Below are 115,343 nucleotides of genomic sequence, written 5' to 3'. Positions count from 1 at the left end.
GGCGTGGTTCCACCCCGTATTCGGCCAGTGCCCGCGCGCACTGCAGGATCACCACGGCATGTTCGTCGAAGAATCCACCCGGTCCGGTGGTGATGACCCCGGCCTTGAGCAGGGCGGTCAGCAGGTCTTCGTCGACGCCCGCTCGCTGCAGCAGGTCTTCGCGGCTGAGCCGGATGTTGGTGGGCGACACCGTCGCCGCGTCCGACGCCACCTCGGGCGCCGCGCCGTCATTCGACACCGACACCAATCGCGGTACCCCGTAAGGGGTTCCGACGGGCGGTAGCTCCCCGTCGGGCTGGGCGTCCAGTTGTGCCCGGATCACCTTCAGCGGCAGGTAGTGGTCGCGCTGGGCGGTGAGGATGAAACGCAGTCGTGCGCAGTCGTATGCGGTGAAGCGCCGGTAACCCGATGCCGCGCGCTGCGGCGTGACCAGCCCCTCGGCCTCCAAGAAACGAATCTTGGAGATCGTGACGTCGGGAAAATCGCGTCGCAGCAGGTCCAGGACCGCCCCGATCGACATCCCGGTCAGTCCGGGGCTATCGGGTGCGCTCACTAGCCTGCGGATCCCCCGTCATCGTCACCCTGCTTGGGGCCAGTCAGGAACACCAGGCGGAACTTGCCGATCTGGACCTCGTCACCGTTGGCCAGCACGGCCGAGTCCACCGGCTCGCGGTTGACGTAGGTGCCGTTGAGGCTGCCGACGTCGACCACGTTGAACTCGTTGCCTTCCAACCGGAATTCGGCGTGCCGCCGGCTCACGGTGACGTCGTCGAGGAAGATGTCGCTGTCGGGATGGCGGCCGGCCGAGGTGATGGCTTGATCGAGCAGGAACCGAGACCCCGCATTGGGTCCGCGTTTGACGACCAGCAACGCCGAGCCCGCCGGAAGCCCTTCGACTCCCGATACCGAGCTCTCGGTGCCCGCTTGCGCGGGTGCGTCCAGCTCATTGAGGAAGTCGGCGCGGAAGACCGAGGTCGTTTCCACGGTGACTTCGTCAGAAGTCTGGTCGTTATCCATGTCCGTCACCCGCTGCTCCTCACTGGCCGCTGTGGCGTTGTCTAACCGGCCGCTCGGCCGGCTTGTCACTCGGATTTACCGCCTGTACTGCCTTTACTGCTTCTTACTACTTCGGAACAGTTAAGTCCGACCGTACCTCGCACGGGTCGAGAATGCGCCTACCACTGCAGGATCGTAAGCCCGATACCCCGGCTTTTCTAAGTCCCTGTGCGGCCCCCTGAGGACCTGTGCGCGGTCCGCATCGTCGACTCGCGACGCATTCGGCGACCTTAGCAACCGTCACTCAGCCAGGGTCTCGCGGTACGACTCGGCGTCCAGCAGCTCGTCGATCGCCGCGTCCAGGGCGGCGACATCGTCGCTTTCGACCTGAATCTCCACCAGCCAGCCCGCCCCGTAGGGATCGGAGTTCAGCAGGTCCGGGCTGCCGTCCAGGTCGCCGTTGACCGCTGACACCGTGCCCGACACCGGCGCGTAGAGATCCGACACCGACTTCGTCGACTCGACCTCGCCGAAGGATTCGCCCGAAGTGACCGCGGCCCCCACGTCGGGCAACTGCACGAACACGACGTCACCCAGGGCCGACTGCGCGAAGTCGGTGATGCCCACCCGGACGGTGTCGTCCCCGCTGCGACGAACCCACTCGTGTTCGGCGGTGTAGTGCAGATCGGGCGGGATATCGCTCACGGTGGTCCTGTTCTGGTCTGGTCGCGCCGGCGGTTGGTTCACTTGACGGGCTGAGCGTATTGGTGCGGTTTTGGTTGCCGCAAGGTGGTGACGTCCACTCGGTCGGCCTGCTGCACGGTTATCCGGCCGCCGACGCGTTTGACACTGTCCTCGGCGCCACCGGGGATGTTCATCGCCGCCGCAAGCGTGGGCGGATCGCCAATCGCCACAACGGTATACGGCGGCGACAAAGTCTTGGAGTCGACGCTCAGCGAGCCCGGGGCGCCGACGATCCAGGTGTCCACGCCGACGCGCACGGATTGCCGCCCGTCGGTGATCTCGATGGCTTCGGCGCCGGCGGCCCGCAGTTCGTTGAGCACGTCGAGCATGGTTTCCGGCGCCACCCCCGGTCCGGGGTCGTCGATCTTGACCGTGACGCCGGGGCCGGTGGCGCCAACGGTGCCGACCAGGATGGACAGCGCGGCCAATCGGGCTTGCGCGCTCTCGATGGCCGCCTGGTCGTTGTTGCCCGATGCCTGCAACGCGTTGAGTGTGTTCTGCAGGTCGGCCACCTCGGTGTTCAGTGCGGCTTCGCGTTGTCGCAGCGAGTCCAGCAGCACCAACAGGTCTGCGGGACGGGCGGTTTCCAGCGAATCGCCGGACTCGGTTTGACGGGCCTGGGTGACGATCGCGACGCCGAGCAGCAGGCAGAGCACGACGGCCAGCGCGCCGAAGACCCAGCGGGACCGGCCGCCCCTGCGCAGCGCAGACAAGCCGGTGCGCCGCAGCGGCCCGATCTCCGGGCGCGGACGATCTGCCGGCAACTCATGACGGCCCCGCTGAGCGGCTTGGCGCCCACTGGTTACCGGCTCGGCGTGCTGCGTTGGCGCGGCTTGGGTTTCGTCGCCGACGGCTTCTGGATCGTCTTCGCTCACCGTGGCCTCACTCCGGTCACGCTCCGAACAACCGGCGGCGCAGTGCGGCGGCGTTGCCGAAGATCCGGATGCCCAGGACGACGATGATGGCTGTGGAGAGCTGGGTGCCCACGCCCAGTTGGTCGCCGAGATACACGATCAGAGCGGCCACGAAGACGTTGAACACGAACGACACCACGAAAACCTTGGGGTCGAAGATCCGCTCCAGGTAGGCGCGCAACCCGCCGAATACGGCATCGAGGGCGGCGACCACGGCGATGGGCAAGTACGGCTGGACGACCTCGGGCACATTGGGGTGAAACAGCAATCCCAACACGATTCCGACGGCAAGCGCAGCGATACCGATCATGCACTAGGGCCCAATCTGTTTGGCGAATCGGACATCTCGCGTCGTGCCGGCGGGCAGGGTCAGGCCGTCACCGGCGTTCACGCTCAGCACCACGCCGTAGGACATTTCCAGCAGCTTGAGACGGCGCATTCCGGGGCTCTGGTCGAAGACCTCCTGCATTGCGTGAGGTGGTCCGATCGCCAGGATGGTGTAGGGACTGCTGGTCGGATTGTTGTCGACCAGGATCGCTCCCCCGGCCTGCCGGATGGTCACGTTGGGTCCCACCCGGGTGCCGTCCACCGAAATCGCTTCGGCCCCACTGGCCCACAAAGAATTGACGACGAGTTGCAGGTCGCGGTCCAGGATGATCTGCTGACTGCCGCTGACCCGCTGCTTGGACGCATCGGACAGGTTCGGGCTGGCTCCCGGATCGGTCACCGTGAGCGTCAGGCCCGGGCCGATGACCCGGGTGCTGGCCGCCGGCAAGCTCAGCGCGTCCAGGCGGCTGAGCAGCCGCTGGCCCTGGGCGTCGTCGGCCAGGGCGGCGCGCTGCACCTCGTCGACCTTGACCGACAGGGCGTTGCGCCGTTGGGCCAAGCGGGTGGCGGTGCCCTGGGTCGAGCGCACGTTGCTGGCGAGCAACTGCTGGGCGGTCCGGACGCCGGGTGCCACCGAGCGGGCCTGAGCCACCGCTGCGGCGAAGACCGTCGCCACCAGGGTCGCCGCCACCGCCTGCCACATCCAGTTGAACGCGCGCTCGCGCCCGCGCCGCGGGGTCTCGGCGCCCTCTCGTGCGGCGGCCGCCGCGGCGTATCCGGGGTCCAGGTGCTCCGACAGCAGCGCACGCAGCAGCGAGGGCACCGGAATCGTTTGCGGGCGCGCGGCGGCGTGGGCGTGGTAGCCGGCGTTGGGGTCGTACCCGCCCAGCGCGCGGTCGGTATCAGCCACCCTTACCCGCTTTTCGCGTCACCCTGGGCATGCGCCGCATGACCAGCACCATCTGGACGATATAGAGCACGAAGGCCCACAGGTACATGTACAAGCCCCAGACCAGAAACGCCCATCCGCAGGCGCCGACGGCGCGGCTCCACGTCGTGTGCCACTGGCCCAGCAGCACCAGGGGGAAACCCGACATGAGGGCGAACGTCGCCCCCTTGCCGATGTAGGTCACCGGAAGTGCGGTCAGCCCGCGGCTGCGCAGCAGTGGCAGCGTGGCAGCCAGGGCGCCGTCGCGCGCCAGCAGCGTGATGACGAACCACCAGGGCGCGATCCCGCTCAGCCCGAAGACCAGCGGGACGGTGATCATGTACAGCCGGTCGACCGCGGGGTCCAGCAGGACACCCAGTCGTGAGGACTGGTTGAGCAGCCGGGCGATCTTGCCGTCCGCCCAGTCCGAGGCGCCGCTGAACATCAGGATGGCGACCGCCCAGCCGTTGGCGTGGGTGACCAGCATGAGGTAGACGAACACCGGGATCAGCGCCAGGCGAATGACGCTGAGCACATTGGGCACCGTGAGCACCCGGTTCTGTGTGAGCGCCTGCTCCATGAGCCGAGACCTTAGCGGCAGCCCTTGTCGCGGATGTAACGCTATGGCGATTTTCCGCCCGTCGGGGTCAGCGGAAGACGCCGGGCAGACTCAACGTGGAGAGCGTGTCGTCGGACAGCGGGTTGTCGTTGACCATGTACGTCCACGTCGATGTCGGCCGGGCCAGCTTGGACAGATCAAGTCCCGGCTCGTCCTCGAGCACGTTGGCGGTCTCGAAGGTCTGTTGCGCCGCCTCGATCGCGTCGGCGGCCAGCGAGGCGAACGCATCCACCGCCATCCGGTGGAACTCGTCGAGCGGGTTCTGCCGGCCCAGCGCGCGCAGGTGGATGCTCTCGCGGATGTCGGCCAGGTAGGCCAGGTGATCGGCCCAGCCCCGGTCGAGGTGGTAGAGCATGATCAGTCGGCAGATCTTTTCCAGCCGTTCCTCGGAAATCTCCTTGGCCAGCTCCTGGTATCGCTTGGGCGCCAGGTCTTCGAGTTCTTCGCGCGCGGTCGCGGTGCGCAGCAACGTGTTTCGCCGGTCGACGATGATGGCGCGCTGCTGGGCGATCAACTGGTTGTAGCGCCAGGTGTTGGCGTGCACGTCCAGCAACCGGCCCTCGGCCACCCGCTGGGCGTGGTCGAGCAGGCCCGCGCTCTTGGGGCTGATGATCCGCCCGTCCTCGTCGGTCTCCATCGGCAGCTTGTTGTGGTCGAGGTTGGCCGCTACCACGTCGTCTTCCCAGCTGGAGAAGAACACCGACGAACCGGGGTCGCCTTGGCGGCCGGCGCGGCCACGCAATTGGTTGTCCAGCCGCTCGGTGTGGTGGCGGCCGGTGCCGACGACATGAAGGCCGCCGAGTTCGGCGACCCGGTCATGGTCGGCCTCGTCGGAGCCGCCCAGCCGGATGTCGGTGCCGCGCCCGGCCATCTGGGTGGACACGGTGACCCGGCCGTATTCCCCGGCCTCGGCGATGACTTGGGCTTCTTCGGCGTCGTTCTTGGCGTTGAGCACCACCGCCGGGACGCCGCGGCGCAGCAGCCGCTCGTGCAGCTCCTCGGATTCGGCGACGTCGTGGGTGCCGACCAGCACCGGTTGCCCGGTCTCGTGCACCTCGGCGATGTGGTCGACGATCGCGTCGTTCTTGGCCGCCGCGGTGATGTACACCCGATCGGCCTCGTCCTCGCGGATGTTGGGGGTGTTCGGCGGGATGGGTGACACGCCGAGCTTGTAGAACTGGCGCAGCTGTTCGCCGGCGGCCAGCGCGGTGCCGGTCATTCCGCACACGGTGGTGTACCGGTTGATCAGCGCCTGCACGGTGATGGTGTCGAGCACCTCACCGGTCTCGGTGGTTTCGATGCCTTCCTTGGCTTCCACGGCGGCCTGCAAACCGTCGGGCCAGCGCTGCAATTGAGCGATACGGCCGCGTGAGGAGTTGATCAGGTGCACCGCATCGTCGCGCACGATGTAGTGCACGTCGCGGTGCAGCAGCACGTGCGCGTGCAAGGCCACGTTGACCTCGGTCAGCGTGGTGCCGACGTGCTCTTCGGAATAGAGGTCGATGCCGCCGAGGGCCTTCTCCACCTTGCGGGCGCCGGCCTCGGTGAGATGGACGTTGCGGTTGTCCGAGTCGGTGTCGAAGTCCTTCTCCGGCACCAGCTCACCGACCAGCTTGATGATCTCCACCCGCGGGGTTTCCCGGTGGCTGGTGCCGGCCAGCACCAGCGGCACCAGCGCCTCGTCCACCAGTACGGAGTCGGCTTCGTCGATCAGGGCCACGTCGGGGTTGGGCGAGACCAGGTCCTCGACGTCGGTCACCAGCTGATCGCGCAGCACGTCGAACCCGATCTCGTTGACCGAGGCGTAGGTGACGTCGCAGTCGTAGGCGGCCCTGCGGTCGTCGCTGCTCGATTCGGCGGTGATCCAGCCGACGGTCAGGCCCATCGCTTCCAGCAGCGGACCCATCCATTCGGCGTCCCGGCGGGCCAGGTAGTCGTTGATGGTGACGACGTGCACGTGCCGGCCGCCGAGTGCGTAACCGGCCGCGGCGATGGCGCCTGCGAGGGTCTTGCCTTCCCCGGTGGCCATCTCGATGACGTCGCCGGCAAGCATCCGCAGCGCGCCGAGCAACTGGACGTCGAACGGCCGCAGCCCGGTGGCCCGCTCGGCCGCTTCACGGGCGATCGCCAGGAACTGGGGTATGTCCGAGGACTCGGCGAGGTCGTCGAGGTTCAGCAGGCCGGTCGCCTTGCGCAGCTTCTCGTCGCTGAGGTCCGCGGCTTTCTTGTCGAATTCCTCCGACGCGGTGACCGCCGACATGGATCGGTTGCGGTTCTTGTCCGTACTGGCGCCCAGCAGCTTCCAGAATCGGCTGCTCAGGCGGCCGGGCTGAGCGCGGGTGGTCTTAGGCACGCCCCAACGGTACGCGACCCTCCCACCGGCGCGAGCGTGCGTGTTTGTGCGCGACACGCCGGGCGCAGCCGTACCACTGCGCACGCTCGCGGATGGTCAAGCGAGGTTCGATCGGCGGGGATAGGCGATGCTCGGGTCGGTGAGCACGTTGACGACGGCGGGCGCACCGCTGGCGAAAGCGCGTTCCAGCGCCGGTCGCAATTCGGCGGGCGTCGACACCAGTTCGCCGTGCCCGCCCAGCGTGCGGACCACCTCGTCGTAACGGGTTCCGGGGCGTAACTCGGCGACCACGGAGTAGCCGTAGAGCGCCTCCATCGGATGCTTCTCCAGTCCCCAGATGCCGTTGTTTCCGACCACCGAGACGACGGGCACGTTGTGCCGTGCCAGCGTGTCCCATTCCATGCCGCTGAACCCGAACGCGCCGTCGCCTTGCAGCAGCACGACCTGTCGCTCCGGGCGCGCCAGTTTGGCCGCCAGCGCGTAGCCCGGCCCTGAGCCGAGGCACCCGAAGGGGCCGCTGTCCAACCAGCACCCGGGCTGGTAACTGTCGATCACCCGACCGGCATACGACCCGAAATCCCCGGCGTCGATGACCACGACGGCATCGCGATCGAGCAGCGGCGCGAGTTCGGCGTACACCCGCATCGGGTGCAGCGGGCTGCGGTCGTCGGCGAGTTCGGCCTTCTCTTTGTCGCGCGCTGCCGTCTCGGCGGCCCGCAGCTCGCCGATCCAGTCCTGGTGATCGTTGCCGCTCGCGGTGGCAAGCGTGGCGAGCGTCTCGCCGAGATCGCCGTAGAGGCCGGCGACGACCGGCCGCGGCGGTTCGCGATCGGGTTCGGCGCGGTCGGCCACCACCAGCTGGGTCTGCGGCCCGAACACGCCGCCGAAGCCGAGCCGAAAATCCATCGGGACGCCGACGATGAGCGCAACATCGGCTTCGCTCAACGCTTTCGACCGGGCACGCGAGAATGCCAGCGGATGGTCGGCGGGCACCACACCCCGGGCCATGCCGTTCATCAGCACCGGAATCTGCAAGGTTTCGGCGAGCCGAAGCAGGGCTGCCTCCGCATGACCCCACCAGACGTTGGTGCCGGCCATGATCACCGGTCGCTGCGCGCCAGCGAGCAGACCGGCAACGCGGTCCAGGGCGGCGCCGTCGGCGCGGACCACCGCAGGGACTTCGCGCAGCGCGCCGGGCCTGCCGTCGTCGTCGGACATGGAGAACACGTGATCCATCGGGAAGTCGACGAACGCCACGCCCGACGGGGCGCCGATCGCCGCGCGCAGCGCGTCATCGATGAGCCGGCCGGCGTCTTCGGCTGACTGTGCGGTGGCGGCGAATCGGGTCAGCGGCGCCACGAACGGCACGTGGTCGATCTCCTGCAAAGAGCCCATCCCCCAGCGCAGCGCGGGAGCCCGACCGCCCAGCACCACCAACGGCGACTGGTTCTGCTGCGCGGCGCCCATCGCGCTCATGCCGTTGGTAACGCCCGGCCCGGCGGTCAGCGCCGCCACACCCGGCACCCGGGTGACTTTGGACCAGCCCTCGGCGGCGAAGGCCGCGGTCTGCTCGTGGCGGGTGTCGACCAGCCGGATGCCTTCCTCGCGGCACCCGTCATAAATGGAGAACAGGTGTCCACCCGACAGGGTGAAGACCGTGTCGATGCCACTGGCTTTGAGCCGCCGCGCGATCAGCCGGCCGGCATGGATGGTTCGGGTGGGAGCGGCGTCGGTGGTCATAGTCGGAGCCTAACCAGCTGCGTCAGGTACGTTCGCCGGAGGATTTTGTTGAGGAGCCGCCTGAACACCTCGACTGCTAAGGAGACGTTGCCTTGGGCCCGAAGCCGTTTAAGCCGTCGATCGACTGGTCTAGGGCGTTGCTGGACTCCTTGTTCTGGACCGGCAAAGCCTGGGTGATCAGCGCCGTCTGTGTGCTGGTGGTCCTGCTTCTGATCAGGTACCTGACCACCTGGGGCCGGCAGTACTGGCGGGTCACCGGCGACTACTTCGTCGGTCGCAACAGTGTCCGGGTGTGGCTGATGCTCGGCGTGCTGTTGCTGTCGGTGGTGCTGAGCGTGCGGCTGAACGTGCTGTTCAGCTACCAGGGCAACGACATGTACACCGCACTGCAGAAAGCGTTCCAGGGCACCGCATCAGGGGACAACGCCGTCCGGGACTCCGGAGTGCACGGCTTCTGGGTGTCCATCGGGATCTTCTGCATCATGGCCGTGATCCACGTCGCCCGGGTCATGGCGGACATCTACCTGACGCAGCGGTTCATCGTCGCCTGGCGGACCTGGCTCACCGGCCATGTCACCGCCGACTGGCTCGACGGGCGGGCCTACTACCGCGACCTGTTCATCGACGACACCATCGACAACCCCGACCAGCGCATCCAGCAAGACGTGGACATCTTCACCGCCGGGACCGGCAGCTCGCCCAACCAGCCGGCCAACGGGACCACCAACACGCTGCTCTTCGGGGCGGTGCAAGCGGTCATCTCGGTGATCTCCTTCGCCGCGATTCTGTGGAACCTGTCCGGCACGCTCACCGTGTTCGGTGTGTCGTTTCCCCGCGCCATGTTCTGGACGGTCATCGTCTACGTCTTGGTGGCCACCATCATCGCGTTCGTCATCGGCCGTCCGCTGATCTGGCTGAGCTTCCGCAACGAAAAGCTCAACGCCGCTTTCCGTTACGCGCTGGTGCGGTTGCGTGACGCCGCCGAGGCCGTCGGTTTCTACCGTGGCGAGCGGGTGGAACGCGGCCAACTGTCGCAACGGTTCGCCCCGATCATCAGCAACTATCTGCGGTTCGTGAATCGGAGCATCGCCTTCAACGGGTGGAACCTGGTGGTGAGCCAGGCGATCGTCCCATTGCCGTGGGTGATCCAGGCGCCTCGTCTGTTCGCCGGGCAGATCGATTTCGGCGACGTCAGCCAGACCGCGACGTCCTTTGGCAATATCCACGATTCGCTGTCCTTCTTCCGCAACAGCTACGACGCGTTCGCGTCGTTTCGGGCGGCCATCATCCGGTTGCACGGATTGGTCGACGCCAACGAGCGAGGCCGCGCGTTGCCCTCGGTATTCGTCAAGCCCAGCACCGACGGCTCGGTGGAACTGCACAACGTCGAGGTCCGCACCCCGGACGGAGACCGGCTCATCGACCCGCTCGATGTGGAACTGAATGCCGGTGACTCCCTTGTCATCACGGGTCGTTCGGGTGCGGGCAAGACGACGCTGCTGCGCAGCCTCGCCGAGTTGTGGCCGTACGCGTCCGGGGCCTTGTCCTGCCCCGACGGTGACCACGGGACGATGTTCTTGTCGCAGTTGCCGTACGTGCCGTTGGGCACGCTGCGCAGCGTCATCTGCTATCCGAATTCACCGGAGACGATCTCCGATGCTCAAGTGCAGGATGTGCTCACGAAGGTGGCTCTCGCCCCGCTTTACGGCCGCCTCGACGAGGAGGAGGACTGGGCCAAGGTGCTCTCCCCGGGCGAGCAGCAGCGCATCGCGTTCGCCCGCATCCTGTTGACCAAGCCGCGCGCGGTGTTCCTCGACGAGTCCACGTCGGCACTCGACGAGGGCTTGGAGTTCGCGCTGTATCAGCTGGTGCGTACCGAGCTGCCGGAGTGCGTAGTGGTCAGCGTGAGCCACCGCAACACCGTCGAACAGCACCACGAGCAGGAACTCAAACTGCTGGGCGGCGGCGAATGGCGGCTGGGCCGGGTGGAGAAGCAGCCCGCGCAGGTCTAGCCGCGTCAGGTCTCGTCGACGTTGCGGTGAGGGTCGTGATTCACCCGCGGTGCACGACCATGGCGGCAATCTGGGCGACTACCGCGCAGCCGCGTGCGCTCCGGCGCGGCGCCCGAAGAACGACCCCTCGCCCAGCTGAGTACCGCTGGCGTAGCCCTTGCCGTCCTGGGCGATGTTGACGGCGCAGGCTCCGGCAGCGTACAGCCCCTCGACCACCGACCCGTCTTCGCGCAGCACTTGCCCGTCGACCGACGTGGCCAACCCGCCGATGGTGAAGCCGGCGTACATCGCTTTGCCCAGCGACATGTCGAACGCACCCCACGGTCCCTTGTCCTGCGCGGCAAGGAATTCCGGCTGCTTGTGGAAGTCGGGATCTTCGCCGCGCGCGGCGTAGGTGTTGTAGCGGTCCAACGTCTTGGCTAAGTTGCCCTGCGGAATGCCAAGGGCGGCTTCCATTTCCGCGACCGTCTCCCAGCCGTCGATCAACGGGACGAGCGGCATCTTGGGGTGCTCCAAGTGCGCCTCGTCGACGATCAGATAGGCCGCGCTGTCGGGCTGATCCATGATGAACCCCGACGTCCGGGAGTGGTAGGAATCTTCGGCCACGAACCGCTGCCCGAGCTTGTTGACGATGATGCCGGTCAACAGGATCGACGGGGGGTATGGCGGCGCGGTGATGAAGATCTGATCCATGTGCTGGGTGGCGCCGCCGACGGACACCCCCATCCGGATGCCCAGGCCGTCGTCGTAGGTGTTGCCGAGGACGAACGGTTTCTCGGCCAGTTTCGGGGTGTACTTGGCGACCATGTCCGGGTTCATCACAAACCCTCCGGCGGCGACGATCACTGACTTCGCCTTGATCGCACCGGTTTCGGCGAAGTGTTTCCACATGACTCCGGTCACCGCACCCGCACCGTCCACGATGAGCTCGGTGGCACCTGTCTCATATCGGATCTGCACCCCGAGATTGGTGGCCCGCTTGAGGAGCAGGTCGATCACCATGCTCGCGCCACCGGTGTCGCCGGGGACGGGTACTTTGTGACCGCGGGGCGCCGGCACGGCCATTTCCAGGAACGGCCAGACCTTTTCGTTGCCGGTGTACATCAGGCCCTCGGTGTTGGGCTGGATGACCGCCTTGCCCGGGAAGTAGCTGCGCTCGAACTGAAAACCCAAATCTTCCAACCAGTTGAAGTGCTCGACGCTTCCGTCGCAGTAAGCCTTGATCTTGGCGTGGTCGGGTTGGCGGGACACCGCCACCAGGTATTTGTACATCTGCTCGGGTGAATCGATGTGACCCGTCGCCTGTTGCACCGCGGTGCCACCGCCGAGGTAAAAGTGCCCGCCGGCAAGCGAAGTCGTGCCACCCGCCACGGCCGCGCGCTCGAGTACCAGCACTCGTGCACCGGCCGCGGCAGCACTCACCGCCGCGCAACCACCGGCGATCCCGAAACCGATCACCAGAACGTCCACCTCGTCCGAGAATGACGTCACCGAGTCCGCAGGGACCGTGGCTGGAATGTCGGTGCTCACCGCTGCTCCTGTTTGATGTAGTCGTAGAACGCCTTGATCTCCGGGGAGAGGTAGGCGAATTCCAGATACGGCACCCCCGCTTGCGGCGCCGAGACGTAGGCGAAGTGGATGCCGCCGGGCATCACGCCTCGCTGGACCACTTCGGCGCCCCGCTCGGCGGCCTCGGCCAGCGCAGCTTCGAGTTGCTCGATGCTTTCGGCTTCGGTACAGATGTGATGCAAGCCTGAGCCGTGGTCGCGCAGAAAGTCGCTGTAGATGTTCTCCCCGCGAACCGGGGAGATCAACTCCAGCTGCATATCGGCGAGGTAGCTCAGCGAGATGCTCGCGACGAAGTCGGCGGGCCGGCCGTGATAGGTGCAGGAGTCCGGAGCGAAGTGCACGTCGGGTATGCGCACCCATTTGCGGACGCCCAACAGGCCGGTAAGGGCGTTTTCGGTGGCGTCCAGATCGGAGGTGACCCATGCAATCTGCGTCGGCGAGTGAACGGGAAGGTTCATCGTCACGCAGGATAACCCACCCCACTGGGGGCGATAAAGGGCATGAACGGCATTGCCATGGTCGCGGGATTACCGCAGGTGCGGGCCGGGTGAACAGGTTCTAATTCGCCCCGGCCCGGGTGGTCAGCGTCGGGTCAGGACCTCGATCAGCATCCGCATTTGCATGTCGAAAACCGCCTCCGGATTGGTCAACGTGTTGGGTCCGTACTGACCGAAGACCTCCAGGCTGATCGCGCCCACCACGCCTGCCCACAGCAAGAAGCACTTGGCCAACAGGCGGTCGTCGCCGGGAAACGCGAACTCGTGCCGGATCCGTTCGAAGTCAGACGACATGGGTTGCGGCGCAACATGATTGGTCAGCAGGATGTCGCCCATGGTGATCCCGGCCCCGATCGCGTCGAAGAACGCCCGCACCACCCGGGTTCCGACCCCGGTGGTGCGCTCGGGCGGTGCGTGGTAGCCGGGTACCGGGCTGCCGTACAACAAGGCCCACCGTGACGGATGCGTCACCGCCCAACAGCGAACCGCGTGCGCGATGGCGAACACCTCGTCGCGCCACATGTCGGCGCCAGTCTCAGTGCGGGCCTGGTCCACGGTGTCGGCCAGCTCGGTGTAGGCGTCGACGAGCAACAGGGTCAACAGCTCGTCGCGGCTGGCGACATGGCGGTAGAGATCTTCAGGCGCAACGCCTAGTTCTTCGACGACATCGCCCAGCGATAACCCGGCCGCCCCGTTGCGCGCCAGCTGACGGCGACCGAGCTCGATGACCTTTTGCTCGATGGACTCCCGCGAGTCCTGGCCTGCGCCCACGCCGCAAAGTCTGACACGGCGAAGATCATCACTTTGCCTATTCGGTCGCGACGGTGGTGTGTTGCTGGTCGCACTGACCGCCGATGCTCAGCGGGTGACGCCTCGGCCGAGGACGCCTACGCCACGCCCATGTCTTCGCGAACCTGCTCGGAGGCGTTCTGCCAGGACACCGCCGCGGGAAAGTCGCCCCACATGCTGTTGAAGATGCCGACGAGTTGTCCGGCCTTCCCGTTGCCGGCCAGATACACCGGCCCGCCCGAGTCACCTTGTTGGCTTTGTACTCCGTGGGACATGGTGAACCACCCGTTGTTGACGCTCTCCACGGTCCCGCAGGTCTCGCCGGTGGTGATACCGAAATGGCAGATCGGCTGACCCGCTTGCGCCACGACTCCGGGGCTGGATTGCAGCGGGCGTCCACCCGGCAGCACGTTGCTGATCCGGACGTTGTCGGCCAACGCGATCGCTTCATAGTCGGCGATCAGCTGGTCGGTAGCGACGGTCGTCCCGGTGGGGGTGTTGTCCCGAGAGGTCGTCACCCGACCGATGGCGGTGTTGTCTCGATCGGTCACGAGGTCTCCGCCACCCCGGCAATGCCCGGCCGAGAAAGCCACTCTGCGCGTCTGGTCGACGTATCCCAGGGTGCACACGTGGTTGCCCTGATGGATTTCCATGCCCGGAAATACCAGCGGGAGGTCGGCATTGGCGGTCACCGGCGCTAGGCCGGCCGTCAGCGCCGCAACGGTCACGGATGCGGCGAATCCTCGGATAGCCAGGCGGCGCACGATCAACTCCGATCCATTAGAGCCGGCCGCGTGCACCGGCAGGCTGGGTGGTGGCGGGTGCCTCACACCCGACGATAGGTGTTTCGCACCATTCACCGCGTGTGTTACTGAGAAGTGACCACCGCGACCGGGCCCGTTGTCGCGACTTGGCCGCGCGGCGCCCAGCCTGGCGGCCCAAAGACGTATCCCAGCCGGTCGCGCAGCCGCGTCGCCGACCGCCAGTCCCGCGCAATCGCCAGATACTCGTGGGTCTGCAATTTCCAGATGTTGAACGTATCCACCTGCTTGGTCAGACCGTAATGCGGCCGGAAAAGCTCGGCCTGGAACGTGCCGAACAGCCGGTCCCAGAGGATGAAGATGCCGCCGTAATTCTTGTCGAGATACACCTGGTCCATCCCGTGGTGGACCCGGTGATGCGACGGCGTGTTGAAGACGAACTCGAAGAAGCGAGGCAGCTTGTCGATCCGCTCGGTGTGCACCCAGAACTGATAGATGAGGTTGACCGAGAAGGCGAAGAACACCAGCCACGGTGGAACCCCCAAGAGCGGCAACGGGATCCACATCAAAATCTCACCGCTGTTATTCCACTTCTGGCGCAGCGCTGTCGCGAAGTTGAAATATTGGCTGGAGTGGTGCGCCTGGTGCGTGGCCCAGATCAACCGCACCCGGTGGGCGGTGCGGTGATAGGCGTAGTAGAGCAGGTCCACCCCCACGATCGCGATCACCCAGGTGTACCAACCGGAAACCGGCAGGTGCCACGGCGCCAGATAGGCATAGATCGCGGCGTAACCAAGCAACGCCAGGGTCTTCCAGGCCGCCGTGGTGGCGATCGACACCAGACCCATCGAGATGCTCGCCACCGAGTCGCGCGTGAAGTACGCCCCAGAACTTGGCCGCGCCTCGTCGGTCACGATGCTTTCCAGCTTGCGCGCCGCCGTCCATTCGAGGATGAGCAGCAACAGGAAGAACGGGATGGCAAACAGCACCGGGTCCCGCATCTGCGGGGGAAGTACCGACAAGAAATTTGCGAGGCCGTGCACAACGAACAGAATACGGCTCCGAGCGCGCGCCCGGTGACCACCTAGTACACACTGATGGCAGCGATGGACAGCAAAACGCTCAAACCGAATTTCAGCCAGCGGCTGCTGCGGTCCACGGGCGTGCGCAACCGGTTGTTCCCGCCGGCAAAACTCGAGCGCTGGGCCGCCCACCCCCGTCCTCCCTACACCGGACAACCGTCCAGACGTGTTCTGCGGAAGGTCGACGTGCGTCGAGCTGACCTCGAGGGGCGCCCGGTCTACGAGGTCACTCCGCTGCTCGACGGGGGCGAGAAGCCGAGCGGCCACCTGCTCTATCTCCACGGCGGAGCCTACGTATTGGACCTGCTCCCCCACTTTCACTGGCCGGCTATCGCCAGGATCGCCCACACTGTGCGCCGGACCATGACTGTGCCGATTTATCCGATCGCCCCCGAACACAGCTACCGCGAGGTGTTTCCGTTCCTGTTGAGGGTTTATCGACGGATGCTGCAGTCTCAGGACCCGAATGCTATTGCCTTCATGGGTGATTCGGCGGGCGGTGGGATGGCGTTTGCGTTGTGTCATGCCGTGCGAGACGCCGGGCTGCCCCAGCCGACGGATGCCTTACTCCTGTCGCCGTGGATGCACTTAGCCCTACCGGACCCGGATGTGCCGGCGGTGGCCAAGATCGACCCGTTCCTCAACGTCGAGGATCTGCGGGCGGCCGGTATTCGCTATGCCGGCGGGGATCCGCTCGACAACCCGCTGGTCAGCCCCAGCGTGGGGCCCCTTGCCGGGCTGCCGCGCCTGACGATTTTCACCGGCACACATGATGTGCTGAACCCCGACGCTCGGGCCTTCCACAAGCGTGCGACGGCTGAGGGACTCGAGGTGGGATGGCACGAACTCGACGGTGGTCTGCACACGTGGATGCTGCTGCCCGGAAAGAAAGCGGCAGCCACCCTCAAGCAGCTGCGAGAGGTGCTGAGCGCTTGAGTTCAGTGGTGGTGATCGGCTCCGGCTTCGCGGGGCTGTGGGCTGCGCTCGGTGCCGCACGGCGACTCGACGAATTGGGGGTTGCGCCGCAGACGGTCGACATCGCGGTGATCAGTCCAAAGCCGTTCCACGACATACGCGTTCGCAATTACGAGTCCGACCTGAGTGGCTGTCGCATCCCCGTTTCCGACGTGCTGGAACCGGCGGGCATCGCGCACATCACCGCCGAGGTGACCGCGATCGACCCGCAAGCACGTACCGTGTCGACCTCATCGGGTGCAGTCATCGGCTACGAACGGCTGGTGCTTGCCTCAGGCAGCCGCGTATTAAAACCCGACATACCGGGACTGCGCGAATTCGGTTTCGATGTCGACACCTATGACAACGCGATGAGATTGCAACAGCACCTAACCCGACTGCCCGATGGCGCGCCGACGGCAGCGGCCCGGACCGCAGTGGTGGTCGGTGCGGGTTTGACCGGCATCGAAGCGGCATGCGAACTGCCCACCAGGTTGCGAACCATTTACGGCGGTGCCACGCCGCGTGTGGTGCTGGTCGATCGCAACGTCTTCGTCGGCTCCGACATGGGTTCATCGGCCCGGCCGGTGATCGAGAATGCATTGGCGGACAATGGGATCGAGGTCAGATCCGGGGTCGGCGTCAGCGCTGTGACCCCGGACTCTGTGTTGTTGTCGTCGGGTGAAGAGATAGCCACCAGGACTGTGGTGTGGTGCGCCGGCATGCGCGCCAGCTCGCTGACCGAGCAGCTACCGGTGAAGCGCGACCGGTGGGGTCGGGTAGCGGTCGATGACTATCTGCGCGTAGTGGGCGTGCCAAGGATGTTCGCGGCCGGTGATGTGGCCGCGGCCCGGATGGATGACCAACATGTTTCGGTCATGTCATGTCAGCATGGACGCCCCATGGGCCGCTATGCGGGCTACAACGTGATCAGTGATCTGCTCGGTGAGCCCATGCTTGCCCTGAGAATCCCGTGGTATGTAACGGTTCTCGATCTGGGTCCCGCGGGCGCGGTGTATACCGAGGGCTGGGAGCGGACAGTGGTCAAGTCTGGCGCCGAGGCCAAGGCCACCAAGCAGACCATCAACTCCCAGCGGATTTATCCGCCGTTGACAGGGAGTCGCAGCGACTTGTTGGCTGCGGCGGCACCCGATCTGCAGGCCCGGCCCTAATCCGATTGCGGCGCAGGCAACATCGGGTTGGTCTGGTCGCCGGCGTACCAGTGCACCGCGGAAATGCCGGGCTGCAAAGACAATTCGGCGACCAGCCGCTCCAACCGGGCCGGCACGTTGCCTCCCATCAACAAATGTGCGGTCAGTGCGGTGGTGCCCTCACCGGCGGGTGCGGTGTGGATGCCCCGCAACGTGATGTCGTTACTGCTGGTGTGTTGCACGATCTGCGCGCGCGCATATTTCTCGGCTTTGGGCCGACAGACGATCTGCACGTGGTAGGGCTCTAGGCCTTCGTCGTCTTCAGCCGCGTTGTCGTGGTCGATCAGCCGGCCCAGTGGCCGACCGAGTAGGTGAATGACGACGATGGCGCCGGTGCCGATCAAGGCGAATACCAGATGCCCGGATGCCGACAACACACCCACCGCGGCCGAGCACCACAGGGTGGCGGCGGTGTTGAGCCCGCGCACGTTGAAGCCGTCACGCAGAATCACCCCTCCGCCCAGGAACCCGATCCCCGACACCACGTAGGACGCGACGCGGGTGGGGCTGCTGTCCTCGGTGGCGGTCGCATAGAGCACGAAGAGCGTTGCGCCGGTGGCGACCAGCGCGTTGGTGCGCAACCCGGCCATCCGCGCTCGCCACTGCCGCTCGAACCCGATGAGTGCACCGCATCCCACTCCTACGGCGAGACGCAACGCGAAATCAGCGACGGTCAGCGTGTGCATGACGGTCCCTCCTTCGCAATCTCCTGACGGCGACCGCAGCTAACCACAGGCGGGTTAACGTCAGGTAGAGCCGCGGGAAACCGGCTGCTAGCTGCCCTTGGGCGTCAGATGTTCGGGGCAGTAGGTGTTGGAGGCGACGGCAGCGAATTTGGCCGCGGCGTCCAGGGTCATCCCGGGATTCTGGTCCTTGATGTCGTTGACCACCTGTAAGCCTGTTTCGCCCTTGCTCATCAATCCGCACACCGCTTTGGCCGACGCAATGGCTTGACCGGGGCTGTTGTAGACGATGCCGGCGTTGTCCAGGGCAGCCAAGAACGCCGCGTCATCGCCTTGGGGCTCACCGTTCGCGGGCACCGCCAGACCGATGACGGCCAGAACGCCGACCGGCGCCAGCAGCAGTCGAAGCATTGATGCGGAACTCTATCTCGAGGGCACGTCAGGCAAGGTGACCTTGGGCTTGTCACCATTGGTGACGTGTACCGCATGGATTCCGGGCTCTTTGGACAGTTTCTCCAGCAGATTGTCCAGTCCCGCCTTGTCAACATTCCAGTGCTGCACCGACTCGGGCTCCTTTTGCAGCTTGGCGATGACGCTGTCGAGCTTGACCGGTTCGGCGCTGCCTTTCCCGCCGTTGGCGCGCGCCCGAGCGCCGCTGCCGCTGAGCACCTGGGGCCCCACCGCGCCCAGCGCTCCACCGGTGAGGCTGCCCAGAGCCATCTGGCTGAGTAGATTGCCCGGAATACCCGCCGCGGGTGCGGCCGCCAGGCTGGTGGCGGGCAGCCCGGCCGAGGCCAACCGGATAGCGGGAGTGGCCGAGGCCCAGCTCGGTGGCACCGATAGTCGGCCCACCAGATTGGCGTCGCCCACGCCCGCCGACACCGCGGTGGAACTGGTCAAGCCGGCCGGCCGCAGCCCCAACCCGGCCCCGAGTGCCGACTTCGGGATATCCAGGGCTTCGACCGGGGGCTTGTAGAACATCTTGAACTCGGTCATGCCGAGGTTGATCGGGCTCATGCTGTCGTTGGCAACGGTGCTGAACCGTCCGATGTCGGCGAAAATGCCGAACGTGTTCTCCCAGGTGATGCCGGCCAACGGGGTCCCGGTCACGGTGTTGAGGAACTGGTTCCAGAACTGCATGTAAGCCGTGGAGCCGCTGCCGAGAGCTTGCAGAAGCTGCGTGACGATGTCGAAGGGGAAGGGCAGCGCCGCGGCGCTGGGCACCGCGTTGGCTACCGCGCTGGTCGCGCCAGCCAGGCCGGCAGACTGCCCGGACGCCGCCGCCTGGTTGGCCAATCCGGAGGCATTGGTGGTTTGCGGCGGCTCGGTGAACGGCGTGAGCCGGGAAGCCGTCGCCGACGAACCGGCATAACTGAGCATCGCGGCGGTGTCCTGCGCCCACATCTCGGCGTACTGCGCCTCGGTAGCAGCGATGGCTCCGGTGTTCTGCCCGAAGATGTTGGTCGCCACCAGCATCGCCAGCAGGGCACGGTTCGCCGCGATTTCTGGCGGCGGCACGACGGCAGCGAATGCGGTCTCATAGGCGCCGGCGGCCGCCTTTGCCTGGTCGGCCGCCGCTTTGGCTTGGGCGGAGGTCGCCGACATCCAAGCCACATAGGGCGCGGCGGCAGTTGCCATGGCGACCGACGAGGGCCCGGTCCACGACTCGTTGGCCAGGCCTTCGACTATCGACCCGTAGGAGGCCGCGGTGTCCTGCAGTTCCGCGGCCAGTGCATCCCAGGCGGTGGCGGCCGCCAGCATCGGTCCCGAGCCGGGACCGGTATACATCTCACCGGAGATGATCTCCGGTGGACGGAACGCGAAGCTCATTGCCGCACCTTTCCCGCGCTGAGCACTAACCGGTTGCTGCCGCGTTGGCGGCCTCGGTGGCGGCATACGAACCCGCGCTGGTCGCCAGAGTCCGGACGAACATCTGGTGAATCGCCGCGGCCTGCGCGCTGACCGCCTGGTACATCTGCGCGTGCGCGGTGAACTGTGCCGCCGTCAGCGCCGAGACCTCGTCCGCGGCAGCGGGAATCACCCCGGTCGTCGGGCCGGCGGCAGCAGCGCTCTCGGCGTTCATCGAGGCGCCGATACTTTCCAAGTTGCCGGCCGCGGCCGCCAACTCGTCGGGTTGTGCAGTCACGAAAGACATGCGTTCTCCTCCAACTTCGAAGTCGTGTCAGTCCGCCGGGATGACGATGATGGTGGCCGTACTGGCGACGTCATCGGCGACCGCGCCGGCGGTGGTGCCGGTCCCGGTGCTGCTCACAGTGCGCACACTGGCGCCCGCCAATGCACGTCCGGCCAGACTGGCCATCGCCATCTCGCCGAACAGCGTGCCCGGCGGCCCGACCGGGATAGACGGGGCGGCTGCCGCGCTAGTGCCCGGCAGCACCGACGCGAGCGTCCTCATCACCGGTGCCTCGGTGACCCAACCTTGTGGCACCGAGAGGGAACCGACCAGGGTCGAGCCGCCCATGGACCCCGTCACGCCCCCTGGGGTGGGCGCCACCGAGGAGACGTAACCACCGCGTAGCGGCGCCAGCCCGCCCGCAATGGCCTTGCCGCCACCGAGCAGTTCGGCGACACCTGGCCCGTTCTGCGCCAAGCCCAGCAGCTGCAGGGACAGCAGCCACCAGCCGCCAGGCAGAATGATCGCCCCGATGGGGCTGTAGGCGCCGGTTACGGCGGCAAAGAACGGCCGCAAGGCTGCCGTGATGGGATAGACGGCCTCGATGATCGAGCCCGCCGGTGTCGCCGCGGCCGTCGGTACGGCGGCAGCGGGACCCACGCTTTGCAGCGCGTTCGGGATGACGCTGAGCAGCTGCGCAAGTTGTGACTGGGTCTCTGCGGCGCTGACCGCCTCGGCCACCGCCGCCGACTGCCGCGCCACCCCGGACGGATCGGTGGTCTGCGGTGGTTCGGTGAACGGTGTCACCTCCGTCGCAGCCGCCGAGGAGCCGGCATAGGCGTACATCGCCGCGGCGTCTTGTGCCCACATCTCCAGGTACTGCGCTTCGGTGGCTGCGATCGCCGGCGTGTTCTGGCCGAAGATGTTGGTGGCGATGAGCGTCATCAGCAGGGCGCGGTTTGCTTCGATCACCGGCGGTGGCACCGTCGCGGCGAAGGCGGTCTCGTACGCGACGGCGGCGGCCTTCGCCTGAGCGGCGGCCTGCTCGGCTTGGGTTGCGGTGGTACTCATCCATGCCAGGAACGGTGCGGCCGCAGTCGTCATCGATGCCGCCGCCGGACCCTGCCAAGACCCGACGGTCACCCCCTGGATCGTGGACTCATAGGACGCCGCATTCGAATGCAATTCGGCGGCCAGCGCGTCCCAGGCCGCCGCAGCGGCCAACATCGGCCCGGAGCCCGCCCCCATATACATTCGTCCAGAGTTGATCTCTGGCGGTAACGCCCCGAAGTCCATCAGTTACCTCCGGTCCCCTTTGTGGCCGCCATCGTAATCTCGGGTTAACACTTCTGGCCGCAAGCCTGGCCGAGCTCATACAAAACTCAACAGATATCCCAATGGCGTTCCGCATAACTGCACGCGTGTGTACAAACGCAGCTTGTGTCGGCGTCGACCAAAGAAGCACAGCCAGGCACTTCTCGTTATTGCCGGGCGCGGCCGTGCCGCTAACACATCAGTGTTTCGACCCAGTTTCCGGTGTTACGCCGTTAGGACGGGCGGCGACGGGTGAGAAAGAATCGTGCAATCAAAGTCGCGGAAGCCGAAAGTTCTGACCGGTTAAGGCGGAATCCAGCAAAGTGTGAACACTTATCCATCCGCTTTTTGCGGACATTGGACCCCATCATTTATGCCAACCGAAACCGGCCCACTTGAGGCGCCGGCCACAAAGACTGGCGCCGGTAGCTGTCAGCTCTTGGAAAGTTGGTGCGGGCAGTAGTACTTCGCTGAAATAACGGCGAACTCGGCCGCGGCGTCCATATTGAAGGCCGGGTTGCGTGTCTTCACGTCGTGCACCAATTCCAGGCCGGACTCGCCGTTGTTCAAGCAGGTGCAGACCGCTCTGGCCGAACCGATGGCTTGTGCCGGGTTGGTGTACCCGATGTCGGCGGACCGCAGCGCGGCCAGAAAGCCCGCATCATCACCCCCTGGGCCGTCGTCGGGCTCGCCAAATGCGGGGGCGGCCAAACCAATCGCAGTGCAGATGCCGATCACGGCCACCAGCAGTTTCATGACACCCTTCCTGGCTCAGCTCGAACGTCGGACCGGTCGCTAACCCAACTGCGCATCCGAGGGCACGACTTTCGGTTTGTCGCCCTTTGACAGGTGCACGGCGTGGATGCCGGGTTTCTTCGCCAACTGTTCGAGCAGGCTGTCCAGTCCCTCTTGGTCGACGGTGTGGTGCTGGACGCTTTCGGGTTTCTCCGATATCTGGGCGACCAGCCGCTTGAGTTGCTCCGGCGACTTGAGGTCCTTCATGTCTTTGACCGGAGTCAGCCGGTCGCGGGCGCCGGTGCGCCCCAGCACGCTGGGACCCCCGGCGCCCAACGCGCTGCCGACCATGCCCGCCAGTGACATCGAGCTGAGCAGGCTGCCCTGCCCGAGTTCGGCGGCCGGCACCGCTTCCGGGCCGGCGGCCGACAACGCCGCGGCCACCGTCTGGATGGCCGGGGTGTTCGCGGCCCAGCTCGGTGGCGTCGTCAACGCGCCGACCAACATGCCGCGCCCGAAACTGGCTGAGGGATTTGCCGCGGTCGCGCTGGTCAGCCAGCCGCGGCCCCAGTGCGGGGCGCCCAAGCCGGCGCCCAGCGCGTCCTTGGGCAGTTCACCGAGCGCGGCGGCCGACTTGGGGGCGAACTTGAGGAACTGTGATGCCGGAAAGTTGATCAAGAGCCCGATGTCGTTGAACTGCGTCGAGAAGCCGAGCGGCACCTTCACCGCGTTGTACAGGGTTGTATAGGTCGACGCCCCGGCCGGCCCGAACAGGCTGTTGAGCAGTCCGTTGATGGTCGCGGTGTAGTCGGTGCTCAGGTTCGCCAGCGTCTGCGACAACCCCGTTATCGGGTCCCCGGCCGCCACCAGCGACTGTGCGACGGTGCCGGCGGCGGTGGTTGCCGACTGACCGGTAGCCACCGCTTGGTTGGCCAGTCCGCCGGGATTGACGATCGGCGGGGGCTCGGTGAACGGGGTCACCTCGCTTGCCGCCGCCGATGATCCGGCATAGCTGTCCATTGCCACGGCGTCCTGCGCCCACATCTCGCCGTATTGGGCCTCCGTGGCGGCAATCGCCCCGGTGTTCTGCCCGAACAGGTTCGTGGCTACCAGGGACGCCAACTGGGTGCGGTTGGCCGCGATCTCCTCCGGCGGCACGTGCGCGGCGAACGCCGTTTCATATGCGGCCGCCGCGGCGGTTGCTTGGCTGGCCGCTTGGGCGGCCTGTGCGGCGGTACCACTCAGCCAGGACACGTACGGTGTGGCGGCTGCGGCCATCGCGAGGGCCGACGGGCCGACCCACGGTCCGCTGGTCAAGGTCGCGATGACCGACGAGTAGGAGGCGGCTGTGGATTGCAATTCCGCGGCCAGCCCGTTCCACGCGGCCGCCGCGGCCAGCATCGGCCCCGACCCGGGACCGCTGTACATCCGGCCGGAATTGATTTCCGGTGGAAACGCTGCATAGAACATCTCTGCCTACCCCCTACCTGGGCCGCACATCGGAATCCCCTGTGCCGGAAGATGGTTCGTCGGGGTGAAGTACATAGCGGTCAGTCCTCCAGCGCCGGCAGCACGAAGATCATGGCGGCGGCCGGGTCGGCCTCCGCGACGACGCCGCCCAGTGCGCCGGCCGCGGCGCCCCCGCCGCTTCCGGAGCCGACGGTGGCAGCGCCGAGGGCCCGACCTGCCAGGCTCGACAGCGCCATCTGCCCGAAGACGCCGGACTCGCCGGCCAGTGCTGCCGTCGGCGCAGCGGCGAGGTTGGCCGACAGCGTCGCGGCGACCGTTCTGATGGCCGGAGCGGCTGTGGTCCAGCCCTGTGGCACCGACAAACTGCCCACCAGCGCCGCGCGGCCCATCGCCCCCGAGGCCGCCCCGCCCACCGAGCCCGCGGACGTGAGATGCGGGGTAACCGACGAAGCGATGGGCGCCAGCGCACCGGTGATCGGTTGTGCGGGAGTGAAGAACGCTTGCAGGCCTTGCCCATTCTGGGCGTAGGAGTACACCTGGCCGAACGACAGGAAGGGGCCGCCGGGGATCGACGTCAAACCCTGCGCCGAGAACGGCCCGGTGAGGACGGAGAAAATCGAGTTCCAGTTGGCCAAGTTGGTGGACAGCCAGGGCGGCAACGACACTTGGGCGATCTGCGGCAAGGCCAGTCCCGGCAGCAACGACGTCGACCCTGTTGTCGGTGACGCAGCAAGGGTGGATGCCAAGCCTTGCAGTGCCGTTGGCAGCGACGTGATGAACTGGGACAGCTGCGTGGTGATGTCCGAGGCAGCCGGAGCGGCGGTGGCCTGCGATACCGCCGCGGCCTGCATGGCGGTGCCCGACGTGCTGGTTGTCTGCGGCGGCTCGGTAAACGGGGTCAATTCGCTCGCGGTTGCCGACGAGCCGGCATAGGCGTACATCGCGGCGGCATCTTGCGCCCACATTTCCAGGTATTGGGCTTCAGTGGCCGCAATTGCCGGGGTGTTCTGGCCGAGGAAATTGGTGGCGATCAGTGCGAGCAATTGCGCGCGATTGGCCGCTATCACCGGCGGAGGTACCGTCGCCGCGAACGCAGTCTCGTACGCGCTCGCCGCAAGTTTCGCCTGCGCGGCCACCTGGTCGGCCTGCCCGGCGGTGGCGGAGATCCACGACACATACGGCCCGGCCGCCGCGGCCATTGCCATTGCCGTCGGCCCTTGCCACGATCCAACGGTCAGGCTTTCAATCGTGGACGCGTAAGATGCTGCGGTCGAATGCAATTCGCCCGCCAGCGCGTCCCACGCTGCCGCGGCGGTCAGCAGCGGCCCAGCACCTGGACCGGTGTACATGCGCCCGGAGTTGATCTCAGGTGGCAGTGCCCCGTAGTCCATACGCGATACCCCTTATCCCCTCGAGAACCGGCCCGTCGATCGCTGGCCGGCACCACCGCATGTTCAATCGGAAATTGCGAATCCCGCCATCCGCTACATTGCGTGCTCACCCACCCGATTTGACCGTATTTTTGTCAGGTTCACGCGGTGTGATCGCAACGTAAACGATGCGTATCGATGCCATCACTGCGCTACCTCATGCACTGAGATATCGGGCTGTGAGCAAACTCGAGTAGGGCCTCGACAGCAGCGGGTCTTTGCATTTTTCGGCACATATCGACAAACCTAAAAACAACACTTTCGCAAGAACTGGCTTTGATGCACGCGCATATCGCACGAATGGCTCGCCAGGTAATGTGTCAGGTTCGCGAAATCGTGATCCGGCGCACAGTCTGCGAACGCGGCAAGCTAAGCCTCGTTCGCCACCGTGCTATGTCGAGCAGTCAAGCGTCGCCGCCTGCGGCCGGGGTGGACTGGCGCGGCAGCAGCGACTTCGCCAATTTCCGAGCCGCCGATTTGCCGAAAGGTCGCAAACCCGGTTCGCAGCAAGGCTGCGGTCTCGCGTGCGGGTGGGTACCGACGTGTTGCTGCCCATTCGTCACTGCCATAGCGATCTCCCGAAACGACGGCTGGCGGCAAGAGCGACAGCGCCGCGTGGCCATTCCACCGTCATGCCTCGTTCTTCTGACGTTAGGAACAACGTACGCAAAAAACAGGAGGAAGGTATGCGCGAGCCGCTGTAATGTGCCTGCTCACTGGCTGGACGTTTTCTGCACAGCCCGCCAGGCCGTTAACCGGCCGCAGGCGGCCTGGCGACGAAGGTCGGGCGAGCACCGTATTGCGGGACCGCGCGACCGTAGGGTTGGCTCGCCACGGTGCCCAGCGGCACGCCCGGCATGCCGGCCGCGACGGCGGGTGGCGGCGCGACCATGGGTGTTCCTCCCAACGGGGCGCCGAGCGGGCCCACCGGTGCGCTTGCCGTCCAGGACGGCGGAACCGCCAGCTTGCCGATGATGGAGGCGTTGCCCGCGCCGGCGGACACCAGGCCGCTCGCCGCCCCCGTCGAGGCAACGGGGGTAGCCACCGCGCTTTGCACACCGGCTGCGGCCCCTTGCGCGACGTCGCCGGCCACGCCGGATGCCGCCGTCGCACCGAACAGGCTGGACAGGGTGCCGACCGTGGCACCAGGGGTGAAGATACCGGTCGACGTTATGGTGTTCCAGATGTTCGCGTTGGGCCCCCACTGAGCCCAGAAATCCGCCAGCCCTGCTGGTCCCGAGCCGGTCAGCAGCAGATTTGTGACGTCGGTCAGGCCCGCCGCGCCGTTGGTGCCAGCAAGTCCCTGCAATGCGCTGGGCACCGCCGACATCAACTCCGACAGCGTGTTCTGCGGTCCCCCTGCGGCCGCTTGACTCACCGCGGCGGCCTGGGCCGTCAGTCCGCTCGGGTTTGTCGTTTGCGCTGGCTCGACGAATGGGATCAGCTGGGTGGCGGCTGCCGAGGAACCGGCATAGCCGTACATGGCGGCGGCGTCCTGCGCCCACATCTCGGCGTACTGCGCTTCGGTCGCCGCGATGGCGGGGGTGTTCTGACCCAGGAAGTTGGTGGCGATCAACGTCATCAGCTGAGCCCGGTTGGCCGCGATCACCGGCGGTGGGACCGTCGCGGCGAACGCGGCGTCGTACGCACCGACCGCGGCCTCGGCTTGGATGGCCGTTTGCTCCGCTTGCACGGCGGTTGAGCTCATCCACGTGACGTAGGGGGCTGCCGCGGCGGCCATCGACGCCGACGCGGGGCCGTACCACTCCTCACTCGTCAGCGCGGCCAGCACCGATGCGTACGACAACGCGGTGGCACGCAACTCGGCTGCCAGGCCCTTCCAGGCGGATGCGGCAGCCAGCATGGGAGCTGCGCCGGCTCCGGTGTACATGCGTGCGGAGTTGATCTCGGGCGGCAATGCGGCAAAGTCCACTGCGAAGCTCATCGGTGCCCCTCTTTCAAGCTAGCGGTAATACGTTGCGGGAGGGACCCAAACCCGTTGCCTGGGAACAGCTTTCACGCACCTTCTCACACACGTCGGCGCAGCGACGTGTGCAGATCAGTAACGAAGGTGCCGTCAGAAGGCGCGGAAGGCGCCGGGATCGGATCGAAACGAAATGGTCGATCTGGGATACGGACTATCTCCGGGACTCACTTCGCTCTCACCTCCTCGGGGCCAGGGCATACGGGGATGCCGACAAGGCGCACACAGGGATGAGTGCCCGGCAGGACAACACCGGACGCCGCACCCCTCTCGTCAGAGCTTTGGCACCGGACGGCGTATCCGGCTTGGAAAGCCGGAAGCCACTTGGGCTCAACCCTTAAGCCGGGAAGAGCTGTCCTGACCCTGGGCGTCTTTCGACGTTCGAGGTCAGTGGCCTGTATCCGAGCGGACGCCTCACCTAGCGAGGTGCATGCAGACGCCATCGTGGCACCGGAAGTGATGGGAGTCAACCCAACGCTGCAGCCCATGGCAATAGCAACCGGGTAAACAGGCGGTAACCATCGGCCGCCGCAACCCGTTGAGTGTCAGCCGGCAGCGGGGGGACGCGACATGATCGTCGGCTGGAACCCGTATCGCGGACCACTGCCGAAGCTGCGCGAATAAGGCGTTGGGGTGGGCATGCCGGGAATGCCGGGCATGGCGGCGCCCGCTTGCGGGGCGGCGGTGCCGCTCAGGATGGATTCGGGGCGCGCGACGCCGGCCTGATCGGCGACCTCGACGGTCACCGTCCAACTCTGCGGAACAGATAATCGCCCGATCAAGCTCGCCTGGTTGGCGCCGGCGCTCACTCCCCCGAGACCCGAGCGCGCGGCGGTCGCTCCGTTCCACGCGGCATCGGCGGCATCGGCGCTGGCGATCGGTGCCGAAGCCGCATCGGCTCCGCCGTTCGCCACCGCGCTGATGTCGGCCACCGCTCCGGTGACGGCCGGCAATATCTGCGCCGGAGCCGTATACCCCGCTGACACAACCCCGTTCACCAAATTGGAGTTGAGGAAAATTCCGAAGGCGTTGCCGTCGTTCCCGTCGAGGAAATTCAACAGGTCGGCCAGCACGCCCGTCTCGGGAATCGCGTCAAGTGGCGATGCCGCCGCCGGTAACGAGAGCCCTTGCAGGGTTGCCGGCACCGAGGACATGAGTTGCGGGAGTTCGGTTTTGGTCAAACTGCCCGCTGTGGTTCCAGTGATTTGGGTAACCGCTGCGGCCTGATTGGCCTGTCCCGACGGGTTGGTCGTCTGAACGGGTTCACTGAACGGTTGTAGCACCGCGGCTTCCGCCGAACTTGCGGCATAGCCGTACATCGCCGTCGCATCCTGTGCCCACATCTCGGCATATTCAGCCTCGGTCGCCGCGATCGCCGGTGTGTTGATGCCCAAGAAGTTGGTGGCCACCAACACCAGCAAGCGCGCTCGGTTGGCCGCCACCACGGCAGGGGGCACGGTCAGGGCGAACGCGGCTTCGAACGCCGCCGCCGCTGCGGCGGCCTGACCGGCAGTTTGCTCTGCCTGCAGGCCCGAGACGCTCAGCCAAGTCACATACGGTGCCACCGCAGCCGCCATCGTCGCCGACGCCGGCCCCAACCAGCCTTCACTGACCAGTGCCGAGATCACCGACTCGTATGCCGTTGCGGTGTAATGCATTTCGGCGGCGAGCTCATCCCAGGCCGTCACGGCAGCCAGCAGCGGCGCCGAGCCGGGCCCGGAATACATGCGCAGGGAGTTAATTTCGGGCGGCAGTGCACCGAAATCCATTGTCCTGCACCTCCTTCAACCAGCCGTGATGGTGGAGTCGGCTTGGGTGCCGCCTACCGGCGACACCGATTTCGCAGTACCTGCGCGAGGTCAGCCGGCGGCTGGCGGACGGCCCATGACCGTCGGTCGGAATCCGTAGCGCGGCCCATTGCCGAAGCTGTGGCCGAACATCCCCGGAGCCGGCATGCCGGGCACACCCGGGATGCCTGCCGCGGCTTGGGGCACCATCGCCGAACTCGTCCAACCGCCGCCGGGCGCCGCGGCGCCCGCGTGGTTCGCGACCGCGGTCGCCTGCGTCCACGTCTGCGGAACGGACAATCGCCCCACCACCGCCGACTGATTCGTACCGGCCGTCACTCCGCTTGCACCTAGTGAGGCGGCAGTCGTCTCGCCGAGCGGAGGCACGCCGGTGGGGCTCGCCGGTGACGCGGCCGGTATCCACGAAGGATTCCCTTCACCGGAACCCATCGGTGGCACCGCGGCACCCTCTTGGGCGCCGAGTGCGACCGCGTTGGTGTCGGCGATGGCGGCCCACACCCCTGGGGCGATCACGGCGGGGCTCACGTACCCGGCCGAGACGAACCCGTTGGTCAGCGATGAGTTCAGGAAGATGCCGTAGGGATTGCCGTCATTCCCGTCAAGGAAGTTCAAGATGTCGGCGAGCAGGCCCGATCCTGGGATGGCATCCAAGGGCGAGGCCGCTGCCGGCGACGCGAGTCCTTGCAGGCTGCCCGGTACCGCAGACATGAGTTGCGGCAGTTCGCTCTGGGTGAGGCTGCCACCGGCGCTGCCGGCGGCCTGGGTGACCGCGGTCGCTTGGTTGGCCTGCCCGCTCGGATTTGTCGTCTGCGCCGGCTCAGCGAAAGGTGTCAGTGTCGAGGCGGCGGCCGAACCGGTGGCGTAGCCATACATCGCCGCGGCGTCCTGCGCCCACATTTCACCGTATGCGGCCTCGGTGGCCGCGATCGCGGGCGTGTTCTGACCGAGCAGGTTGGTCGCGACCAGGGCCGTCAACCGGGTGCGGTTTTCGGCCACCACAGGTGGTGGCACCGTCATGGCGTACGCCGACTCGTAGGCGCCCGCCGCGGCGGCCGCCTGGCGGGCGGTCTGTTCGGCCTGCATCCCGGTCAGGGTCATCCAGGTCAGGTAAGGGGCTAGGGCGGCCACCATCGATTCCGACGCCGGCCCCAACCACTCGTCTCCGGTCAGCGCCGAGATCACCGTGTCGTAGGCGGCGGCTGTGGAACGTAGCTCCGCAGCCAGGGCGTCCCAGGCGGTCACCGCCGCCAACAGCGGTGCCGAACCCGGTCCGGAGTACATGCGTAGGGAGTTGATTTCGGGAGGAAGCGCTCCGTAGTCCATCGCCGGCACCCCCTAACCGGCCGTGTTCACCGGGGCGGCGTCTGCGGGCGCAGGCGGCAGCGAATTGCACTGTGTAGCAAGGGAAAACATCGGACATCTCCTTATCGGATAGTCCGACCCGGCTCGGGCTCGGCCGCTGCGGTGGTGTCAAGGGGTTGCCGATCGAACGAGCGCAATGCGCGGCGTGTTTCGGGTACTCGGCGCCAGTCGATTTCAGACGGCAGAAGAAGCGCCGTGACCGGATCGGAAAGAAACGGTCAACACTTTCGGATGATCACTGTCGGTTGATTCAGTACCGCCCCACCTCCCGTCGTGAATCCCCTCAGCTGGGAGTGCTGCGGTGTTCCACAGAATGGGATGCGGTCGTGTGGCTGACTTTGCCAGACTTCCGATCCCACCCATCCGAGCTTCGAATCCACACAGCGTATCCGGCGGTGGCGCGGCAGGAAGCTTGTTGAAGCAAACCAAAGAACCGACAACTCGTCGCGCCTTTTGGTGTTGCTGTGCGTTCGACGTCGATCCTTCGCTCGGAGCCCGTGTGCTGCACAAATCGAACCGTGCGCAGCCTGTTGAGCGCCATCGTGGCATTGCGTTCGGGGCACGTCAATCCGACGCGCGGCTGTCACGAAGACTTAATAAAGGACCGATCTGCGCGGCGGGAAACCAGCTGAACGGCCGGCGAGCCAAGTCGGCGGTGGGTTAGCTGGACTTCTTCTCTGCCACTGCCGCGCTGAGCCCTTCGGCGAGATCGTCAGCCGTCAATTCCTTGAACCGCAGTAGCTGTCGTTCGCTGAATTCGGTGAGGTCGCTGTTCAATACCGCGTCGAGGTCTTCGTCGTCGAGGCGAAAGCTTCGGTGGTCGCGCGCTTTTTCCACCACGTTGCGCACAAATCCGGCGTTGCCCAGCGTATCGATACCGCGAATCAAATCGCCGTCTTCGGAATAACTTTCGTCGTTGTAGAACTTGGTGTACGACGGCAACAACACCTGAACGGCTTCTTCGGTGATGACGTCCTCGTTCTCTTTGCCCATCAAACGGGTCAGCGCCAGCAGTTCTGGCGGGGTATAGCTGAAGAATTCGATGACCGTCGAAAATCGCCGCCGCAGACCTTGGTTGACCTCGAGCATCTTTTCCATCGCCTTGGCATAGCCCGCACCGAAGACCACCAGTTCGTCGCGGTGATTCTCCATGTAGAGCAGCAGCGTGTTGATGATGGCATTGCCGTAGGGGTCGCCCTGCTGATAGCCCTTCTCATGCAGGGTGTGCATCTCGTCGAAGAAGACCGCTCCGCCCAACGCGCCTTCGAGCATTTCCTCGGTGTTCTTCTCCGCGTCGGCCATGTAGCGGCCGAGCAGCTTGGTGCGACTGGTCTCCACGACGACCGGCTTGCGCAGCACTGTCAGCCCGCACAGTTGCTTGCTGAAAGCGCGGGCGACCGATGTCTTACCGGTTCCCGGTGGACCGAGCAGCAAGGTGTGGCGCGAGGTCACCGGCACCGGCAGGCCCATCTTGGCGCGCGCCAGGTTCACCTTCGTCGTCGACTTGATGAGTTTGATTTCCCGCTTGGCCCGCTCCATGCCCAGCATGGCGTTGAGCTCGGCATCGCCTTCGGCCAAGTACTTCGCCGCGGCCTCGGCATGGCGAGCGGCCTCGGTCTGGGCGCGGCTGGGCGCGCTCTCCGGATCCCACGGATCGGTGCGCGCCTCGATGGTTTCCGGATCGGTGACGACCAGCCGGAAGTTCGGGTTGTCCAGCGCTTCGCGAGCCGGAGTGAATTTGGGGTCGCGGGAGTAGACACGGCGCAACAGCTCGATGGCTTCTTCCTCGCGCCCGACGTGGCGCAGGCACATGCCCTGGGTGTACAGGGCGATGTTCGCCGCACCGGGCACCCGGTCGCCCTCGATGGCGTCCTGCCCGCGTCGGAATGCCTCTTCGAACACTCCCAGCGAAGCCAGCGCTGTGGTCGCCATGGCCGCGCCCGCGGCCTTGAGCTCCGGGTGACGCCACTGCTTGCCCTCGGGGAACTGCAACAGCACGTCCGGCCACCGTTTGGTGCGGAAGTAGAGCACCCCTCGCACGTAGCTGACCAGTTCGGCATCGAAGGGATGCCGGGGCGCGGTGGCGTCGAGCAGGTCTGCGGCTTCCTTGTACCGTTTGGCTTCGGCGAGCACGGCGGCGTAACCGCAGGCCAGCGAGTCGACGCTGGTGACGGCGAGTTTCAGGAACAGCCCGTCGGACACCTCGGGACGGAACTGCAGGTCGGTGACGCCCAGACGGCGGGTCTCCCAGCCGAAAGTGCGTACCGCCGCCCAGGCGCCGGCGAGCACGTCGATGCTCTGGTCACCGGTCAGGATCCGGGCCAGCCAGGCGTCGCACATCGCCGGATCGAGTTTTGTGGCGGTGGCGAACATCTGCGCCGCCACTTGTGAGTTGTGGCTGGGTTGCAGACCGTTGACCGAAATTCCGGACGCCAGCAAACCGGCGACCATCGCATTGCGGGCGTCTTCAGCGGCGGATTGAGCTCGAGTCATTGCCCAGCGGAGCTTAGTGCATGCTCCGACTCATGACCCACGGGCAGCTCAAGTTCATCGTGGTCTCTCAGTTCGCGGCTGGGAACGACCAGCTGAGGCCGAGTTGTCGGAGCCGGAAGGCTGGCGCGAACCGCTGCCAGTTGCCGAGCGGTCAACCGGTTGAGGCCGGAGCCGACTTCCCTGGGCAGACGACCATCGCTGTGGTAGCGAACCCACGCCGACAGCACGGGGCGCCCATTGTCACTCGTCAGGCGCAAGGTGAGGACCGTGGCCCCGACCTCCTGGGTGTCGGACTGCCACAGGTGAGCGATCGTCTCGGAGTCGATGTTGGCCGGGGACACCCAAAAACTGGTCGCGTACCCGTTGAAGTGCTTGAGATGACGCCAGCCCGGACGACTCCAGGTCGGCTCCAAGTCGACCAGCACCGCGCTGTCGACCTCGGCCAGTTCATCGGCGGTCAGCGCGCGGGCCGCACAGCTTTGACCGTCGAGATCCTGGATCAGCCGCTCGGTGGCGGCGACCAGCGTCGACGCCAGCGAGTCGCGAATCACCACAGCGGAGACATTGCGCAGGGGGTTCATCCGCAACACCAACCAGGTGCGGCGCCGGTTCGCGGCGGGTTGATCGCCCACCACTCCCCACTCTTCGGGCCCCCACTCCTCTAGTGAGGCCGAGGCCTTGGCCGCTTCTGCGCCACCGCGCACCTGTACCGAGACGATGTCGATGGCGTCAAGATGGACGTCGAACTGGCGTAAACCATCGGCCACCGCCGCGATCGGCAACACCGCGGTGCCCGTAGACCGAGGCCGATGCCGGCCCGCGGGATCACCCTGACCGCCGTCCACCTCGACGACGCTCACCAGTAGACCCTTGTACTCCCGCACCCCCACTGGGTCGCGCCCGAACCGGCGCTGGAAGTCCACGGCCGGTGTGCAGCCCGCACCCAGGGCCGTGCCGGGGTCCGCCGACCTGTCCCACAGCCAGCCGGCCACCCCGGAGGTCACCGTGATTCCGTGGTAGGTCACCAGGGACAACAAGGTGACGATCACCGCCAGACCGACACCCACCCAGAACGCGATGCGGTTGGGGCCCTGCCAGGACTCCGGGGCGTGACTGGCCAGCACCAGGATGACCACGTCGGCCAGGAAGACGGCGGTCAGTCGTGGCCACGACAACGACAACCCCAATTTCCGCTGCGCCTTCATCGTTGTTTCCGTGAGCGTCGCATCAAACTCGCCGTACCGAACACCGCACCGCCTATCAGTAATGCTCCGGTCAGTCCCCCGGCCGCGATCCACACCGGCAACATGTTGCGCGGAGGCGGCGGCTTGGGCAGCCCCAACGGCGCCGACAGCTGCTTCGGCGGCGTCGCGGGTCCCTGGGGTACATCCCATGTCAATGCCGCCACCGGATCGACGACACCGTAACCAACTTGGTTGTCTACGCCCCGCGCCGGCGCCCTTGCCGTGCGGATCAACCGATTCATGACCTGATACGCCGACAGCTCGGGGAACTTCGCGCGCACCAGCGCGGCCACTCCGGACACGATGGCAGCAGAGAAGCTGGTGCCGGAGGGGACCAACAAGGAGTTATCCGGGCCGTCGATCGCGTTGATCAGGCCGTCGTCCCGGGGTGAGAGCCCCATGACGTCGGTGCCGGGGGCCGAAAGCGACACCCACGGTCCCGACACACTGCTCTGCGTCATAGGTTGCCCGGTTGCATCCACGGCACCCACGGTCAGCACGTAGTCGCTGAACCACGACGGTGTCACCACCGTCGTGACCGAGCCCCAGTTGCGCGGATCGTTCGGCGACAGCGGGTTGAAGGGCGGATTCTGCTTGCAGTCCTTCTTGGTGCTGTCACCGGCCGCGGCCACGATGAGCGCGTTCTTGTCGACCGCGGCGTAGCGCACTGCCGCGCCGAGGACCCGTTGATCGACGATATTGCGGGCGCTCATGCAGGTCACATCGGAGATGTTGATGACCGAAGCGCCCATGTTCGCGGCGTGCACGATCGCGCGCGCCATCGTCTGCACGCTGTCGATCTTGGCGACGGTCTGCGGATCTTCGTCTCCGGTGTAAGCGTCTTTCAGCCCGAAGGCCTGGCTGGACTGCCGGATCGAGATGAGGTCGACGTCCGGGGCAATGCCGCTGAATGCATCCGGCGCCGGTCCCGCCGTCGGGCTAGCCGGCGGCGGCGGCGGTGGTGCCGGTGTCGGTGAGGGCGCCGGGTCGAGCGGGCGCGGATGGTCGACGCCCACGATCTGCCGACCACCGGAGTAGCCGGGAATGGTCACCGTCCCGCCGCCATGGTTGGCGGCTGGGGGGTTGCCAGGCCCGGGCGGCCCGGGCGGGGAGCCTGGGGGCGCACCCTCCGACGGCGAAGCCGGCGGCGGCGCGGGAATGACCGTCACCGTCGTATTCGGGACAGGAGACAGGGTGATGGTCTGCGGCGGTGGCGGTTTCTCGGTGGTCGGAATGGTCACCGGTCGGCGCGGTGCCGCGGGCGGGGCCACCGCCCCATTGGCCGCTGACGCGCCGATCATCGACGCCACTATCGTGCCGTGGGCGTCACAGTCCGACAGCCCGTCCCCGCCGGCCATGACGTAGTCACCGCCGGGAAGCAGGTGGGCGAACCGCGGATGCGGCGTCACGCCGGTGTCGATGACGGCGACCCGCACACCGGCGCCGCGGCCGAACTGCCATGCCTCCGACAGGTTGAGCATGTCCATGTACTTGGGTTGCAGCCGGAAGTCGGTACCGGGCAGAACTCCCACCTCGGTGCAGTAGGAGTTCTGCTTCATCGGAGCCACCGGACCCGGCGGGCTGTCCGGCGGTAGCGCGCCCGGATCGATCGTCGGTGGAGAGATGGCATATGCCGGCGGCAGACCGGCCAATGCACCTGAGGCCAACAGCATTGCGGCGATGGTCGCGGTGGTTACGCGACCACGCCACAGGCTGCTGCTACCGGTACCTAATCGCTGCATAAACGTTCATCAACCACAATGCCAGCGGGAAGATCGGCATGAGGCAGAGGTACTCGATCCATTCCACGAACTTGCGGAACAGCGGGCTGTAGATCGTGTTGGGGACGACCGCCGCCGCGGTCAGGCCCGCCGCGGGCAGCAGCACCAGGATCGCCGCGGTGATCGACACCGACAACGGTGAGGACAACACCAGGGCGTAGCGCACGCACACCGCCGCGACGATGATCACCGCGGTTGCGGCCAAGGTGATCGACTGCCAGCGGTCCACGTATGAGCGCCCGCGCAGCATCAGGAAGCCGGCGCTGAACCCAGCAAGCAGCAGCGGCAGCCAGCGCTCGTTGGTGTGGGGATTGCACAGGGCGGACAGCGAGACCACCATCAGCACCCCGAGCCCGACCAGCAGGCCGCTCAAGAAGGAGCGAGCACGTTCGGCCTGCAGCAGCACGTCGCGCACCGAGGCCGGGCCTTCCAGAACTGGCGGACCGCCGTCGGGGCGAACCACAGTCGTGGGCAGGTCGGGCCGCGCCTCGAAGACCCACCGGCTGGTGGCCGACGGGAACACCGGCAGCCGGATCCCGGCAAGCCGCCGGGCCAGCGCTGGTGCGGCGTGGTAGAGCAGCACCGAGATCAACACCAGGGAGCACAGCATGGTCACCGCGCTGGTAGCGGCCACCATCCGGGCCAGGCTGGCCAGCGTTGTCAGCAGGCAGACGGTCACAATCGCGGTGTAGATCGCCAGGCGGCGACCGGTGAACCGCAGGGCCAGGGCCGAGGCGATGGTGAGGACGCCGAAGCCGAGCACGGCCTGCGGTGACCCGACCGGGCCGGGCGGTGCGGCCGCGGCCGCGACGGTGATCGGAGCCAGGGAGCTGAGCAGCATGATGTCGGCGACACGGCGATCCGCATCGTTCTTCGCCCGCATCAGCAGCAGCAGGCTGACACCCAGGACCAGCACGCCGATGACGGCGGTAGCGATGGTGGGCAGCCAGGAGTTGTGGTGCCAGCGCCACCAGCCCAGCACGCCGGAAGCGAGAACCACGCCGGTCGCCACCATCGATGCACCGACCTGGATGGCGACGACGGGGTCGATCGAGGTGAAGCGCTTGCTCAGGTCGGCCGCGACCGCGGTCGAGATGTGCTCGATGACCTGCGACCGGTGCTCGGTGTCGTTGATGAACCGAATCCACAGTCGGTCGCCGTCGAATACGTCCTGTTCGGTCAGCGACTGGGTGGCGCGCAGCGGCGTGCCGTCCACCAGGCACAATGCCCAGCGACCACGTCCGGTGGCCTCCAGCGGGGTCTCCCCCAGCTCTCGAAGGCGGCTGTTGACCACCTTGAGCAGCGGCTCGGTCATCACCGAAACCGGCGCATTGGCGTCCAGCAGCACGCCAATCTGAACACCCTCGCCGGCCATGATGCCGACGACCACAGCTCGGGGCGATGCGACGCCCTCAAGATCGGTCTGTGGCGCATCAACTACTGCGGTCACCGTCCTGCACCCCCTGCCAATGTGACTGCCATTGCGAAACCCTCATTCCGGTCACCAAGCCACGCGCGCGGCGTTGTCGGTGCACTCACCGAGCCCAAGGTGACACCGCCCCGTGGGAGCTGCGGCTCGACTGACTCCGATTTCATTTGCCTCGCCTCGCGACTAATAGTTGTTGGTCACGCTGTTTTTTTGCATTGCAGCCGATTCTAGAGCAATTCGCCGTGTTCGCATCTCGACTGCATTAATTCTTCAAAATCATTGTCACGCACCGTGTTTGGAAACCCACGGTCACACCCGGCTGTGCGTTTTCCATTCGCCATAGGGCAGCGTGTCCAAAACGGTCTTCACACCTACTTGCACCAGTTGCGGAGTAGCCGGACAAATGGCAAGCCACGCTTCACCCGAACCCGCCGTTCGCGCCTGCTGATAGAGGGCGATGCGTCCGCCCGATCCGTCCTTGAGGGACAACACCGATGCACTGGGTCCCTTGGCGTCGTCTCGGTATTGCCGGGCGTATACCGCGACTTCGGCAGCCGGATCCGACAAGGCCTGTCCCAGTGCCGCCACGGTGGAGGCGCTGATGCCCATGCGGCGCAGATCGCCGCCGGAGAACACGTTGAAGCCGGACTCCTGCCAGGACTTCGTCGCCTCCAGCATCTCCTCCAAGGGCACGTTGACGGCGTTGATCGCGGCGGGATCGGCGTGGTGGATGGACTCCAGGCCGTCGAGGACCAGCGCGGCGATCGAGGCGCTGTCGGTGACGGAGACGTCGTCGACGGTGATGTCGTTGCCGACCCGGACCGCCGACACCCAGTGCTGGCCGCGACGAGCCAGTACCACGCGGAACTCATTGTCGGGAATGTCGCGGGAGCCGGGCGGCTGGTTCTCGTCCTCGACCACGCCGTAGAGCAGCTTCCCGCGGGACAGCAGAGCAACGACCTCCAGGTCGGGAGCGGCGAGCACTTTCATCCGGGCGGCGACATGCTCGTTGACGGCGTCGCCGACGACGATGCCCTGTTCTCGCATGACCGCCATGCCGGGGTGCTCGTTGAGCCAGTCGTTATTGTCCGTGGACACATACGGACGGCAACGCAACTCGGGTGCGACGTGCCGGATATCCAGGAGCGCCTGGAGCATCCAGAAGCCGTCGACGTTAACGGTGATATCGGTACGGGTGCTCTGCTGGTCCATCCCTGCCTCAGAAGTTGACGTGCCTGATAACTGCAGGACACGGCAGCACACCGGCTGGTGTGCTGCCGCGCCTGAAGTTCGGTTTTAGGCCCAGCTGGAGCCGACGGCGCTGTCGGTCTGCGCCATGTTGCTGCCGGCGGACTGAACCTTCTGGCCGTGGGAGTTGGCCTGCTCGTAGATCACCTGGAAGTTGCGACCCAACTGGGTGATGAACTCCTGGCAAGCCACCGAACCGGCGCCACCCCAGAAGTCACCGGCAGCCAGCACATCGCGAACGATGGCCTGGTGCTCGGCCTCCAGGTTGGCGGCCTGCGCGCGAATGAGAGCGCCGTGGGCGTCCACATCGCCGAACTGGTAGTTAATGGTCATATCGATGTTCTCCTAATGTCAGAAAGCGTACGCAGCTGCGGCTTTGGAAGCTAGCTGCTGAGGATTTGCTGGGAGGCCTGCTCTTGCTGCTCGTAGTTGTTGGCGTCCCGGATCAGTCCGTCGCGCACTCCGTGCAGCATGTTGACAATGTTGCGGAAGGCCTGGTTCATCTGGCCCATGGTGTCCAGCGAGGTCGCCTCGGCCTGGCCGCTCCAGCCTGCGCCGGAGATGTTCTGCGAGGACGCCCACATGCGGCGGGCCTCGTCCTCGACGGTCTGGGCGTGCGTCTCAAAACGGCCCGCCATGTCCCGCATCGCGTACGGGTCGGTCATAAAGCGTCCAGCCATGCTGGTTTCTCCTTAGTTGTTGCTACCTGAATTGTTGTTACGGACGCGATGGCCGGATCGGCTGTGCGGTGACACAACCACCGACCGTGAACTTCGGCTGATTCCCCCCTTCCGTCAGCCGGCGGCCACCGGGTCTTGCACGGTCAGATATACGTCGAACCCAAACCGCGGCGTCCGAGTTGACGGAGAATTCGTGCGGACCTCGGCTGCCGGCCCGCCCGAGCCGATAGTCGAAGTCGCCGAGCGGTGGGAGGTTGCCGTGGAGTTCACGTCCGTAGCCAATCCGTCCCGAGTCGCTGCAGGGCCAGTTCGGTCAGCCGGCGGCGGCTGCGTTTGCGGCCTCGGTTGCCGCGTAGGAACCGGAACTCGTTGCCAGCGTGTTGACGAACATCTCGTGGATCGCAGCGGCCTGGGCGCTGACCGCCTGGTACATCTGCGCATGCGCGGCGAACTGGGCGGCGGTCAGCGCTGACACCTCGTCGGCCGCAGCGGGCACAACTCCGGTCGTCGGGGCGGCCGCCGCCGCATTCTGGGCGCTCATGGTCGTGCCGATGCCCTGCAGGTTCCCCGCCGCCGCTGCCAGAGCTTCCGGTTGTGTGGTCACGAACGACATGCTGTTTCCTCCCTCAGATGTTCCCCAGCATCGCTCTCAGCCAAGAGAGTAGATGACTGTCCGGTCCCAGGTTGGGCTCGATGGCGCCTGTTAGCATTTGTTCACTCGACGGCACGACGAATTCACCTGGTGTAACGACACAGTAACAGCGTTGGCCCTGGTTAGGGGCCTGCCACAGTCATTCCACAGCAATTGAGTGCACAGGATCGTGGCGGCTGGTCCGCGACGTCTTGTTGAACGGGATATTTCTGGCATTCAAAGACACCAGGGGAAAGAATCTCGGAGCGGAAAACCCTGCCGTGATGACCGGTCCAGGCCGTCGGGCGACACCTTATATATAAGGCTGGGTCAACCGGATGCCGCGTCAGGTGGCAGGCAGTTCATTCTTGTGCCTCGGGCAGTACGCGTTGATGCTGGCGCCGACGAAGAACCCGGAATGGTAGGCCGGCATGCTGCTGCTGTTCAGCACGTCATTGGCTACGTCGGTCGCCGACATGCCGTTGTCGAGTTTTACGCACACGAAGTGGCCGGCCTCGATCGCATGTGCGCTCGAGAGGTGGTCGGTGATGCCTTCGGCCCGCAGGTCGGCGAGGAACTTGTCGTCGGTCCCGTCGGCGTGTGCGGTCCCGACTGCCATCGGGCCGAGTACCGCGACCAGCACTGCGGCTACGACAACTCGCGAACACATGTCAGACCCTCCCGAAGTGGACTTGCTGACGGCTCCGACAGTTCGAATTCTTCCCACGGATGGGCCGCCGTTCCACTCGCCGCGCAGCTGTACATGCGTTGTTTACCTGTCGGCCACTTAACGGCCAGAAACGTATCGATTTGTCCGAACCTGTTGCAGCGCATGTCGATACAGGTTCTGCGCCCGCGGTGTACGAAGCGGGCCGGGTCAGGTAGAAGAGTCTCATGCAGGATCCGCCTACCGGACGCTTCGATCCGCCCACGCTGCGCGACGCCATGGCGCGACGGTTGTATCGGCGATCGGTCGCCGCGGGCCAGATCACTGTGCCGGCGGTTCCGGCGTTGATCGACGAGTACATGAAGATCTGCCACCACATCTTCGCCAGCGTGGGTGCCCAGCAGACGGCCGACGAAACCGCTCAACTCAGAACGATGTTGGAGACGGAGTTGGCCCGGGCGTACAACGCTTCTCAGCGTTCGAACATCGTGATCTCCTACCACGCTCCGTTCGGCGTCGGCATGAACTATCGCGTGCAAGCCGAATGGGTGACGGTCGCAGGCGACTACGACACCTGGGTCGGTTCCCGGGAGGGGCCACTGTTCGGCACCGAAGCTGACGCGCGCGTGTCGGCGCTGGCCGCGGCGGCGGCCGATCCGGCGACCTATCGCGTGCTGGATGTCGGCGCCGGAACCGGACGCAATGCCCTGGCGCTGGCCCGGCGCGGACATCCGGTGGACGCGGTGGAAATGACGCCGAAGTTCGCGGAAATCATCCGTTCCAAGGCGCAGGAGGAGTCGCTCGACGTGCACGTCATCGAGAGCGACGCGTTCGACTCCATGGACGGGGTTCGGTCGGATTATCAGCTCATCGTGGCCTCGGAGGTAGTGCCGGAGTTCCGGACCACGCAAGAGCTGCGCGGCGTGTTCGAACTTGCCGCCGATTGCCTGGCGCTCGGCGGACATCTGGTGTTCAATGCGTTCCTGCCCCGCCCGAGCTACCTTCCGGACAGTGCCGCGGTGCAGCTCGGGCAGCAGTGCAACACAATGATTTTCACTCGCGACGAGGTCGCGGGCGCGGCGGGCGAGCTGCCGCTGGAATTGGTGGCCGACGATTCCGTCGTCGAGTACGAGCAGGCGCATCTGCCGCAAGGTGCTTGGCCGCCCACGAACTGGTTCGTCGGTTGGGCCAACGGCCTGGACGTGTTCGACGTCGAGCCTGAGCAATCGCCAATCGAGTTGCGCTGGCTGGTTTTTCGCAAGACCCGCTGACCGACTGGTGAAGGATTACACCGCCGCTGCCGAAGCGACCCAGCAGCGGCGGTGTAATCCTTCACCAGTCCTGCTAGGTCTTCGACTCCTCGGGCTCGTACTGCGGGCAGTAGATCTCGATGGCGGCGCCGACGAAGTAACCGGAGTGATAGGCGGGCATCGAACTGCTGTTGAGTACGTCGTTGGCCACCTCGGTGGGCGTCATGCCCTGGTCGAGCTTCGTACACACCATGTGGCCGCCCTCGATCGCGTGGGCAGGCGAGATGTGGTCGCTGATGCCCTCGTTCTTCAGGAGTGCGATGAACTTCGCGTCCGAGGAGGTGTCGGCCTGAGCGGTGCCGACGGCTCCCAGCGGTCCGAGCAACGCGACCGTCACAACCAGAATGCGTTTGAACATTTTTGCTGCTCCTTTCGAATGAGACGGCGTGGTTGGAGGTTTCCGATCAGCCGGCCGGCAGTGGCCGGGCCATGATGGTGGGCTTGAACCCATAGCGGGGACCTGCGCCGGCTCCTCGCGCGCCGGTACCCGTCCCGGCAACAGGCATGCCGCTCAACACGTTTCCGGCCCCGGATTCGCCGGTAGTGATCGGCTCGCTGATCAGCTGCACCGCCGGGCGGACCGCCGCCGGCGCGGTTGACGCACCCGGCCACGAAGCCGGAACCGCGAGGTGTCCGACGTGGGCACCACTGCCCAGCCCGGCCGCCACCTGACCACCAGCGGCGCCGATCGCCCCGCTGATCGGCGGCTTGGGGACGGCGGCAGCCGCCGCCGGCGCCGCGCCACCGAGGACACCCGCCGACTTGGCCACCTGCACACCGGAGTTGGCCATACCAACGCTGAAGTACGGCAAGCCTTCGGTGTTGTAGAACAAGCTCGCGTAGTTGTTGTATCCGGTCAAGAAGGTGCCCAGGTTCGACGGCAGTACCGTCTGCCCGCTCAACAGGAACCAGACTTCGGTGAGCAGCGGGTTGCTGGTGGTCAACTGTGACACCAGCGCATTGGTCCCGGCGGGCGTGGCCAGCTGGCCCAGTTGGCCGGTGATCGAGTTGAAGAAACTCTGCAGCGAGTCCTGAATCGAAGCCGCCGGCGCCGCCTGGGCCGCTGTGACCGCGGCGGCTTGAGTGGTGGTCCCGGCCGGATTGGCGATCGTCGGGGCCGCCTTGAACGGCGTGACCTGGCTGGCCGCGGCGGAGGCACCCGCGTAGTTGTACATGGTGGAAGCGTTCTGCGCCCACATCTCCAGGTACTGGGATTCCAACTGCGCAATGACCCCGTTGTTCAGCCCGAGGATGTTGGTCTGCACCGCCTGGGCCAGCGCGGCACGATTGGCCGCAATCACCGGTGGGGGCACCACCGAGGCGAATGCGGTCTCGAACGCGGCCGCCGCCGCCTGCGACTGGGCGCCGGCTTGTTCGGCTTGGCCGGCGGTGGCGGTCAGCCAGGCCACATACGGCTCGACGGCCTGTGCCATGGTTGCTGACGCCGGTCCTAGCCACTCTTCACCGGCCAGTTGGGCAAGCACTTGCTCGTAGCCCTGGGCCGTCGACGTCAGCTCAGCCGCCAGCCCGTTCCATGCCGACGCCGCCGCCACGAAGGACGATGCTCCGGGGCCGGAGTACATCATCGCCGAGGTGACCTCGGGCGGTAGCGTGCCAAAATCGAGTGCCATGTCTTGACTCCTTAGCCGGCCGCGGCCGCGTTGGCCGCCTCGGTCGCCGCGTACGACCCCGAGCTGACGCCCAAGGTATTGACGAACATGTCGTGGATCGCCGCAGCCTGTGCGCTGACGGCCTGGTACATCTGGGCGTGCGCGACGAACTGTGCCGCGGTCAGCGCCGACACCTCGTCGGCGGCGGCTGGGACCACACCCGTGGTGGGCGCGGCGGCCGCGACGTTCTGAGAGTTCATGGCTGAACCAATCCCTTGCAAAGTGCCAGCCGCCGACGCCAGCGCCTCTGGTTGCGTAGTCAGGTAAGACATTCGGTTTCCTCCTCGGTAAGCTTCCGGCTCAATCACTTGGTCTGGTGTTGCTGGTCGAGCTATTTCGTTGGCGTAGTTGGCATTTGGTTATCCCGCCGACGGCGGCCGGGCCAGGACGCTGTAGCGGACGCCGTACCGGACGCCCATGTTGCCTGCGCGTTGGGCGCTGCGCGATCCCACCGGGAAGCCGCGCAGGGCGCCGTTGACCCCGCCTTGGCCGGCCTCCGGGCCGATCGGTGACCCATTTGCGCCCAGGTGCGCACTGACGAGCTTGGTGGTCGAGCCCTCGACGGCACCCGGCAGCGCACCGGGCGCGTTGCCCCAACTTGCCGGTACCGAAAGTCCACCGACTTTGGTGGACGACGCGACACTGGCCAAGCCCGCCCCGCCGTGGAAGTTCCAGCCTCCCGCGCCCAAGGCGGCGAACTGCGGTGTCGGGTACCAGGCACCACTTGCACCGGCCGTCGACCCTAAGCCCTGGAACGTTTGCTGCCAGATGGATGCGCCGAAGCTTGCCAAACCCGTGCCGAAGTAGGCCTGCAGCGTCTGCTTGATCACCGCCGTGTAGTTGGCGCCGGTAAGCCCCGTGTAGTTGTTGGCCGGCGTCGGCAACCCGTACATCAGGAAGTCCTGGATGGTGTTCCAGATGAAGTTGGGTTGCACGGCCTCGGCCGGCGCCGCCGCCGCCTGCTGTGCCGCTGCTTGCGGCGCAGCGGCAGAGGAAAGCAGCTGCGGGATCGTCGCCGCACTGTTCTGCGCGGAGTTGCCCGCGGGCGTGGCCGTGGCCTGGGCGACCGCAGCGGACTGGTTGCCGACTGCTTCCGGGCTGGTGGTGTTCGGTGGTGCCGAGAACCGGCTCAACTCCGTGGCCAGCGCCGACGACGCCGCGTAGCCGTACATGGCGACGGCGTCTTGCGCCCACATCTCCATGTACTGGGCCTCGGTCGCGGCAATAGCCGGCGTGTTCTGCCCGAAGAAGTTGGTGGCGATCAACGTCATCAGCAGCACCCGGTTGGCCGCGATCACCGGCGGCGGCACCGTCAGCGCGAACGCGGTCTCGTACGCCGCCGCGGCGGCGCGCGCCTGACTGGCCGCGTCCTCGGCCTGCGCCGAGACCGCGCTCAGCCAGCCCACGTACGGTGCGACTGCGGCCATCATCGACCGCGAAGCCGGGCCGAGCCACGGCGAGCTGGTGAGCTCGTCGATAACTGATGCGTAACCCGTTGCGGCCAAACCTAATTCGGCCGCCACGCCATCCCAGGCGGACGCAGCGGCGATCATCGACCCCGAACCTGGGCCGGAATACATTCGGCCCGAATTGATTTCAGGCGGCAACGCCCCGAAGTCGAACAACTCCCCTCCTCAACCGACCACGATTGGCGGCTCAAAGCTGTCGCTCTCGCACAGTTGCAGCCACGATGCTGCCCCGAATACCTGCAGTTCTGTTTCCCGATCTTCTCGTCGGGCAGCCCGATACCCTCCGGGCTTCTATCGTTGAGCCAATACCAGGGATCATCTGCGGCTGGCGCTTTCTGCCTCGATATCCCGTCAGTCCCATAAGCGTTTGCAAGCGATCGTGTCGTGACTCAGTTGTCGCTCATATGAAACTCTAAGGGCTGAACTGGGCCTTCGGAGCCGACGATGCCAACTGTTCACTCCGTGAAAACGTTTGTTAAACCGCAGTTAAGTCAGATGTTGAGCCCGGTCCGTGCCACCTGCGACTTCTGCGAAGCGTCAACCCGGGCCCTGCACCCCGAGCCGGCGGCCGAACGTCAGTCCTCTTCGAGGACGAGTGCCATCTCCGGGCAGGAGGCCACCCCGTCCTTGGCAACCTGTTCATCTTCTGGCCGCACGTGGTGTTCTTCGAGGATGCAATAGCCCGAATCGTCAATCGGGAACAGGTCCGGGTCAACCGCGTAGCACTGGGCGTGGCCCACGCATTTGGATTGTTCGAGACGAATCTTCACTCGGCTGTCCTCTCTCGACCACGCCTCAGCGAGACGGGTTGGTCGAACGTAGACTAACCGCCTGCTTCCCGCCGCGTCGGATATGCCTCAGCAGCACACGAATTGGTGGGTCTATGCGGCACATGCCATATTGTGCTGTGGGCAGCACGGCCGGGCTGCATGAGTGTCCGCGGACAGCCGGACCATAGGGAGAGACTTCTTCGACGCATGAGCACTTCGGGTGGAGGCGAGGCCGGCGCGTTTTACCTTCCGCGGCTTGAATACTCGTCGTTGCCGTTGGCCGAGGATCGGGGCGTCGGATGGAAGACCCTGCGCGACGCCGGACCGGTGGTCTTCATGAACGGCTACTACTACCTGACCCGCCGCGAAGATGTATTGGCTGCGCTGCGCAACCCCAAGATTTTCTCGTCCAGGGTGCTGCAGCCGCCGGGCAACCCACTGCCCGTCGTCCCACTGGCCTTCGATCCGCCCGAGCACACTCGGTATCGCAAAATTCTGCAGCCCTACTTCAGCCCGCTGGCCCTGAACAAGTCACGGCCGGTACTGGAACGGCACGCCGCAGACATGATCGGTGCCCTCAGCGGCCGGGGTGAGTGCGAGGCTATGGCCGATTTCGCGCGGCTGTACCCGTTTCAGGTGTTCCTCGATCTGTACGGCCTGCCGGTGCAGGACCGGGATCGGGTGATCGCCTGGAAAGATGCGAGCATCGGTGACACGCCTTTCCCGTCTATGGCCGAGATGGAGCAGGCTCAGCTCGAGCTGTTCGAGTACCTCATCGCCGCCGTTCGGCACCGCCGGGAGAAGCCAGGCTCGGACATGCTGTCGCAAATCATGACCGGCCCAGGCGACTTCACCGATCTCGAGTTGCTGGGCATGAGTCACCTGTTGATCCTGGCCGGTCTCGACACGGTGACCGCAGCGATCGGCTTTTCACTGTTCGAACTGGCACGTAGACCGCAGCTGCGCACCGAGCTGGTCGACAACCCGAGGCAGATCAGGGTTTTCATCGAGGAGATCGTTCGGCTGGAGCCCTCGGCCCCGGTGGCGCCCCGGATCACCACCGACTTCGTCAACGTCGGCGGCATGACGTTACCGCCCGGCTCACAGGTGCGGTTGTGCATGGCTGCGATCAATCGCGACGGCAGCGACGAGATGTCCACCGACGACCTGGTCATGGACGGAAAGCTGCACCGGCACTGGGGGTTCGGTGGTGGACCGCATCGCTGCCTGGGCTCTCACCTGGCGCGCATCGAGCTCACCGTGATCGTCGCGGAATGGCTCAAGCAGATCCCCGACTTCGAACTACCCGAGGGGTACGTGCCCGAAATCCCGTTTCCGTCGAAGACGTTCGCGCTCAAGCAGTTACCGCTGCGGTGGGGCCGATCCGACTAGGACCCGCCCCACCGTGCGGTGCTACTTGCGCACCTCGGTGGCCGCCACCTGGACGAACACACCGGTGTCCTCGGCCATCAGCAGACCACGACCGCGAGGCAGCGGACCACCCTTCATCTTCCCGCGGATGAAGCCCTCGTCCGGGTCGGCGTCCATGACCAGCAGCGGCGCGTTGGCTTGGTGCAGGGCGCGCAGCATGGGGTCACTGCCCGCGGAAGACCAACCACCGAAGGTCCGGGTGACGATGACGTGCAAGCCGACGTCTGCCGCCCGGTTCACGAACGGCACTGCCTTGTGCAACGGCGAGTCGAAGCCCGGCGGCAACTGCTGGATGTCGTCGACGATGAGGAAGATCTCCGGGCCGCTCCACCAAGACCGTGACAGCAGCTCCTGGGCGGACAGTCCGGGCGGAGGTTCCCGACCCGCCAGGGCCGCGGCGAGTTCACCCATCATCGCCACGACACCGTCGAGGTTGTAGGCGAACTTCTCCACGTAGTCCGAACCCAGCGTGGTCAGCAGCTGGCGACGCGGGTCGACCAGCCACACCTGCGCCGAGGGGCGACCGGGCGGCGGGGTGGGCGCACTACTGGCGCCCGGCGCGTACAGCCGGCCGATCTCGGACATGATGGTGGCCAACGTTGTGGTACGGCCACATTCGCGTCGACCGGTCACCATCAGGTGCGAGTTCTCGGCGAAGTTGAGGTAGACCGGTTGCAGGTCCAACTCCGAGATCGCCCAGGCGATACCACCGGCGCCGACCCCTTGCCGGGTGTCGCGTGCCGCGAGCTCGCGCACCTGTTCCACACCGAACTTCGCGGGCAGACGGCGCACCGGCGGGGCCTGCCCGGTGGTGAGTCGGCTTACCGCCGCAACGACGCTGTTGGACTCGAAGACGTTGTTGGCCGTGTTGGCCAGCGCCGGACGGGCCACCAGTGTGTGCAGACCCGCCTGCGGGTCGCTGTCGAGTCGGACGTAGTTGACCGCGACCATGCCGCGGCCCGGCTTGACCGGGACGTCCTTGGCGAACCGGGAACGCACCAGCTTGGCGTCTTCCACCGCGGCCAGGCGCAGTTCGACCCGGGAGCCGAAACCACTACGCACGGGCGGCCGCAGCTCCGACTCACGGTCGGCGGTGACCACGACGTGCACCCCGAAGGACGGGCCCTGGTTGATGATCAGGTTCACCTGGTCGATCAGCACCTCATTCTCTTCGGCCAGTGCCCGGTAGTTGTCGATGACCAGGTACACGTCGCCGAAGCCGTCGTTGGGGACCGGACCCGCTTCCCCACCGAACTTGCGGCGCCGGAACATCTCCATCGAGGCGATGCCGTATTCGAGGAAGGTGCGCTTGCGCTCGCGAACCAGAGCCAGCAGCTCAGCCACTGTCCGGCGCACACCGTACGGGTCGGTCGGACCCGCCACCTCACCGACATGCGGCAGTTGGGCCACCGTGGTCAGCGCGGTGCTGCTGTAGGCCAGGCAGTAGAACTGCACCTGCTCGGGCGTGTGGGTCAGCGCCGCCGAGCAGATCAGGGTCTGCAGCGCGGTGGTCTTACCCGAACCGCCGGCACCCAGGATCAGTACGTTCGAACCCGGCCCGGAGGTGTCGACCGTCCACGGCGGCTGGTCGTGCTTGAACGGACGGTCGATGATCCCGATCGGGAAGATGAGGTTGCGGGCGGTGCCGTAATCCTTGTGCCAGGGACGGCCCAGGAATCGGTTGACCAGCTCGTCGATGGCGACGGGCTGGGTCAGCGGCGGTTGCCATAACCGGTACGGCTCGAAGTCGATCTTGCGCAACTGATCGATGATCACCGTGCCCACCTTGGGCGTACGGATGCCTTCTTCGTCCTCTTCTTCCGCGCCATCACCATTGAGCAGTTCACCGTTGGAGCCGTTGGACTGCCCGATGGCCGGCATGGTGTCGGGGCCTTGCACGCTCACTTCCAACGGCGTGAACGAGTTGGTGAACAACTGCGGGCGAACGTAGTCGATGCTGTGCACCAGCACCGGAGCCTCCTCGCCGTCGACGGTGGTGAGGCGGAAGTAGTCGCGCCACAGGAACTCCGCCTGGAACCGGATGATGTCCTCGAGACTCTTGCGGAAGTAACCCAGACCCGCCTGAGCCGGCAGGTTCACCGCGTTCGGCACACCGGCCGCCTGCGCGGCACCGGCGGTACGGGCTTTCAGCACCAGCCGGTAACCCATGTTCTCCATGAGCTTTTCGGCGCGGCTCTCAATGGTCTGCGATGCCATCATCAGGTGGATCCAGTAGGCACGACCCTGGCGGCCGATCGAGTCGAGAACGTCGACGGCGGTCGGCATGATCCGGAACCATTCGTAGAACTCGTCGATGACCACCACGAGCATCGGCAACGGATCCATGTCCTGGCCGCGGGCCCGCATCCTGGCCCGCACCGAGTTGTACTCCTTGGCGTCGTCGACGCCCGCGCTGTCGCAGATGGCCTTGCGGCGCGCAATCTCGCCCCACAGCGCGTCCAGGAATCGCTCCATCAACGCCTGGTCTTCTTCCAGGTCGGTGATGATGCGAGACACGTGTGGCACACCCGCGAACGGCTTGACCGCCGACCCACCCTTGAGGTCTGCCAACACGAATTGCAGTTCCTCCGGCGGGTGCCCGAGCATCAGCGATTCGATCACAGTTCGCACCAGCGTCGACTTACCCGAACCGGTGGTACCCGACATGACACCGTGCGGACCGTCGCCGCCTTCGTCCAGGGACTTCATGTCCAAGAACAGCAACTCGCCGTTGTCGGAGCGGTTACCGAACGGGGCCCGCAACCGCGACCGGCCCATCGTGTCGGTGCGGCTGCCCCACAAAGCGTTGAAGTCGATGCTCGCCGGGTCGTCGATTCCGTAGTAGGACAGAATGTCGCGGGCGCCGATGTGGGCCACCCGCTGACCGATCTCCTCATACGCTTCGGCCAGTCGCCACTGCGCCAGCTTCTGCGCGAATTCTTCTGCCTCGGCGCTGCTGAAGTGGTCGGTCAAGGCGAAGAACCACGCCTTGTCGTCGATGACCATCCAGGTGTCGCGGTCGCGCGGCAGCGCTTCGATCACGCCCTTGTCGTCGAACTGCAGCTTGCGCTCCGGGACACCTGTCCACATCGACGAGCCGGTCAGATCGAAGAAGGTCACGCCGTCGACGCCTTCGGCGCTGATCACGTACTCCCATTGCGGGTCGTCGACATCGGCGATGATGACGTGATGAGGCGTCGGAGTCTGCGCCGATGAACTGGCGTGCCGAGGAGTGAACGACCCACGGCCGGCGAACAATTCGGCCTGCTCGGCGGCGAACTCGCGCACCGAGCTGTACACCATCCGGGCGTTGCCTGCCGCGTCGTGGCGCCGCGAGTCACCGAAATGCGGCAGCCACTTGACCCACTCCCATTCCTCCAGGTCGGAACTGACCACGATCATCTGGACGTGGTCGGGTCCGTGGGAGAAGGCCAGCTGGCACACGATCGCGCGCATCAACCCCAAGACCTGCTCCCGCGAGCCGACCAGCGCGTACCAGGGCTCGACCAGCAGCGAAATCATCTTCGGCAGGTTGTAGACGACGCTTTGATAACGTCCGAACTCCTGCAGCGCCTTACCGGTGACCGGCTCGAGTTCGATGTCGGTCGGCATGTTCTGCGGCTCGCCCCAGGTCACCTCGGGACGGGTCATCCCGACGCCCACCCGGACGACGCCGAAGTTCAAGTCCTTGCCGTCCGGCTTGCGCTCCCACATCCGCGGGGAACCCACGGCCGCCGCCAGTGTGTCGGGCGCCGGGTGGAACCACCGGTAGTTGGCGTCCATGCTGTCCGCCGACTCCTGCGCGGTCTCGCGCAGCATGTCCAGCATCAGCATGAACTGGGCGCGCATCGCGTCCAGCTTCGGCCGGCTCATCTGCTGCTGACCGCCGAACCGGCCGCCGAACATCATCATCGCCATGCCGCCGACCATGAAGATCGGGAAGATGGCGCCGGCGCCGGAGAACACCCGAGAACCGCTGGCGAAGGTCATGGCGACCATACCGCCGAGCAAGCCGACCACCACGACGCCGACTACGACGATCCACCAGGGCTTCCCCTCCGGTGGCGGGATGCTCAGCGGCGTCGGTAGGACGATGTTCTCCGGCTTGATGACCGGAGGCTTCTCCGGTGTGGGCCGGGCAAATCCGCGTTTCACTTAGGTACCACCAATTCTGCCGGGGTCATGTCCATGGGTAAGGTGTCGTGCTCCACCAGCGCATCCGCGCGCGACAGGGTGGGCCCTTGCGGGAGCAGGCGCAGCGCCACCCAGGGCGCCGTGCTCGGCGTCAACGTCAAGCCCAATGCGTCCCGCGCTTCCTTTGTGTCGTCCACTCCGAACCGGGCGCCCGCGTTGGTGAGCCACCACAGTGATTCCGCCGTCTGGGCGCCGGGGTTATTGCCGGTCACCGCAACAAAATTCGCGTAATTGCGACCGAAATAGACTTGGTCGGCTTCCCGTCCGGTGGTGTCCGACTTGACCAGGTTGACGATCCGCTTGGTTTCGTTGCTCGGGATGGGGATGGTCGGTCCGGAGACCACCTGGACCCGGGCCCGGTTCTCGCCGTTGGTCCGTTCCCACCACCAGCACGTCGAGGGGTTCTCCCGGATGTCGAGCACGTTCAACGGCTCGTTCGGGTAGGCCGACAGGTCCAGCCTGTTGACGACGGGCATCTTGGCCAGCTGCGACGGTTCCACCGTCACCGGTCGGGTGTTGCCCGGGCGGCCGGCGTTCTGCAGAATCTGCGCCACCAGCGGTGGCAGCGTTTGCACACCGTCGATCAAGACGAGCGAATACTGTTGCGGCCCACTGATTTGCGGCGTGACGATGATCGTCCCAACCGGACCGGGAGCGTTGGGGAACGTCGCGGGGGCGCCCGCATTGGGCACTTCTGGCACCAGCAGTTCCGGACCCACCGGCAAGGCGTCATACAGCGCGCGGCTCATCGGCCGGGCCTGGCTGACTTGCTCGGGCGTCAATCCCAGGGGCAGCAACACCGACCGGTCGGTTGCGTCGATCTTCGAGCGGCGTCCCTCCCGGATCACCCAGGCGCTTCCACCGTAATTCAGTACCACGGCGTCTGAGCCTTTGAGGATTCGGCGGTGGCCGGACAGGTCGGGGGTGCCGTCGATGACGGTCACCGTCACGCCTGACGGCGCGCTGACGCTGGAGGAAGTGGCCACCGTGTCACACACCAGCCACGACGACGAGGGCGGGTTCTTCGGCGCGAACTCGGTCGGGGCGCCCGGGATACCGACCAGCGGTCCGTGCGGCAGGCCGGCGATCTGACTGGACCGGACCAGGTGCGGGTTGTCGGGCCGGCCGGTGATCAATCGTGCCGATGCCAGGTTCAGCGCCGGGTACAGCCGGTCACCCACGCGGACGTACAGTGCGCCGGAGTCACGGTCGGCGATGATGGGCGACTCGTTGATCTGCCCGGACGGGCTGATGAAGGACCACAGCAGTGCTCCCAGGCAGATCACGACCGCAGCCGAAATCGACGCGACCACCGCGAGCGTCTGGCGCCGGCCGGGCTCGATCTCCATCCGGACACGCCAGCGGGTCAATGCCATCGCGGTTCTGCGCGCCAGGAACTGGTAACCGGTTACCTGGGTCCGCGTTGACAACCCAAGGCCGTACCCCGACCCCCGCTGTCCGCGGCTCTCTTCAGCCACGTTAGATCACCTTCCGGTCTGCTGAATGCCTGGTTATGGGCAGGTTATGTGGCCTAGCCGTCGGATCAGCGCTGCCCACAGCGATAACCGTAGGGCAACTGCCGTAACCTCGCCACGCGGCGATCAAACCGCGCAATCCCCCAAGTTTCGTCATGCCTTCACTGGGAATGGTAGCGGCGTTTGGCCAAGTCGGCCTGTCGAAGCCGATTTTCCATTTCCTGCTTTTGACCTGCACTGAGGACCAAGCACGAATATTTAGCGCCGGAGCCGTTGCTTCCTATTAATAGGTGGCGGTCGTGCGCCGACCGGCGGCAGGCCGCCTGTTAGCTTCGGTTGCCATGGGCGCCGCCGAGCAGGTTCCGTTGAAAGTCGGGGTGGTCGCGCCGGTGGCTGCCGGTGTCACCGCCGACCCTGACTGGATGACCGCCTTCGCGCAGCATCTGCAAGCGTGCGGTTTCGAGTCCATCATCGTCGTCGAGCACACCGTGCTGGCCTCCCGGTACGAGAGTGTCTACCCCTATGACACTTCCGGCCGGGTGGGGCTGGGTGCGGACTGCCCGATCCCCGACCCCCTGGACTTGCTGGGGTTCCTGGCCGCCCGCACCAGCCGACTCGGGCTGGCGACCGGTGTGTTGGTGCTGCCCAATCACCATCCAGTGGTTTTAGCCAAGCGTGCGGCGACGGTCGATGCCCTCTCCGGGGGCAGGCTCCGGCTTTGCGTGGGCGTGGGCTGGCTCAAGGAGGAACTGGAGGCGTGTGGCGCGGACTTCGAGACCCGGGGCAGGCGCGCCGATGAGCAGCTGGCCGTCTTGCGCACGCTGTGGGCCGATAATCCCGAAGGCGCCTCGCACCGGGGCGAGTTCTTCCGCTTCGACAACACGATGTGCTACCCCAAACCCGTCGGGCACCTTCCTGTTCACATAGGAGGGCACTCCGCCGCTGCCGCGCGCCGGGCCGGCCGCCTGGGTGACGGCTTTCAGCCGCTGGGGGTAACGGGGACCAAATTGGCCGGCCTCATCGCGATCATGCATGAGCAGGCAGCTGCGTCGGGCCGCGATCCCGCACTGCTCGAGGTGTCGCTGAGCCATCTGGTGACCAAGATCGACGCCGAACGTGCCGCCGGGTTGGCTGCACAGGGCGCGCACCGGCTGGTGTTGGGCATGCCTGCAATCACCGATATCGAGCAAGCCAAAGACACCTTGTCGGACTGCGCACAGCGGCTGGCCTTGACGCCGGTGACGTCGTGAGCGTCCCCGCGGCAGACCGAGCAGCGTTGAGTGAGTTGGCCCATCGATATGCGGCGCACGTCGACGATCGCCAATTCCCCACCGTCGCTTACCTTTTCACCGAGGGGGCCGAGCTGGTCATTCCCGATCCGCCGGCCAGCCTCGAGCCGGTGCACGCACATCGCGGCCGAGACGCCATCGGCGCGGCGGTAGCAGCGGTCGCGCAAACCGAACGCACCCAGCACGCGATCGTGGGCGAAGTCTATGACCCCGGCGCGCAACCGGGCACCGCATACGGTCGCATCAGTTGCGTCGCCCACCATTGGAATCGGCGGCCGGATACCGGCTCAGCCGAAGCGGTCGATGTGGTGTGGCATGTGCGTTATGACGACGAGTACGAGTCCACGAGCGTCGGCTGGCTAATCAGCCGCCGGGTCCTGACGATCAACGCCATCGAGACCCGGCCCGTGCGCCGCATCCGGGGTCGCGCCCCCTCCTGAGCCTGGAAGGCGGCCGACGACCCGGCCCGCCCCGCGATCTGCCAGTCGAAATTAAAAATTGCTATGAGCATTATTGGTCTTCAAAGACGATTGCGGTTGCGCAAGCGATCAGGTGTACTTTGAGCTTTGTGAAGGACGCAGGCAAACACGGCAACACCCCCGCCAGTTCCACCGGAACCCTGACCGAGGCCGATGAGGTCGCCCGGCAGGAGCGGCAGTTGGGTGTCGACTACGCCAAAGAGGTGCACCCCGCCGAGGACGTCGTCGACGTCGAGACGTACGGCGGTGGGTTCGACCTGACTCGGCGAGCGACTGCCCCGCGACTGCGCGTCGGACGCGACAAGTGGTTCAACCTGCTGTGGCTGATCCCCATCGGCTTCGCTGTGCTGGTCGCCGGTGTGGCGATCGGCAAAGGTCTGCACCACATGCCCGCCGTCCAGTCGTTCATTCAGCGCTATCCAGGGACCAGCACACATACCGGGGTCAGCCCGGGCCTGCCCGCCTGGATCGGGTGGACGCACTTCTTCAACCTGTTCATGATGATCTTCATCATCCGTTCCGGGATTCAGATCCTGTGCGACCATCCACGGCTGTACTTCAGCCGCAACGCGACTCCCGGTAAGGACGAATGGCTACGCGTGGGACCCCCGGTTCCCGATGACCCGCTATGGACGGCGAACTCCGACACGGTCGCCTTGCCACCACAGTTCGGGTTACCGGGCTTTCGGCACTCCATCGGCTTGGCACGGTGGTGGCATCTAGGCGTCGACGTCCTGTGGCTGCTCAACGGTGCGGTGTTCTACGTTCTGCTTTTCGTCACCGGGCAATGGCGGCACATCGTGCCGACCAGTTGGGACGTCTTTCCCCACGCCGCATCTGTCGCGATCCAATACCTCTCGCTTGACTGGCCGGAGGACAACGGCTGGGTCGCCTACAACGGGATGCAGATGCTGGCGTACTTCACCACGGTCTTCATCGCCGCTCCGGCCGCTTTGCTCACCGGACTCGGGATGTCGCCTGCTTTGTCGCAACGGGTCCACTGGTTGAGCAAGCGGCTGAGCATCCAGCATGCCCGCTCGCTGCATTTCCTGGTGCTCGTCTACTTTTTGTTCTTCATCCTCGCCCATGTCACGCTCGTCTTCGCGACCGACGCTCTGCGCAATCTCAACCACATGTTCGCCGCGCGCGACGACAACAGTTGGGTGGGCTTTTTGATCTTCACCGCGGCGCTGATCGTGTCGGCGATCGCGTGGGTTGCCGCTACTCCGTTCACAATTCGGCATCCACGCGTGATTCAGCGAGTGGGATACGCGCTGATCGGTCCATTCCAGCGGGTGCTGGAGAACCTTGACCCCAAACCGGGCGCCTTCACCGAGAAGGACATCTCACCGTTCCATTGGCGCAACGGGCGGTTACCGGAGACCGTCGAGTACAAAGAGTTGGAGAAAAACGACTTTCGCGATTGGCGACTACGGGTCTACGGTCTGGTCGAGAACCCGACAGCATTCTCGCTGGAGGACTTGCGGGCGCTGCCCTACCACGACCAGATCACGCAGCACTTCTGCATTCAGGCATGGTCTGGCGTGGCCAAATGGGGTGGCGTGTCGATGAAGACGATCATGGACATCGTCAAACCGCGTCCGGAGGCGAAATGGGTCGTCTTCTACTCGATGGGCGAGGGCGCCACCGGCGGCATTTATTACAACGCACACCCCATCGAGCAGATGGGCCACCACATGACGATGTTGGCCTACAACATGAACGACGAGCCGCTTCCGTACTTGCATGGCCGCCCGCTGCGTCTGCGCAACGAATTGCAGCACGGCTTCAAACAAGTCAAGTGGATCAAGGGCATTGAGTTCGTCGCCCACTACTCCGAAGTAGGCAGCGGTTACGGCGGTTACAGCGAAGACCATAAATTCTTCGGGCGCCACCAGACGCTTTAGCCGCCGCTGCGCGGCGACGTAGACCGTCCGACGGCGCACAGCTCATCACTTGGCAACACCGGAAACCGTTTGTCCAAGCGGTGATTCGGGTAATTCACAGCGATGCACGTTTCGCGCGAACCCAGCCAGCCAGTACGCCCCGACGATCAATCCGCGGACAGCATGCAACGCTCACCGGGCCTGTTGCTGGTCGCCGGTGCTGGGCTGGCGTTCGTGATCTGCGTCCTGACGTTCGCCCTCGGGCAAGTGGGCATCGGCCTGGCGGCAGGCATCGCATCGATGCTCACCTTCAGCGCCGGATTGTCGTGGTTGAGCATGGATCGCAGGCGAATTCGCGACGCGGAGCGCCAACGGCTCCCCCGTCGGTCGCGCTGGGTCAGCGCAGGGCAGCCAGGTTCTGCACGGAATTGTGTACGTCTGACTTGAGGACGCGGGCGACAAGCTTTCCGATCGGACCGCTGAGCACCCCGCCACTCAAGTCGGCCGTGAGGTGGAAGGTCGACCCTGTCTTTTCCGGCTTGACGTCCATAGCCACGCCGATCTTGATGCCGCCGCGGCCGCGTCCCTGCAGTTCGATGGCATTCGGCTCGTCGTAATGCGTCACTGTCCAGTGCACGGTGTTCCGGAAGCCCTTCACCCTGATGCATGACGAGACGCAGGTGCCCTCCTCGATCGTCGACGGCACCTCGCCCCGCCAGCCACCGAAGATCGTCATCCACTCATCGAATCGGCGCAGGTCGGAGGCGAGTTTCCAGGCAGCCTCCGGTGCCAGGTCCGATGTGGTCGAGACATCCACCCGTGCCATGGTTTATCCGCTCCTCCTGCGACTGTTGCTCGCGGTCCAAGCTCCCTACATACCCGGACGTCGCGACGTGGTAAACCCTGAGGTCGCTGCGCAGCAACGCCGGCCGGTGGGAACGGACTATGGCCACGCCGATGCGAGCTGCTCGGCCACGTCGATGATCTGGGCCGCCTGCGACTGCGGCGCGTCGATTTCCTCGTTGACGTACTGGGCGATGAAGCGCCGGATCTCGCCGTCCACACCAGCGAGGATGCGCAGGATTTCGCCTCGGAAAGACTTGGACGACACGTTGACCGTGATGTCGGACGGACGCGGTTTGGACACGTCGACGATCAGCAGCAGTGGTTCGGCGGCACGCGCCGTCGCGCGCAGGGCGATGTCTCCTGTGACCGAAAACCGCTGCTTGTCCAGCCGGAGGTCGAGCAGCAGGTCGATGGACAACGGGATGTGGATGACAAAAGTGATCAAGTCGCCCAGCTTGCGGGTCACCCGCGGTTCTTGAATTTTGACCTTCGCGCTGACCTTGGCGATCCCCCCGGGCCCCTGGGCGATTGGTTCCATCTCGAACTCGTTGCCGGTGATTTCGGTGAACGCCGCGGCGACCCGATCCGCGGTGACGGCGACCTCGAAGAATTTGCGGCCGAACTCTTCGTAGGTGAGGAAGTCATGGTTTTGCATAGGCTTATACCGTCTCATGTCAGTTGTCGTTAACGACGCTGATCGCGCCGCGTCGTCGGAGATTGGCGGCTGACGCGGCGCGCAGAACTGCCCGGCTCAGCGCCGTATTGCACCCGCGCCGCAGCAGGACGGCGGTGTGAAGAACACCACATGCCGGCCGCTGGATTCGGTGTGCACGGCGGTGGCCTGGGAGGCTGGAGCACTTGGAGGTGTAGAGATTCTCATGTGCGCCCACAAAAGTCCTGATCAACATGGCGTTGCGCGACTGGAGGGCCTGCTGACTTGGCTGGGCGGCGGCCACGCGGGTGAACCCGAAGAGCGGCACGAACGCTCGACGCACGCCATCGCCGGCGCGGTGGTTGCGCTCGGGGCTTCGTTGGCATGGCTCGTCGCGGCACTTGCCCTGACCGCGTCGACAAGTTGGCCGGCGTGGGCTGTCGTCGTTTCGACTTTGCTCTTCGGCATCCTCGTCGCTGCGGTAGCCCGCTCCACCATCAGCGGCCCGGCTCGGCGGTGGCCGGACATCGCCGCACGTGCCGTCGTCGCCGTGGCGGTTGGTGCCGTCGTCGGTGATATCGCGGCGCTGGTCCTGTTCTCCGGGTCGATCGATCACCGCTTGGCAGAAAACGCCCTGCGCAACGCCGATTCGGCACCTGCTGTCGCACAGGCGGCCGCCGCTGCGCGTCAGACAAGCGCCAGCCGGACGTCGCTCGACACGGCGGTCGACCGGGCGCGCACGCATTTGGACGAGGCGCTGGTCGTTGCGCGCTGTGAATACCATCCGACTCCGGCCTGCCCGCAGACCCGGATCACCGGTGTTCCGGGGCAAGGACCCGAAACGCGAACGGCCAACAAGCTTCTCGCCGATGCACAGCGGGACCTGGATAACGCGTTGGCGGCTCGCGATGCCCAGGCTCCCCAGTTGGACGCCACGATCGCCCGCGAAGAGCAGACGCTCACCGAGGCACGTGCCGCCGTGGTGGCCGGTGCCGACCACGGACTGGGCGCTCGGTGGGTGACCATGAACGAGCTGACCATGACCGGCGTCGGGGTTCTCCTGCTGCGCCTGCTGACCGTCGCGCTGTGTGCGCTGCTGTATCTCCTGCCGCTGATTGTGCGGCTATGGCGGGGAGAGACAACGCAGGACCGGCATTCCTCCGCGCGCGCCGACCAAGATCGGGCTGAGGTGGACGCCGATACCGCGATCGCGATCAAGCGGGCGCAGGTCCGCCGCGACGCCGAAATCATGTGGGCCGAGCACCAACTGGCGCAGACGCGGCTGGCCATCGAGGCCCAGGCCGAAATCGATCGAGAGCAACAACGCCGTCGAGTCGCCGAGGCGCTCGAAGCGCCGGTACATGCTGGGCTGGAACGAGTTATCGAGCCGGTAGCCGAAGATGTGTACCTGCCCATCGCCGCTGAGGCAGAGGCAGCCAGTCGGGCGATCACGCCGCTGCCCACCGTGGCGCAGGACGATTTCCCCGACGAGTCACTGAACGGAGCCCTCGACGACGCTGAGACCCTGCCTGCGACGATCGAGCCCGACAGTGCGCCGGTCCAACGCCAGCAGAAGCGCGGCGCACCGGTGATTCCCTCGATTCCCGATGCGACCAAGGCCGCCACGCGGTGGATCCGTCCGCTGGTGCCGCCGTTCGTCGCGCGGGTCATCGACAATACGACGGCACCCTTGCGCAGCGCGCGCCAGGTGTTCGAAGAGGTCGAAGAGATCACCTTCTCGTTCAAACGGACCCATAAGGTCACGGTGAATTCGGAAAGCTCGACGGGCGACGGACAAGGACCGTCGGATGCCGCGGCCACCGACACCCACTCGCGCCGTAGTCATGTCGCATCGTCACGTGCTGGCGCCGACCGTGGTGCGAGCTACCACCACCTCGGCACCAGTCGGCAGCACCAGTCGCTGCAGCCGGGTGCGTCAAATGACCTGTCGGACATCGCAATCAGGTCCGGCGAACCAGGGCAACGTGAGTTGGCCGAGCGTCAGGGACCCCGCGCGCTGCGCTCCCCCGATGGTCCGCCCGAACTGCCGCCCGGGAAGTAGCCGCATAGTCACCCTTCCTGCGGCGTATTATCTCGCCGACGGGATGGGTCGGGCGGGGACGGTGGTAAACCCGAGCGACTTCTGGGGTTGTTCGCACACACACGGCTGGGAGCAAGACGTGGATCGGGTGGATTTCGCGACGGTATCGATCGCACGAGCAGGAAGCCAGGCGACCGGATGAAGGTCAGTCTTTTTCTCGCCGACGCCGCACAAGCCGATGGTCAATCGGGCAAGATCCACGCACTCGGGCTCGGCTGGCGTCAGTGTCAAACGCCTACTCCCCCTTTCGCTTTGGTGATGTTTCTGGACATCGACTGGGATGAGACGAACACGCCGCACAAGCTGAAATGTCAGTTGCTCACCACCGACGGCAAACCGGTGACCGTGCCCGGTCCGCAGGGCCCGCAACGGATCTCGTTTGAGGCTGCCGCCGAGGCGGGACGCCTGCCCGGGGCCATTCACGGCACGTCGGTGCGCATGCCGTTGACGCTCAACATTCCAGGCGGCATCCCGCTCGACCCGGGCATCTACGAGTGGCGGGTGGAAGTCGAAGGCTACGAGGAGGCCACGACCGTCGAAGCATTCATCGTCACCTTCGGCGGTCATCCGCCGACACCTTCGGCGTAGCAGGTCGAGACTGACTGGCCTAATCGTCCCCGAAGAGCACATGGAGTCGCGGGAGGAACCCGGCGAGGTGATTCATCTCCTGCGCACAGTGCACCAGCAGGTTGCGAGCCGTGGCCTCGGAGACACCCAGCACTTTGGCGGCGATGGGCCGCACCGCCTTGGAGGCCACGTCGGGGGCGTTGCGTACGGCAATATGTGGTCCACCCATCCAGAATCGCGACCGCATCTCCGATCCGTTGGGCGTCGACCGCACATGGTGCACGAACCAGCCCGCGTCCACCGGTGCATCGCCGGAGCCCAGCCGCGCACAGATCGACACCGCGTCATCGCGGTCGGCCGGTAAGCCCATGGTCGACGGCGGCACGAATTGTATTGCGGCGCGCAGCCTTGTGGATCCGATGTATTCGCTGATCATCGACCAACGGCCGATATAGCGCTGTGCGCCTCGCCGCTCGCCGTCATCGCCGTCCTTCCACTGCGCACTCAGGTGCGCCCTGGGATGCCACAGCTTGTATCGGCGGGTGTCACTGCCGTGCCAGCCGAACCACCACGACCACATGGCAGGAGTGACCTCGGGCATATCCGTGCGCACCGATACCTGCATGCTGCCGTCTTCGAGGATTCCGTAACCGTTCTCGGTCTGTTGATAGCCCTCGTCGGCGACGGTTGCCGCGTCGGCAAACGCCAACAGAGCCTCGCCGGCTTGGGGGCCGTGATGCAGCGCATCGACGACATGCGTTGGCAGACTCGCCATTTCGGGATTGAAGAACTTGCCGAACCCGGTGTTGGCATCCTCGGCGCGGTAACCCAGATACGCGGCGGTCATCCAAGCCGCCCCATCCAGCTGTTGAACAAGCCGTCGGGATCGTAGGCGGCGCGGATCTTGTCCAGCCGGCGCATTGCCTCGTCGCTGGCGAACCGCGCGGGGCGCTGGCCCAGATTTTCGTCGGCAAGCTGAATTCCGGTCGCTAGGTGCGACATTGCCGCCATGTTGGATCTGGCCCAGTCACCATAACGGGCGTCGTCGTCGGCGTCCTTCCACGCACCGTAGAGGGCCAGATAGATCTCGTCTTCGATGCTGTAGGCCATGTCCGGGCGGGTGGGCGACGGACCCCAGTTCAGCCAGAGGAAGTGCGACGGGTGGTCCGGGATCGTATCGATGATGTTGCGGATTCCCGGTAACAGCTCTTCTGCAGGTGCCGACGTCCACATGTTGTCCGCGGAGTAGCGATAGTCGGAGAGGTAGTTGCTCATCACCGCGTCGTACCACGTTGGCATATCCGTTGGCAGGTAAGGAACTTTGACGAGCGCCTGGTCGATGACCGGCACGGTCTCGAAGATGGCCAACGCGGCCTCTGCTTCTTCGTCGGAATCCGCGAAGGCCGGTGAGGCGAAGACGATGGCCGGGCTGTCCAACCCCATGCTGGGGACGCTTCGACTGGCGACGATCTGCATTTCGACTCGACGGTCTACCTCGGCGCTGACGGTGCGGGCCCACGTGTAGATCTCGTCGGCGCATTCGATGGGATAGACATACACGCTGGTCCCGCAGGCAGGCGGGCGGGGGAACAGTTTGAGGTGAAACGATGTCACGACCCCGAAGAAGCCGGGGCCGGCCCCCCGCGCGGCCCAGTACAGATCGGCGTAATTGTCGGCGTCGCAATAGATCTGCTCGCCGGTTGCGGTGACGACGTCAAGACCGATGACGGTTTCACAGGCAAGCCCCCAGACGCGGCTGTTCCAGCCGTATCCGCCTTGCAGGAGATAGCCTCCGACACAGACACCTTTGCAGTGGCCGGCCGGAAAGAACAGGTTCTGCGCTTCGAGCTCGCCGAGCAGAATGCTGCCGCCCTTGCCCGGTCCAACCACGGCGATCCCCTGTTGGGCGTCGATCCGGGCATGGTTGATTCGGTTGACGTCAAGCAGCAGCGCCCCGTCTTGCAGATGGTTGGCCGCCCAGCTGTGGCCACCTGAACGAATGTTGACCTTGAGCCCGTGTCCGTTGGCGTACCGAAGGGCGGCCACGACGTCCTCGACGTCGGCCGCCTGAACGATGACCTCGGGGTAACGCTCGGGCACCCGCTGATTCCAGACCGTGCCGCGCCGCACCGCTTCATACCCGTCATCACCGCGAAAAAAATGTCGACCAGCCGGCAGAGCGCTCATCGGACGCCTTCCTTGATCCACTCTGCGGCCCTTCTAGGTCCGCAGTGCGGTTCACTATAGTGGACGTGTGCCGCCGGGGGAACGAAAATCATCGACCAATCGCGACGAGGGCATCCAGGTGTTGCGGCGCGCCGCCGCGGCGCTGGACGAGATCGCCGCCGAGCCGGGCAATCTTCGCCTGGTCGACCTCGGTGAGCGCCTGGGGCTGGCCAAGTCCACCGCGCGGCGATTGCTGGTAGGCCTGACCGAGGTCGGTCTGGTAAGCGTCGATGCGGCCGGCAGGTATTCCCTCGGGGAACGCTTGCTCAGCCTCGGCAGCGCCACCGGCGCTCACATCGCGGCGCTGTTCCGGCCCACCATCGAGCGGGTCGCTGCGGCGACCGATGGAGAGACCGTCGACCTGTCGGTACTGCGAGGTCAGCGCATGCTGTTCATCGACCAGGTCGAGTCTTCCCACCGACTGCGTGCGGTGTCGGCCGTCGGGGTCCGGTTTCCGGTGCATGACACCGCTAACGGCAAGGCCGCCCTGGCGGCGCTGAACGACATCGACGCCGGTGCGCTGCTGTCCCGCTTAGAGCCCGCGACGGCCGATAGCCTGCGCCGCGAGATCGCCGAGATCCGTTCGAGCGGAATCGCTTTCGACCGCGACGAGCACACTCCCGGAATTTCCGCGGCCGCCATCGCGCGACGCGCAGTCGGTGACAACATCATCGCGATTTCGGTGCCGACACCTACCGAACGCTTCGCCGAGAAGGAGCAGCAGATTCTCGCCGCGTTGCACGTTGCCGCGGACTCACCGGCGTGGACCCGCTAAGGCGGCTGCGGATCAGCAGGCGGGCACTGCGGTACGGGTGAACAGTTCGCCCCATTCCCGACGTGCCGCGGATTGTGCCTCCATGAAGCTGGGTGTGTGCTGTCCCGAGCCGCCCGCTAAATGAAGCAGCGCCCAAGCCATTGCGAACACCGGCACGTTGTGACGTTGTGCCGCATTGAACAATTCTTCGAAGGCGGATTCCGATGAGCAGCGACGTAGACCGATCAGAATGCCGCGCGCGGTGTCCAGGATGCGGCCGGAATTCGGGCCGCACGAAACCTGGGTGGTCACCCAGTTCGACGTCATGCTGTAGATTCCTCCTGCCAGCCAACTGCGGGCGCGCCGACTCCAAAGCCCGATGGCGCCCTGTGCCATGATTTGTGCAACGTGGGGCAAGCGCCATACTGTCGCCGCTATCGATATGGGCCCGTAACCGTGTTGGGACCGGAAAAACCGGCTGTCCCAGTACGCCTCTGGTGTAGTCGTGGCCCAAGACTCGATCACATAATGGCTCTGGCGTCCTTCGCGCGCTCGATGTCGTCCCAGTCCACGTCAAGCTCGAGCAGTATTTCTTCGGTGTGCTGGCCGTGTTCGGGAGCGCGCGCGGGGGCCGGTGGGGTTTCGTTGAACTGCACGGGAGCGGCCACCAGTCGATACTTTTCACCGTTGTCGTCGACATTGGTGATGACATATCCGTTCGGCTCGACCTGCGGGTCATTGAGCGTTTCCCGCGGCGTGGCCAGCGCCCCCCACACTCCGGGTTCGTCTTCGAGAACCTTCTGCCAATGGGCAAGGTCTTGCGCTGCAAAGGCTTTGGCGAAGATCTCCGTCGCTTCAGCCGCGTTCGCGATCAGATTGCTCGAGGGCACGAACCGCTCGTCGGTGGCCAGCTCGGGCAGGCCCACCCGGTGACAGAAGCCGACCCAGAATTTGTCCGGTTGCAGGAAGACCAGCTGGATCCACCTGTTGTCCTTGGTCTTGTACCGATTGACCAGTGGATTGATGGCCAGGCCGGGCGGTGCACCCGGGATGCCGTCGATGTTGAAGAAGTCGGCGGCGGAAATCGACGGCGCAATCGCCCACATCGCCTGAGCCAGCAACGAAGAGTCGACGATGGTCGCCTCACCCGTGCGTTCCCGGTGGAACAGCGCGGCACAGACTCCGCCGGCTAGCGTCGCCCCACCCTGCAGGTCGCCGAAGGCGGGACCCTGCACTGCCGGGTTCTCGGTTCCGAACGGGGTCAGTGTGTACGCCACTCCGCCTCGTGCCAGGTAAGTGGCGGCGTCGAAGCCGCCGCGGTTGCGATCTGGCCCGCGGACCCCGAGGCCGGTGCCCCGGGCGATGATGATGTTGGGGTTGAACGACCGAATGTCGGCCACTGTCAAACGGGCCCGTTCCAGCGCGCCCGGCAGCCAGTTGGTGAGGAAGACATCCGCAGACGCCAACAGCCGGCCGAACAACTCCCGGCCCTTCTCGGTCTTGATGTCGATCGCGATGCTGCGCTTGCCGCGGTTGCCCAGCTCGAGAATGAAGTCGGCATCCACGCGGGCCGCCTCTCGGGTGAAGCCGCCGACAACCAGCGCCCGGCCAGGGTCGCCGGTCGTGACACCCTCCACCTTGATCACGTCGGCGCCCCAATCCGACAGGGCCACACCGGCCGATGGCACGTACGTCCACGACGCCAGTTCGACGACTCGGACTCCGCTGAGCACCCCTGACATGGCCAACCTCCTCGGTCGCCGGACCATTTCTTGCTATTTTAGATATTCTAGCTAGTCTAGGGGATATTGACAGCCCGGCTGCAGCCATGCGCAGTGATCCGTGGAAGAGATGCGATGGAGCCGACCATTGGTCCAATCCCGAACGTTGCCGCCCGCCATGGGCTCACTGCCCGGCGTGCGCGGTTCGGTGCCAATCGGGTTCGCGAATGCTGAATAGCTGTGAGCCTCAACGAGGCTCGGGTGGTGTAGGTACCGGACTAAGGGGCGGCCGATGAGCCTGGAAAAGGGCCGAGTAGCTGGGAAAGTAGCGGTGATCAGCGGAGCCGCGCGCGGTCAGGGCCGCTCGCATGCGAGGCTGCTGGCCGCCGAGGGCGCCGACATCATCGCGGTCGATCTGTGCGCCGACATCGAGACCAACGAGTACCCACTGGCGCGGCCAGAGGATCTCGACGAGACCGCGCGCTTGGTCGAGAAAGAGGGCCAACGGGTGTTCACCGCGATCGCTGACGTTCGCGACCGGGCGGCCCTGTCCGCGGCCATCGACGACGGCGTTGCCGAGTTCGGCCATCTCGACATCGTGGTCGCGAACGCCGGCATCTGTCCGCTGACCGCCGGGTTGCCACCACAGGCGTTCGCTGACGCGGTCGACGTCGACCTGGTCGGGGTCCTCAACCTGGTCCACGCCAGTCTCAAGCATCTGCAAGCGGGGGCATCGATCATCGTCATCGGGTCCAACGCCGCTTTCATGTCGTCGATGAACACCAGCGGCATCGACGGTGGCCCCGGCGGCGCCGGTTACGCCTTCGCGAAGATCGCTGCGGCGCACTACGTTAACGATTTCGCCCGATCACTGGCATCGTTTTCCATACGGATGAACGCGGTGCACCCGACCAATGTCAACACCGACATGTTGCACAGCGCTCCCATGTACCGGGCCTTCCGTCCCGATCTGCAGAACCCGACTCGGGAAGACGCCGAGCCCATCTTCCCCTTGGTGCAGGCGATGCCCGTCCCCTATGTGGAGCCCGAGGACATCAGCGAGGCCGTGCTGTTTCTCGCGTCCGACGCCGCGCGGTATATCACCGGCCAGCAATTGCGGGTGGATGCCGGCGGCTTCCTCAAAGTGAGGCCGTGGTCGGGAGCGTGACGACGCCGGCGCCAACGTGGCTGGCGCGCAACGAACCTGGAGGATGCAGTGAGCGACTCGAACGGCCAGTCAGCGCAGACTGAGCGCCGTCTCTACGAGCTGATGACGCTGATGAAGGCAGCCGACGACCGGCTGTCCAAGGGCATCAGCACCGGAGAGTTTATGTGCGTGTACTGGCCGTCGCGGGGCCAGGAAGCCATCGCCGCCGCCATGGGTGTGTCGTTGCGGCCTGACGACCAGTTGGTGACGACCTACCGGGGACTGCACGACCTCATCGGAAAAGGTGTTCCCTTGGAGGAGATCTACGGCGAGATGATGGGCCGCACGGTGGGCGCCGCGCGCGGCAAGGGCGGCACCATGCACATCGCCAAACCGGAAGTGGGTGTCATGCTCTCGACCGGAATCGTCGGAGCCGGACCGCCGGTGGCGGTCGGGCTGGCGATGGCGGGCCAGCGTAAAGGTCTCGACCGCGTCACCGTGGTCAGCTTCGGTGACGGAGCCACGAACACCGGCTCATTCCATGAGGCGGCGAACATGGCCGCGCTGTGGGACCTACCACTGGTGTTCGTCTGCCAGAACAACCTCTACGCGGAAATGACACCGACCGCCGACACGATGAAACTCGAGCACGTCGCCGACCGCGCCGCCGGCTACGGCATGCCGGGTGTCCGCGTCGACGGTAATGATCCGCTGGCGGTCAAGGCTGCCCTGGACGAGGCGCTGGATCGAGCGCGCAGCGGCGGTGGCCCGACGTTGCTGGAGTGCGTGACGTTTCGCTTCCGCGGCCACTACTTCGGCGACCGGATGCCCTATATACCCAAAGAGCAACTGGCGGCCGCGGTCTCGGCCGACCCGGTGCCGCGATTCCGCGCCCACCTCGCCGACGCCGGCATCTGCGACGACAACGAACTCGACCGCATCGAACAGCAAGCCCTCGACACGGTGGAAGCGGCGCTGAAATCGGTAATCAGCGCGGACTCCCCGTCGAGCGATGAACTCGACCACGACGTGTACGCGACCGCGATCAAGTTCCCCGTGTGAGGAAGCCGCATTGATGGAAGAAAAAGAGATGACGATGCGCGAGGCGCTGAACCTCGCGCTCGATCAAGCGCTGCAGGCCGACGAGCGGGTGTTCCTGCTCGGCGAGGACATCGCCGACCCGGGCGCCACCGGGCCCACCGCCGGGCTGTCGACGAAGTATGGGCACGAGCGGGTCCTGGACACCCCGATCTCCGAGGCCGCGATTGTCGGTGCGGCCATCGGTGCGGCGATCGACGGCCTGTTGCCCGTCGCGGAGATCATGATCATGGACTTCATCGGAATCGCCGCGGACCAACTGATCAACAACGCCGCCAAGCTGCGTTTCATGACCGCGGGCCGGACCAGCGCTCCGATCACCATCCGCACCCAGGTGTACGGCGGGTTGGCCACCGGCGCCACCCATTCGCAGAGCCTGGAGGCATGGTTCATGCACATTCCGGGGATGAAGGTGATCGTGCCTTCGACTCCGCGCGACGGCAAAGGATTGCTCAGCGCCGCCATCTTCGACGAGGATCCTTGCCTGTTCGTCGAAACCGTCCGCCTGCAGAGCAGAAAGGGACCGGTGCCCGTCGACCCGAACTTCTCGATACCCTTGGGTAAGGCCGATATCAAGCGGCCCGGCACCGATGTCACCCTGATCAGTTACGGCCGTAGCGTGCACGACGCACTGGCGGCAGCGGCCACTCTGGCCGACCAAAACGTGAACGCTGAGGTCGTCGACCTGCGCACGCTCCTGCCGCTGGACGTCGAGACCATCGTCGAATCCGCGCGCCGCACCCGGCGAGTGGTGATCGTCCACGACGCGGTTGTGTTCGGCGGGCCCGGTGCCGAGATCGCCGCCATCTTGCAATCCGAATTGTTCGGTGAACTCGCCGCACCCGTCGAACGGGTGGGCGCCAGGTTTGTTCCGAATCCTGCCGCCGCGGCGCTCGAAGCGCAGGTGTTCCCCTCCCCCGCACGCATCGTGGCAGCCGCGCAACGCACCTTGGAGAAAGCGGAAGTGCATGGGTGAGTTCATCATTCGCATTCCGCGAGTCTCCGTCGCGGTCTCGGAGGCCGAACTCACCGACCTGCTGGTTGACGCCGGCGAACACGTCGAAGAGGGCACGCCGATCTACGTGATCGCCACCGAGAAAGTGGAACAAGAGATCGAGGCCGGCGCGTCGGGCACCGTGCAATGGACGGGTCAGATCGGGACCACTTACGACATCGGCGCCGAAATCGGCGTCATCACTTCCTAAACGAAAGGCTGGACGTATGGACCTCAACGAGACCCGCGAAAGAATCATCTACCAAAAAGAAGGTCCGATCGCCAAGATCACGCTCAACTGGCCGGAGAAGGCCAACGCGCAGGATCAGAAACTGGCCGAAGAAGTCGACGCCGCTCTGCTGGATGCGGACCGTGACTACGACATCAAGGTGCTCGTCCTCAAGGCCAACGGCAAGGGCTTCTGTTCCGGCCACGCCATCGGCAACAACGCCGTCGATTATCCGGCGTTCGTCGAAGGCGCTATGAAGATGGGCCATCCCTGGAAGCCGCAGAGCGACCTGTTCGTCAAGCCGACGCTGAACCTGTGGGAGTTCTCCAAGCCCACCATTGCCCAGGTGCACGGCTATTGCGTAGGGGGCGGCACCCACATGGGCCTGACCACCGACATCGTCATCGCCGCCGAGGACGCCTACTTCTCCTACCCGCCGCTGCAGGGATTCGGCATGCCGTCCGGCGAATGCTCCATCGAGCCATGGGTTTTCATGAACTGGCGGCGCGCCGCGTACTACCTGTTCCTGGCCGAAGTCATCGACGCCAAGAAGGCGCTCGAAGTGGGTCTGGTCAACGAGGTGGTTCCGCGCGATCAGCTGGACGCCCGCGTGGACGCCATCGCCCGCCATATCGCGCAGGCGCCGATGACGACGCTGCTGGCCACCAAGGCCAACCTGAAGCGTGCCTGGGAGCTGATGGGCATGCGAGTGCACTGGCAGAGCTCCAACGACCTGGTCGCCCTCGCCTCGATCAGCAAGGACGTCCAGGAACTTATCCAGCAGGTCTTCAAGGACAAGGTGCTGCCGTCCGAGCAGGCGCGCCGGCAAGCCGCCGCCGCCGCCGCGTCGACCGACGGCGCCACGGCCACTTGAGGCTGCCCAGCGAACCAGGGGTGCTGTTGTGAACATCGCCGATCACGCGATCACAGCTGCGGCGTCGCCGGCTTTGCTCCTGCCCGGGGGCCACACGATATCGTTCGGCGAGTTGTATGCCCGCAGTCAACGCGTGGCGGCCTTTTTGCACGACGCCGGGTTGCGGCGCGGCGACGGCGTTGCCCTGGTGTTGCCCAACCGCCCTGAGTTCCTGGAAATCACTTGGGGATGCCAGCTTTCGGGTCTTTACTACACCGCCGTCAACACCCATTTCACCGATGCGGAAGTCGCCTACGTCATCGACGACTCCGACGCCAGAGTGGTCTTCATCGACGCTTCGATGGCCGACCTCGCGGCGCATGTCCGCGAGGTCAACACGGGCGTCGACGTCCATGTGGCGGTCGGGGGCGGTTGGCCGGGCTGGGTCTCCTATGAGGACGCGCTGCCCGTCGCGGGCGACCCGCCGGCACTGTCCGACGGGTCCGAGATGCTCTACTCCTCGGGAACCACCGGCCGGCCCAAGGCCGTTCGCCGACCGCTTCCTGCTGACGGCAACGGTTCCTGGGCGCAGTCGGTGCTCGAGATGGCGTTGATTCACCGCTACGGCATGGACAGCTCCAGTGTGTACCTGTCCCCCGCGCCGCTCTACCACGCCGCGGGGGTCAACTACACCATGGCCGTGCACCGGGTCGGCGCCACTTGCGTCCTGATGCCCAAGTTCGACGCCGAAACCGTACTGCAGTTGATCGAGACCCATGGCGTCACACACGCTCAATTCGTGCCGACGATGTTCGTCCGCATGCTCAAACTTCCCGAAGCGGTGCGCCGGCGTTACGACGTGTCGAGTTTGCGGTGCGTGATTCACGCCGCCGCACCCTGCCCGGTCGACGTCAAGCACCGCATGATGGACTGGTTCGGGCCGATCATCCATGAATACTACGGTGGCACAGAAGGATTCGCGGGCACCGTGATCGGCCCAGAAGAGTGGCTGGCTCACCCAGGCTCGGTCGGCATACCCATGTCCAAGGTCCACGTCGTCGGCGACGACGGCAACGAGCTGCCCGTCGGGCAGTCCGGGGAGTTGTACTTCGAAGGGGGGCCGGACTTCGAGTACTTCAAGGATCCGGCCAAGACGGCATCGGTCTACAACGAGCACGGCTGGCGCTCCCTGGGCGACATGGGCTACGTCGACGCCGACGGCTACCTCTACCTGACCGACCGGTCGACCTTCATGATCGTCTCCGGCGGGGTCAACATCTATCCGCAGGAGGTCGAGAACCTTCTGATCATGCACCCGAAACTGGTGGATGCAGCCGTGTTCGGCGTACCCAACGACGAATTCGGCGAGGAGGTCAAGGCGGTCGTGCAACCGGCCGCCGATGTCACGGTCGGGGCGGATCTCGAGGCCGAACTGATCGCCTACTGCCGAAGCAAGCTGGCGACCTACAAGTGCCCTCGCACAATCGAATTCGACCCGCAGTTACCGCGAGACCCGAACGGCAAACTGTACAAGCGGCGTATCCGGGAGCGCTACTGGCAGGGGCGGGTGTCCCGGATAGTGTGAGTGACGAGCGAAGAGGGATGACGACATGGCCCTAGACATGGGTTCGGTACGGACCGACGCCAACTGGACACCGCTGCCGGTGCCCTGGGCGGTGCAAACCCCGGACCGAATCCCCAAGCAGCGCTATTACGACCCGGAGTTCTACGCGCTGGAGAACGAGATGTTCTGGCCGCGCGTGTGGCAGATGGCGTGCCGCCTGGAAGAGATACCCAAGACCGGTGACTTCGTCGAGTACGAAATCCTCGACCAGTCCATCATTGTGGTGCGCACCGACAGCCACACCGTGCGGGCTTACCACAACGCCTGCCGCCATCGGGGCGTGAAGTTGGTGGAGGGCAACGGTTCCCGGCGCACCTTCGTCTGCCCGTTCCACGGTTGGTGCTGGGGTATCGACGGTCGAAGCACCTTCGTGCTGCGTCCGGAGGTGTTCGCCGAGGACAATCTGTCCCCGGACGAGCTGCAATTGGTCTCCGTGCGGTGCGAGCTGTGGGGTGGCTGCGCGTGGATCAACCTCGACGACGACGCCCCGGCGTTACGCGACTGGCTGGAGCCGTTCGCCTCCATCTACGACGCGTGGAAAGTGGAGAACCTGCGCACCGAATGGTGGCAATCGTGCCGGCTCCCGGTGAACTGGAAGTTGGCGACGGCGGCCTTCATGGAGGGCTACCACGTGCCCCAAACCCATCCCCAACTGTTGCCCTCGGCGCAGACCGGCAGCGCCGCAGCGGTGCACCCGATCATCCAGAGCAGCTTGTATTTCATGCGGACGCTGGGCGACGGCATGGGTGGAATGACCCACGAAAACGACATCCGCATCGCCGAGGGCCTGCAGAACATCGACTTGCCGTCGGATCCGGCCGAGGCAATGGCCGCCTGGAAGCGCACCCTCAATGACGCCGTCGTCAACTGGCATCGGGCCCGGGGCAGTGACATGCCCGACCTCAACGATTTGGTGCGGCGAAAGATCACCGACGCCATCGGATTCGGCTTCCCCCACCACTTCATCTTGCCCACCTACAGCAGCGCCTCGTCGTACCGGATCCGGCCGCTGGGACCAGAAGAGACGCTGTTCGAAATCTGGTCTTTGACCCGCTTTCCCTCCGATCTCTCGGCGGGTCGCCCCACGCCTCCGGAGCCGATGGCGCCCGATGACCCACGGTGGCCGCCGATTCCCGCCCAGGACTTCTCCAACCTGCCCCGACAGCAGAAAGGGCTGCACTCCAAGGGCTTTGAGTTCATGCGGTTGTCCGACCAGATCGAAGGGCTGATCTCCAACTTCGAGCGCGTCATCGACGGATTCCTGGCCGGCTTGCCCTACGACTCGTTACTGCCGGCCATCCAGAAGACCAATACCACCATCGACGTGCCGATCGCCGACCTCGGCTTCACGTCAGACACCTTGGAGGCGCGATGACTACCGAGTGGGACCGCTCCGTCGATCTGGTCATCGCCGGTAGCGGCGGAGGTGGCATGGTGGCCGGCTTGGCCGCACTGGACTGCGGACTCAAACCGTTGATCGTCGAAAAGCAGGCGCTGGTAGGCGGCTCGACCGGTCTGTCCGGCGGAATCGTCTGGATACCCAACAACCCCTTGATGCGTGCCGACGGCGTCACCGACTCGCACGAGGACGGCCTGGCTTACCTGGCTGACGTGGTCGGTGACATCGGTGCGGCATCGTCGCCGGCCCGCCGGGAGATGTTCCTCACCGCCGGTTACGAGATGATCAATTTCCTGCTCCGCAAAGGCGTTCGCTTGATCCGCTGCGCCGGCTGGAGCGACTACTACCCGAACCACAAGGGCGGCAATGAGTTCGGCCGCGCCGTGGAAGGCATTCCCTTCGACGCCGCCGAACTGGGCCCATGGAGCGACAAGGTGCAACCGTCGCTGGCCAAGAACTACGGCTATGTGGTGTTGACCAACGAATTGCGTTCCGTGCAGTACTACAACCGCTCACCACGCGCGTTCGCCGTCGCCGCGAAGGTATTCGCGCGCACCAACGCCGCCCGGGTGGCGCGGCGTCAAGTCCTCACCAACGGCGCGTCACTGATCGGCCAGATGCTCAAGGTGCTGATCGACCTCGGTGACGGGCAACCGCCGCTGTGGACGAATGCCGCCATGGACGACCTGATCGTCGAAGACGGCAGGGTTGTCGGGGCCCGCATCATCCGTGACGGCAGGCCGGAGAATGTCGAGGCCCGCAAGGGTGTCCTGTTGGCTGCCGGTGGGTTCGGCCACAATCCGGAGATGCGCCGGCAGTACAGCGGGGACCAACCCAACGAAGGTCAATGGTCCATCGCGAACGCCGGAGACACCGGTGAAGTTCTGCAGACGGCGATGCGGCTGGGCGCCAAGACCGATCTGTTGGACGAAGCATGGTGGCTGCCATCGGTTTTCATCGCCAACGGCGGGGCGGCTGCCGCTTCGCTGGGGTCAGGACGGCAACGGCCAGGGGCCATCTACGTCGACTCGACCGGCCGGCGGTTCTGCAACGAGTCGAACTCCTACGTCGAAGTCGGCAAGGCCATGTACGCCAACAAGGCGGTGCCCTGCTGGATGATCTTCGACGACGGGTACGTACGCCGGTACGTGTCGGGGACCAACCCGCTCAATCGTCAGCACCTTCCTCCCGAGCTGGTCGAGAGCGGCGCGGTGAAGCGGGCCAACAGCATCGCGGAGCTGGCCCGCCAGATCGACCTTCCCGCCGAGGAATTGGTCCGCACGGTGCAGCGGTTCAACCAGTTTTCGGCGAAGGGTCTCGATCCGGACTTCGGTCGTGGCCAGTCGGCGTACAACGACTGTCTCGGCGATCCGGGGTATAAGCCCAACGCCGCCGTAGGCCCGCTGGACCGTGCGCCCTATTACGCAACCAGAGTCTTCCCCGCCGATGTCGGGACGTGCGGTGGGGTGATCACCAACGAGCACGCGCAGGTTCTCGACGAGCAAGACCGGGTCATCGAAGGTCTGTATGCCACCGGGAACACCACCGCGACGGTGATGGGCCGGACGTACCCGGGCGCGGGTGCCAGCATCGCCAGCTCAATGGTGTTCGGGTATGTCGCCGCCCGACACGCCGCGGGACGCAAGGTCGCCGGCGAGATGAGCCGCTAGCCGCGCGACTACCCGGCCGAACGTGAAGGCAGCTGCACGTTCGGCGGCCAACGTGAGGCCAGCGTCACGTTGGCGGCGCGTCGGATTCGTCGCGGCCGATGAAATCACGCGGTTTCATTCCCGATTGCATGAGCTCCGCCCGGCGCGCCTGCACGTCGGAAGCCGCGCCGACCATGTTCGTCAGGATGTGGCTGACCTGCAGGTGCACCCGCATGCCCATCAGCTCCCAGGCACGCTTGACGTTGTTCTTCACCGCCATCAGTGTGGTCAGCGGGATCTGCGCGATCTTGCTCGCCATCTCCTCCACGGTGTCCTCGAGGTCTTCTCGCGGCACCACCCGATTGAGCAGGCCCCATTCCAGGGCTTGTTGCGCCGACAACGTCGGCGCCAACAACAACCAGTCCATGGTGCGGTGCCAATTCATCAACAGCCACGGCTCGATCATGGTGTGCCCACCAGGTTCGCCGAGGCTTTGGGCAAGCGGCATCTGGAAATACGCGTCGTCGGATGCCACGCAGAAGTCGGTCAACAGGCCCAGATAGATTCCGCCGCCCATGCAGTAACCGTGGATTTGGGAGATCGTCGGCTTCGGAAATTCCCACAGGTACAACGTCGGCCACAAGAACAAGTCGGCGGTGCCTTTGTACAGGTCCTCGAAGGTGCTGCCGAAGTCCGGGTAGGGGTTTTCGTCCGGTCCCCAGCGAGCAACGTGTCCACCGCAGAAACCCTTGCCATTGGCCTTGAGGATGACGACCTTGATGTCCTTGTCGCGGTCCGCCTCGTGCAGGCAGTTATCGACTTCGGTGACCAGAACCGCGTCTTTGGTATTGGCTTTGTCGACGCGATTCAAGATGATCCGCGCAATCGGCGGTTCGCGTTCGTAGATGATCGCTTCGAGCACACGCCGCTCCATTCGCGTTACATTACCGGACGCAGGCGTAACGAAGCCCTACTTGTCTCAGGTGCTTTGCCGGCTGGCGGTATCGCTTGCCGTGACACGAAATTCCGGCACCCGATGGTGCCGGTGCCGGCGCGTCATCTGCTCCTGACGCCGCCGATTGATCGTTCGCCGAACAAGTGCGGTAGGCTGACAGCAATGTTGGCTACCGGTAGGTGATGCCAGCAACCGTCGTGGAACGCTTGGTTATCCAGTGTTGCCCGCCCGCATTCGGCAGGCGAGCACCCAGCTCAGATGACACGTGCAACCTGCACAAGCATGTCTTGCGGCGATCGATTTTGCCCTCCGGCAATCTCGCCAGTTCGTACCCAGGCCGCGGGCCGTTCCGCCGCGGACCGGGCACCCATGCCTGAAAGGCACCAAATGAATACCCCCACAACCTTCGCCGACCTCGGCGTCTCCGCGCCGATCGTTGCATCGCTGACTGAGCGCGGCATCACACATCCGTTTCCGATTCAGGTCGCGACCCTCCCCGACGCCCTCGCCGGTCGTGATGTCCTTGGCCGCGGGAAAACCGGCAGCGGCAAGACGCTGGCCTTTGCAATCCCGTTGATAAATGGACTGTCTGGGCGCACGCGTGTTTTGTCGCGCCCGTCGGGCCTGGTGCTGGCTCCCACCCGCGAATTGGCAACTCAGATCACGGCGACCTTGGAGCCGTTGGCCGCCGCCCACGATATGCGCGTGACCACCATCTTCGGTGGCGTGTCGCAAGCCCGCCAGGTTTCGGCCCTCAAGTCCGGCGTCGACATCGTGGTCGCCTGCCCCGGGCGCCTGGAAGATCTCATGCAGCAGCGGCTGATCAGTCTCGACGCGGTCGAGGTCACCGTGCTCGACGAAGCCGATCACATGGCCGATCTCGGCTTTCTGCCCGGCGTCACGCGCATCCTTGCCGCAACACCGGCGAGCGGACAGCGGCTGCTGTTCTCCGCCACGCTGGACAACGGCGTGGACAAACTCGTCAAGCGATTCATGCGCAACGAAGTACTGCATTCCGTCGACGAGGCCAATTCGCCCGTCTCGGAGATGACGCACCATGTCTTCCATGTCGCCAGTGCGGAAGCCAAAAAGGAGCTGGTGCACCGGCTGGCCTCGGGCACCGGTCGCCGAATTCTGTTCCTGCGCACCAAACATCAAGCACGCAAGCTTGCCAAGCAGCTCACCGATGCGGGGGTGCCGTCAGTTGACCTGCACGGCAATCTGTCTCAGCCCGCCCGGGATCGCAACCTGGCGAGATTCGCCACGGGCGAGGCACGGGTATTGGTGGCGACCGATATCGCCGCGCGCGGCGTGCACGTCGACGACGTCGAACTGGTGGTGCACATCGATCCGCCGATGGAGCACAAGTCCTATCTCCATCGCTCTGGCCGCACGGCTCGAGCCGGAAACGCTGGAGACGTCGTCACTGTGGTGCTCCCCGAGCAGCGCGCGCAGGCTCAAGCTCTGATGCGCACTGCCGGTATTCGGGTGACCCCTCAGCGGGTGGCTGCCGACTCGGCCGCCGTGCAAGAACTCGTGGGTGAGGTCGCGCCATACCGGGCGCCCGCACCGACACCCCCACCCGCACCGGCTCGGCAGGTGCGCCCGTCGTCGGCCGGCGGCCGCCGGAATCGCGGCGGCAGCCGCGATCGACTGCCAACGCCGATCGCGGGTACGGGCACGGTGAAACGGTCGAGCGCCGCACGACCGGTTCGCCACGGACCACCCAACGCCGTCGATCAACGCGAACCGCGGGCTAACTGAGGCCAGGCGCACGCGCCAGCAGCCACGCCCGACCGTCTGCTTCGTGGGTCGCGAGAATTTCGAGTTCGGCGAAGGCGGCGGGTAATTCGCCGGGTACGGCCCGAAACGGTCCGGGGCGCCCACCCACTTGGCTCAGTGCCGCGATGGCCAGTACCCCACCGGGTGCCAGGCGGCCGATGACTGCGCGATCGAGGCGTCGATCCCGGAACAAATTGCACACGATCATCGCCGCCGGTGACCCGGGCGGCAGACCGTCGTCCAGGTCTACGACGCAGAAGCGGCAGCGATCATCAACTGCATTGTCACGGGCCAGTTTTCGCGCCTGATCGATGGCCACGGCGGAAACGTCCAGTCCGACGACGTTGAGGCCGCGGCGGGCCAGCCACACCGACGCGTGGCCCTGACCGCAGGCCAGGTCAAGAGCCTGCCCCGCAGTGGGCACCCGGTCGGCATGGGCGGCCAAGAAGGCTGGCGGCTCAACCGCACCCGCCGGTGGCCCCGAGCGGGCATAGCGCTGGTCCCAACGCCGACGGTCTTCTTGCGTCATAGCCGCTACCCTAAGGCCATCAGCTTTTGGACAGCTGTCCGCAATTCTGGGGACGGCACCACCCGACATCCCCGAACGGCCCCGCCCGCCGGGATCGGCCGGACCCTTACACTGGACGGGTGTCTAGCGAAGCGGACGGCACGGAGTCGGCACGCCGGTCGGATCGCCGGCCCGGTCAGACCATCCGGAAGGTTCTCGACGCGGGCCTGCGGGAATTGCGCGAATCGTCGTACGCCAACCTGACCGTGCGTGCGGTGGCGTCCCGCGCCGGTGTGTCACCGGCAAGCGCCTACACCTACTTCCCGTCCAAGAGCGCGTTGGTGGCCGCCGTGTACTTGGACCTGCTGCGCGACCGCCCACTGCATACCGACACTAACGACACCACCAAGACCCGAGTCAGCGCCACCTTGCGTGACATGGCTTTGGTGGTGGCCGACGAGCCGGAGCTGACGGCGGCCTGCGCCGCGGCGCTGATGGCAGACGATCCGGCCGTCACACCGCTGCGGGAGCAGATCGGCGAGGAAGTGTCGCGCCGTATCGGGGCGGCACTCGGGCCGGGCTGGCCGCGGGCGGTGAAGTCAACGCTGCAGATGACCCTTTTCGGCGCTTTGATGATGGCGCGGTACCTGACCTACCAGGAGATCGCGGGGCAACTCGACGACGCGGTCAACCTCATTCTGGGTGCATCGGTGGCGTAACGCGCTGTCCCGCTGCGCTTTCCGGCTATTGCTTGAAGCGCCCGGCGAATCCACGCAGTGGTACGTCGGCGCTGGTCAACAAACCCGGCGGTGCTGCGACGACCGATCGGATGGCGTTGAGTGCAGGCATCCCGGTGACGGTCATCCCCAGCGACGCAAATGCATTCGGGTTCGACAGGTCGGCTTTTCGGTGCGGGATGATCATGTGCTTGCTGTATATCGTCGGATCGCCCTGAATACGCGTGATGTAGCACCCTTTGACATCCCAGTGCGGATCGGTATGCGGTGTCATCTGCCACTCGACGTGCGACTCGACCTTGGGCACGCCGTCGATAATGCCTTGATACTTGATGTAACTGGCGCCCAGCGATCCCTTGGCCAATTGGTACCAGCCCAGATCGATGTCTTTGGTGCACGCCCCCAACTCGTAGGAGTAGGTGACGTCGTCGAGTTCAAGGTCGAAGCAATCGGCCATCAGGTACACGCTGTCGGCGAATACCCGGGTGCCCTTCTCGAGCATGCCCGGTATGTCGGGGTCGTCGATCGGGCGACCGTAGCCACACATCTCCCAGGTCGGCGCCGAGTGATGGCAGGACACGTCGACGGACTCGATGACCGTCACGTTCTCGATGTCGGCCACGTCGCAGGTGTGCACCACACCCAGAATTTGGCACAGGCCGGGATTCATACCGGTTCCGTAGAACGTGGACCCGCCGCGTTCGCAGGCTTCCTGCAATACGACGGTGGTCGGTTTGCCCGAAGGGTGCGGATGGTTGGCGTTGCGGTGGTGCCCGGTGATCCAGTCGGCGGTCGTGACGATGTTGATGCCGGCTTCCAGCACTTTGACATAGAGGTCTTCGTCGGGAAATACGCCGTGGAAGGTGAGCACGTCGGGTTCGGCAGCGATGATGTCGTCGACCGAACCGGTGGCTAGCACGCCATTGGGCGCCAACCCGGCCAGTTCACCGGCATCCCGCCCTACCTTTTCCGGTGTGTAGCAATGCAATCCGACCAATTCCAGATCAGGATGGTGGGCCAGCCGTTTGATCATCTCGGTTCCGACATTGCCGGTCGCGACCTGGAAGACGCGGATGGGCCGCTGTGAAGTCCTGGAAGTCATTGCGGTATCGGTCCTTTCCGGGGATAGAACTGCTTGGCCCAGGTGCGCAATGCTTTGAAGCCGGCGTTCTCGGCGGTCGCCAGTGCCGGTGGATCGGAATAGCGCTGGTGTGACCAAATGTGGACGTCGGCGAGGAACTGATCGATCACTGCTTGGGCGACAGCGCGCGCCTTGGGCGGCGGCTGCGCGGACCGGTCTCCTGGCACCCGCCCGACGTAGACCATGAAGCGCACATCGGAGGTCTCGTCGTCGACGGGGGTGATCGCCGAAACGGTTCGGTTGTCCACCATGCCCCAGCTTTTCGTCACGGCAACACCGAGGCCGCCGTTGATGGCCTCGACGCCGCTGTTCATCGTGTCGGCCGACATCCCTTCCGCCGCATCGAACACGATGGTGAAGTCGACGTAAGACACCGGTTCGTCGAACTGCTGCCGGGTGAACTGGGGGACGAACGGAGTCTTGTGCACGAATTTGAAATGCGCGAAGTCGACACCGTTTTCGAGCACGTATTGCGGGTGCAACGCCAGGCGATTCCGGTACAGGGTGCCCGATGGGTAGGCCGGGTAATAGTCCTGGGCGCTGCTGCCGTCAGCGAAGCTGGCGAACACGTCGGGCACGTCGAAGTAGGGTTCGCGTCCCTCGACGTCGTGCCAGATGTAGATCGACTCGTTGCGTTCCACCACCGGGAACGTGCGGATGCGTCGGCCTCGGTTGGGGCGGTCCTGATACGGGATGCACACATTGCGGCCCTCGGAGTTCCACTCCCAACCGTGGAACGGGCAGATGATGCGGTTCCCCTCGACGTGACCGCCATAACCCAGATGCGCTCCCAGGTGTTCACAGTAGGCGTCCATCACCGTCACCTGCCCAGACGCGGCGCGCCAGGCGACCATCTCGCGGCCGAAATAGGTCATCCGGTGAACTTCGCCGACACCGACCTCGGCCGACCAGGCAACTTGAAACCAACCCGTCGGCGTCATCGACAGGGGTGGCTTTGCCATTCGGAAAACGATAGCCGCCGCTACCCGACTTTCATAGTGGTATCTGTGAAACTTGCCGTCAATGCGAGTGCTTCAGGTAGGACACGATGGCGTTGGTCAGCCCACGGCGTGCCTCGTCGAGGTCGGAGTAGGTGCCCAATTGCTTCTCCGATGTGATGCCGCGCATCGCACCAGGGATGAAGGCAGCCACTTCGCGCACCCGGTTGGGGTCGACGTCGACGCCGGCGAAGGCCTTCTGACACGACTGCGCCCATCCCCGTTGCCACGACATCAGCTCGGCAGCGGTACGGGGATAGAGCCGCTCGAGTTCGGCGCGGTCGTGCGGCAGCGCCCTGCGCAGCGTCTCGATCGCTCGGGAGTCAGTGGACGTCAATCCCGCGTAGAGGGTGTCGATGATTGTGGCCACTCGATCATGCAGCGAAGCACCCGAATCTGCGGTCGAGGGCAACTCGCCACGTCGCTGCGCGGTCCGGCGCAACACGGCGGCCCACAACCCGTCGATGTCGCCGAACTGGTACTTCACCGCCCCCCAGGTGGCACCACTTTCCTTGGCGATGCGGTTGGCGGACGCGGCCGCCGGATCCCCGGTTGCCAGAGAGCGCAGCGCCGCGTCGAGCATGCTCTCGCGGGTGGCAAGGCCGCGCCGGTTGACACGCCGCCCCTGCCCGCCCGCTTCGGCCATTGCAGGATGCTAGCCGGTCGAGGTCGTCCTGTGCGTGGGCCGACGGTTGATCGGCTGCGAAACTTCAGCGATTCTCAACGGCTGAAGGTTGTCTGTGCCGAACGAGGAGTGGACGTGGGTGTGGGAACAGTCGCGCTCAATAGTGCGCCGGTTTTCGGCGGTGCACTGCTGGCCATCGCCGCCGGGCAATTTCGAGGTCCCGACTACCGGGGGCTCCTCAAACAGGACATGGATCTGCTGGACCGGCTCCCACCGGAGGCCACCGGAAGACGAGCCGAGTTGCAGCGAATCATTGACGCTCGCATCGACGACTTGGTGGAGACCGCCGACCGCAGCCGTGCCATGCGCCGGGCGGCAATGTCCTACCAAGGCAATTGGCGCGACTTCGTGCTGCTGTTGTGCGTCGTGCTGTTCACGGTCATCTGGTGGGATGTCAGCCACAGCCGCGCCAATTGGCTGCCGATGTTCATCCTGCTGATCCTGCTCTGCGTGGTGACCGCGGCCTACGCACTCCGTGGCGTGCTGCGCGCTGGTTCCTCAGCGCTGCGCCGGCGCCGCAACGCGGTCCAATAGCGTTCTGGGACAAGCGCTCAACGTGCGCCGCGCACCAATCGGCCGGGACGCTCGCCGGTGTCGACGCTGGCCCGGCGGGTCACCACACCACTGACGATCGTGGCCGCATAGCCGCTCGCCTGTTGCATGAGCCGGCGTCCACCGGCGGGCAGGTCGTACACCATGCGGGGAGCGTGCAGCCGCAGCGCGTCCATGTCGATCACGTTGATGTCGGCTTTCTTTCCCGGCTCGATGACGCCTCGGTCGGTGAGACCGAACAGCGCGGCGGTGTCATGGCTTTGCTTGCGCACCACATACTCCAGCGGAAGCTTGTCGCCGCGGTGACGATCGCGGGCCCAATGTGTGAGCAGGAAGGTGGGATACGACGCATCGCAGATCATTCCGCAGTGGGCCCCGCCGTCGGAAAGACCGACCACACCCGCCGGGTGGGTCAGCATTTCCCGGATCGCGTCGTGGTTGCCGTCGCTGTAGTTGAGTAGGGGCAACAGCAGCATCGCCGCCGCGTCCGATTCGAGCATGAGGTCATACAGCGTCGCCAACGGATCTTCGCCGCGCTGGCGCGCGATTGCCTTGACCGTGCGCTCGGCCGTCGGTTCGTAGTCCGGTGGATCACCGATCGCATAGAGCCGGCCCAACGAGTGCTGGACGGCCGCGAACATGGTGTCGAACAGCACGGAGGGATCAGGTGGTAGATCCTCCTCGGAAAGGATCGCTGCTCTCACCGCAGGTTCGGCGAGGCGGGCCGCCAGTTCTTCTGGCCCCAGTTCTGCCCGCAACTTTCGGTAGGTGGGGCGGTGGGTGAATGCGTGATGGCCGGGAAAACCGATCAGCATCCCGAACGGGCGGGCGGCGATTTGCGGATACAACCGGCTTCCGGCGGCGTGTGCGGCTGCGGAGATCTCGAGTTGCTCACGCCAGAGCTGCGGCGCCGCGTCGATCTGTATCAGCGCGAAGGTCACCGGGCGGTCGATTTCGCCCGCCAGCCGCTCCATCCAGGCAAGTTCTCGCTTAGGCGCCAGGATGTCTTCTCCGCCAACGCCTTCCGGGGCGAGCTCGAATACCGCCTGCCCGCCGGCGGCCATGGCACGGCCCAGCCCGAAAAGCTCGTCCTCGGCGGCGAACGTGCCGGGTACCGGCTCGCCGTCCATCGCCCGGTGGCCCAACGTTCGCGACGTGGAGAAACCCAGCGCGCCGGCTTCGACACCTTCTTGCACCAGTCGCGCCATCGCCGCAATGTCATCCGGCGTGGCGGGCTCATTGCGCGCGCCGCGCTCCCCCATGGCATAAGCGCGGACCGGCCCATGTGCGATCTGACTTCCGACGTCAACCGAGAAGCGTCCGCGCTCTATCACGTCGAGGTATTCGGGGTAGCTTTCCCACCCCCACGAGATACCTTCGGTGAGCGCAGTGCCCGGAATGTCCTCCACACCTTCCATGAGCTCGATGAGCCAGTCCTCGCGGCCGGGACGCACGGGCGCGAACCCCACACCGCAGTTCCCGGTCACCACCGTGGTCACCCCATGACCGCTGGACGGTTCGAGCATGCTGTCCCAGCTGACCTGGCCGTCGTAGTGGGTGTGGATGTCAACGAATCCGGGTGCAACCACGCGCCCACGGGCGTCAATGGTCTCCGCGGCGTCTCCCGGAAGTCCGTCGTCCGTGGCCGCCCGGCGCCTCACGTCGACAATCCGGCCGTCTTTGATTCCCACGTCGGCGAGATAACCCGGCACACCGGTGCCGTCTACTACAGTTCCCCCGACGATCTTCAGATCGAACATCGCGCGACCTCCTCAAAAGACGGGCAGGTCCATAACATCCCTAACTTACGTATTTTTGCAAGAGAAGGCGACGAAAGGCATTGCCCGGCGCACAGCGCGGTGCCAGGCTAACTGCATGACAGAAGCCGACGCGTTCGTCGATCAGGCCGTCATGGGCCTGGCCGAGCCGCAGCCCATGTACAAAGCGTTGCGCGAGACGACGCCGGTGTTCCGTGCTCCGCAAGCAGTGGTGCTGAGCCGGCTGGCCGATATCGAGATGGCACTCAAACGCACCGATTTGTTCTCGTCCAACATGGATGCGGTAGACCTGGGTAATCTGCGACCCCTCATCCCATTACAAGTGGATCCGCCCGAGCACGCCAAGTACCGGCGCATCTTGGACCCCTTGTTCACTCCGCGTGAAATGGCTCGGCGCGAACCACACATCACCGACCTGGTGAACGAGATGATCGATACCTTCGCTGATCGAGGCGAATGCGATTTCCATGCCGAATTCGCAGTCCCGTTGCCCTGCACGGTGTTTCTCCAACTTTTAGGTCTGCCGCTGGAGGATCTGGACAAGTTCCTGGAATGGAAGGACGGGGTGATCCGTCCCGCCGGAGCCACCGGATACGACGACCGTCACGACAGTTCGGTGGCCGTCGCGCAACAGATCTACGACTACTTCGAGCGGGCCATCGACGACCACATGGCCAACCCTCGCGACGACGTGCTGTCCGCCATGATCGCAGCCAACATGGAAAGGGAGGGCCGGTCTCTATCGCGGGAAGAACTCCTCGACATCTGCTTTTTGTTTTTGATAGCGGGTCTGGACACGGTCACCGACTCCCTGGACTGCTTTTTCGTGTACTTGGCACGACACCCCGAACATCGCCGCCAGTTGGTCGAGGAGCCCGACGTCTTGCCGCACGCGATCGAGGAGTTGTTGCGCTGGGAGACGCCGGTGCCCGGCGTGGCCCGTGTCGCCATGCAAGACGTCGAGGTGGGTGGCTGCCCAATAGCCAAGGGCGAGCGAGTCAGTCCGCTACTTGGTGCCGCCAACACCGACCCGGCCGAATTCCCCGATCCCGAGGTAGTGGACTTTCATCGCAGCCCCAACCGCCACCGCGCCTTCGGTGGCGGGCCGCACCGCTGCCTCGGCTCGCACCTGGCCCGCATGGAGTTGCGGGTAGCCCTGCGCGAATTCCATCGCCGCATCCCCGACTACCAGATCAAGCCCGGCACCGAGCTGACCTTCACCGCCGCGTTGCGGTCGGTGGAGGCGCTACCGCTGACATTCCCCGTTCCGGCGCGATGACGCAGGTCCGCATCGACAAGGAGCGCTGTGTCGGGCACGGACGCTGCTACACGCTGGCGCCGGAAATCTTCGACGCCGACGAAGCCGGACATGCCGTCGTACTCGTCGCCGACGTATCCGGCGAACTCGAACGTCAAGCCGTTATCGGCGAGCAGAACTGCCCAGAAGAGGCCATCACGCTGTTGCCGTGAAGCGGCTCCGCGAGGCAAACACTCTGCCGCACAGCGTGTTACCGCAGGGGCCAACCCAGGATTCCTCGGTGTGGCCCGACGAGAAGTTGATCCGCCATCGACCAAATCCGGCTCACGCTGGCGATTGCTCGGTACGCTGTCGCCAACCACGAGAAGGGATGCTCAGCAATGCAACCAGGATCGCTCGATCCCGTCGCCAGCGAACGACTGTCGCACGCGGAGAAGTCGTGGACGTCGGACTTGTCGATCAACGAATTCGCTCTGCTGCACGGGGCTGGATTCGAACCGATCGAACTGGTCATGGGCGTCTCGGTGTATCACGTCGGATTTCAGTTCAGCGGCATGCGGCAGCAGCAAGAACTGGGCGTGCTGACCGAAGCGACCTATCGGGCGCGCTGGAATGCGATGGCGCGCATGCAGGCTGAAGCCGATGCACTCAAGGCGGACGGGATCGTCGGGGTCCGGCTCAACTGGCGGCATCACGGCGAAGGTGGCGAACACCTGGAGTTCATGGCGGTCGGCACCGCGGTCCGATACACCGCCAAGCCCGGAGCGTTCCGTCGTCCCAACGGCCAGGCGTTCTCCAGCCACCTATCCGGACAAGACATGGTGACCCTGCTGCGCTCCGGATTCGCCCCCGTCGCCTTTGTGATGGGCAATTGCGTCTTCCACATCGCCGTTCAGGGTTTCATGCAGACGTTGAAGCAGATCGGCCGCAACATGGAGATGCCACAGTGGACGCAGGGCAACTACCAAGCCCGCGAACTGGCCATGTCGCGAATGCAAAGCGAAGCTGAGCGTGACGGCGCAACCGGTGTGGTGGGCGTGCACTTCGCCGTCTCCAACTACGCCTGGGGACTGCATACGGTCGAGTTCTACACAGCCGGAACCGCCGTGCGCCGCACCGGCAGCGGCGAAACCATCACGCCGGCGTTTGTCCTGCCGATGGACAGCTAGTGATCGAGTACGACGCCGAGCGAGTCAGCCGCACCGTGACCGCCGCGCTCGGCGGCCCAGGCGGAGTGGCGTTGGTGGTCAACGTGTTCGCCGGACTTCCCGGCGTCATTCACACCCCCGCACGGCGCGGCATCTTCCGGTCCAATCCCGAGCGGATACAGATCGGCGATTGGCGTTATGAGATCGCCCACGACGGCCGGTTGCTGGCCGCCCACATGGTCAACGGCATTGTCATCGCCGAAGACATCCTCCTGGCTGATGCGGTCGGCCCGCACCTGGCCCGGGCGCTCGGGCAGATCGTGGCGCGGTACGGAGGCGCCGTCGTCCCGAACATCAACGCCGCTGTCGAAATACTGGGTACCAGTAGCGGTTACGGCTATTGAACTGAAACGATTTGGTCTTAGGTTGTGCTGCACTCCAGCAACTCTTTGAGCGCGTCGGAGAAGCCATCGGCTATGGGCCAAAGTTGCGGCAACAAGTCCGGACACGAGATGACGCCGATGCCCATCTCTTGGTTGAGCGACATCACGGTGAGGTTGAGTCCCGCGCCGCCGAGCAGCGGGCCAAGCGGGTACATCGCCTCGACCTTGCAGCCGAGGAAATACAACTGATCTTGCGGGCCTGGGACGTTGGACAGGATCAGGTTGTAGACCGGGCTGCTGCTCAACGGAATGCGCGGCAGGATCTTCATGGCAGCACCGAACATCGTCTGGCCACCGAACTCTGTCCAGTCGTGCAGCAGGGTGGGCCCGATGGCCGCGGTGTGTTCTTTGGCCGCGCGGTTTCCCGCCGCAATCGCGCGAATGCGCTCGGCGGGATCGCTGATCTGGGTCTCCAGCCGGCAGAACATCCAGGTGGTCTGGTTACGCCCGGGTCGATCCGACTTGTCGCGCACCGATACCGGCACGGTGGCCACCAACGGCACGTCGGGTAACTCCCCGCGTTCGGCCAGGAACCGACGCAACACCCCGGCGCACAGGGCCACCACCACGTCGTTGATGGTCACCCCGAAGCGCTCCTTGACCCGTTTGACGTCTCGCATGTCCAGTTGGGTGTACGCCACGTTGCGGTGCCGGGTCAGGGTGCCGTTGAACGGGGTGGGCGGCGCGGAGAACGGCGCCGCCATGGTCCGGCCTTCCCGTGCCCGCAGCGCCGTTTGCGCCAACGTGAGGAGGGTGGCCGGCACTACGGTCGCCAACCGCAGCGGCCGCTTGGCGAAACTCAGCAGTCCGCTCGCCGCGATTTCCAGGGCACTCGCGCGACCGGCGCCGCGCACCGGCTGCGGTGGCGGCGCGTCCGGCTGCAGGCTACAAAGTTGAGCCAGTAGGTTGGCCCCGGCCACCCCGTCGACCAGGGCGTGGTGCACCTTGAGCATCACCGTCAGCGCGTCGTCGCGGGCACCGCCCTCGATGACCCACATCTCCCAGAGGGGTCGATCGCGATCCAGCGGCAGCCCCGCGATGTGCCCACAGATCTCCGACACTTCGCCACGTCCGCCGGGCGCCGGCACGGCCACGCGGTGCAAGTGGCGCCGCAGCCGGAAGTCTTCGTCATCGACCCACACCGGGTGATCCAAGTTGAGTTGACTGTCGGCCAGCCTCATCCGGAATTCGGGCATGGCCTTGACGCGTTTAGCCAGCTCCGCGCGCAACCGGGCATAGCTGTAGCCGCCGGGCATCGTCGAAGTGTCCAATTCCAAGATGCAGCACACGTTCAACGGCTGCGTCGGTGTCTCCATGTAGAGGAAGAAAGCGTCAATTCCGCTGAGTCGCTCCATAGTCGCCCACCCGACTAGTCACGTACAAAAATCTGTTCGCCCGACACCCGAGTTTAGGAAGCTTGATCGCGCGAAGCTAGCCCGCCACACCGGATCGAGGCGAATATTCCGATGACAGCCGCGTCAATTTCAAACTTGGCGAACACCGTCACCGCAGAAAAATCCGGGTGTGGTGTGCGCCCGGTCACAGTGGGCTTCCCAGACGGCGTCGGCGCTAAACCTCGTCCATCAGCAGGTAGGCGGCTAAGCGAACCTCGGATGGTAGACAACTCACATGACAGTCGGCGCCACCGCCATCTCGATTTTTCATACGCCCGGCGATCCCGAGCGGTTCGGCCAGTGGGCGGCCGACTACTTCGCCGCTGCCCGCGCGAGTTCCGGTTATCTTGGTGCCCGCCGATCGGTTGACGCCGACCAGCTTGACTTCGCGCTCGAGGTTTCCTTCGACGATCCCGAGTTGCTCGACGCATGGCTGGACAGCACCGAACGCAGGGCCACCTTGACCGACGGTGCAGCACAGGGATTCTGGCGGTGTGCGTCGGATCTGGTTGTCGCCCAGGGAGAGCTGCCGCCGCCGAACGTCGGCGTCTTCCTCCACAGCGTCACGCCGGGGCAGGAAACCGAGTTCGTCGCGGCCCAGTGCGACCTGACCGCCGTCAGCTCAGCTTTTCCCGGCTACGAAGGAACGATCGTCTTTCCCGCGGATTCCTCCGGGCAGTGGATGTCAGTCCTACGGTTCCGCACTGCGGCACACCTAACCGGATGGATGCGATCGCGAGAACGCCAACAAGCACTGCCACGCCTGCGCGAGGAACTCACCCACGACTTCGCCGAACTGCCGCATAGTGCTCCGTTCGGTTCCACGGTCCGAATAGCCGACGGGCAGACCAAGATCACGCCGGCATGGAAGACGGCCATGTTGGTGGTGTTGTGCCTGTACCCCACCGTCGTACTGCTTTCCAATTCACTCGCCCCCGCCTTGGACAAGCTGAGCATCGCAGCACCGGTCGCCGTTTTCATCGGCAACGTCATCAGCGTCGTATTGCTGCAATGGGTACTGGTCCCGGCCGCCTCGCGACCGTTTCGGCGCTGGCTCGACCCGATCGACGGGGCGTCGGCCCGCGCCAGCGCGGGTGGGGCCGCAGTGATCGTCATCGGTTACGCCGCATTGCTGCTGACCTTCACCCTCATCGGTTAGGCGGTTGTTGTCGTGCCGCCAGCATCGCTCGCACCTCATAAACCGACCAGGGTTGGCTGTCGCGGTGGTCGCGATACGCCAGCACTCGTGGTGTCGGACGATCAAATTCTCCGATGAATCCGCCTGCCGCGACAAACATTTCACCAGTGACCTCCAGCGCCAGGTCACTGGCCAGATAGGCGTAGACCGGCGCCACAAAGGCTGCGGGCGCGGCATCGAGTGAGGCTCGCATCGTCATCTCGTCCAGCAAGCCCCGGCGGTACAGGTCAGCGATGTGCTCCTCATACTCGACGCCGGTGGACAACCTCGTCTTGGCGCCGGGGCACACCACGTTAGCCCGCACCCCACAGGATTTCAGTTCGGCGGCAATGGCCATCGTCAAGCCGTTGACAGCGCCTTTACCCGCGGGATAACCGGTACCGCCGTAATCGCCGAGGAACGCCACCGAGCTGCTGTTGACGATCGCCCCCGAGCCCTGCGCGGCCATGATGCGCGCCGCCGCCCGGCACGTGTGAAACGTGGTACCGAGGTGGGCCTTGATCTGGGCGTCGAAGTCGGCCGGCAGAACATTCAGAATCGACGTGCCCGCAGGCTCAGCGATGCCGGCGCAGTTGATCAGAATGTCGAGGCGGCCGAACTGCTCGAGGCATTCGTCGACCAACGCGGTAGCGATGCTCTCGTTATCGGCGGCTCCGGCAAGCGCGATCGCTCGTCCTCCGGACCCTCGGATCGCCGCGACCGCGTCCTGCGCCGCGTCAGCCTCGCGTCCGTTGACCACCACGCCGGAGCCGAGCTGGCCGAGCAGTTCAGCGACGGCTCGTCCGATGCCTCGGCTGCCGCCGACCACCACCGCACCCTGTCCCGCTAGCAGTTCCTGGCTCATTCGTTTCCTTGCCGCGAAACATCTGACATGGCAAGGGCTCTCGTTAGGCCACCGGTTCGGCAGCCACTGGCGGGCTGGGCCACCACAGCCAGCGCCCCAGCATTGCCATCAGCGCCGGCAGTACGAAGGCCCGCGTCACCAGCGTGTTCAGCAAGAGACCCACGCCGACCGTCACGCCGATCTGCGCCACATTCAGCACGCTGCTCAACGCCAGCCCGAACATCGGCAGCCCGATCACGATTCCGGCTGTCGTGACCACCGCACCGGTTGCGGCGAAGGCTCTGATGATGCTGGTTCGCGGTCCGGCGGGCGCCTCCTCGCGAATGCGCAACGCGAAGAGCAGATTTCCCGCCGATCCCATGGATACCAGCAAGACGAAGGCGATCGGCGGTACCGACCAGTGCAACGCATAGCCGAAGACGCGCTGCCAGATCAGCACACTGGCACCGAGCGCACCGACATACGAAGCGGCGATGGTTCCGGTGACGATCAGGCCCGCCAGCGGACTGCGCAACAACAGCGCAGCGATCGTCAGGATCACCGCCAGGGTGATGACCACCAGCAGGGTCAGGTCGCCGCCGATCAGAGTCTGCAGGTCGCGAGTGGCCGGTCCCACCCCGGTCAATTCGACGCCGGTGGGTTTGAGTGTGCCGTCTTTGGTCGCGTCGGTTATCGCGGTCCGGATCTCGCCGGCACGTTGAGCGCCGTCACTGCCCCACTCGTGCCCGTCTCCGAAGACCAACAGGCGCGTCGCCTGCCCATCGGGCGAGAAGAAGCCGTCCAGGGCGACGCGCATGTTGGGGTCGGTGAGGATCGTCCGCGAGGCGTAGAGGTCGATCCCGGGGCGGCTTCGAGACACAGCGGCAAGCTCATGCAGTCGGTCGGGAAGCTGCTGTATCGGTGTCGCGCCGGAGTTGTCGATTGCCTGTTTCAGGTCGGTTGCCGATCCTCGGACGGCGGCGACCTGCGTGTTCACCATGCTGAAGGCATTGGGCAGGCTCGATGCCGCCGACGCGACATCGGCGATTCCTTTGCCGAGTTGTTCGCCAGAATCCGCCAACGTGGTGGCCCTGTCGACGACGGTGTTCGACCATTGCAGCGCGTCCTGGGCGGCTGAACATACCGGCGTGGTCGGGCAGTCGGGAATGGCCGAGACAAAACTGCGCAATGGGTCGAAGATGTCGGATACATCGGCGGCCCGGGCCCGGACCTTGTCGATCGACACCTGCATGAGATGGACGGCCAAGCTCGCCTGCCCGATTCCATAGGTGCCCTGTTGCATGCTGTTCTGTAACAAGTCCAGGGCGGTCATCATGTCGCCCCCCGCGGTCCCGAGATTGGTGAACGTCGCATCCCGCGCCGCTAGTCGATCGGAGAATTCGTCGAGTCGATCGCCCAGATTTCCAGCCGACGCCGTCATCGCGGCCTGCTTGGACACCAGCCCGTTGGGATGGCTCGCCGACTGGACCATGCGCACTCCGGTGACACCCATGATGGCACCGGTAACTCGTTCGATCGCAGAAAGCCCAGCGGGATTACGCAGGTCGTGATCGGTCTGAATCGTCACCACTTCCGGCAGCAGCTGGTTAGCGCCGAAGTGGCGGTTCACCGCTTGGTAGCCGCGGTTCGACTCGGCCCACGAAGCGGTGGCCGCGGTTTCGTCCCAACCGATCGGAACCCCGGGCCCTGAGACCGTCAGGACAAAGATCAGCACCCCGCAGCCCACCAGGATCGGCGCAGGCCACCGTGCGACTTGAATGCCGATGCGCCGCCACCGCACCCGTAGGTTCCTGAGCCGGGGCGGTTTCGCCAGATCGGCACGGCTGGCCAGCGCGATAAGCGCAGGTGTCAATGTCAGCGCCGCCAGGCCCACGACCAGCACGCCAATAGAGCACAAGATCCCCGTCGTCGCGAAGATCCCGATGCGAGCCAGGTTCAGCCATCCCACGGCGCCCAGCGGAGCCACCACCATCAAGGAGGAGCCCACGATCGCCGGCACCACACCGCGATAGGCGTCTTCCAGCGCTTCCTCCGGCGAGAATTCTTCCCTGCGCCGCTCGTGGTACCGGCCGATCATGGAGATCGCAAAGCCGGTGCCCGCACCGACAACCACCGCTAGGCTCAACCCCAGGGAGAACAGCGAGACGCCGATGACTCTATGGTCGACCAGAACCGAGATAATCGGCTTGACCACTGTCAACGCGACCAGCACCGAGGCCAGTGGCACCAAGGCGGTGACCAGCGACCGATACAGAATCAACAACAGGACGAGTAGCACCGCAAGTGTCGTGACGGTGATCAGTTGAATCTGCCTGTCGAAGGCGGCGAACTCGTCGGTGACGGTGGCGCCCGGGCCGGTGATGAAAACCTGTAGACCGTCGGGCGGATGCTGCTGAACCACGATCGTGCGCGCGGCGGTGACCGCCTGACTGGCTTGCGAGGTCCCCACCATGCCCCCCAGCAGCATGCTGGCTGTCACGACATGATGGTCGGCGCTCAACACCGCGTCGGCGGTGGCCGGGATCGCCCACCAGTCCGAGACCTCGACGACATGTTGGGGATCGGCGCGCAGGGCCGCTATCGCCCGGTCGTAGAAAGCGCGGTCGCGCGCATCGAGCGCCCGGTCGCGTTCCAAGACCAGGTAGCCGATGTTGTCGCCGGCGGCTTCATGGAAGGCGGCCGCCGAACGTTGCACGGCAAGCGAAGTCGGGGTGCCGTACGGCGAGAAAGGCTGATCCTCCACACTGATCAGCTGTTCGAGTGGCGGAGCCAGGCTATTGCCCAGGACGGCAGCCAGCACCCATATTCCGATGACGATCAGCGGGAATCGGTGAATGAGTCGAGCAATCACCGTGTGCGCCTTTGCCGCGTCGGAGGGTCAGCTGTCACGCGGCTGGCCAATGGACTCGTGCATCACTTTCGCCTGTCTGCCCGCATGATGTAGCCATCACCGGGCGGCCTAATTCAACCACCTCGGCCCTCGCATCTGTCGTTGTTTCCGTTTCGTCTCGCCACAAAGCGGTTCATCTGCAATCTTCACTCGATAGGGTCCCCGGTCATGAAGGTCGTGGGGTTCATCTGGCGACGCGTGTTGGCGTTTGACCGGTTAGGCTCCCGCTTTCCGCAGCTGATTCAGGTGTGGCTGCTAGAACTCTTCCTCGCATTGCCGCTGACATTCTTCATCGGCAAGGTTATCGACGTCCACGGCGCCTTCGGTGTTCCCGGCACCGGGGAACGAATCGGTGGAGTGTTCTGGGGCGCGTTGGGCGTAGCCATCATTTTCGGCATCTTGTACGTCCGATCACTGATCACGCCTCGGGTGGTGCAGGGCTCGTGGACCCCGGTAGTGCATGCCGATGTGGGCTCGGTGACTGTTTATGGTGGCAATCGTGCTTGGACCGTCACTTACCCGTACCTGACCAGCCATCCGTCTTACGCGCTGCTGTTGTTGCTGACCGCGCCGATCCCGGCGGTGATGCTCGCAGCGACCGCCAATCAGGGTGGCAGCACGTTCTACTTCAGGGTATGTGGGATCGTCGGGTTGGCGGTCATCGGTTGTATGGCCTTGGCTCGCGTAATGTCTTGGTACGTCTTCAGATTCGGCCGCCGCCAGCTGGATGAGCAATTCGTGGGATCTCCGTTGTCGCCACGGCGAATGTCTTGGGAGATGGCCTGGAAGCCGGTGTTGGTCTTGGTCGCAATGATGTATGCGATCGTTTGCATCCCGCTGGGTGTCATGTGGGCGCAGGAGCAGCGCACCATCGCCGCCCTCCCTGTCGTCACCGTCACCGACACCGAGCATGCCGGTGACTATCGGCGCGTGAAAGGCACCGTGATCGGCCGCCCGATCTACTGGGCACCGCGTGGAACCGGCCGTGGCGGCGACAACTACGCCGGCGCAGGAGTACTGGTGGCGTTGCCGTCCGGCGGTGAGGCGCTTGTGCTCGCAGAAGCCTTGGCGGTGCCCGACTTCAAAGCAGTGATGGCTCATGTTCACGAAGGCGCCCTGACCGCAACCGGCAGGATCGTCGACGGCGTGACCGCCGATCAGCGCAAGTATTACGGCTTCGACGAAGGCGCCTTTCCCGCGCCGTCCGGCGCCGGCAGGGTCATGCTGTTGCTTTCCACCCCTTGAGGCTGCGAGGCCGACGTAGGCCGTTGCCGCCGCGCCAGCGCCTCGCCGCAACTCCAGAACGACACTCCGATCAGCACCAGATCCTTCAGCAGGAATTGACCGGGCATCCCCGACAGCACGGGAACACCGGCGGCATGAGTGGCGATAACCCCGGGAGTGGTGAACAAGAAGCTCAGGGTGCCCATGAACAGCACGATGGCCATCGCGCTGCCGACCGCACACAACCGTGCCGAAAAAGGCGCTGCGGCAATGAGAATCGCGGCGACTATCTCCACCGTACCCAGCGTGTGCGCCACCGTCGGCACACTGGCGACCTGGTACACCCAACTCATCAGTGGGCTGTGCTCAATCAGCACCCGGCTTTCCATCTTGACGTACTTACCGAAGCCGATCCACGCCAACACCACCACCAATCCGTATCGGCTGACAATGTGCCCGATGTTGATCAGCACCCCAGCAACAGTTCGGCTGGTTGGTACCGCTACTGCCGTAGTCAAAGTTCGTCCTCCTCGATGAAGCGCCCGGCAACCCACTTAGGGTTGACGACGAACGCGGTCGCTCAGTTCAGCTCCGCCGAGGGTTGCTACCTGAAAGTGACCGACCGGCTGGGAGAAGTGTCGTACCGTGCATCTATTTGTTTTAGGGCACGCCGACAGACCGGAAGATGGCGCCATGAGAATTGCAATCGCTGCACTGGCGTCCCTTGCCGTGCTCGTGATAACCGGGGGCTGCAGCAGCTCCCACGGCCAGCAAGCCAGCAGCAAGTCACCGTCGGCCGGGTCGACAACACAATCGCCGAAGTCGGCACCGGCGACTCAGGCCGCCGCGGCGGGGAAGATGACCACTCGCTACGAAGACGCCGACACGCCCGAATCCCAACGCGGCCGCCAGATCATGATCGACAACAAGGTCTTGGAGACGGTGGCGCAGCAAGTCAACGACACCCTGAACCTCCCCTATGACTTGGGCGCGGTCGGGAAGAAATGCGGGGAAGCCAACGACTACTGGGACCCCAACGTCAACGAAATCCAGATGTGCTACGAAGACATTCAAGCAAGTGAGCAACGGTTCGCCAACAACGGAAACCCCGAGCCTGTGCAGGCTGCCGTCGACGCGACCATCTCGGGGTTCTATCACGAACTCGGTCACGCCACCCTGGCCGTCTACGAATTGGCTTTCACCGGGCGCGAAGAAGACGTGGCCGATCAACTTTCTGCGTTCATGCTGCTCACCCCGGGAGCCGACGGCAAGCCCTATCCCAACGGTGTGCGCATCGCGACCGACACCGCCCAGGATTGGAAACTGAGCGCCAAAGAAGCCGGTGACGCCAACGATCTCCCGTTCTGGGACGGCCATTCCATGGACATCACCCGCATGTACAACTGGGAGTGCTGGATCTACGGGTCCGATCCGGTGGCGAACGCCAACATCGTCAACTCCGGTGACTTGCCCGAAGACCGCGCGGGCAACTGTGAGGACGAGTTTCAGAACATGTCCCGGGCCTGGCATCAGATGTTGGGCCCGCATCTGAGGAAGCCGAGTTAGCTTCCGCCCGAGCAGTTCACGGACTGTTCAGGCGTTCGTGGGTCCGGGATGGTTGATCGCACATGCGCGCGGGATTCCCTCACCGTATGCGAGTCGTTCAGGTTGCCAACTTCTACGGACCCCGCTCCGGCGGCCTGCGCACGGCCGTGGACCGGCTGGGCGCGGAATACTGCGCCGGCGGACACGAAGTCTTCCTGATCGTTCCTGGTCCCCACCACGGGCATAGCCGCCTCGCCACAGGAGTCGTGCGAATCACCTTGCCGGCCATCGCCCTTCCCTTCACCGGGGGTTACCGGGCCATCATGCCCGGTCCCGTGCGGTCCTTGCTGGAATCGCTGGCACCGGACGCGTTGGAGGTGTCGGACCGGTTGACGCTGAGATCGCTGGGCCGCTGGGGCCGCGACCACGGCGCCACCACCGTGATGATCTCCCATGAACGCCTTGATCGCCTAGCCGGACAGATACTGCCCCGGCGCGCCGCGCAGCGAGTCGCCGACTTCGCCAACCGGCGCACCGCCGCCGATTACGACACCGTGGTGTGCACCACGCGATTCGCCCGCGAGGAATTCGACCGCATCGGTGCCACCAATACCGTCACCGTGCCGTTGGGCGTCGACTTACAGACCTTCCACCCTCGGTGGCGATCGGCCATGGTGCGCCAGCGATTTGCGGCGCAGATCCTGCTGGTGCACTGCGGTCGGCTGTCGGTGGAAAAACACGCCCACCGCAGCATCGACGCCCTCGCCGCATTGTGTGACTCCGGCATCGATGCCCGGCTCGTCATTGTCGGTGAAGGCCCGCTGCGGTCCAGGCTGGAACGGCAGGCGGCACGATTACCTATCGACTTCACCGGATACATCTCCAACCGGCAGAACGTCGCCCGACTGCTGGCTTCGGCGGACGTTGCATTGGCGCCCGGACCGCACGAAACTTTCGGGCTGGCCGCGCTGGAATCCCTGGCCTGTGGCACCCCGGCCGTCGTGTCCCGCACCTCGGCACTAAGTGAGATTGTGACCGCCGACTGCGGTGCCTTGGCCGACAACGACCCCGCGGCTATCGCCGCTGCAGTGCGCACGATCGTCAGTCGACCCGAGCAGCACCGCCGTACGCACGCGCGTCGGCGGGCGGAGATGTTCACGTGGCAGCGCACCGCGGCCGGCATGTTGACCACGCTGAGCACTGCGCGCTGACGTCGGAAACCCAGGTGCCGGAACTGCCTTCCCCGAGCAGTCCCGGCCAGCCCGAAGTTCGATCCTGTTGTCTCCGTTGGGGTAATCGCAGGCCTCAGGATCGACCGACGCTGCACGATTCGATGACCGCCGGACCATAGGTGGCCGCGCCGCATTCGCACTCCCAGCAGATGTGCGGCCCGCAGGAACACGCGATGGTTGCGACGATCATGTGCCCCGGCAGCAACCAGTGGCCACGCGTGCAGCGTTGCGGCGGTCGGTCCACCCATTGCTCGCGCATCAGATGTGCCACCTCGCCAACATCAAGACTCACGCGCAACAATTTCCCATCCGCCACGCCGGAAAATCTAGGGCGGTCGAAGAATCGTTACCCTTCGTTGCCGCTTGTTGACCGTGTCGTTGTTTCGAAAACCATTGACGAAGAGCACAACTCGCGGGGGTGGCTACTGTGAATACCATGACTCAGGAGCCCACCGCCACGCTGGGCGACCAGCGTTTCGTTTCGCTGACGACCTTCAAACGCAACGGTGAGGCCGTCGCCGCGCCGATGTGGATCGGCCGGGACGGCGACGACGTGTTCGTGTGGACGCCTTCAGACAGTTGGAAGGTCAAGCGAGTCCGCAACAACGCTCGGGTGCTGTTGGCTCCCAGCAACCGCTTCGGGAAAGTGCGTGCGGGCGCACCGGCCGTCGAGGGCAACGCTCGGGTCGTTACCGATCCGGCGACCGTGCAGCGTCTGCAAGGTGTGATCCGACGGAAGTACGGCCTCGAGTACCGATTGGTGACGCTCGTAGAGACGCTCGCGGCGCGAGGCCGCAAACCGCGTGTCATTTTGCTCATCGCAACGTCACCCGAACAGCCGAACTGAAATAAATGGCTTGATTTAACCTCGGTTGCCGTGTTGACTGAGGCGGTGACCTCGGCCCGAGCGGTGCGCACGGACAGGTCGACAGGCACCCGCGAAGCGATCCTGTCCGCCGCTGAACGGTTATTCGCCGAACGCGGCATGTATGCCGTGTCCAACCGGCAGATCAGCGAAGCGGCCGGGCAAGGGAACAACGCGGCAGCGTGCTATCACTTCGGAACCCGTACCGAATTGTTGCGGGCAATCGAAAGCAAGCACCGAATTCCCATCGAAGAATTGCGCGCTCAAATGCTCGCCGAGATCACCAAATCGGCCGACCTTCGCGATTGGGTCGGCACCCTGGTGCGGCCACTCACCGATCACTTGGCCGCCTTGGGAACACCGAGTTGGTATGCACGGTTCGCCGCCCAGGCAATGGCCGACCCGGCTTATCGCCACGTCGTCACCAAGGACGCCCTGACATCACCCCGGCTGGTTCAAGCGATCGACGGGATAAACCGTTGTCTGCCAAACCTTCCCAAACGAGTACGCGCCGAACGCATGGTCATGGCGCGCAACCTGCTGATGCACACCTGCGCCGAACACGAAGGCGCGTTGGCCGAGCACGGCCCGGGCGCACGTTCGACGTGGCCGGTTGCGGGCGAAGGTCTGATCGACGCGATCGTCGGATTATGGCGCGCACCAGTTCATGTCAGTACGGCAGTCGGCTAGCCGTCCGGAGATAGCCGAGTAAAACCGAGGAACAGCATGACCGACATCTCGACGGATGCCACCACCGCGATCCCTGAGTTTCCCATGACGCGCGCGCCTGGTTGCCCGTTCGCTCCGCCGCAGGAATCGTTGGCTCTCAACGCCAACGCGCAGTTGAGCCGAGTCCGGATATGGGATGGCAGCACGCCGTGGCTCATCACTGGATATGAGGCGATCCGCGCATTGTTCAGCGACGCGCGGGCCAGCGTCGATGACCGGTTACCGGGTTATCCGCATTGGAATGAAGGGATGTTGGCGACGGTCCATACCCGACCGCGCTCGGTGTTCACCTCTGACGCCGAGGAGCACACTCGATTCCGGCGCATGCTGTCCAAGCCGTTCACCTTCCGGCGGGTCGAAGCGCTGCGCCCGGCGGTGCAGCACATCACCGATGATCACATCGACGCACTGCTGGCCGGGCCGCAACCAGGCGACATCGTCAGCAAGTTGGCCCTACCGGTCCCCTCCTTGGTGATCAGTCAACTGCTGGGCGTGCCGTATGAAGACGCCGACTTCTTCCAGAAGCAGGCTCATCGCGGCATGGGACGCTATGCCACCGCAGAGGATACGGCGCAGGGGGCGGCGTCGTTGGCCAAGTACCTGGCCAACCTGGTCCGGGTGAAAATGACTGCGCCTAGCGAAGATTTGGTGTCCGACCTGGCAGAGCGGGTCAATTCTGAAGAGCTCAGCGTGCGCGAGGCCGCACAGTTGGCCACCGGTGTCTTGATTGCCGGGCACGAAACTACCGCCAACATGATCAGTTTGAGCGTCGCGGCGCTGCTGGCGCACCCCGACCAGTTGGCGTTGCTGCGCGACGCCGAGGACCCGAAGGTGATCGCCACAGCGGTCGAAGAGCTGATGCGCTATCTCAGCATCATTCAGACCGGCCAACGACGCATCGCGATCGAAGACATCGAGGTCGGTGGCGAAACCATCCGGGCGGGTGAAGGCATCATCCTCGACGTGGCGCCGGCGAATTGGGACACTCGGCAATTTCCGGAGCCGGACCGGCTGGACCTGCGCCGCGACGACGGCCCGCACGTCGGATTCGGCTACGGTCGGCACCAATGTGTCGGTCAGCAGTTGGCTCGGATGGAATTGCAGATCGTCCTGCCCACGTTGTTCCGCCGCATACCGACGCTGCAGCTGGCGGTACCGGTTGAACAGCTTCCGTTCAAACATGATTCCCTCGCCTACGGCGTGTACGAACTCCCCGTGACATGGTGAGCGCCCCGCTCACCGCGCAGGGAGCCGTGCTCGATATTCCCGACGAACCCGATTGGGCTCGCATGCGCGCCGAGACCGGGGCAAGGCTGCGCGCCGCAATGGCCGAGCACGACGTCGACGCGCTGGTCCTACTGATGAACGGAAACGTCGTCTATGCGACCGGTGCCAGCTGGCCGCTCCTCGATGCGGGCTTGTCCCACATCGAACGGCCGGTGGCCGTCGTGCTGTCCGACGACGAACATCCACACCTGTTCATGCCGTTGCGCAGCGGAGCCTCCGCAGCGCCACCGCCGGTCCCCGAAGACCACCTGCATGAGCCGGTGTACCTCGAATTCGACGCCGGCGTGGCAGCATTCGCGCGTGCACTCGCCGAAGTGATTCCCCCGGGTGCCACCGTTGCCGTGGACGAGATGACCGGTGCCATGCGGCGCGCGCGGGCCAGCATCTTCCCGTCGGGCCCGCCGTCAGACGCCGCCGTAGTGGTCGGCGCGGCGCAGTTGGTCAAGACCCGCGACGAAATCGCCTGTATGCGCCGGGCTTGCCAGATCACCGAGCGGGCCATGGCAGAGGTGCACAAAGCATTGTCACCCGGTGTGCGCCAGATCGACCTTTCGGCCATGCTGGTGCGCCGCGCCTTCGAGTTGGGGGCCACGGCCAACATGCTGGAAGCCATCTGGCAAGTCATGCCGAGTTCGCGGGCGACCGGTGTATGGACCACCCACGGTGATCTGGCGTTGCCACTGCTGCCGACCGACCGGGAACTGTCCTCGGGTGACGTGCTGTGGACAGACATCAGCTTCAGCTACGCCGGCTACTGCTCGGACTTCGGCAGGACCTGGTTGGTCGGCCAAGAACTCTCAGCACAGCAACACGACCAGTTCCATCAGTGGCGGACGATCATGGACGCAACCCTCGGGGTGACCAAAGCCGGTGCCACATCCGGCGACTTGGCGCGCGCGGCGATCGCGGCCAACGGTGGCCGCAAACCATGGCTGCCGCATTTTTATCTGGGACACGGCATCGGCACCTACCCCGCCGAAGCCCCGATGATCGGGACCGACCTGGGTGAAGAGTTCGACGACGCCTTCGTCTTCTCCCCCGGCATGCTTCTGGTCCTGGAGCCCGTGGTGTGGGAGGACGGGACGGGTGGCTATCGCAGCGAGGAAATCGTGGTCATCACCGAGAATGGGTTCACTCCGATAACCAACTACCCATATGACCCCTATGGCGACTGACGTCTTACCCGATTCGCGGGCATTGCGTATCGGCCGCCGGGAACGGGCAATGGCGCAGATGGCGGCCCACGACCTGGACATCCTGGTGCTCGGGCGGCAAGCGAATGTCCGATATGTAACCGGCGCCCCGCAGCTTTGGATAGCCGGTACGCGGCCGTTCGGGCCGGTTTGTGTGGTGGTCCGCGCAACCGGTGACATCTACCTCAACACGACAGACGACGAGGGGGTGCCCTAGGAAATCGATCACGACCACCTCTACGGTCTGGCCTGGAACCCGATGACTCTCATCGACGTGTTGAAGAACATCGACGGCGCCGCTGCAGCCCGCCGGGTTGGTACCGACGCCATCACGCCCACCTTCGCGGCGTTGCTCCCTCAGGCCTTTCCGAACGCCGAGATCGTCGATGGCGAGTTGGCCATGCGCGCCGCGCGACGCATCAAGACCCCCGACGAGATCGCGGCGATGCGCCCGGCGGTGCGGATCGCCGAAGGTGCCATTGCTGCCGCGTTGGGTGAACTGCGCCCAGGCGTTTCGGAAAAGACGCTCGCAGGCGCCGTTTTGGAGGCGATGGCCGCGGGCGGAGTGAGCACACCGGCAACTCAGGATGCCGCGTGGGTCACCTCGACCGAACACCGGTGGCAACGCGCCGATCGAGAGGTCCGGGATGGCGACCTGGTTGCTTTTGCGGCGGGTGCATTGGCCGGCGGTTATGTCAGCGAAGTGGGCCGCACCTGGCCGGCCGGGCGGATGGCTGAGCACCGAGCCGTCAAGCTGCTCTACCGGCGGTCGGATGCCCTGCAAGACAAGCTGATCGCGGCGTGCCGGCCGGGAGCACCGATCAGCGAGTTTCTTGCCGCCTACGAGCGCGCCGGTGAGCCGGTCCCGCCGATGCCGATCGCACACGGCCTTGGTTTGGGTTTCGATCCGCCGGTGGTGTCCGAAGCGTTGGTCGCTGCCGGAGAGGACGATCGGCTGGAAGCCGGTATGGTGTTGGCCGTCTCGGGCTACGTGTGGCAAGCCGGCATCGGGGCGGTGTTTCGCCGAGACACCGTTCACGTCACCGGCAACGGCGCTCAAGTGCTCACTGTCAGTCCGGTCTGGCAGGGTTGAGCGGCACCGGTGCCTCGCCCAGCGCGACCTCGAGGAGATCACTCAAGGGATAGCGTGCCCACAGGTTGAGCACATTCGACAACATTTGCACTGGAGCGCGCACACTCTCGTCTGTGCGGATTCGCGGATCCGCACGGCTGTGCGGCAGGTCGGCGCCGAATCGTTCGCGTAGCAACGCCGGTACGTCGAACAACCACGCAACCCCCATGGTCGCCGCATACAGCAGTGTGTGACGGCGCACCCGGTCCGCTTCAAGCTGTGGGCCTCCGTAGCGATGTACTTCGGCAAGGAAAAGCTGGATCAGCTCGTCGAAGTGACCGTCCCACAGGTCATTCTCGGCGGCGGACATGGCTCCCCAGATCGACATGCCCACGTTCATCTGACTGACGCAGCCCCAATCCATCAGGCCGCAGTGCAGCTGGCCTTCATGGTCTCGCCAGAACCAGGCGTTGTCGACGTTGGCGTTCCAATGGCACAGTGCGATGTAGTCAGTGTCAGCGGCTAGCTGGCGTAGCACGGTGTCGTGCTGGGCGGCGAACAGATGCGCTTCGGTACCGAGCCGAGTCAAGAACTCGCGCGGGAACGCGTTGTCGCTCAACAGTGTTGGACGAGCGTCGACCAACTCGGCCAGCTCGCACAACCGCCGAACGTGGTCCTGCTCGCCGGGGGGCGTTCGCTGCCCGACCGTTGCGCCGGCGATGTTGGCCGGGAATTGAGCGATCAAATCGGCGGGCAGGCGCCCCGAGCGGTGCGCACCGGCCAGCCGGCCTAGTGCGGTCAGCAGGGCCCGATAGTGTGCCAGCGGCTGCGGCATCTCGTAGTCCAGGCACTTGGCATAGTGCGGCTCTATTCCGGGAGCACCGAACATGATTCGTTCGGTGATCAAGATCCCGGTCCCGGTCTCCCGGTGGTAATCGCCGAACAGCGGGTTGGGCACCGCGATAGGGAAACCGGGTGCGCGGGACAATTGGGCGAACCGCACCTCCGGTTCCATTTGCGTGCGACCACGATCGCGTATCGGGTTGTCGAGATCGCGGGAGAATTTCACGAACAAGTCGGTGGGTAACTGTGGGTCAAAAGTCTGATAGCGCACGGACACCACGGCTTTGCGTCCCGTGCTGCCGCCTGCGACCTCGCCGAAGTGCGAGATCTGGGTGACCGCGTTGTCCGCGGCGAGGGCCCCCGAAGCCCGGAAGGCTCGGGTGAGGAATTCCGGCCCTCCGGCGCGCATCGAGGTCGGATCGGCCGGGATCGGCTGTCCGAGAAGATCACCGGTAACCCACCGCTGCGCAGGGTGAGGCACGGTCACCAGGTCTGTTCGGCGGCGCGCACCAACATGTGGTTGACAGCCACCCGCCGGTCGCGGGTCACCATGAACAGCACCGCATCTGCAATATCTACCGGACGTAACTTGACCATGCCGGCGGTCTGCCGCTCGAAGGCTTCCCGCGAGGGGGTGGCCAGATGGCTGAAGATCTCGGTATCCACCGTTCCGGGGCCGACTACCCCGACGCGAACTCGTTTGCCCAGCACCTCTTGGCGAATCCCCTCATTGAACGCGTTGACACCGAATTTGGTCAGCGAATAGACCGCGGTGTTCGGTCGGGCCACCCACCCCGCAGTGGAACTGATGGTGACCAGATCGGCCACTCCGCGGGGCGAGTCGGCGGCCGCGTCGATGAGGTGTGGGAGAGCGGCCCGGGTCACGTATAGCACCCCCTGCACATTGACCGCGACCATCTCGTCCCAGTCGTGCAGTGACGCCTCGGCGGCCGGACCGGACTGCATCAAGCCGGCGTTGTTGACCACAACATCGAGGCGTCCGAGTTCGGCGACGATGCGTTGCACCGCTGATGCGACCTGCTCGGCATCGGTGACGTCCGCGGGCACCAGAATGGCCCTGCCCCCTCGGGATTCGATGTCACCCTGGAGTTCGCGCAACCGGTCGATTCGGCGCGCCAGGAGCGCCACCGCCGCGCCCTGCTCCGCCAGGGCGCCGGCTGTGGCCGCGCCGATCCCGCTGCTGGCACCGGTCACCAACGCGACGGTATGAGCCAGCGGCAAGGTCATCCTCGTGCTCCTGTTTCTGATTCGGCGCCCAGTACCTGTTGCACAACGTAATCGGTATCTTCGCCGAGATCGGGGGCACCGCGCTCAATGCGGGCCGGGTTGTGGGTCATCCGCCAGGATGGTCCCACGATGGGACGCTGGCCTTCCCGGTGGTCGGTGACGAATCGATACAACTCACGGTCCCACAATCGTTGATCGCTGATCACATCGAAGGCAGTGGCGCTCTTCGTCGCGGGCACTCCGGCCACGCGCAACTGGTGTGCCAATTGCTCGCCGTCATGGGCCCGCGTGAGGCGATTGAGCTCTGCATCTATGACCGCGCCGTGCGAACGACGATCACCCACCGTCGGGTAGCGCCTGCGCAACGACTCCGCATTGAGCACGGCACAGAGTCGCTGCCACTCGACGTCATCACCGACGGCGAGGGCGACCCACGAGTCGTCCGCGCATGGATAGCAACCGTGCGGGCACAGGTCAGGGTGGGCATTGCCGGAGGCCTCGAGCGGCTTACCCGTCAAACTGTGTTCCAACAGGCGGTCCCCGATCATCGACGACAACGTTTCGACGGCCGACAGGTCGACGAATTGGCCTTGACCGGTGACCTCGCGGTACAGCAGTGCGACCATTGCCGCAAATGCCGCCGCGGCTCCGACGGTGGAATCGCCGTAACGCATGCTCGCCCCTCGCGGCGGCCCGCCGGGGTAGCCGACCAGTGCCGCCATTCCGGCCAGCGCGGCGAAACACGGTGCGTAACCGGTCTGATGCCCCATTGGTCCGTCGTTTCCCCACATCTTGATCGAGACGGAGATGATGTCCGGCTTGATTGCCCTCAGCTCTTGGTATCCGAGGCCTTGGCGCTCCATCGCGCCGGGTCGCAGGTTGTTGATCACAATGTCGCTGTGGGCGATGAGCTCGCGCAGGCGCCGCATACCCTCATGCGACTTGATGTCGAGGTCGACGCTGAGAATCTCGGGGTTGATGCTCAAGAAGAACGGTGCGTGATTGATATCGGTGCCGCCGTAAGCGCGCATTTCCTCCGGAATGGCAGCGGTCTCGACTTTGATGACTTCGGCGCCCAACAGCGCCAACAACTTTCCCGCATATGGACCAGCCCATACCTTGGTGAGCTCGACGACGCGCACTCCTTGCAGCGGTCCACCGCGGGGATTCTTCGGCGCCTTCAGTTGTGCCGTCATGACTGCCGGCGGGACGCGCTGGGTGTCCTTCCGGCCGAGCACTAGTTCGGTGTGCTGACCTAATGCCGGTGCGGGCGAACATATTTTGGCTGGTGAGGCGCTGAGCAGGTAGGGCACGGTGGGATAGTCGGCCACGCCGAGCAAGGGATGTCGCACGTTGTTGAAGAAACCTCGATGCCGGTACTGCGGGGACCGGTGTAGGTCCTCGGCGTCATTGACGGGTACTAACGGCACGCCCAGGCGTTGGGCTTGATCGGCAGCCTGATCTTTGGGCAGATGGCGGACCCAGGATGCGAAACCGCGCTGGAATTCGGCGACTTTGGCCGGTGTGACGGAGAACTCGAGCCAGTCGTCGTCGAAGTCGTCGAGCCATTCGGGCGCGCCCATCAGTGCCTTGACCCCGAGCCAGTGCGCGCCGCTGGTCATGTACAGGTAGACATAGCCGTCGGCGCAAGCGAAAAAGGCTGCCGGGCCTTGCTGGTCATAGTCGTCGCGGTTGCCCTGAGCCGGAACCTCGCCGGTGATGAATCGACCGAGGATACAGTCGGCGCGTGAAACCAGTACCGCGTGTGCCGAGACGTCGATCACCTCGCCGCCGCCGGTGTGCATTCGGCCGAAGAGCGCCGCCGCGACGCACAGCGCGGCCTCCAATCCGGCTTCGTAATCGGCGAGGAACCGACCGGGACCTTGCAGCGGAGGCTCGGTGGGTTGGGCGTGGCTGGGGGTGTGGTAGCCCCAGCCGCTGGCGTGAAAGACGTTGATGCTTCTGGCATTGTCCAAGTCGGGCTCGGCGTCCAGGCCGAACGGAGTGATCGTGCAGACGACCACCGACGGGTACCGCTGCGCCCACGAGGTGGCGTGGTGGGCTATCACCGCGTCTGCGGTGCCGATGAGGTGGTGCAACACCTCGACGCCCTCGGCCGCGTCGGTGTCGACAACGACGGACTGTTTGTTGGTGTTGAGGTAGGCGAACAGTGCGCTGCCCTCGGTCGCATCGTCTTCGAGGAGGGGCGACATGGTTCGGGTACGGCTACCACACCCGGGCGGCTCGACCTTGATCACCTCAGCGCCGAAATCCGCCAGTAACTTGCCGCAGTACTCCCCCGCTACCGAATCGGCGAGCTCAACAACCTTGAAGCCCGTCAATGCCGACATGGCGGTGCCTACCGCCGATCAGGGCTTCTTGCGTCCCGAACGGCTGAGGCGCCACTCCGGCGGGAAGTTCAGGTCGTTGTCCTTGACCACGTTGTTGAGTCCCTTGTTGAACGTTCCCTCGGTCAGGTCGACGTCGTTGTCTCGGTCGTTGGCGATCATCGGCAGCATTCCCTCGACCATGCCGGTCAACAGACTGCCGAAGTACTCGCCCTTGTGTTGCTTGTAGAGCTCCAAGAATGTCTTCTGTACCGCGACGGTGTCGGTGGGGCGCGAGCGAGAACAGGCCATCGCGTACTTCAGCGTCTCTTCCTCGAGCTTTTCGCGCGGGACGACGCTGTTGACGAAACCGCACTCGTACATCTCTTTAGCGCTGAACGGCCGCCCGGTGAAGAGCATTTCGGAGAATTTGCGCAAGCCCATGGTCTCGGCCCACCACCACAGCCGTGGCCCCCAGCCGACATAGCGGAATGCCGGGTGGCCGAAAAGGGCGTCGTCGGAGGAGATCACCAAGTCGGCGTCGCCGGCTTGGTAGAAGTGCCAGCCGTAGCAATAGCCCTTCGCCTCGATGATGCTGACCTTGCGCAGTTCTTGCAGGGGGCGATTACCCGCTCGTGCCTTGGCGTAGAAGTCGGTGACGGTGGACAGATAGCGGTAGGACCCGCCCGGCGGATACTTGACGTTGTCATCGTTGATGGCCAGTTCATGCAGCAGCGGCATGCCGGGGTTCTCCAACATCCCGCGCTGCTCGGGCAGGTCGCCCCCACTGCCGAAATCTTCGCCCTCTCCACGGATCACCACCACTTTGACGTCGTCGTCGACGTTGCACTTGTGAATCAAGTCCGCATAGTTCTGTCGCATTCCCAAGGTGGTGGAGTTGAGCTCCTCCGGCCGGTTGAAGGTGATGTAAGCGATCCGGTTCTTGACGTCTTTCTCGAACCTGATGTACTGCTCGGCTTCCTTCTTCATCTCTTCGTAGTCGTACTCGGGCATGGCTTATCTCCTTCGCGGCCGGTGGCAAAACATGTTGTCGGGGATGGGTGTTGGCGATCGCATCAAGGCACCGCGGCGGGCATCGACTCCCAGCCGCGCACAGTTGACGTGGGGCTGAGTTTGGCGTTGCTCAGGTCGACTTCCCACTCGGGGAAGCGTTTGAGTATTTCTTCCAGCGCCACTCGGCGTTCCAGGCGAGCCAACGCTGACCCCAGGCAGAAGTGGGTGCCGACACTGAAGGTGAGGTGCGGCCGGACGGCCCGATGAATGTCGAATTGACCGGCCGCCGGGCCGAATTGGCGTTCATCGCGGCAAGCCGCCCCAATCAGCATCATCATGACGCTGCCTTCCGGCACGGTCCGGCCGTGCAGATTCACGTCACGGGTCACATATCGTGAGGTGTGCGGCGCCGGCGGCTCGTAGCGCAGCAATTCCTCGATCGCCTGCGGGATGAGGGCGGGATCCGCCACGAGGTCGCGCCGCTGGTCGGGGTGTTCGGCGAGAACCTTGCCGGCCCAACCGATCAGCCGGGTGGTGGTTTCGTTGCCTGCGCCGGCGACGACGTTGAGATACACCAGGATTTCGTCGCGGGTCAGCCGGCGGGTGGTGCCGGTTTCGTCGACGAATTCGACGTTGAGCAGTTCGGTCATGATGTCGTCTGAAGGGTGCTCGGCACGCCAGTCGATGTAGGCGGCGAAAGCTTCTCCCACCGACAACCCCTGTTCGGCCGTCCGCATCGGTTTGCCGGCCTCGGTGCGCAATTGCGCGTTACCGCGGTCGCGAATGTAGACCTGGTCGTCTTCGGGGATGCCAAGCAGCATGCTGATGACTTTCATCGGCATCAGCGCGCCGAGGTCCGTGACGAAGTCGAATCGACCCGATGACACGAGCGGATCGAGCAATTGTGCGCAGAACTGGCGGATCATCGGCTCCAGTGCACTGATTTTGCGCGGTGTGAACATGCGCGACAACAGTTTTCGGTGCACGTCGTGAATAGGGGGATCTTCGAAGATGAGCATACCGGACGGGATGGCAAGGTTGGCCTTGATCAACTCGAGGATCGCGCCCCGCGCTGAGCTGAAGGTGACGTGGTCGACCAGCGCCTTGTTGACATCGGCGAATCGACTCAACGCAAAGAAATCGTATTGGGTGTTGTAATAAAGCGGAGCCTCGTCGCGCAAGCGCGCGAACGTCGGATATGGGTCGGCGATGAGGTCGACGTCATAGGGGTCGAAACGAACATCGCTGTCGGTGCTCGCCGTCACGAAAAACCCCGGGGCACCGGCATTTCGGGTTGATTGGGTGCGCGCAATTTATACACTTCGCTTAGTCGCGGCGCTCTGGCGAGCAGCCCGCTCGTCGGTTTTCTCTATTCCCGTAGAGAACCATATGGCGGGTGCCGTGGCAAGAGTCGTGAGCGCAATTTCAGTGCGCGTCGCGGGTGATGTCCGCTCAGTTGGTGGAAGCTGCTTTGAGTGCACCGGAGGTGCCTGCTTTTCCCGCCGCGGTGAGCTGCCCCTTCGCAGGGCTCTTGAGGATGCCGGTGGCGATCGCCGCCAAGATGGTGTCGAGTTGAGCCGCGTCATCGACGATCCGGTCGCCGTGGACGAAGCGCAACAACAGTCCGTTGATGAACGTCAGCGTGACGTTGCTCAGATCTTCGATCACTGCGGAGTCCAACTTGCCGCCGTGCGGCATGAGCTGCACGAGTATTTCTCGATGTAAGCGGGTGAAGGCGTCGGTTCCCTGCTGCAGGATGGCGGCCATCTCCGGGTCCCGGGCAGCCTGCATGGTCAACTCGTATCTGGCCTTGGTCCGAGACAGGTCCGGCTCCCGGCCGGATCGGATGACTACCTGGGACAACAGCGAAGGGGACGGGGCATCGCCACCGTTGCCGGAATTGTCGGCGACCGATTGCAAGTTCGCCAGGTCCAATTCGGCCAGTCGCTCGGCCACCGCGCGCAACAGCGCCGAGCGGGTGCGGAAATAGAATGAGGTGGTGCCGTCGGCAACACCGGCCTTCCGGTCTACTTTGAGGTGGCTCAGCCCCTTGGCCCCGTCGTCGGCCAGTAACTGAATCGCCGCGTCACACAAGTGACGGCGGCGCTCAGTGGAGTTGGGCTTCCGTCGTTTGTCCATGGCCTTGGACGCAGACGGTACTCTACTTTCGTAGTGTCAGTAAGCCCCAGTCAGCGGCGTCGGCTTAGGTGCACGGAATACCGTGCGGTCCGCCAATCCACTGACCGGGCGGCGACTGCCACGGGCAGGCCTTCTTGATCTGCCCCGGTGGCAACGGGTGCCAGTCGGTCGGATCGTCGATGTGCGGACCCGGCGGCCCCGGAATCCGTGGACCCGGGTCAGCTTGCGCGATTCCGACGCCGAGCCCGAGCGCGGTGGCGCCGAGCCAGCCTGCGATGCCCACTGTGCCTGCGATTTTCTTGATATTCATGTCCGTGGTCTCCTTCCGCCCCGCCTCGACTCCGTTTCCGGAGGCGCACCGCTGTGACGTGCGACTATAGGCGGGCTCAACGACCAATTGGGTTCCTGAGGGATACCCGTGCGTGCCGATACCGAAACCATGCCCGCCCGCAGCGACGTGCGCAACCGGGCCCGGGACCCGCTATCGGGCCCGACTGGGGTTGCGGCGAGCGAAGGCCGGTGCGCGCTCGGGCAGGACCCCGACGCCGATGAAATATGCGGGCACGGCGGCAAGCCAGGGCATCCGCTCCAGCAGCCGAAACAGGAGCTGCGGCGGGGTGGGGTCCTGGCCGCGCAGCAGCGGACCGAGTAGTCCCCGGTGCAGCACGCGCTGCACCCCCTGAGTGACTGCGGTAGGAAAGGCGCGCCGGCGCCGAACGGCGGCCAGGTCCCGGTCGGTGACGTCGTGGCGTTGCAGCGGTAGCGCCAGTCGGGTCGCGGCCGCGACGGCGTCCTGCACGGCCAGGTTGATGCCCACGCCCGCCAGGGGCGACATCGCATGTGCAGCGTCGCCGATGCACAGCAATCCGTCGGTGTGCCACCGACGCAGCCGATTGACCCGAACATCGAGGTGCTTGACGTCGTCCATGGACGCCAACGCGTCGATCGATCCGGCGGCTTCGGGCACCAGAGCAGCAACGTCACGGCGGAACGCCTCGATACCCTGCGCGCGCAGCTGCGCATCAGTGCCCTTGGGGCCGAGATACGCAATCTGGTAATTAGCCTTCGCGGGGGATCACGCCAAGCGCCTTGCCGGGACCGGTGCGAGGCAGGAACGAGTATTCGGTGTCGTCCACGCGCGGCAGTTTGAACCACCACACGTCGAACTTCACCGGGTAATCGCGTGTCTTGAGCCCGGCTTCGTGGCGAGCGATCGACCACCGGCCATCACAGGCCACCGTCAGCTCGGCGCCCAATTCCCCCGCTCCGTCGGGGCCTTGATAGCGCACGCCGGTAACGCGCCCACCGTCGTGCAGTAGTGCGGTGACTTCGGTGTTCATTCGCAAGGTGAAGGTCGGCTCGGCCTTCGCGGCCTCGGCGAGCATGTTGAGCAGATCCCACTGCGGCACCATCGCGATGAAGGGAAAGGGTTGGCGCAGCCGCTCGAAGTCGACGTATGTGACTGAGTGCCCGTTCGTTTCGAATTTCGCCTTGCGGACCTCGCTATAGGGCAAGCGCGAGAAGCGCTCCCACAGTCCGAGTTCGTCGAGTAGTCGCAGCGTTGTGCAATGCACCGTGTCGCCGCGGAAATCCCGCAGGAAGTCGCCGTGCTTCTCGAATAACGTGACGTCCACGCCCGCGCGGGCCAGCAGGAGACCAAGGACCATGCCCGCCGGGCCGCCACCGATGATCGCGCATGTGGTTTTGTCGACCATTAGCGCTCAGCATACGGGTCAGTCTGGCCTCGATGTCAAAGTGCGATGCCAAATATCCTGACTCGCAAGGCTTCTCGTTACAACAAACGCAGTGCCTAGATCGGGGTCAGGGGCAGGGGAATGCCCCGGTCGGTGATCTCGAACGCGGCGCCCTTGGAGAACTCGGTGATCACGACCTCGTCCCGCGGCTTGACAGCGTCTTGCGACCAGGTGATCTCGACGACCAGATCGCCTTCATCGTGGCTGACGGTCAGTCGGTTCCAGTGTGGGTCGACACCGACGGCGATGGCTTCCAGCGGTTCGCAATGCTCGGTGTCGATCGTCGACAGCCAGCCGCGGTCGCGCATCGCCGGCGAGTCGCCCGGCAATCGGATGGCCACGCCTCCGGCCTCGACTTGGGTCACCTCAATGCCTGTGTACTGCACCGGATTCAGCGCGGGATGCAGCCTGATCACACGGGCCAAGTCGGCGGCTTGCGAGCCGGCGTCCAGACATTGACGAATTCGCGCGGCCCCGACGCCCGCCACACCGGTGAACTGCTTGCGGAGCAAGTCGGTGGCGCGGTCGGCATCGCATCGTCCGCGAACGGCCAGGTCGAACGACAGCGACAGCAGGTGATGCTGCAGCGCCACCTCTTCGGCGATCCGAATGAGGGCTGAGCGTGACCACTGACGGAATTGCAGGTCGTCGGTCAGCGGCCCCCGGTAATCCGTGATGCCGTCCTCGGTGGGATCGATGTCCGACAATTCCACGTTCGCGGCCTCGGTCGCTGCGATAACGGTCGTTTGTTCCGGCAGCGGCAGTGCGTCGTGTTCCGGTGCGATGCACACCGTCCATGCGCAGTGTGGATGGCGGTCGGCGGGCACCCGCGGCGGTCGATGAATGGGTCGGAACCGTGCCTTGGGGTTGGTTGCAATGGCCGTCGCTTCGAAGGTGGGGTCCTCGATGTCATGGCACATCTCCTTGACGGCCACATCGCCGAGCGGTTCCACGTCGAGCAGCGCCCCGCAGTGGTTCAGATGGAACTCCCCATGTTCGTCGTCGATGACCGTGTATCGGAAATCCATGAATTGCGGCGGAGCACCGACGTCTAGCTGCATCATCTTGAAGATCTCGGCGACGGTGTCTCCGCTGAGTCCCAACGCGGTACGCATGCGCCTGGTGTAGACGGGGCTGGCGCCCATCCACTCTTCGATAGCGACCTGCGTCATGGCCGACTGTCCGAAAGCGCCCAGGATGTGGGCCATTCCGCTGCGATCGATGAGGTGGCCGCTCAACAACAATTCGGGCACCAGCCGGGCCAGATCCGGTTGTGTCAGTGCGTCGTACGACATTGGCCTGCCCTGCTTCCCGGTATTTGCGCCAGCCGAACGGCGTCGGCTATAACCTAACAACTGCAATGTTTTGCGGTCAAACCGCGTCGGCCAGGCTGCTGGTCGCCCTGCCATAGGTGTGGTGATGTTGTGGTCGTGTCGGGACGAGTCGCTCCCACCCGACCCGCGCATGGCAACCAGCCGCGGGCAGAACGTACGCGCGCCTTGGCGATCGACGTCACGGTGCGCATCGTGCTGGCTGAAGGTGTGGCGGCGGCCAGCGGCCGCCACATCGCTGATGAGGCTGGTGTCACCTGGGGGGTGATCCAGTATCACTTCGGCGACCGTGACGGCTTGTTGATGGCCGTAGTCGATCGTGGGTTCGGCGAGCTGCTGGATGCGCTGAGGTCGCTGCCGTCGGCGACACCCGAGATCACCACGCGCGATCGCGTCGAGGCGGTGGTCACGGCGGCTTGGCAGGCGATGTCGACCCCGACGGCGCGGGCGGCCAACGAGATTCTGATCGGGACGCGCGCCACACGCGGTGCCGCGGCGACCGGTCACCTCAAGCAGCTGGCGAAAACCTTCGCCACCGTGGGCCGGACGATCGACCTCGACTTGGATCCGATGCACAGCGCGGCGATCGGTGAGCACCTGCTGACCACCTTGCGCGGCATGGTGACGACTCAGCTGATCATGCCGAGCCCGGTGGACACGGCCAGGGAGCGCCGAGTCCTCATCGACATTTTGACCAGCTACATCGACCAGCACTTCGCGGCGAACCAGAGAACGGAATCCACGTCATGACGGACACGATTCAGGCGCTGCTGCGCGCGCGTCGCGCCGACTCCACGATCGCAGTGAAACACCATGAGCTGCAGTGGACATGGAATGAATACCTGGCTCAGTCAGCAGCACGTGCGGCGGCCCTGATCGGCGCCGCCGACCCGAGCCGACCGATGCATATCGGCGCTCTGCTGGGCAACACCCCCGAAATGCTGGCTCAGATGGCCGCGGCGGGACTGGGCGGATACGTGCTTTGCGGGTTGAATGTCACGCGGCGGGGTGAGGCGTTGGCCGCTGACATCCGGCGCTCGGACTGTCAGATGGTGGTGACCGACGCCGAGCATCGACCGTTGTTGGAGGGCCTAGACCTCACCGGAACGCCGATCCTGGACACCTCGACTTCGCACTGGACGAGATTCATCGGCGATGCCGGTGAGCTGAGGCCACATCGCGACGTCGACATGATGGACCCGTTCATGATGATCTTCACCTCCGGAACCAGCGGAAATCCCAAGGCTGTTCAGGTGTCGCATCTGATGGCAACTTTTGCCGGCCGAAGCTTGACCGAGCGCTTCGGGCTCAGTGAAACCGACACCTGCTATGTGTCCATGCCGCTGTTTCATTCGAACGCGGTGGTCGCGGGTTGGGCACCGGCCGTAGTGTCCGGTGCGGCGATCGTGCCGGCGAAGTTTTCGGCGAGCAACTTCCTGGATGAGGTGCGCCGTTTCGGGGCCACCTATATGAACTATGTCGGCAAGCCGCTCGCATACATCCTGGCGACCGCCGAGCGGCATGACGACGCGGATAACCCACTGCGCGTCGCCTTCGGCAACGAAGCCAATGACAAAGACATCGCGGAGTTCGCCCGCCGGTTCGGTGTGCAGGTCGAGGATGGATTCGGATCGACGGAGAACGCGGTCATCGTCATACGTGAACCAGGCACTCCCCCGGGCTCGATCGGCAAAGGCATTGACGGCGTGGCGATCTACCACAGTGACACCGTCACCGAATGCGCTGTCGCACGATTCGACGCACACGGCGGGCTCGTCAACGCCGAAGAGGCCGTCGGTGAATTGGTGAACACGATGGGATCGGGCTTCTTCACCGGTTATTACAACGACGAACAAGCCAATGCCGAGCGGATGCGCCACGGCATGTACTGGTCCGGGGACTTGGCATACCGTGATGCCGAGGGATGGATCTATCTCGCCGGTCGCACCGCCGACTGGATGCGAGTCGACGGCGAAAACCTCGCAGCGGCGCCCATTGAACGAATCTTGTTGCGGCACAGTGATGTCAACCGCGTAGCGGTATACGCTGTCCCCGACGGGCAGGTCGGCGACCAGGTCATGGCAGCGGTGGTCCTGAAGCCAGGCCGGGCATTCGACGGCGCGGAATTCGAAGCATTCCTCAACGCGCAGTCTGACCTATCGCCCAAAGCCTGGCCGCGATACGTCCGGGTCGCCTCGGATCTGCCCAGCACGGCTACCCACAAGGTGCTCAAGCGTCAGCTGATCTGCGAAGGAACAACCGTCGGCGACGGCGAAGCCCTCTGGGTGCGCGACGAACGCGGCGCCGCATATCGCAATGCATCGCCACGGCACGCGGTGAAATAGTTGGGTCAACTACCGTCCTGACGCCAAGATGGCGCACCATGACCGAATGACCGACTCCAGCGCAACTCGGGTGGGCGTTTACTTCGACTTCGACAACATCGTCATCTCGCGATATGACCAGGTGCATGGTCGCAACACGTTCCAGCGGGACAAGGCCAAGGGTCTCGACAAAGACCGGTTGACGGCGGCGACCGTCGACCTCGGCGCGATCATGGACTTCGCCTCGTCGTTCGGCACGCTGGTGCTCACCCGGGCATACGCGGACTGGTCGGCCGAAGTCAACGCCGCCTACCACGGTCAACTCGTCGGCCGTGCGGTGGATCTGGTGCAACTGTTCCCGGCGGCCGCCTACGGCAAGAATGGGGCAGACATCAGGCTGGCCGTGGACGCCGTGGAAGACATGTTCCGGCTGCCCGACATGACCCACGTTATGATCGTCGGCGGGGACTCCGACTACATCGC

The 115,343-nt window shown here is 65.1% G+C and carries 103 protein-coding genes, 2 pseudogenes and 1 riboswitch (2 of these 106 only partly in view); of the genes and pseudogenes, 39 read left to right on the top strand and 66 right to left on the bottom strand.

The window, feature by feature from the left end; all coding sequences use genetic code 11:
- From ftsR to I2456_RS13340, 9 genes are all read right to left on the bottom strand, one after another.
- Positions 1-553 carry the 5' portion of a transcriptional regulator FtsR gene (gene ftsR / locus I2456_RS13380; protein WP_085074299.1) on the bottom strand. 194 nt of this gene lie to the left of the window's left edge, so the window shows 553 of its 747 coding nt (coding positions 1-553); the start codon lies at positions 551-553; its stop codon lies off the left edge, out of view.
- Positions 553-1,017, bottom strand: coding sequence for a glycogen accumulation regulator GarA (garA, locus tag I2456_RS13375; RefSeq protein ID WP_276052494.1), 465 nt, complete (start codon positions 1,015-1,017; stop codon positions 553-555). Before garA ends, ftsR begins: the two co-directional genes overlap by 1 nt.
- A gap of 279 nt (positions 1,018-1,296) precedes the next feature.
- Positions 1,297-1,701 (bottom strand): glycine cleavage system protein GcvH, encoded by a 405-nt coding sequence (gene gcvH, locus I2456_RS13370; RefSeq protein ID WP_068023616.1) that lies wholly within the window; start codon positions 1,699-1,701, stop codon positions 1,297-1,299.
- 38 nt (positions 1,702-1,739) lie between these two features.
- Positions 1,740-2,615 (bottom strand): DUF881 domain-containing protein, encoded by an 876-nt coding sequence (locus I2456_RS13365; RefSeq protein ID WP_085074300.1) that lies wholly within the window; start codon positions 2,613-2,615, stop codon positions 1,740-1,742.
- A gap of 16 nt (positions 2,616-2,631) precedes the next feature.
- Positions 2,632-2,964, bottom strand: a complete 333-nt coding sequence (locus I2456_RS13360; protein ID WP_068023610.1) for a small basic family protein — start codon at positions 2,962-2,964, stop codon at positions 2,632-2,634.
- Positions 2,965-2,967: 3 nt separating this feature from the next.
- Positions 2,968-3,891, bottom strand: coding sequence for a DUF881 domain-containing protein (locus tag I2456_RS13355; protein WP_085074301.1), 924 nt, complete (start codon positions 3,889-3,891; stop codon positions 2,968-2,970).
- Positions 3,884-4,489 (bottom strand): CDP-alcohol phosphatidyltransferase family protein, encoded by a 606-nt coding sequence (locus tag I2456_RS13350; protein WP_068023606.1) that lies wholly within the window; start codon positions 4,487-4,489, stop codon positions 3,884-3,886. The genes I2456_RS13355 and I2456_RS13350 overlap by 8 nt, the downstream gene beginning before the upstream one ends.
- Before the next feature lie 67 nt (positions 4,490-4,556).
- Positions 4,557-6,881 carry an accessory Sec system translocase SecA2 gene (gene secA2, locus I2456_RS13345; RefSeq protein WP_085074302.1) on the bottom strand — a complete coding sequence of 775 codons (2,325 nt, stop codon included), beginning with the start codon at positions 6,879-6,881 and terminating at the stop codon, positions 4,557-4,559.
- A 96-nt stretch (positions 6,882-6,977) separates the two neighbouring features.
- Positions 6,978-8,621, bottom strand: a complete 1,644-nt coding sequence (locus I2456_RS13340) for an acetolactate synthase (RefSeq protein ID WP_085074303.1) — start codon at positions 8,619-8,621, stop codon at positions 6,978-6,980.
- Between the two features lie 92 nt (positions 8,622-8,713).
- Here I2456_RS13340 and I2456_RS13335 point away from each other — a divergent pair, with 92 nt between their 5' ends.
- On the top strand, positions 8,714-10,633 hold the full coding sequence (locus I2456_RS13335; RefSeq protein ID WP_085074304.1) for a vitamin B12 ABC transporter pemease/ATP-binding protein BacA: 1,920 nt from the start codon (positions 8,714-8,716) through the stop codon (positions 10,631-10,633).
- Between the two features lie 78 nt (positions 10,634-10,711).
- Here the strand turns inward: I2456_RS13335 and I2456_RS13330 are convergent, their stop codons facing one another.
- The 5 genes from I2456_RS13330 to I2456_RS13310 all read right to left on the bottom strand — a co-directional run bounded on the left by I2456_RS13330 (position 10,712) and on the right by I2456_RS13310 (position 15,292).
- Complete coding sequence (locus I2456_RS13330) at positions 10,712-12,163, bottom strand: FAD-binding protein (protein ID WP_085074305.1); 1,452 nt, start codon at positions 12,161-12,163, stop codon at positions 10,712-10,714.
- On the bottom strand, positions 12,160-12,660 hold the full coding sequence (locus I2456_RS13325) for a VOC family protein (RefSeq protein ID WP_068162768.1): 501 nt from the start codon (positions 12,658-12,660) through the stop codon (positions 12,160-12,162). Before I2456_RS13325 ends, I2456_RS13330 begins: the two co-directional genes overlap by 4 nt.
- Before the next feature lie 123 nt (positions 12,661-12,783).
- Positions 12,784-13,470: a TetR/AcrR family transcriptional regulator gene (locus tag I2456_RS13320; RefSeq protein WP_068162766.1), complete on the bottom strand. Its 687-nt coding sequence runs from the start codon at positions 13,468-13,470 to the stop codon at positions 12,784-12,786.
- Positions 13,471-13,586: 116 nt separating this feature from the next.
- Positions 13,587-14,255 carry an Rv1815 family serine proteinase gene (locus I2456_RS13315; protein ID WP_068023857.1) on the bottom strand — a complete coding sequence of 223 codons (669 nt, stop codon included), beginning with the start codon at positions 14,253-14,255 and terminating at the stop codon, positions 13,587-13,589.
- A gap of 101 nt (positions 14,256-14,356) precedes the next feature.
- Positions 14,357-15,292, bottom strand: a complete 936-nt coding sequence (locus I2456_RS13310) for a sterol desaturase family protein (RefSeq protein ID WP_186246622.1) — start codon at positions 15,290-15,292, stop codon at positions 14,357-14,359.
- Positions 15,293-15,346: 54 nt separating this feature from the next.
- On the opposite strand from I2456_RS13310, the gene I2456_RS13305 reads away from it, so the two are divergent.
- Together I2456_RS13305 and I2456_RS13300 are read left to right on the top strand one after the other, a co-directional pair.
- Positions 15,347-16,267 carry an alpha/beta hydrolase fold domain-containing protein gene (locus I2456_RS13305; protein ID WP_085074307.1) on the top strand — a complete coding sequence of 307 codons (921 nt, stop codon included), beginning with the start codon at positions 15,347-15,349 and terminating at the stop codon, positions 16,265-16,267.
- Positions 16,264-17,457, top strand: a complete 1,194-nt coding sequence (locus I2456_RS13300) for an NAD(P)/FAD-dependent oxidoreductase (RefSeq protein ID WP_085074308.1) — start codon at positions 16,264-16,266, stop codon at positions 17,455-17,457. Before I2456_RS13305 ends, I2456_RS13300 begins: the two co-directional genes overlap by 4 nt.
- Here the strand turns inward: I2456_RS13300 and I2456_RS13295 are convergent.
- From I2456_RS13295 to I2456_RS13200, 20 genes are all read right to left on the bottom strand, one after another.
- Positions 17,454-18,182 carry an MgtC/SapB family protein gene (locus tag I2456_RS13295; RefSeq protein ID WP_085074309.1) on the bottom strand — a complete coding sequence of 243 codons (729 nt, stop codon included), beginning with the start codon at positions 18,180-18,182 and terminating at the stop codon, positions 17,454-17,456. The genes I2456_RS13300 and I2456_RS13295 overlap by 4 nt on opposite strands.
- Positions 18,183-18,269: 87 nt before the next feature.
- Positions 18,270-18,590 carry a DUF732 domain-containing protein gene (locus tag I2456_RS13290; protein WP_085074310.1) on the bottom strand — a complete coding sequence of 107 codons (321 nt, stop codon included), beginning with the start codon at positions 18,588-18,590 and terminating at the stop codon, positions 18,270-18,272.
- A 12-nt stretch (positions 18,591-18,602) separates the two neighbouring features.
- On the bottom strand, positions 18,603-20,009 hold the full coding sequence (locus I2456_RS13285) for a PPE family protein (protein ID WP_085074311.1): 1,407 nt from the start codon (positions 20,007-20,009) through the stop codon (positions 18,603-18,605).
- A 25-nt stretch (positions 20,010-20,034) separates the two neighbouring features.
- Positions 20,035-20,334, bottom strand: coding sequence for a PE family protein (locus tag I2456_RS13280; RefSeq protein WP_085074312.1), 300 nt, complete (start codon positions 20,332-20,334; stop codon positions 20,035-20,037).
- A 27-nt stretch (positions 20,335-20,361) separates the two neighbouring features.
- Positions 20,362-21,609: a PPE family protein gene (locus I2456_RS13275; RefSeq protein WP_085074313.1), complete on the bottom strand. Its 1,248-nt coding sequence runs from the start codon at positions 21,607-21,609 to the stop codon at positions 20,362-20,364.
- 450 nt (positions 21,610-22,059) lie between these two features.
- Complete coding sequence (locus tag I2456_RS13270) at positions 22,060-22,383, bottom strand: DUF732 domain-containing protein (protein WP_085074314.1); 324 nt, start codon at positions 22,381-22,383, stop codon at positions 22,060-22,062.
- A 39-nt stretch (positions 22,384-22,422) separates the two neighbouring features.
- Entirely contained in the window at positions 22,423-23,832 is a 1,410-nt protein-coding gene (locus I2456_RS13265; protein ID WP_085074315.1) for a PPE family protein, read from the bottom strand.
- 80 nt (positions 23,833-23,912) lie between these two features.
- Positions 23,913-25,223, bottom strand: coding sequence for a PPE family protein (locus I2456_RS13260; protein ID WP_085074316.1), 1,311 nt, complete (start codon positions 25,221-25,223; stop codon positions 23,913-23,915).
- Between the two features lie 790 nt (positions 25,224-26,013).
- Complete coding sequence (locus I2456_RS13255; RefSeq protein WP_085074317.1) at positions 26,014-27,207, bottom strand: PPE family protein; 1,194 nt, start codon at positions 27,205-27,207, stop codon at positions 26,014-26,016.
- Positions 27,208-27,504: 297 nt separating this feature from the next.
- Positions 27,505-27,679: riboswitch (M-box (ykoK) riboswitch) on the bottom strand.
- Between the two features lie 112 nt (positions 27,680-27,791).
- On the bottom strand, positions 27,792-29,015 hold the full coding sequence (locus I2456_RS13250) for a PPE family protein (protein WP_085074319.1): 1,224 nt from the start codon (positions 29,013-29,015) through the stop codon (positions 27,792-27,794).
- A 90-nt stretch (positions 29,016-29,105) separates the two neighbouring features.
- Entirely contained in the window at positions 29,106-30,377 is a 1,272-nt protein-coding gene (locus tag I2456_RS13245; RefSeq protein ID WP_085074320.1) for a PPE family protein, read from the bottom strand.
- A gap of 699 nt (positions 30,378-31,076) precedes the next feature.
- Positions 31,077-32,909 (bottom strand): type VII secretion AAA-ATPase EccA, encoded by a 1,833-nt coding sequence (gene eccA, locus I2456_RS13240; RefSeq protein ID WP_068023563.1) that lies wholly within the window; start codon positions 32,907-32,909, stop codon positions 31,077-31,079.
- Positions 32,906-34,114: a type VII secretion protein EccE gene (gene eccE / locus I2456_RS13235; RefSeq protein ID WP_068023562.1), complete on the bottom strand. Its 1,209-nt coding sequence runs from the start codon at positions 34,112-34,114 to the stop codon at positions 32,906-32,908. The genes eccA and eccE overlap by 4 nt, the downstream gene beginning before the upstream one ends.
- The gene (locus tag I2456_RS13230; RefSeq protein WP_068023851.1) at positions 34,111-35,895 is read right to left on the bottom strand and encodes a S8 family serine peptidase; all 1,785 of its coding nucleotides are present in this window, start codon (positions 35,893-35,895) and stop codon (positions 34,111-34,113) included. The genes eccE and I2456_RS13230 overlap by 4 nt, the downstream gene beginning before the upstream one ends.
- Entirely contained in the window at positions 35,873-37,384 is a 1,512-nt protein-coding gene (eccD, locus tag I2456_RS13225; protein ID WP_068023560.1) for a type VII secretion integral membrane protein EccD, read from the bottom strand. The genes I2456_RS13230 and eccD overlap by 23 nt, the downstream gene beginning before the upstream one ends.
- A gap of 288 nt (positions 37,385-37,672) precedes the next feature.
- Positions 37,673-38,575 (bottom strand): ESX secretion-associated protein EspG, encoded by a 903-nt coding sequence (locus tag I2456_RS13220; protein ID WP_067408913.1) that lies wholly within the window; start codon positions 38,573-38,575, stop codon positions 37,673-37,675.
- Positions 38,576-38,659: 84 nt separating this feature from the next.
- Complete coding sequence (locus I2456_RS13215) at positions 38,660-38,944, bottom strand: WXG100 family type VII secretion target (RefSeq protein WP_068027678.1); 285 nt, start codon at positions 38,942-38,944, stop codon at positions 38,660-38,662.
- Between the two features lie 50 nt (positions 38,945-38,994).
- A complete protein-coding gene (locus tag I2456_RS13210) occupies positions 38,995-39,291 on the bottom strand; it encodes a WXG100 family type VII secretion target (protein WP_163703836.1) in 297 nt (98 codons plus the stop codon).
- 313 nt (positions 39,292-39,604) lie between these two features.
- On the bottom strand, positions 39,605-39,904 hold the full coding sequence (locus I2456_RS13205; RefSeq protein ID WP_068027478.1) for a type VII secretion system ESX-5 target PE19: 300 nt from the start codon (positions 39,902-39,904) through the stop codon (positions 39,605-39,607).
- Positions 39,905-40,268: 364 nt separating this feature from the next.
- Complete coding sequence (locus I2456_RS13200; protein ID WP_085074123.1) at positions 40,269-40,592, bottom strand: DUF732 domain-containing protein; 324 nt, start codon at positions 40,590-40,592, stop codon at positions 40,269-40,271.
- 224 nt (positions 40,593-40,816) lie between these two features.
- Here I2456_RS13200 and I2456_RS13195 point away from each other — a divergent pair, with 224 nt between their 5' ends.
- Complete coding sequence (locus tag I2456_RS13195) at positions 40,817-41,860, top strand: class I SAM-dependent methyltransferase (protein WP_085074124.1); 1,044 nt, start codon at positions 40,817-40,819, stop codon at positions 41,858-41,860.
- Between the two features lie 73 nt (positions 41,861-41,933).
- Here the strand turns inward: I2456_RS13195 and I2456_RS13190 are convergent, their stop codons facing one another.
- From I2456_RS13190 to I2456_RS13170, 5 genes are all read right to left on the bottom strand, one after another.
- Positions 41,934-42,257 carry a DUF732 domain-containing protein gene (locus tag I2456_RS13190; RefSeq protein WP_068027470.1) on the bottom strand — a complete coding sequence of 108 codons (324 nt, stop codon included), beginning with the start codon at positions 42,255-42,257 and terminating at the stop codon, positions 41,934-41,936.
- Positions 42,258-42,303: 46 nt separating this feature from the next.
- Positions 42,304-43,530: a PPE family protein gene (locus tag I2456_RS13185; protein ID WP_068158552.1), complete on the bottom strand. Its 1,227-nt coding sequence runs from the start codon at positions 43,528-43,530 to the stop codon at positions 42,304-42,306.
- An 11-nt stretch (positions 43,531-43,541) separates the two neighbouring features.
- Positions 43,542-43,841 carry a PE family protein gene (locus tag I2456_RS13180; RefSeq protein WP_068027465.1) on the bottom strand — a complete coding sequence of 100 codons (300 nt, stop codon included), beginning with the start codon at positions 43,839-43,841 and terminating at the stop codon, positions 43,542-43,544.
- A gap of 87 nt (positions 43,842-43,928) precedes the next feature.
- Positions 43,929-45,194, bottom strand: coding sequence for a PPE family protein (locus I2456_RS13175; RefSeq protein WP_068027462.1), 1,266 nt, complete (start codon positions 45,192-45,194; stop codon positions 43,929-43,931).
- A gap of 419 nt (positions 45,195-45,613) precedes the next feature.
- Positions 45,614-45,808, bottom strand: a complete 195-nt coding sequence (locus tag I2456_RS13170) for a ferredoxin (RefSeq protein ID WP_068027458.1) — start codon at positions 45,806-45,808, stop codon at positions 45,614-45,616.
- A gap of 207 nt (positions 45,809-46,015) precedes the next feature.
- Here I2456_RS13170 and I2456_RS13165 point away from each other — a divergent pair, with 207 nt between their 5' ends.
- Positions 46,016-47,200 carry a cytochrome P450 gene (locus I2456_RS13165; protein WP_085074125.1) on the top strand — a complete coding sequence of 395 codons (1,185 nt, stop codon included), beginning with the start codon at positions 46,016-46,018 and terminating at the stop codon, positions 47,198-47,200.
- A gap of 21 nt (positions 47,201-47,221) precedes the next feature.
- Here the strand turns inward: I2456_RS13165 and eccCa are convergent, their stop codons facing one another.
- Positions 47,222-51,394, bottom strand: a complete 4,173-nt coding sequence (gene eccCa / locus I2456_RS13160; RefSeq protein ID WP_068027452.1) for a type VII secretion protein EccCa — start codon at positions 51,392-51,394, stop codon at positions 47,222-47,224.
- Positions 51,391-52,911 (bottom strand): type VII secretion protein EccB, encoded by a 1,521-nt coding sequence (gene eccB / locus I2456_RS13155; RefSeq protein WP_068158555.1) that lies wholly within the window; start codon positions 52,909-52,911, stop codon positions 51,391-51,393. Before eccB ends, eccCa begins: the two co-directional genes overlap by 4 nt.
- 362 nt (positions 52,912-53,273) lie before the next feature.
- Here eccB and I2456_RS13150 point away from each other — a divergent pair, with 362 nt between their 5' ends.
- The 4 genes from I2456_RS13150 (at position 53,274) to I2456_RS29135 (ending at position 57,009) form a co-directional block, all read left to right on the top strand.
- Complete coding sequence (locus I2456_RS13150; RefSeq protein ID WP_085074167.1) at positions 53,274-54,158, top strand: LLM class F420-dependent oxidoreductase; 885 nt, start codon at positions 53,274-53,276, stop codon at positions 54,156-54,158.
- Positions 54,155-54,637: a nuclear transport factor 2 family protein gene (locus I2456_RS13145; protein ID WP_085074126.1), complete on the top strand. Its 483-nt coding sequence runs from the start codon at positions 54,155-54,157 to the stop codon at positions 54,635-54,637. The genes I2456_RS13150 and I2456_RS13145 overlap by 4 nt, the downstream gene beginning before the upstream one ends.
- Positions 54,638-54,855: 218 nt before the next feature.
- Positions 54,856-56,583, top strand: a complete 1,728-nt coding sequence (locus I2456_RS13140) for a molybdopterin-dependent oxidoreductase (protein ID WP_082965731.1) — start codon at positions 54,856-54,858, stop codon at positions 56,581-56,583.
- A 102-nt stretch (positions 56,584-56,685) separates the two neighbouring features.
- The gene (locus tag I2456_RS29135; RefSeq protein ID WP_085074127.1) at positions 56,686-57,009 is read left to right on the top strand and encodes a hypothetical protein; all 324 of its coding nucleotides are present in this window, start codon (positions 56,686-56,688) and stop codon (positions 57,007-57,009) included.
- On the opposite strand, the gene I2456_RS13135 is transcribed toward I2456_RS29135, so the two are convergent.
- Complete coding sequence (locus tag I2456_RS13135) at positions 56,960-57,388, bottom strand: type II toxin-antitoxin system Rv0910 family toxin (protein ID WP_068158557.1); 429 nt, start codon at positions 57,386-57,388, stop codon at positions 56,960-56,962. The two genes, I2456_RS29135 and I2456_RS13135, sit on opposite strands and share 50 nt — an antisense overlap.
- A 117-nt stretch (positions 57,389-57,505) precedes the next feature.
- Entirely contained in the window at positions 57,506-58,063 is a 558-nt protein-coding gene (locus I2456_RS13130; RefSeq protein ID WP_068027437.1) for a hypothetical protein, read from the bottom strand.
- Positions 58,064-58,286: 223 nt separating this feature from the next.
- On the opposite strand from I2456_RS13130, the gene I2456_RS13125 reads away from it, so the two are divergent.
- Both I2456_RS13125 and I2456_RS13120 read left to right on the top strand, forming a co-directional pair.
- Positions 58,287-60,122, top strand: a complete 1,836-nt coding sequence (locus tag I2456_RS13125; RefSeq protein WP_085074128.1) for a DUF4407 domain-containing protein — start codon at positions 58,287-58,289, stop codon at positions 60,120-60,122.
- Between the two features lie 177 nt (positions 60,123-60,299).
- On the top strand, positions 60,300-60,749 hold the full coding sequence (locus tag I2456_RS13120; protein ID WP_068156273.1) for a DUF6941 family protein: 450 nt from the start codon (positions 60,300-60,302) through the stop codon (positions 60,747-60,749).
- Between the two features lie 19 nt (positions 60,750-60,768).
- On the opposite strand, the gene I2456_RS13115 is transcribed toward I2456_RS13120, so the two are convergent.
- Both I2456_RS13115 and I2456_RS13110 read right to left on the bottom strand, forming a co-directional pair.
- Complete coding sequence (locus I2456_RS13115) at positions 60,769-61,575, bottom strand: DAPG hydrolase family protein (RefSeq protein ID WP_085074129.1); 807 nt, start codon at positions 61,573-61,575, stop codon at positions 60,769-60,771.
- The gene (locus I2456_RS13110; RefSeq protein WP_085074130.1) at positions 61,572-62,915 is read right to left on the bottom strand and encodes an FAD-binding oxidoreductase; all 1,344 of its coding nucleotides are present in this window, start codon (positions 62,913-62,915) and stop codon (positions 61,572-61,574) included. Before I2456_RS13110 ends, I2456_RS13115 begins: the two co-directional genes overlap by 4 nt.
- Positions 62,916-62,982: 67 nt before the next feature.
- On the opposite strand from I2456_RS13110, the gene I2456_RS13105 reads away from it, so the two are divergent.
- Positions 62,983-63,729 carry an IclR family transcriptional regulator gene (locus I2456_RS13105; protein ID WP_085074131.1) on the top strand — a complete coding sequence of 249 codons (747 nt, stop codon included), beginning with the start codon at positions 62,983-62,985 and terminating at the stop codon, positions 63,727-63,729.
- Between the two features lie 12 nt (positions 63,730-63,741).
- Here the strand turns inward: I2456_RS13105 and I2456_RS13100 are convergent, their stop codons facing one another.
- Complete coding sequence (locus I2456_RS13100) at positions 63,742-64,035, bottom strand: ANTAR domain-containing protein (RefSeq protein ID WP_068027418.1); 294 nt, start codon at positions 64,033-64,035, stop codon at positions 63,742-63,744.
- Between the two features lie 194 nt (positions 64,036-64,229).
- Complete coding sequence (locus tag I2456_RS13095) at positions 64,230-65,450, bottom strand: CaiB/BaiF CoA transferase family protein (protein WP_085074132.1); 1,221 nt, start codon at positions 65,448-65,450, stop codon at positions 64,230-64,232.
- A 271-nt stretch (positions 65,451-65,721) separates the two neighbouring features.
- On the opposite strand from I2456_RS13095, the gene I2456_RS13090 reads away from it, so the two are divergent.
- The 8 genes from I2456_RS13090 to I2456_RS13055 all read left to right on the top strand — a co-directional run bounded on the left by I2456_RS13090 (position 65,722) and on the right by I2456_RS13055 (position 74,443).
- On the top strand, positions 65,722-66,597 hold the full coding sequence (locus I2456_RS13090) for a mycofactocin-coupled SDR family oxidoreductase (RefSeq protein ID WP_068027411.1): 876 nt from the start codon (positions 65,722-65,724) through the stop codon (positions 66,595-66,597).
- 102 nt (positions 66,598-66,699) lie between these two features.
- Positions 66,700-67,638, top strand: coding sequence for a thiamine pyrophosphate-dependent dehydrogenase E1 component subunit alpha (locus I2456_RS13085; protein ID WP_085074168.1), 939 nt, complete (start codon positions 66,700-66,702; stop codon positions 67,636-67,638).
- Positions 67,639-67,651: 13 nt separating this feature from the next.
- Positions 67,652-68,650, top strand: a complete 999-nt coding sequence (locus I2456_RS13080; RefSeq protein ID WP_068156260.1) for an alpha-ketoacid dehydrogenase subunit beta — start codon at positions 67,652-67,654, stop codon at positions 68,648-68,650.
- Entirely contained in the window at positions 68,643-68,879 is a 237-nt protein-coding gene (locus I2456_RS13075; RefSeq protein WP_068027404.1) for a biotin/lipoyl-containing protein, read from the top strand. The genes I2456_RS13080 and I2456_RS13075 overlap by 8 nt, the downstream gene beginning before the upstream one ends.
- Before the next feature lie 16 nt (positions 68,880-68,895).
- A complete protein-coding gene (locus I2456_RS13070) occupies positions 68,896-69,771 on the top strand; it encodes an enoyl-CoA hydratase-related protein (RefSeq protein WP_085074133.1) in 876 nt (291 codons plus the stop codon).
- Positions 69,772-69,799: 28 nt separating this feature from the next.
- Entirely contained in the window at positions 69,800-71,335 is a 1,536-nt protein-coding gene (locus I2456_RS13065; protein WP_085074134.1) for an acyl-CoA synthetase, read from the top strand.
- Between the two features lie 25 nt (positions 71,336-71,360).
- Positions 71,361-72,749 (top strand): aromatic ring-hydroxylating oxygenase subunit alpha, encoded by a 1,389-nt coding sequence (locus tag I2456_RS13060; protein WP_085074135.1) that lies wholly within the window; start codon positions 71,361-71,363, stop codon positions 72,747-72,749.
- Positions 72,746-74,443: an FAD-binding protein gene (locus I2456_RS13055; RefSeq protein ID WP_085074136.1), complete on the top strand. Its 1,698-nt coding sequence runs from the start codon at positions 72,746-72,748 to the stop codon at positions 74,441-74,443. Before I2456_RS13060 ends, I2456_RS13055 begins: the two co-directional genes overlap by 4 nt.
- A 64-nt stretch (positions 74,444-74,507) precedes the next feature.
- Here I2456_RS13055 and I2456_RS13050 read toward each other — a convergent pair whose 3' ends face one another.
- On the bottom strand, positions 74,508-75,356 hold the full coding sequence (locus I2456_RS13050; RefSeq protein WP_085074137.1) for an enoyl-CoA hydratase-related protein: 849 nt from the start codon (positions 75,354-75,356) through the stop codon (positions 74,508-74,510).
- A 408-nt stretch (positions 75,357-75,764) separates the two neighbouring features.
- Here I2456_RS13050 and I2456_RS13045 point away from each other — a divergent pair, with 408 nt between their 5' ends.
- A complete protein-coding gene (locus I2456_RS13045; RefSeq protein ID WP_085074138.1) occupies positions 75,765-77,141 on the top strand; it encodes a DEAD/DEAH box helicase in 1,377 nt (458 codons plus the stop codon).
- Here I2456_RS13045 and I2456_RS13040 read toward each other — a convergent pair.
- Positions 77,134-77,688: a class I SAM-dependent methyltransferase gene (locus tag I2456_RS13040; protein ID WP_085074139.1), complete on the bottom strand. Its 555-nt coding sequence runs from the start codon at positions 77,686-77,688 to the stop codon at positions 77,134-77,136. The two genes, I2456_RS13045 and I2456_RS13040, sit on opposite strands and share 8 nt — an antisense overlap.
- Before the next feature lie 119 nt (positions 77,689-77,807).
- Here I2456_RS13040 and I2456_RS13035 point away from each other — a divergent pair, with 119 nt between their 5' ends.
- A complete protein-coding gene (locus I2456_RS13035; RefSeq protein WP_085074140.1) occupies positions 77,808-78,386 on the top strand; it encodes a TetR/AcrR family transcriptional regulator in 579 nt (192 codons plus the stop codon).
- A gap of 25 nt (positions 78,387-78,411) precedes the next feature.
- Here I2456_RS13035 and I2456_RS13030 read toward each other — a convergent pair whose 3' ends face one another.
- From I2456_RS13030 to I2456_RS13020, 3 genes are read right to left on the bottom strand one after another with little or no spacing between them, the layout of a single operon-like run.
- Entirely contained in the window at positions 78,412-79,506 is a 1,095-nt protein-coding gene (locus I2456_RS13030) for an NAD(P)H-dependent amine dehydrogenase family protein (protein WP_085074141.1), read from the bottom strand.
- Positions 79,503-80,507, bottom strand: coding sequence for an aromatic ring-hydroxylating dioxygenase subunit alpha (locus I2456_RS13025; protein ID WP_085074142.1), 1,005 nt, complete (start codon positions 80,505-80,507; stop codon positions 79,503-79,505). Before I2456_RS13025 ends, I2456_RS13030 begins: the two co-directional genes overlap by 4 nt.
- A 58-nt stretch (positions 80,508-80,565) precedes the next feature.
- Positions 80,566-81,189: a TetR/AcrR family transcriptional regulator gene (locus I2456_RS13020; RefSeq protein WP_174814197.1), complete on the bottom strand. Its 624-nt coding sequence runs from the start codon at positions 81,187-81,189 to the stop codon at positions 80,566-80,568.
- Between the two features lie 108 nt (positions 81,190-81,297).
- On the opposite strand from I2456_RS13020, the gene I2456_RS13015 reads away from it, so the two are divergent.
- Positions 81,298-81,762, top strand: a complete 465-nt coding sequence (locus tag I2456_RS13015) for a hypothetical protein (protein WP_174814196.1) — start codon at positions 81,298-81,300, stop codon at positions 81,760-81,762.
- A 17-nt stretch (positions 81,763-81,779) separates the two neighbouring features.
- Here the strand turns inward: I2456_RS13015 and I2456_RS13010 are convergent, their stop codons facing one another.
- On the bottom strand, positions 81,780-83,540 hold the full coding sequence (locus tag I2456_RS13010) for an N-acyl-D-amino-acid deacylase family protein (protein WP_085074143.1): 1,761 nt from the start codon (positions 83,538-83,540) through the stop codon (positions 81,780-81,782).
- Positions 83,541-83,655: 115 nt separating this feature from the next.
- Here I2456_RS13010 and I2456_RS13005 point away from each other — a divergent pair, with 115 nt between their 5' ends.
- From I2456_RS13005 to I2456_RS12990, 4 genes are all read left to right on the top strand, one after another.
- Positions 83,656-84,837 (top strand): cytochrome P450, encoded by a 1,182-nt coding sequence (locus I2456_RS13005; protein ID WP_068160005.1) that lies wholly within the window; start codon positions 83,656-83,658, stop codon positions 84,835-84,837.
- Entirely contained in the window at positions 84,834-85,028 is a 195-nt protein-coding gene (locus tag I2456_RS13000) for a ferredoxin (RefSeq protein ID WP_085074144.1), read from the top strand. Before I2456_RS13005 ends, I2456_RS13000 begins: the two co-directional genes overlap by 4 nt.
- 168 nt (positions 85,029-85,196) lie before the next feature.
- The gene (locus I2456_RS12995; RefSeq protein ID WP_068160000.1) at positions 85,197-85,985 is read left to right on the top strand and encodes a heavy metal-binding domain-containing protein; all 789 of its coding nucleotides are present in this window, start codon (positions 85,197-85,199) and stop codon (positions 85,983-85,985) included.
- Complete coding sequence (locus I2456_RS12990) at positions 85,985-86,368, top strand: DUF5073 family protein (protein ID WP_068159996.1); 384 nt, start codon at positions 85,985-85,987, stop codon at positions 86,366-86,368. Before I2456_RS12995 ends, I2456_RS12990 begins: the two co-directional genes overlap by 1 nt.
- A 17-nt stretch (positions 86,369-86,385) precedes the next feature.
- Here the strand turns inward: I2456_RS12990 and I2456_RS12985 are convergent, their stop codons facing one another.
- A complete protein-coding gene (locus tag I2456_RS12985) occupies positions 86,386-87,762 on the bottom strand; it encodes a WS/DGAT/MGAT family O-acyltransferase (RefSeq protein WP_068159995.1) in 1,377 nt (458 codons plus the stop codon).
- A gap of 274 nt (positions 87,763-88,036) precedes the next feature.
- Here I2456_RS12985 and I2456_RS12980 point away from each other — a divergent pair, with 274 nt between their 5' ends.
- Positions 88,037-88,960 (top strand): antibiotic biosynthesis monooxygenase, encoded by a 924-nt coding sequence (locus I2456_RS12980; protein WP_068027356.1) that lies wholly within the window; start codon positions 88,037-88,039, stop codon positions 88,958-88,960.
- Here the strand turns inward: I2456_RS12980 and I2456_RS12975 are convergent.
- Together I2456_RS12975 and I2456_RS12970 are read right to left on the bottom strand one after the other, a co-directional pair.
- The gene (locus I2456_RS12975; RefSeq protein ID WP_085074145.1) at positions 88,950-89,843 is read right to left on the bottom strand and encodes an SDR family NAD(P)-dependent oxidoreductase; all 894 of its coding nucleotides are present in this window, start codon (positions 89,841-89,843) and stop codon (positions 88,950-88,952) included. The genes I2456_RS12980 and I2456_RS12975 overlap by 11 nt on opposite strands.
- Positions 89,844-89,886: 43 nt before the next feature.
- Positions 89,887-92,694, bottom strand: coding sequence for an MMPL/RND family transporter (locus I2456_RS12970; RefSeq protein WP_085074146.1), 2,808 nt, complete (start codon positions 92,692-92,694; stop codon positions 89,887-89,889).
- A 207-nt stretch (positions 92,695-92,901) separates the two neighbouring features.
- Here I2456_RS12970 and I2456_RS12965 point away from each other — a divergent pair, with 207 nt between their 5' ends.
- Positions 92,902-93,978 carry a hypothetical protein gene (locus I2456_RS12965; protein WP_085074147.1) on the top strand — a complete coding sequence of 359 codons (1,077 nt, stop codon included), beginning with the start codon at positions 92,902-92,904 and terminating at the stop codon, positions 93,976-93,978.
- Here I2456_RS12965 and I2456_RS12960 read toward each other — a convergent pair.
- Entirely contained in the window at positions 93,903-94,475 is a 573-nt protein-coding gene (locus I2456_RS12960; protein WP_241007931.1) for a DUF417 family protein, read from the bottom strand. The two genes, I2456_RS12965 and I2456_RS12960, sit on opposite strands and share 76 nt — an antisense overlap.
- 340 nt (positions 94,476-94,815) lie before the next feature.
- Between I2456_RS12960 and I2456_RS12955 the strand changes: the two genes are divergently transcribed.
- The 7 genes and pseudogenes from I2456_RS12955 to I2456_RS12925 all read left to right on the top strand — a co-directional run bounded on the left by I2456_RS12955 (position 94,816) and on the right by I2456_RS12925 (position 101,901).
- Entirely contained in the window at positions 94,816-95,523 is a 708-nt protein-coding gene (locus tag I2456_RS12955; RefSeq protein WP_371869937.1) for a DUF4344 domain-containing metallopeptidase, read from the top strand.
- Between the two features lie 86 nt (positions 95,524-95,609).
- Positions 95,610-96,713, top strand: a complete 1,104-nt coding sequence (locus tag I2456_RS12950; RefSeq protein ID WP_085074149.1) for a glycosyltransferase — start codon at positions 95,610-95,612, stop codon at positions 96,711-96,713.
- A gap of 457 nt (positions 96,714-97,170) precedes the next feature.
- Positions 97,171-97,581 carry a PPOX class F420-dependent oxidoreductase gene (locus I2456_RS12945; RefSeq protein WP_068156100.1) on the top strand — a complete coding sequence of 137 codons (411 nt, stop codon included), beginning with the start codon at positions 97,171-97,173 and terminating at the stop codon, positions 97,579-97,581.
- Positions 97,582-97,611: 30 nt separating this feature from the next.
- Entirely contained in the window at positions 97,612-98,289 is a 678-nt protein-coding gene (locus tag I2456_RS12940) for a TetR/AcrR family transcriptional regulator (protein ID WP_068027333.1), read from the top strand.
- A gap of 36 nt (positions 98,290-98,325) precedes the next feature.
- The gene (locus tag I2456_RS12935; RefSeq protein WP_068156087.1) at positions 98,326-99,555 is read left to right on the top strand and encodes a cytochrome P450; all 1,230 of its coding nucleotides are present in this window, start codon (positions 98,326-98,328) and stop codon (positions 99,553-99,555) included.
- Positions 99,549-100,790, top strand: coding sequence for a M24 family metallopeptidase (locus I2456_RS12930; protein WP_174814195.1), 1,242 nt, complete (start codon positions 99,549-99,551; stop codon positions 100,788-100,790). Before I2456_RS12935 ends, I2456_RS12930 begins: the two co-directional genes overlap by 7 nt.
- Positions 100,780-101,901, top strand: a pseudogene (locus I2456_RS12925) (M24 family metallopeptidase). The gene I2456_RS12930 and the pseudogene I2456_RS12925 overlap by 11 nt, the downstream one beginning before the upstream one ends.
- Here the strand turns inward: I2456_RS12925 and I2456_RS12920 are convergent.
- From I2456_RS12920 to I2456_RS12880, 9 genes and pseudogenes are all read right to left on the bottom strand, one after another.
- Positions 101,879-103,132, bottom strand: coding sequence for a hypothetical protein (locus I2456_RS12920; protein WP_085074172.1), 1,254 nt, complete (start codon positions 103,130-103,132; stop codon positions 101,879-101,881). The pseudogene I2456_RS12925 and the gene I2456_RS12920 overlap by 23 nt on opposite strands.
- A gap of 74 nt (positions 103,133-103,206) precedes the next feature.
- Entirely contained in the window at positions 103,207-103,971 is a 765-nt protein-coding gene (locus I2456_RS12915; RefSeq protein ID WP_085074150.1) for an SDR family NAD(P)-dependent oxidoreductase, read from the bottom strand.
- The gene (locus I2456_RS12910; protein ID WP_085074151.1) at positions 103,968-106,322 is read right to left on the bottom strand and encodes a CaiB/BaiF CoA transferase family protein; all 2,355 of its coding nucleotides are present in this window, start codon (positions 106,320-106,322) and stop codon (positions 103,968-103,970) included. The genes I2456_RS12915 and I2456_RS12910 overlap by 4 nt, the downstream gene beginning before the upstream one ends.
- An 18-nt stretch (positions 106,323-106,340) precedes the next feature.
- Complete coding sequence (locus I2456_RS12905) at positions 106,341-107,312, bottom strand: enoyl-CoA hydratase/isomerase family protein (protein WP_068027317.1); 972 nt, start codon at positions 107,310-107,312, stop codon at positions 106,341-106,343.
- A gap of 62 nt (positions 107,313-107,374) precedes the next feature.
- The gene (locus tag I2456_RS12900) at positions 107,375-108,577 is read right to left on the bottom strand and encodes a cytochrome P450 (protein ID WP_085074152.1); all 1,203 of its coding nucleotides are present in this window, start codon (positions 108,575-108,577) and stop codon (positions 107,375-107,377) included.
- A gap of 187 nt (positions 108,578-108,764) precedes the next feature.
- A complete protein-coding gene (locus I2456_RS12895) occupies positions 108,765-109,451 on the bottom strand; it encodes a TetR/AcrR family transcriptional regulator (RefSeq protein WP_085074153.1) in 687 nt (228 codons plus the stop codon).
- Between the two features lie 64 nt (positions 109,452-109,515).
- Complete coding sequence (locus I2456_RS12890; RefSeq protein ID WP_085074154.1) at positions 109,516-109,761, bottom strand: hypothetical protein; 246 nt, start codon at positions 109,759-109,761, stop codon at positions 109,516-109,518.
- Between the two features lie 171 nt (positions 109,762-109,932).
- A pseudogene (locus I2456_RS12885) lies at positions 109,933-111,166 on the bottom strand (FAD-dependent oxidoreductase).
- A 95-nt stretch (positions 111,167-111,261) separates the two neighbouring features.
- Positions 111,262-112,500 carry a hypothetical protein gene (locus I2456_RS12880; RefSeq protein ID WP_085074155.1) on the bottom strand — a complete coding sequence of 413 codons (1,239 nt, stop codon included), beginning with the start codon at positions 112,498-112,500 and terminating at the stop codon, positions 111,262-111,264.
- Between the two features lie 135 nt (positions 112,501-112,635).
- Here I2456_RS12880 and I2456_RS12875 point away from each other — a divergent pair, with 135 nt between their 5' ends.
- The 3 genes in view from I2456_RS12875 to I2456_RS12865 are tightly spaced (at most 46 nt apart) and all read left to right on the top strand, a layout consistent with a single transcriptional unit that may run on beyond the window.
- Complete coding sequence (locus I2456_RS12875) at positions 112,636-113,286, top strand: TetR/AcrR family transcriptional regulator (protein ID WP_068159078.1); 651 nt, start codon at positions 112,636-112,638, stop codon at positions 113,284-113,286.
- Entirely contained in the window at positions 113,283-114,881 is a 1,599-nt protein-coding gene (gene fadD1 / locus I2456_RS12870) for a fatty-acid--CoA ligase FadD1 (protein ID WP_085074156.1), read from the top strand. Before I2456_RS12875 ends, fadD1 begins: the two co-directional genes overlap by 4 nt.
- A gap of 46 nt (positions 114,882-114,927) precedes the next feature.
- Positions 114,928-115,343, top strand: the 5' end (the start) of a protein-coding gene (locus I2456_RS12865; RefSeq protein WP_085074157.1) for an NYN domain-containing protein. The gene runs 454 nt beyond the window's last position; only the first 416 of its 870 coding nucleotides appear in the window; the start codon lies at positions 114,928-114,930; its stop codon lies beyond the right edge, outside the window.

Origin of the sequence: Mycobacterium kubicae, from assembly GCF_015689175.1 — a bacterium.
Taxonomy (GTDB): domain Bacteria; phylum Actinomycetota; class Actinomycetes; order Mycobacteriales; family Mycobacteriaceae; genus Mycobacterium; species Mycobacterium kubicae.
The sequence above is the reverse complement of the archived record's forward strand: the minus strand, read 5'-3'. Positions and strand labels throughout refer to the sequence as shown.

Coding starts and splice junctions, on each gene's coding strand:
- I2456_RS13110 (WP_085074130.1), bottom strand. CDS start 62,915: ATGAGCGCTCTGCCGGCTGGTCGACATTTTTTTCGCGGTGATGACGGG.
- I2456_RS13325 (WP_068162768.1), bottom strand. CDS start 12,660: ATGAACCTTCCCGTTCACTCGCCGACGCAGATTGCATGGGTCACCTCC.
- I2456_RS13010 (WP_085074143.1), bottom strand. CDS start 83,540: ATGTTCGATCTGAAGATCGTCGGGGGAACTGTAGTAGACGGCACCGGT.
- I2456_RS13250 (WP_085074319.1), bottom strand. CDS start 29,015: ATGGATTTCGGTGCACTGCCGCCCGAAATTAACTCCCTGCGCATGTAT.
- I2456_RS13085 (WP_085074168.1), top strand. CDS start 66,700: ATGACGCTGATGAAGGCAGCCGACGACCGGCTGTCCAAGGGCATCAGC.
- fadD1 (WP_085074156.1), top strand. CDS start 113,283: ATGACGGACACGATTCAGGCGCTGCTGCGCGCGCGTCGCGCCGACTCC.
- I2456_RS13290 (WP_085074310.1), bottom strand. CDS start 18,590: ATGCTTCGACTGCTGCTGGCGCCGGTCGGCGTTCTGGCCGTCATCGGT.
- I2456_RS12920 (WP_085074172.1), bottom strand. CDS start 103,132: ATGCGCGCCGGAGGGCCGGAATTCCTCACCCGAGCCTTCCGGGCTTCG.
- I2456_RS13230 (WP_068023851.1), bottom strand. CDS start 35,895: ATGCAGCGATTAGGTACCGGTAGCAGCAGCCTGTGGCGTGGTCGCGTA.
- I2456_RS13295 (WP_085074309.1), bottom strand. CDS start 18,182: ATGCACACGCTGACCGTCGCTGATTTCGCGTTGCGTCTCGCCGTAGGA.
- I2456_RS13255 (WP_085074317.1), bottom strand. CDS start 27,207: ATGAGCTTCGCAGTGGACTTTGCCGCATTGCCGCCCGAGATCAACTCC.
- I2456_RS12980 (WP_068027356.1), top strand. CDS start 88,037: ATGACAGTCGGCGCCACCGCCATCTCGATTTTTCATACGCCCGGCGAT.
- I2456_RS13090 (WP_068027411.1), top strand. CDS start 65,722: ATGAGCCTGGAAAAGGGCCGAGTAGCTGGGAAAGTAGCGGTGATCAGC.
- I2456_RS13205 (WP_068027478.1), bottom strand. CDS start 39,904: ATGTCGTTCGTGACCACACAACCGGAAGCTCTGGCAGCGGCGGCGGGG.
- I2456_RS13130 (WP_068027437.1), bottom strand. CDS start 58,063: ATGCAAAACCATGACTTCCTCACCTACGAAGAGTTCGGCCGCAAATTC.
- I2456_RS13030 (WP_085074141.1), bottom strand. CDS start 79,506: ATGACTTCCAGGACTTCACAGCGGCCCATCCGCGTCTTCCAGGTCGCG.
- I2456_RS13025 (WP_085074142.1), bottom strand. CDS start 80,507: ATGGCAAAGCCACCCCTGTCGATGACGCCGACGGGTTGGTTTCAAGTT.
- I2456_RS13340 (WP_085074303.1), bottom strand. CDS start 8,621: ATGACCACCGACGCCGCTCCCACCCGAACCATCCATGCCGGCCGGCTG.
- I2456_RS13195 (WP_085074124.1), top strand. CDS start 40,817: ATGCAGGATCCGCCTACCGGACGCTTCGATCCGCCCACGCTGCGCGAC.
- I2456_RS13350 (WP_068023606.1), bottom strand. CDS start 4,489: ATGGAGCAGGCGCTCACACAGAACCGGGTGCTCACGGTGCCCAATGTG.
- I2456_RS12975 (WP_085074145.1), bottom strand. CDS start 89,843: ATGAGCCAGGAACTGCTAGCGGGACAGGGTGCGGTGGTGGTCGGCGGC.
- I2456_RS12995 (WP_068160000.1), top strand. CDS start 85,197: ATGCAACCAGGATCGCTCGATCCCGTCGCCAGCGAACGACTGTCGCAC.
- I2456_RS12905 (WP_068027317.1), bottom strand. CDS start 107,312: ATGCCCGAGTACGACTACGAAGAGATGAAGAAGGAAGCCGAGCAGTAC.
- I2456_RS13115 (WP_085074129.1), bottom strand. CDS start 61,575: ATGACCGCCGCGTATCTGGGTTACCGCGCCGAGGATGCCAACACCGGG.
- I2456_RS13095 (WP_085074132.1), bottom strand. CDS start 65,450: ATGTCAGGGGTGCTCAGCGGAGTCCGAGTCGTCGAACTGGCGTCGTGG.
- I2456_RS13200 (WP_085074123.1), bottom strand. CDS start 40,592: ATGTGTTCGCGAGTTGTCGTAGCCGCAGTGCTGGTCGCGGTACTCGGC.
- I2456_RS13100 (WP_068027418.1), bottom strand. CDS start 64,035: ATGACGTCGAACTGGGTGACCACCCAGGTTTCGTGCGGCCCGAATTCC.
- I2456_RS13270 (WP_085074314.1), bottom strand. CDS start 22,383: ATGAAACTGCTGGTGGCCGTGATCGGCATCTGCACTGCGATTGGTTTG.
- eccE (WP_068023562.1), bottom strand. CDS start 34,114: ATGAAGGCGCAGCGGAAATTGGGGTTGTCGTTGTCGTGGCCACGACTG.
- I2456_RS13060 (WP_085074135.1), top strand. CDS start 71,361: ATGGCCCTAGACATGGGTTCGGTACGGACCGACGCCAACTGGACACCG.
- I2456_RS13040 (WP_085074139.1), bottom strand. CDS start 77,688: ATGACGCAAGAAGACCGTCGGCGTTGGGACCAGCGCTATGCCCGCTCG.
- I2456_RS13215 (WP_068027678.1), bottom strand. CDS start 38,944: ATGACCATTAACTACCAGTTCGGCGATGTGGACGCCCACGGCGCTCTC.
- I2456_RS12950 (WP_085074149.1), top strand. CDS start 95,610: ATGCGAGTCGTTCAGGTTGCCAACTTCTACGGACCCCGCTCCGGCGGC.
- I2456_RS12910 (WP_085074151.1), bottom strand. CDS start 106,322: ATGTCGGCATTGACGGGCTTCAAGGTTGTTGAGCTCGCCGATTCGGTA.
- I2456_RS13275 (WP_085074313.1), bottom strand. CDS start 21,609: ATGGACTTCGGGGCGTTACCGCCAGAGATCAACTCTGGACGAATGTAT.
- I2456_RS13005 (WP_068160005.1), top strand. CDS start 83,656: ATGACAGAAGCCGACGCGTTCGTCGATCAGGCCGTCATGGGCCTGGCC.
- I2456_RS12965 (WP_085074147.1), top strand. CDS start 92,902: ATGAAGGTCGTGGGGTTCATCTGGCGACGCGTGTTGGCGTTTGACCGG.
- I2456_RS29135 (WP_085074127.1), top strand. CDS start 56,686: ATGCACGTTTCGCGCGAACCCAGCCAGCCAGTACGCCCCGACGATCAA.
- I2456_RS13305 (WP_085074307.1), top strand. CDS start 15,347: ATGGCAGCGATGGACAGCAAAACGCTCAAACCGAATTTCAGCCAGCGG.
- I2456_RS12945 (WP_068156100.1), top strand. CDS start 97,171: ATGACTCAGGAGCCCACCGCCACGCTGGGCGACCAGCGTTTCGTTTCG.
- I2456_RS13120 (WP_068156273.1), top strand. CDS start 60,300: ATGAAGGTCAGTCTTTTTCTCGCCGACGCCGCACAAGCCGATGGTCAA.
- I2456_RS13190 (WP_068027470.1), bottom strand. CDS start 42,257: ATGTTCAAACGCATTCTGGTTGTGACGGTCGCGTTGCTCGGACCGCTG.
- eccA (WP_068023563.1), bottom strand. CDS start 32,909: ATGACTCGAGCTCAATCCGCCGCTGAAGACGCCCGCAATGCGATGGTC.
- I2456_RS13185 (WP_068158552.1), bottom strand. CDS start 43,530: ATGGCACTCGATTTTGGCACGCTACCGCCCGAGGTCACCTCGGCGATG.
- I2456_RS13045 (WP_085074138.1), top strand. CDS start 75,765: ATGAATACCCCCACAACCTTCGCCGACCTCGGCGTCTCCGCGCCGATC.
- I2456_RS13245 (WP_085074320.1), bottom strand. CDS start 30,377: ATGGACTACGGAGCGCTTCCTCCCGAAATCAACTCCCTACGCATGTAC.
- I2456_RS13180 (WP_068027465.1), bottom strand. CDS start 43,841: ATGTCTTACCTGACTACGCAACCAGAGGCGCTGGCGTCGGCGGCTGGC.
- I2456_RS12985 (WP_068159995.1), bottom strand. CDS start 87,762: ATGGAGCGACTCAGCGGAATTGACGCTTTCTTCCTCTACATGGAGACA.
- I2456_RS12880 (WP_085074155.1), bottom strand. CDS start 112,500: ATGTCGTACGACGCACTGACACAACCGGATCTGGCCCGGCTGGTGCCC.
- I2456_RS12915 (WP_085074150.1), bottom strand. CDS start 103,971: ATGACCTTGCCGCTGGCTCATACCGTCGCGTTGGTGACCGGTGCCAGC.
- I2456_RS12890 (WP_085074154.1), bottom strand. CDS start 109,761: ATGAATATCAAGAAAATCGCAGGCACAGTGGGCATCGCAGGCTGGCTC.
- I2456_RS13125 (WP_085074128.1), top strand. CDS start 58,287: ATGTGCGCCCACAAAAGTCCTGATCAACATGGCGTTGCGCGACTGGAG.
- I2456_RS13135 (WP_068158557.1), bottom strand. CDS start 57,388: ATGGCACGGGTGGATGTCTCGACCACATCGGACCTGGCACCGGAGGCT.
- I2456_RS13265 (WP_085074315.1), bottom strand. CDS start 23,832: ATGTTCTATGCAGCGTTTCCACCGGAAATCAATTCCGGCCGGATGTAC.
- I2456_RS13165 (WP_085074125.1), top strand. CDS start 46,016: ATGAGCACTTCGGGTGGAGGCGAGGCCGGCGCGTTTTACCTTCCGCGG.
- I2456_RS13260 (WP_085074316.1), bottom strand. CDS start 25,223: ATGGACTACGGGGCACTGCCACCTGAGATCAACTCCGGGCGCATGTAC.
- I2456_RS13020 (WP_174814197.1), bottom strand. CDS start 81,189: ATGGCCGAAGCGGGCGGGCAGGGGCGGCGTGTCAACCGGCGCGGCCTT.
- I2456_RS13000 (WP_085074144.1), top strand. CDS start 84,834: ATGACGCAGGTCCGCATCGACAAGGAGCGCTGTGTCGGGCACGGACGC.
- I2456_RS12895 (WP_085074153.1), bottom strand. CDS start 109,451: ATGGACAAACGACGGAAGCCCAACTCCACTGAGCGCCGCCGTCACTTG.
- I2456_RS13220 (WP_067408913.1), bottom strand. CDS start 38,575: ATGGACCAGCAGAGCACCCGTACCGATATCACCGTTAACGTCGACGGC.
- garA (WP_276052494.1), bottom strand. CDS start 1,017: ATGGATAACGACCAGACTTCTGACGAAGTCACCGTGGAAACGACCTCG.
- I2456_RS13360 (WP_068023610.1), bottom strand. CDS start 2,964: ATGATCGGTATCGCTGCGCTTGCCGTCGGAATCGTGTTGGGATTGCTG.
- I2456_RS13080 (WP_068156260.1), top strand. CDS start 67,652: ATGGAAGAAAAAGAGATGACGATGCGCGAGGCGCTGAACCTCGCGCTC.
- I2456_RS12930 (WP_174814195.1), top strand. CDS start 99,549: ATGGTGAGCGCCCCGCTCACCGCGCAGGGAGCCGTGCTCGATATTCCC.
- I2456_RS13050 (WP_085074137.1), bottom strand. CDS start 75,356: ATGGAGCGGCGTGTGCTCGAAGCGATCATCTACGAACGCGAACCGCCG.
- I2456_RS13070 (WP_085074133.1), top strand. CDS start 68,896: ATGGACCTCAACGAGACCCGCGAAAGAATCATCTACCAAAAAGAAGGT.
- I2456_RS13280 (WP_085074312.1), bottom strand. CDS start 20,334: ATGTCTTTCGTGACTGCACAACCCGACGAGTTGGCGGCCGCGGCCGGC.
- I2456_RS12955 (WP_371869937.1), top strand. CDS start 94,816: ATGACCACTCGCTACGAAGACGCCGACACGCCCGAATCCCAACGCGGC.
- I2456_RS13075 (WP_068027404.1), top strand. CDS start 68,643: ATGGGTGAGTTCATCATTCGCATTCCGCGAGTCTCCGTCGCGGTCTCG.
- I2456_RS13285 (WP_085074311.1), bottom strand. CDS start 20,009: ATGAGCTTCGCGTTCCGTCCACCGGAGATCATCTCCGGTGAGATGTAT.
- I2456_RS12935 (WP_068156087.1), top strand. CDS start 98,326: ATGACCGACATCTCGACGGATGCCACCACCGCGATCCCTGAGTTTCCC.
- I2456_RS13055 (WP_085074136.1), top strand. CDS start 72,746: ATGACTACCGAGTGGGACCGCTCCGTCGATCTGGTCATCGCCGGTAGC.
- I2456_RS13210 (WP_163703836.1), bottom strand. CDS start 39,291: ATGGCTGGACGCTTTATGACCGACCCGTACGCGATGCGGGACATGGCG.